The 115,343-nt window shown below is 49.1% G+C and carries 108 protein-coding genes, 5 tRNA genes and 1 pseudogene (1 of these 114 running past the window's edge); 36 read left to right on the plus strand and 78 right to left on the minus strand.

Annotated features, from left to right (window positions below):
- From MWL85_RS01455 to MWL85_RS01480, 6 genes and pseudogenes are all read right to left on the minus strand, one after another.
- Window positions 1-4,257, minus strand: a pseudogene (locus tag MWL85_RS01455) (N-6 DNA methylase); the annotation flags it as partial.
- Window positions 4,247-4,699, minus strand: coding sequence for a DUF1896 domain-containing protein (locus MWL85_RS01460; protein WP_004371702.1), 453 nt, complete (start codon window positions 4,697-4,699; stop codon window positions 4,247-4,249). The pseudogene MWL85_RS01455 and the gene MWL85_RS01460, both read right to left, overlap by 11 nt.
- A gap of 164 nt (window positions 4,700-4,863) precedes the next feature.
- Window positions 4,864-6,954, minus strand: coding sequence for a type IA DNA topoisomerase (locus MWL85_RS01465; RefSeq protein ID WP_244401095.1), 2,091 nt, complete (start codon window positions 6,952-6,954; stop codon window positions 4,864-4,866).
- A 60-nt stretch (window positions 6,955-7,014) separates the two neighbouring features.
- A complete protein-coding gene (locus MWL85_RS01470) occupies window positions 7,015-8,574 on the minus strand; it encodes a DUF3945 domain-containing protein (protein WP_004371700.1) in 1,560 nt (519 codons plus the stop codon).
- A gap of 20 nt (window positions 8,575-8,594) precedes the next feature.
- Entirely contained in the window at window positions 8,595-8,945 is a 351-nt protein-coding gene (locus tag MWL85_RS01475) for a helix-turn-helix domain-containing protein (protein ID WP_004291454.1), read from the minus strand.
- A 3-nt stretch (window positions 8,946-8,948) separates the two neighbouring features.
- The gene (locus MWL85_RS01480) at window positions 8,949-9,305 is read right to left on the minus strand and encodes a helix-turn-helix domain-containing protein (protein ID WP_025072716.1); all 357 of its coding nucleotides are present in this window, start codon (window positions 9,303-9,305) and stop codon (window positions 8,949-8,951) included.
- A gap of 202 nt (window positions 9,306-9,507) precedes the next feature.
- On the opposite strand from MWL85_RS01480, the gene MWL85_RS01485 reads away from it, so the two are divergent.
- Window positions 9,508-9,807, plus strand: a complete 300-nt coding sequence (locus tag MWL85_RS01485) for a helix-turn-helix domain-containing protein (protein WP_004371698.1) — start codon at window positions 9,508-9,510, stop codon at window positions 9,805-9,807.
- Between the two features lie 31 nt (window positions 9,808-9,838).
- Complete coding sequence (locus MWL85_RS01490) at window positions 9,839-10,144, plus strand: helix-turn-helix domain-containing protein (protein ID WP_025072717.1); 306 nt, start codon at window positions 9,839-9,841, stop codon at window positions 10,142-10,144.
- A gap of 74 nt (window positions 10,145-10,218) precedes the next feature.
- Here the strand turns inward: MWL85_RS01490 and MWL85_RS01495 are convergent, their stop codons facing one another.
- The 3 genes from MWL85_RS01495 to MWL85_RS11605 all read right to left on the minus strand — a co-directional run bounded on the left by MWL85_RS01495 (window position 10,219) and on the right by MWL85_RS11605 (window position 12,379).
- Entirely contained in the window at window positions 10,219-10,581 is a 363-nt protein-coding gene (locus MWL85_RS01495) for a hypothetical protein (RefSeq protein ID WP_004371696.1), read from the minus strand.
- Window positions 10,582-10,593: 12 nt separating this feature from the next.
- The gene (locus MWL85_RS01500; protein WP_004371695.1) at window positions 10,594-11,829 is read right to left on the minus strand and encodes a site-specific integrase; all 1,236 of its coding nucleotides are present in this window, start codon (window positions 11,827-11,829) and stop codon (window positions 10,594-10,596) included.
- Window positions 11,830-12,118: 289 nt separating this feature from the next.
- Window positions 12,119-12,379, minus strand: a complete 261-nt coding sequence (locus tag MWL85_RS11605; RefSeq protein ID WP_394802107.1) for a transposase family protein — start codon at window positions 12,377-12,379, stop codon at window positions 12,119-12,121.
- A gap of 854 nt (window positions 12,380-13,233) precedes the next feature.
- On the opposite strand from MWL85_RS11605, the gene MWL85_RS01505 reads away from it, so the two are divergent.
- The 8 genes from MWL85_RS01505 to MWL85_RS01540 all read left to right on the plus strand — a co-directional run bounded on the left by MWL85_RS01505 (window position 13,234) and on the right by MWL85_RS01540 (window position 23,565).
- On the plus strand, window positions 13,234-13,491 hold the full coding sequence (locus MWL85_RS01505; protein ID WP_244401097.1) for a hypothetical protein: 258 nt from the start codon (window positions 13,234-13,236) through the stop codon (window positions 13,489-13,491).
- A gap of 438 nt (window positions 13,492-13,929) precedes the next feature.
- Window positions 13,930-15,129, plus strand: coding sequence for a glycine C-acetyltransferase (gene kbl / locus MWL85_RS01510; RefSeq protein ID WP_244401098.1), 1,200 nt, complete (start codon window positions 13,930-13,932; stop codon window positions 15,127-15,129).
- A 200-nt stretch (window positions 15,130-15,329) separates the two neighbouring features.
- Window positions 15,330-18,719 (plus strand): glycoside hydrolase family 2 TIM barrel-domain containing protein, encoded by a 3,390-nt coding sequence (locus MWL85_RS01515; protein ID WP_449581073.1) that lies wholly within the window; start codon window positions 15,330-15,332, stop codon window positions 18,717-18,719.
- A gap of 238 nt (window positions 18,720-18,957) precedes the next feature.
- The gene (thiD, locus tag MWL85_RS01520; RefSeq protein ID WP_288946230.1) at window positions 18,958-19,776 is read left to right on the plus strand and encodes a bifunctional hydroxymethylpyrimidine kinase/phosphomethylpyrimidine kinase; all 819 of its coding nucleotides are present in this window, start codon (window positions 18,958-18,960) and stop codon (window positions 19,774-19,776) included.
- On the plus strand, window positions 19,773-20,396 hold the full coding sequence (locus MWL85_RS01525) for a thiamine phosphate synthase (RefSeq protein ID WP_244401104.1): 624 nt from the start codon (window positions 19,773-19,775) through the stop codon (window positions 20,394-20,396). Before thiD ends, MWL85_RS01525 begins: the two co-directional genes overlap by 4 nt.
- Window positions 20,396-21,967, plus strand: a complete 1,572-nt coding sequence (gene thiC / locus MWL85_RS01530) for a phosphomethylpyrimidine synthase ThiC (RefSeq protein WP_244401106.1) — start codon at window positions 20,396-20,398, stop codon at window positions 21,965-21,967. The genes MWL85_RS01525 and thiC overlap by 1 nt, the downstream gene beginning before the upstream one ends.
- A gap of 9 nt (window positions 21,968-21,976) precedes the next feature.
- Window positions 21,977-22,744 carry a sulfide-dependent adenosine diphosphate thiazole synthase gene (locus MWL85_RS01535; RefSeq protein WP_018028297.1) on the plus strand — a complete coding sequence of 256 codons (768 nt, stop codon included), beginning with the start codon at window positions 21,977-21,979 and terminating at the stop codon, window positions 22,742-22,744.
- 239 nt (window positions 22,745-22,983) lie between these two features.
- Window positions 22,984-23,565, plus strand: a complete 582-nt coding sequence (locus MWL85_RS01540) for a thiamine phosphate synthase (RefSeq protein WP_244401108.1) — start codon at window positions 22,984-22,986, stop codon at window positions 23,563-23,565.
- A gap of 79 nt (window positions 23,566-23,644) precedes the next feature.
- Here MWL85_RS01540 and MWL85_RS01545 read toward each other — a convergent pair.
- From MWL85_RS01545 to MWL85_RS01565, 5 genes are all read right to left on the minus strand, one after another.
- Window positions 23,645-23,716 (minus strand) — tRNA-Glu (locus tag MWL85_RS01545).
- A 55-nt stretch (window positions 23,717-23,771) separates the two neighbouring features.
- A complete protein-coding gene (gene rpsT, locus MWL85_RS01550) occupies window positions 23,772-24,029 on the minus strand; it encodes a 30S ribosomal protein S20 (RefSeq protein WP_021903612.1) in 258 nt (85 codons plus the stop codon).
- Window positions 24,030-24,065: 36 nt separating this feature from the next.
- A tRNA-Glu gene (locus MWL85_RS01555) sits at window positions 24,066-24,137 on the minus strand.
- A 132-nt stretch (window positions 24,138-24,269) separates the two neighbouring features.
- Window positions 24,270-24,539: a 30S ribosomal protein S15 gene (gene rpsO, locus MWL85_RS01560; RefSeq protein ID WP_018028866.1), complete on the minus strand. Its 270-nt coding sequence runs from the start codon at window positions 24,537-24,539 to the stop codon at window positions 24,270-24,272.
- Between the two features lie 176 nt (window positions 24,540-24,715).
- The gene (locus tag MWL85_RS01565; protein WP_244401110.1) at window positions 24,716-25,177 is read right to left on the minus strand and encodes an MgtC/SapB family protein; all 462 of its coding nucleotides are present in this window, start codon (window positions 25,175-25,177) and stop codon (window positions 24,716-24,718) included.
- 2,357 nt (window positions 25,178-27,534) lie between these two features.
- Here MWL85_RS01565 and MWL85_RS01570 point away from each other — a divergent pair.
- Entirely contained in the window at window positions 27,535-28,113 is a 579-nt protein-coding gene (locus MWL85_RS01570) for a hypothetical protein (RefSeq protein WP_244401112.1), read from the plus strand.
- A gap of 53 nt (window positions 28,114-28,166) precedes the next feature.
- Here the strand turns inward: MWL85_RS01570 and MWL85_RS01575 are convergent, their stop codons facing one another.
- The 22 genes from MWL85_RS01575 to MWL85_RS01680 all read right to left on the minus strand — a co-directional run bounded on the left by MWL85_RS01575 (window position 28,167) and on the right by MWL85_RS01680 (window position 50,643).
- Window positions 28,167-33,671 carry a hypothetical protein gene (locus MWL85_RS01575; protein WP_244401114.1) on the minus strand — a complete coding sequence of 1,835 codons (5,505 nt, stop codon included), beginning with the start codon at window positions 33,669-33,671 and terminating at the stop codon, window positions 28,167-28,169.
- On the minus strand, window positions 33,668-34,384 hold the full coding sequence (locus MWL85_RS01580) for a hypothetical protein (RefSeq protein ID WP_244401116.1): 717 nt from the start codon (window positions 34,382-34,384) through the stop codon (window positions 33,668-33,670). Before MWL85_RS01580 ends, MWL85_RS01575 begins: the two co-directional genes overlap by 4 nt.
- A 7-nt stretch (window positions 34,385-34,391) precedes the next feature.
- Window positions 34,392-38,525 carry a tape measure protein gene (locus tag MWL85_RS01585; protein ID WP_244401118.1) on the minus strand — a complete coding sequence of 1,378 codons (4,134 nt, stop codon included), beginning with the start codon at window positions 38,523-38,525 and terminating at the stop codon, window positions 34,392-34,394.
- 13 nt (window positions 38,526-38,538) lie between these two features.
- Window positions 38,539-38,733, minus strand: coding sequence for a hypothetical protein (locus tag MWL85_RS01590; protein ID WP_244401120.1), 195 nt, complete (start codon window positions 38,731-38,733; stop codon window positions 38,539-38,541).
- On the minus strand, window positions 38,730-39,176 hold the full coding sequence (locus tag MWL85_RS01595) for a hypothetical protein (RefSeq protein WP_244401122.1): 447 nt from the start codon (window positions 39,174-39,176) through the stop codon (window positions 38,730-38,732). Before MWL85_RS01595 ends, MWL85_RS01590 begins: the two co-directional genes overlap by 4 nt.
- The gene (locus tag MWL85_RS01600; protein WP_244401124.1) at window positions 39,173-39,637 is read right to left on the minus strand and encodes a hypothetical protein; all 465 of its coding nucleotides are present in this window, start codon (window positions 39,635-39,637) and stop codon (window positions 39,173-39,175) included. Before MWL85_RS01600 ends, MWL85_RS01595 begins: the two co-directional genes overlap by 4 nt.
- The gene (locus MWL85_RS01605) at window positions 39,634-40,047 is read right to left on the minus strand and encodes a structural protein P5 (protein WP_244401126.1); all 414 of its coding nucleotides are present in this window, start codon (window positions 40,045-40,047) and stop codon (window positions 39,634-39,636) included. Before MWL85_RS01605 ends, MWL85_RS01600 begins: the two co-directional genes overlap by 4 nt.
- Window positions 40,013-40,510, minus strand: a complete 498-nt coding sequence (locus tag MWL85_RS01610; protein ID WP_244401128.1) for a hypothetical protein — start codon at window positions 40,508-40,510, stop codon at window positions 40,013-40,015. Before MWL85_RS01610 ends, MWL85_RS01605 begins: the two co-directional genes overlap by 35 nt.
- Window positions 40,511-40,614: 104 nt before the next feature.
- Complete coding sequence (locus MWL85_RS01615; protein ID WP_244401130.1) at window positions 40,615-41,142, minus strand: HU family DNA-binding protein; 528 nt, start codon at window positions 41,140-41,142, stop codon at window positions 40,615-40,617.
- A gap of 437 nt (window positions 41,143-41,579) precedes the next feature.
- Window positions 41,580-42,704 carry a VRR-NUC domain-containing protein gene (locus MWL85_RS01620; protein ID WP_244401132.1) on the minus strand — a complete coding sequence of 375 codons (1,125 nt, stop codon included), beginning with the start codon at window positions 42,702-42,704 and terminating at the stop codon, window positions 41,580-41,582.
- A gap of 31 nt (window positions 42,705-42,735) precedes the next feature.
- A complete protein-coding gene (locus MWL85_RS01625; protein WP_244401134.1) occupies window positions 42,736-43,800 on the minus strand; it encodes a DNA cytosine methyltransferase in 1,065 nt (354 codons plus the stop codon).
- A 165-nt stretch (window positions 43,801-43,965) separates the two neighbouring features.
- Complete coding sequence (locus MWL85_RS01630) at window positions 43,966-44,565, minus strand: hypothetical protein (RefSeq protein ID WP_244401136.1); 600 nt, start codon at window positions 44,563-44,565, stop codon at window positions 43,966-43,968.
- 226 nt (window positions 44,566-44,791) lie between these two features.
- Window positions 44,792-45,976, minus strand: a complete 1,185-nt coding sequence (locus MWL85_RS01635) for a phage portal protein (RefSeq protein WP_244401138.1) — start codon at window positions 45,974-45,976, stop codon at window positions 44,792-44,794.
- A 20-nt stretch (window positions 45,977-45,996) separates the two neighbouring features.
- On the minus strand, window positions 45,997-47,310 hold the full coding sequence (locus MWL85_RS01640) for a PBSX family phage terminase large subunit (RefSeq protein WP_244401140.1): 1,314 nt from the start codon (window positions 47,308-47,310) through the stop codon (window positions 45,997-45,999).
- Complete coding sequence (locus tag MWL85_RS01645) at window positions 47,288-47,818, minus strand: hypothetical protein (RefSeq protein WP_244401142.1); 531 nt, start codon at window positions 47,816-47,818, stop codon at window positions 47,288-47,290. The genes MWL85_RS01640 and MWL85_RS01645 overlap by 23 nt, the downstream gene beginning before the upstream one ends.
- Before the next feature lie 4 nt (window positions 47,819-47,822).
- Window positions 47,823-48,221, minus strand: coding sequence for a hypothetical protein (locus MWL85_RS01650; RefSeq protein ID WP_244401143.1), 399 nt, complete (start codon window positions 48,219-48,221; stop codon window positions 47,823-47,825).
- A gap of 75 nt (window positions 48,222-48,296) precedes the next feature.
- Complete coding sequence (locus tag MWL85_RS01655) at window positions 48,297-48,548, minus strand: ParB N-terminal domain-containing protein (RefSeq protein WP_244401145.1); 252 nt, start codon at window positions 48,546-48,548, stop codon at window positions 48,297-48,299.
- Window positions 48,508-49,206 carry a phosphoadenosine phosphosulfate reductase domain-containing protein gene (locus MWL85_RS01660; protein ID WP_244401147.1) on the minus strand — a complete coding sequence of 233 codons (699 nt, stop codon included), beginning with the start codon at window positions 49,204-49,206 and terminating at the stop codon, window positions 48,508-48,510. Before MWL85_RS01660 ends, MWL85_RS01655 begins: the two co-directional genes overlap by 41 nt.
- Window positions 49,203-49,355 carry a hypothetical protein gene (locus MWL85_RS01665; RefSeq protein ID WP_244401149.1) on the minus strand — a complete coding sequence of 51 codons (153 nt, stop codon included), beginning with the start codon at window positions 49,353-49,355 and terminating at the stop codon, window positions 49,203-49,205. The genes MWL85_RS01660 and MWL85_RS01665 overlap by 4 nt, the downstream gene beginning before the upstream one ends.
- Before the next feature lie 82 nt (window positions 49,356-49,437).
- Window positions 49,438-49,881 carry a hypothetical protein gene (locus tag MWL85_RS01670; RefSeq protein ID WP_244401151.1) on the minus strand — a complete coding sequence of 148 codons (444 nt, stop codon included), beginning with the start codon at window positions 49,879-49,881 and terminating at the stop codon, window positions 49,438-49,440.
- A 148-nt stretch (window positions 49,882-50,029) separates the two neighbouring features.
- The gene (locus MWL85_RS01675) at window positions 50,030-50,353 is read right to left on the minus strand and encodes an SH3 beta-barrel fold-containing protein (protein ID WP_244401153.1); all 324 of its coding nucleotides are present in this window, start codon (window positions 50,351-50,353) and stop codon (window positions 50,030-50,032) included.
- A 38-nt stretch (window positions 50,354-50,391) separates the two neighbouring features.
- On the minus strand, window positions 50,392-50,643 hold the full coding sequence (locus MWL85_RS01680) for a glycosyltransferase family protein (protein WP_244401155.1): 252 nt from the start codon (window positions 50,641-50,643) through the stop codon (window positions 50,392-50,394).
- Between the two features lie 208 nt (window positions 50,644-50,851).
- Here MWL85_RS01680 and MWL85_RS01685 point away from each other — a divergent pair, with 208 nt between their 5' ends.
- The gene (locus MWL85_RS01685) at window positions 50,852-51,166 is read left to right on the plus strand and encodes a helix-turn-helix domain-containing protein (protein ID WP_244401157.1); all 315 of its coding nucleotides are present in this window, start codon (window positions 50,852-50,854) and stop codon (window positions 51,164-51,166) included.
- A 173-nt stretch (window positions 51,167-51,339) separates the two neighbouring features.
- On the opposite strand, the gene MWL85_RS01690 is transcribed toward MWL85_RS01685, so the two are convergent.
- Both MWL85_RS01690 and MWL85_RS01695 read right to left on the minus strand, forming a co-directional pair.
- A complete protein-coding gene (locus MWL85_RS01690) occupies window positions 51,340-51,738 on the minus strand; it encodes a type II toxin-antitoxin system HicB family antitoxin (protein WP_244401159.1) in 399 nt (132 codons plus the stop codon).
- Between the two features lie 73 nt (window positions 51,739-51,811).
- Window positions 51,812-52,000 carry a type II toxin-antitoxin system HicA family toxin gene (locus MWL85_RS01695; RefSeq protein ID WP_244401161.1) on the minus strand — a complete coding sequence of 63 codons (189 nt, stop codon included), beginning with the start codon at window positions 51,998-52,000 and terminating at the stop codon, window positions 51,812-51,814.
- A gap of 97 nt (window positions 52,001-52,097) precedes the next feature.
- On the opposite strand from MWL85_RS01695, the gene MWL85_RS01700 reads away from it, so the two are divergent.
- A complete protein-coding gene (locus MWL85_RS01700; protein ID WP_244401163.1) occupies window positions 52,098-52,292 on the plus strand; it encodes a hypothetical protein in 195 nt (64 codons plus the stop codon).
- Between the two features lie 17 nt (window positions 52,293-52,309).
- On the opposite strand, the gene MWL85_RS01705 is transcribed toward MWL85_RS01700, so the two are convergent.
- The 18 genes from MWL85_RS01705 to bet form a co-directional block, all read right to left on the minus strand.
- A complete protein-coding gene (locus tag MWL85_RS01705; protein ID WP_244401165.1) occupies window positions 52,310-52,702 on the minus strand; it encodes a hypothetical protein in 393 nt (130 codons plus the stop codon).
- A complete protein-coding gene (locus MWL85_RS01710; protein ID WP_244401167.1) occupies window positions 52,695-54,095 on the minus strand; it encodes a DEAD/DEAH box helicase in 1,401 nt (466 codons plus the stop codon). Before MWL85_RS01710 ends, MWL85_RS01705 begins: the two co-directional genes overlap by 8 nt.
- Complete coding sequence (locus MWL85_RS01715) at window positions 54,076-54,699, minus strand: DUF4406 domain-containing protein (protein ID WP_244401169.1); 624 nt, start codon at window positions 54,697-54,699, stop codon at window positions 54,076-54,078. Before MWL85_RS01715 ends, MWL85_RS01710 begins: the two co-directional genes overlap by 20 nt.
- Window positions 54,700-55,027: 328 nt before the next feature.
- Entirely contained in the window at window positions 55,028-57,502 is a 2,475-nt protein-coding gene (locus tag MWL85_RS01720) for a virulence-associated E family protein (RefSeq protein ID WP_244401170.1), read from the minus strand.
- Window positions 57,503-57,550: 48 nt separating this feature from the next.
- Window positions 57,551-57,946 (minus strand): hypothetical protein, encoded by a 396-nt coding sequence (locus tag MWL85_RS01725; RefSeq protein WP_244401172.1) that lies wholly within the window; start codon window positions 57,944-57,946, stop codon window positions 57,551-57,553.
- 4 nt (window positions 57,947-57,950) lie between these two features.
- Window positions 57,951-58,139, minus strand: a complete 189-nt coding sequence (locus MWL85_RS01730) for a hypothetical protein (protein WP_244401174.1) — start codon at window positions 58,137-58,139, stop codon at window positions 57,951-57,953.
- A gap of 177 nt (window positions 58,140-58,316) precedes the next feature.
- Window positions 58,317-58,589: a hypothetical protein gene (locus MWL85_RS01735; protein ID WP_244401176.1), complete on the minus strand. Its 273-nt coding sequence runs from the start codon at window positions 58,587-58,589 to the stop codon at window positions 58,317-58,319.
- A 40-nt stretch (window positions 58,590-58,629) separates the two neighbouring features.
- Window positions 58,630-58,905: a hypothetical protein gene (locus MWL85_RS01740; protein ID WP_244401178.1), complete on the minus strand. Its 276-nt coding sequence runs from the start codon at window positions 58,903-58,905 to the stop codon at window positions 58,630-58,632.
- Window positions 58,902-59,513, minus strand: coding sequence for a hypothetical protein (locus MWL85_RS01745; RefSeq protein WP_244401180.1), 612 nt, complete (start codon window positions 59,511-59,513; stop codon window positions 58,902-58,904). The genes MWL85_RS01740 and MWL85_RS01745 overlap by 4 nt, the downstream gene beginning before the upstream one ends.
- 8 nt (window positions 59,514-59,521) lie before the next feature.
- Window positions 59,522-59,728, minus strand: coding sequence for a hypothetical protein (locus MWL85_RS01750; RefSeq protein WP_244401182.1), 207 nt, complete (start codon window positions 59,726-59,728; stop codon window positions 59,522-59,524).
- Window positions 59,715-60,221, minus strand: coding sequence for a hypothetical protein (locus tag MWL85_RS01755; protein ID WP_244401184.1), 507 nt, complete (start codon window positions 60,219-60,221; stop codon window positions 59,715-59,717). Before MWL85_RS01755 ends, MWL85_RS01750 begins: the two co-directional genes overlap by 14 nt.
- Complete coding sequence (locus MWL85_RS01760) at window positions 60,208-60,510, minus strand: hypothetical protein (RefSeq protein WP_244401186.1); 303 nt, start codon at window positions 60,508-60,510, stop codon at window positions 60,208-60,210. Before MWL85_RS01760 ends, MWL85_RS01755 begins: the two co-directional genes overlap by 14 nt.
- On the minus strand, window positions 60,497-60,883 hold the full coding sequence (locus MWL85_RS01765) for a hypothetical protein (RefSeq protein WP_244401188.1): 387 nt from the start codon (window positions 60,881-60,883) through the stop codon (window positions 60,497-60,499). The genes MWL85_RS01760 and MWL85_RS01765 overlap by 14 nt, the downstream gene beginning before the upstream one ends.
- Window positions 60,884-61,000: 117 nt before the next feature.
- Complete coding sequence (locus MWL85_RS01770; RefSeq protein ID WP_244401190.1) at window positions 61,001-61,219, minus strand: hypothetical protein; 219 nt, start codon at window positions 61,217-61,219, stop codon at window positions 61,001-61,003.
- A 1-nt stretch (window position 61,220) separates the two neighbouring features.
- Window positions 61,221-61,667: a DUF3127 domain-containing protein gene (locus MWL85_RS01775; protein ID WP_244401192.1), complete on the minus strand. Its 447-nt coding sequence runs from the start codon at window positions 61,665-61,667 to the stop codon at window positions 61,221-61,223.
- A 14-nt stretch (window positions 61,668-61,681) separates the two neighbouring features.
- The gene (locus tag MWL85_RS01780; RefSeq protein ID WP_244401193.1) at window positions 61,682-62,080 is read right to left on the minus strand and encodes an ssDNA-binding protein; all 399 of its coding nucleotides are present in this window, start codon (window positions 62,078-62,080) and stop codon (window positions 61,682-61,684) included.
- Window positions 62,077-63,000: a YqaJ viral recombinase family nuclease gene (locus MWL85_RS01785; RefSeq protein WP_244401194.1), complete on the minus strand. Its 924-nt coding sequence runs from the start codon at window positions 62,998-63,000 to the stop codon at window positions 62,077-62,079. Before MWL85_RS01785 ends, MWL85_RS01780 begins: the two co-directional genes overlap by 4 nt.
- Window positions 63,001-63,136: 136 nt before the next feature.
- Window positions 63,137-63,904 (minus strand): phage recombination protein Bet, encoded by a 768-nt coding sequence (gene bet, locus MWL85_RS01790; RefSeq protein WP_244401195.1) that lies wholly within the window; start codon window positions 63,902-63,904, stop codon window positions 63,137-63,139.
- A gap of 177 nt (window positions 63,905-64,081) precedes the next feature.
- On the opposite strand from bet, the gene MWL85_RS01795 reads away from it, so the two are divergent.
- Window positions 64,082-64,438 (plus strand): hypothetical protein, encoded by a 357-nt coding sequence (locus MWL85_RS01795; RefSeq protein ID WP_244401196.1) that lies wholly within the window; start codon window positions 64,082-64,084, stop codon window positions 64,436-64,438.
- A gap of 116 nt (window positions 64,439-64,554) precedes the next feature.
- On the opposite strand, the gene MWL85_RS01800 is transcribed toward MWL85_RS01795, so the two are convergent.
- The 3 genes from MWL85_RS01800 to MWL85_RS01810 are packed head-to-tail and all read right to left on the minus strand — an operon-like array spanning window position 64,555 to window position 65,409.
- A complete protein-coding gene (locus tag MWL85_RS01800) occupies window positions 64,555-64,833 on the minus strand; it encodes a DUF3853 family protein (RefSeq protein WP_070707820.1) in 279 nt (92 codons plus the stop codon).
- Complete coding sequence (locus tag MWL85_RS01805; RefSeq protein ID WP_244401197.1) at window positions 64,811-64,999, minus strand: hypothetical protein; 189 nt, start codon at window positions 64,997-64,999, stop codon at window positions 64,811-64,813. Before MWL85_RS01805 ends, MWL85_RS01800 begins: the two co-directional genes overlap by 23 nt.
- Window positions 64,987-65,409, minus strand: coding sequence for a hypothetical protein (locus MWL85_RS01810; protein WP_244401198.1), 423 nt, complete (start codon window positions 65,407-65,409; stop codon window positions 64,987-64,989). Before MWL85_RS01810 ends, MWL85_RS01805 begins: the two co-directional genes overlap by 13 nt.
- A gap of 371 nt (window positions 65,410-65,780) precedes the next feature.
- Here MWL85_RS01810 and MWL85_RS01815 point away from each other — a divergent pair, with 371 nt between their 5' ends.
- The 5 genes from MWL85_RS01815 (at window position 65,781) to MWL85_RS01835 (ending at window position 70,186) form a co-directional block, all read left to right on the plus strand.
- A complete protein-coding gene (locus MWL85_RS01815) occupies window positions 65,781-66,737 on the plus strand; it encodes a S24 family peptidase (RefSeq protein ID WP_244401199.1) in 957 nt (318 codons plus the stop codon).
- Between the two features lie 20 nt (window positions 66,738-66,757).
- Complete coding sequence (locus MWL85_RS01820; RefSeq protein WP_244401200.1) at window positions 66,758-67,351, plus strand: hypothetical protein; 594 nt, start codon at window positions 66,758-66,760, stop codon at window positions 67,349-67,351.
- A gap of 98 nt (window positions 67,352-67,449) precedes the next feature.
- Complete coding sequence (locus MWL85_RS01825; RefSeq protein WP_244401201.1) at window positions 67,450-67,821, plus strand: hypothetical protein; 372 nt, start codon at window positions 67,450-67,452, stop codon at window positions 67,819-67,821.
- A complete protein-coding gene (locus MWL85_RS01830; RefSeq protein WP_244401202.1) occupies window positions 67,818-68,903 on the plus strand; it encodes a DUF6575 domain-containing protein in 1,086 nt (361 codons plus the stop codon). The genes MWL85_RS01825 and MWL85_RS01830 overlap by 4 nt, the downstream gene beginning before the upstream one ends.
- Window positions 68,904-68,941: 38 nt before the next feature.
- Window positions 68,942-70,186 carry a site-specific integrase gene (locus tag MWL85_RS01835; protein ID WP_244401203.1) on the plus strand — a complete coding sequence of 415 codons (1,245 nt, stop codon included), beginning with the start codon at window positions 68,942-68,944 and terminating at the stop codon, window positions 70,184-70,186.
- Between the two features lie 154 nt (window positions 70,187-70,340).
- On the opposite strand, the gene MWL85_RS01840 is transcribed toward MWL85_RS01835, so the two are convergent.
- Window positions 70,341-70,412 (minus strand) — tRNA-Arg (locus MWL85_RS01840).
- Window positions 70,413-70,461: 49 nt separating this feature from the next.
- On the opposite strand from MWL85_RS01840, the gene MWL85_RS01845 reads away from it, so the two are divergent.
- The 5 genes from MWL85_RS01845 to MWL85_RS01865 all read left to right on the plus strand — a co-directional run bounded on the left by MWL85_RS01845 (window position 70,462) and on the right by MWL85_RS01865 (window position 76,486).
- A complete protein-coding gene (locus tag MWL85_RS01845) occupies window positions 70,462-71,196 on the plus strand; it encodes a glycosyltransferase family 2 protein (RefSeq protein ID WP_244401204.1) in 735 nt (244 codons plus the stop codon).
- Between the two features lie 159 nt (window positions 71,197-71,355).
- A complete protein-coding gene (locus MWL85_RS01850) occupies window positions 71,356-71,766 on the plus strand; it encodes a DUF4332 domain-containing protein (RefSeq protein WP_244401205.1) in 411 nt (136 codons plus the stop codon).
- 248 nt (window positions 71,767-72,014) lie between these two features.
- A complete protein-coding gene (locus tag MWL85_RS01855) occupies window positions 72,015-74,255 on the plus strand; it encodes a RelA/SpoT family protein (RefSeq protein ID WP_070707046.1) in 2,241 nt (746 codons plus the stop codon).
- A gap of 3 nt (window positions 74,256-74,258) precedes the next feature.
- Window positions 74,259-74,909, plus strand: coding sequence for a ribulose-phosphate 3-epimerase (rpe, locus tag MWL85_RS01860; protein ID WP_244401206.1), 651 nt, complete (start codon window positions 74,259-74,261; stop codon window positions 74,907-74,909).
- A 35-nt stretch (window positions 74,910-74,944) separates the two neighbouring features.
- Window positions 74,945-76,486, plus strand: a complete 1,542-nt coding sequence (locus MWL85_RS01865; RefSeq protein ID WP_244401207.1) for a ComEC/Rec2 family competence protein — start codon at window positions 74,945-74,947, stop codon at window positions 76,484-76,486.
- Between the two features lie 84 nt (window positions 76,487-76,570).
- Here the strand turns inward: MWL85_RS01865 and gltX are convergent, their stop codons facing one another.
- Window positions 76,571-78,082 (minus strand): glutamate--tRNA ligase, encoded by a 1,512-nt coding sequence (gene gltX / locus MWL85_RS01870; RefSeq protein ID WP_018028875.1) that lies wholly within the window; start codon window positions 78,080-78,082, stop codon window positions 76,571-76,573.
- 543 nt (window positions 78,083-78,625) lie between these two features.
- Here gltX and MWL85_RS01875 point away from each other — a divergent pair.
- The 4 genes from MWL85_RS01875 (at window position 78,626) to MWL85_RS01890 (ending at window position 82,826) form a co-directional block, all read left to right on the plus strand.
- Window positions 78,626-79,840: an ISL3 family transposase gene (locus MWL85_RS01875; protein ID WP_244400646.1), complete on the plus strand. Its 1,215-nt coding sequence runs from the start codon at window positions 78,626-78,628 to the stop codon at window positions 79,838-79,840.
- 155 nt (window positions 79,841-79,995) lie between these two features.
- Entirely contained in the window at window positions 79,996-81,279 is a 1,284-nt protein-coding gene (locus MWL85_RS01880) for an adenylosuccinate synthase (protein ID WP_244401208.1), read from the plus strand.
- 21 nt (window positions 81,280-81,300) lie between these two features.
- Complete coding sequence (locus MWL85_RS01885; protein ID WP_244401209.1) at window positions 81,301-81,978, plus strand: zinc metallopeptidase; 678 nt, start codon at window positions 81,301-81,303, stop codon at window positions 81,976-81,978.
- A gap of 152 nt (window positions 81,979-82,130) precedes the next feature.
- Window positions 82,131-82,826, plus strand: coding sequence for an energy transducer TonB (locus tag MWL85_RS01890; protein WP_244401210.1), 696 nt, complete (start codon window positions 82,131-82,133; stop codon window positions 82,824-82,826).
- A gap of 365 nt (window positions 82,827-83,191) precedes the next feature.
- Here the strand turns inward: MWL85_RS01890 and MWL85_RS01895 are convergent, their stop codons facing one another.
- The 6 genes from MWL85_RS01895 to MWL85_RS01920 form a co-directional block, all read right to left on the minus strand.
- Entirely contained in the window at window positions 83,192-84,904 is a 1,713-nt protein-coding gene (locus MWL85_RS01895; protein WP_244401211.1) for an OstA-like protein, read from the minus strand.
- On the minus strand, window positions 84,889-86,283 hold the full coding sequence (locus tag MWL85_RS01900; protein ID WP_018028880.1) for a peptidylprolyl isomerase: 1,395 nt from the start codon (window positions 86,281-86,283) through the stop codon (window positions 84,889-84,891). Before MWL85_RS01900 ends, MWL85_RS01895 begins: the two co-directional genes overlap by 16 nt.
- Window positions 86,284-86,289: 6 nt before the next feature.
- Window positions 86,290-88,005: a glutamine--tRNA ligase/YqeY domain fusion protein gene (locus MWL85_RS01905; RefSeq protein ID WP_244401212.1), complete on the minus strand. Its 1,716-nt coding sequence runs from the start codon at window positions 88,003-88,005 to the stop codon at window positions 86,290-86,292.
- Between the two features lie 12 nt (window positions 88,006-88,017).
- Entirely contained in the window at window positions 88,018-88,746 is a 729-nt protein-coding gene (locus tag MWL85_RS01910) for an ABC transporter ATP-binding protein (protein WP_244401213.1), read from the minus strand.
- Between the two features lie 6 nt (window positions 88,747-88,752).
- Window positions 88,753-89,496 (minus strand): MlaE family ABC transporter permease, encoded by a 744-nt coding sequence (locus tag MWL85_RS01915; RefSeq protein ID WP_244401214.1) that lies wholly within the window; start codon window positions 89,494-89,496, stop codon window positions 88,753-88,755.
- Between the two features lie 221 nt (window positions 89,497-89,717).
- Window positions 89,718-90,143, minus strand: a complete 426-nt coding sequence (locus tag MWL85_RS01920) for a hypothetical protein (protein ID WP_018028884.1) — start codon at window positions 90,141-90,143, stop codon at window positions 89,718-89,720.
- Window positions 90,144-90,865: 722 nt separating this feature from the next.
- Here MWL85_RS01920 and MWL85_RS01925 point away from each other — a divergent pair.
- Window positions 90,866-92,872 carry an Ig-like domain-containing protein gene (locus MWL85_RS01925; RefSeq protein ID WP_244401215.1) on the plus strand — a complete coding sequence of 669 codons (2,007 nt, stop codon included), beginning with the start codon at window positions 90,866-90,868 and terminating at the stop codon, window positions 92,870-92,872.
- A 128-nt stretch (window positions 92,873-93,000) separates the two neighbouring features.
- Here the strand turns inward: MWL85_RS01925 and MWL85_RS01930 are convergent, their stop codons facing one another.
- Window positions 93,001-95,202, minus strand: a complete 2,202-nt coding sequence (locus tag MWL85_RS01930) for a RelA/SpoT family protein (protein WP_244401216.1) — start codon at window positions 95,200-95,202, stop codon at window positions 93,001-93,003.
- Window positions 95,203-95,519: 317 nt separating this feature from the next.
- Between MWL85_RS01930 and MWL85_RS01935 the strand changes: the two genes are divergently transcribed.
- The 5 genes from MWL85_RS01935 (at window position 95,520) to MWL85_RS01955 (ending at window position 100,136) form a co-directional block, all read left to right on the plus strand.
- On the plus strand, window positions 95,520-96,707 hold the full coding sequence (locus MWL85_RS01935) for a hypothetical protein (RefSeq protein ID WP_244401217.1): 1,188 nt from the start codon (window positions 95,520-95,522) through the stop codon (window positions 96,705-96,707).
- A gap of 36 nt (window positions 96,708-96,743) precedes the next feature.
- Window positions 96,744-98,408, plus strand: a complete 1,665-nt coding sequence (locus MWL85_RS01940; RefSeq protein WP_244401218.1) for a hypothetical protein — start codon at window positions 96,744-96,746, stop codon at window positions 98,406-98,408.
- Between the two features lie 152 nt (window positions 98,409-98,560).
- Window positions 98,561-99,193, plus strand: a complete 633-nt coding sequence (gene pyrE / locus MWL85_RS01945; RefSeq protein WP_317221527.1) for an orotate phosphoribosyltransferase — start codon at window positions 98,561-98,563, stop codon at window positions 99,191-99,193.
- Between the two features lie 20 nt (window positions 99,194-99,213).
- Complete coding sequence (locus MWL85_RS01950; protein ID WP_018029239.1) at window positions 99,214-99,642, plus strand: hypothetical protein; 429 nt, start codon at window positions 99,214-99,216, stop codon at window positions 99,640-99,642.
- 29 nt (window positions 99,643-99,671) lie between these two features.
- Window positions 99,672-100,136, plus strand: a complete 465-nt coding sequence (locus MWL85_RS01955) for a hypothetical protein (protein WP_244401219.1) — start codon at window positions 99,672-99,674, stop codon at window positions 100,134-100,136.
- Window positions 100,137-100,348: 212 nt separating this feature from the next.
- Here the strand turns inward: MWL85_RS01955 and groL are convergent, their stop codons facing one another.
- From groL to MWL85_RS01980, 5 genes are all read right to left on the minus strand, one after another.
- Entirely contained in the window at window positions 100,349-101,974 is a 1,626-nt protein-coding gene (gene groL / locus MWL85_RS01960; RefSeq protein WP_018029241.1) for a chaperonin GroEL, read from the minus strand.
- A gap of 34 nt (window positions 101,975-102,008) precedes the next feature.
- Window positions 102,009-102,284 carry a co-chaperone GroES gene (locus MWL85_RS01965; RefSeq protein WP_018029242.1) on the minus strand — a complete coding sequence of 92 codons (276 nt, stop codon included), beginning with the start codon at window positions 102,282-102,284 and terminating at the stop codon, window positions 102,009-102,011.
- A 187-nt stretch (window positions 102,285-102,471) separates the two neighbouring features.
- Window positions 102,472-102,545 (minus strand) — tRNA-Asn (locus MWL85_RS01970).
- A gap of 45 nt (window positions 102,546-102,590) precedes the next feature.
- A tRNA-Asn gene (locus MWL85_RS01975) sits at window positions 102,591-102,664 on the minus strand.
- 151 nt (window positions 102,665-102,815) lie between these two features.
- The gene (locus MWL85_RS01980; RefSeq protein WP_244401220.1) at window positions 102,816-105,416 is read right to left on the minus strand and encodes a TonB-dependent receptor; all 2,601 of its coding nucleotides are present in this window, start codon (window positions 105,414-105,416) and stop codon (window positions 102,816-102,818) included.
- An 801-nt stretch (window positions 105,417-106,217) separates the two neighbouring features.
- Between MWL85_RS01980 and MWL85_RS01985 the strand changes: the two genes are divergently transcribed.
- Window positions 106,218-107,033: a hypothetical protein gene (locus MWL85_RS01985; RefSeq protein WP_021903242.1), complete on the plus strand. Its 816-nt coding sequence runs from the start codon at window positions 106,218-106,220 to the stop codon at window positions 107,031-107,033.
- Complete coding sequence (locus MWL85_RS01990) at window positions 107,030-108,388, plus strand: mechanosensitive ion channel family protein (protein ID WP_018028610.1); 1,359 nt, start codon at window positions 107,030-107,032, stop codon at window positions 108,386-108,388. Before MWL85_RS01985 ends, MWL85_RS01990 begins: the two co-directional genes overlap by 4 nt.
- 130 nt (window positions 108,389-108,518) lie before the next feature.
- Here MWL85_RS01990 and MWL85_RS01995 read toward each other — a convergent pair whose 3' ends face one another.
- The 5 genes from MWL85_RS01995 to dnaB all read right to left on the minus strand — a co-directional run.
- Window positions 108,519-110,384, minus strand: coding sequence for an ABC-F family ATP-binding cassette domain-containing protein (locus MWL85_RS01995; RefSeq protein ID WP_244401221.1), 1,866 nt, complete (start codon window positions 110,382-110,384; stop codon window positions 108,519-108,521).
- Window positions 110,384-111,622, minus strand: coding sequence for a porin (locus MWL85_RS02000; protein ID WP_244401222.1), 1,239 nt, complete (start codon window positions 111,620-111,622; stop codon window positions 110,384-110,386). Before MWL85_RS02000 ends, MWL85_RS01995 begins: the two co-directional genes overlap by 1 nt.
- Before the next feature lie 16 nt (window positions 111,623-111,638).
- Window positions 111,639-112,775, minus strand: a complete 1,137-nt coding sequence (locus MWL85_RS02005) for a DNA polymerase III subunit (RefSeq protein WP_244401223.1) — start codon at window positions 112,773-112,775, stop codon at window positions 111,639-111,641.
- A 15-nt stretch (window positions 112,776-112,790) separates the two neighbouring features.
- The gene (locus tag MWL85_RS02010; RefSeq protein WP_070706588.1) at window positions 112,791-113,837 is read right to left on the minus strand and encodes a dihydroorotate dehydrogenase-like protein; all 1,047 of its coding nucleotides are present in this window, start codon (window positions 113,835-113,837) and stop codon (window positions 112,791-112,793) included.
- Window positions 113,838-113,913: 76 nt separating this feature from the next.
- Window positions 113,914-115,343: the 3' portion of a replicative DNA helicase gene (dnaB, locus tag MWL85_RS02015; protein WP_018028605.1), read on the minus strand. Its footprint extends 121 nt past the window's final position; the window shows 1,430 of its 1,551 coding nt (coding positions 122-1,551); its start codon lies off the right edge, out of view; the stop codon is at window positions 113,914-113,916.

Below are 115,343 nucleotides of genomic sequence, written 5' to 3' on the forward strand. Positions count from 1 at the left end.
TTTGCGGGCATAGTCCGTGGCGATAAGCATCTTCGCCTTTTCTTCCGTTTCCGAAAGCGGCAGCCTGCCCAACAGGGTGGCATCGCCCGTCTTGGCGAACTGCATCAGCTTCTGAATGAAGTCCTCCTGCTCCGGCGTGGGCGGTATGTGGTGCAGTATCTCGTTCTTGGCGGGGCGGTCAACGCCCACATCCTCCGCCGTTCGGTAGTCCGTAATCTCATTATAGAAGGCGGCAAGCTCCGGCACTTTGATGAAGTATCGGAAACGCTCCTTCTGCACCACGTTGTTCGTCACGTTGAACTCAAAATCCGTCGTCTTCTTGGCGAATATCGCCGCCCAAGCGTCGAAACACCGGATATCCTGCCGTTCCAGCTCCTTCGGGCGCAGGTACTTGAACAGCAGATACAATTCAGTCAGCGAGTTGCTGATGGTCGTGCCGGAGAGGAACGTAGCTCCCAAATCTTTGCCCGTGCGCTCCTGTATGGTGCGTATGGCAAAGAGCATGTTCAACGCCTTCTGGCTTCCCTCGCTGTTTCCCAGCCCCGCCACACGGTCGTGTCGTGTATTGAAAGTCAGATTTTTGAACTGGTGGCTCTCATCTATGAAGATGTGGTCGATGCCCATCTGCTTGAAATCCACCACGTCGTCCGTGCGTGACTTTATGGCGTGTTCCACCTTCTCCAGCTTCGCTTCAAGGTTGTGCTTGCGCTTCTCCAATCCTTTCAGCATCGCCCGCGACACGTTCTTTCCCTGCTGGCGCAGCACTTCGAGGTTTTCCTCCACCGTGTCAAGCTCCGCTTGCAGGATGCGCTGCTGCAACTCCGGCGACTGCGGTATCTTGCCGAACTGGTCGTGCGACATGATGACACAATCGTAGTCGTTGTTCTTGATATTGTTGAAGAAACGCACGCGGTTGGCGGTCGAAAAGTCCTTTTCCGAAGCGTACAGAATACGTGCGTTGGGATATGCCGCCTGATAGGTGGCGGCAATCTCCGCGACATTGGCTTTCAGCCCGATAATCATCGGCTTGTGCGCCAGATTCAGACGCTTCATTTCATGTGCGGCGATACACATAATCAGCGTCTTGCCGGTTCCCACCTCATGGTCACAAATTCCGCCGCCGTTCTGTTTCAGCATCCAGACACAATCCATCTGCGAGGGATAGACGCTCCTGATGCCCCGGCTTGCCAAGCCTTTCAGATTGAGGTCGGGGAAAGTCTGGTGCGAGCCGTCATACTTCGGGCGCACGAAACAGTTGAACTTGCGGTTATACATCGTCGTCAGCCGCTCCTTGAACTGTGGCGACTGCTCTTCGAGCCATTCGGAGAATCCGTTTCGTATCTCGTCAATCTTGGCGTTGGCGAGCTGTATTCCCTCGCTGTCGCGCACCTTGATGTCGTTGCCATGCTCGTCCTTGCCGATGGACTTCATCATGTCGGGGCAGGTGTTGTGCAGGGCGTGTTTCAGAAGGTGCATACCGTCATAGTTCCGGTAATACCCCTTCACCAGAAACTCGTCCGTGATTTTCATGGTGCGGTAGCCGCACGCCACCGAAAACTCGTCCATGCTGGCGGAGTAGGCGATTTTCACCTCTGTGTCAAACAGCCGGCTCATGTAGGCGGCATAGACACCCGTCGGAATCCAGCGTTCCCCGAAATTGAAGTCCAGATCCTCGAAGGCGATGCGCGGCGGTTCGGCTTCTTTCAGAGCCTCCAACGCCTGCTTCACCTCCGGCATACGTTCACTTTCGGGGTTTTCGCCCATCCAAGCCTCTATGCGTTCCGCCTTCTCTATCACGTTTCCGGCAATAAAGCGGTCCTTAATCTCGTAACCGGTTACGAGCGGATTGTAATAGATACGTTCTTGCAGGGCTGTGAGCAACTCCTCCGCCGTGCTGTCGGTTATCTCCCGCATATAGTCGAGATTGACCGTGCCATATTTGTTGAGCGACGCGGACAAGGCTTCTTCGGGAGAGCCTACGTTGGCATGGCTCTCCACGGAGAAGGAAACAGGACGATCGAAGATGTCCGCCTTGACAAACTTCCCGTTCTCCGCCCGTTCCAGCGAAAGGATGTCACGCCCTCCCGCGTCCATCATCACCAGCTTCACGTTCTGCTTGGCGTTGAGGTTGCCGTAACGCATGACGAACTCATCGTAACAGGTGTTCAGATGCTCACGCCACTGGACATTTGCTTCGTGTAGGTTCGATTCATAGCGGTACAGCCGCTCGTAGGCGTCACGGAGTAAAACATACTGTAACGCCTTCTCCTTCTGGTAGCCTTTCAGGTCGAGCGGCTGGAATGTGGCCCCGTAAGGCGTGATGTCCTTCAGATAGCCGATGTTGCGGCGCGCCCTGTCAGCCACCAGCGAGCCTTCGCGCAGGTGCATCTCCGGCGTGCGGTGGTAGGCACGCGGAGAAAGGTCCACGACTTCCTCCTTCGGCTTTTCCGCTTCGATGTCGGGGAAAAGTGAAGTCGCCACCGCTTCCACTTGAGCATCGGTAGCAGCAGGCGTGGCGGCAACTTTCGGCTGTGTTTCCTCCTGTCGTGGTTGCTCTCGGGAAGTTTCCGGCACAGCTTTCACTTCCGTCTTTTCCGCCGCCACTTGTTTCTCGTTATGCTGTCTTGCCAGCTCCCGAAGTTCCTTCCTGCGTTCCGGCGTCAAACCCATCATCATTTCATAGAAGCCGTTGATGGGAGGATTGGTATCCCAGTCCAACGTGGCATAGATGTCGTCAGGGTCGGCAGGCTTGGCGGCATTGTCCGTTTTCGCCTCCTTGTTTTCCGTAACATTCTGTGTGGTCTGCGGCTTGGACGGAATGCGCCTTGTCGGGCTTTCCTTTTTCGCCGCCTTTTTCTTTTTGGCGGTTTTCGGTTGTTGACTGACTTCTTCCGTCATCCCCCAGAGGTCGAGCAAGGATAGCTGCACACCGTCAGAATATTTCGGACGTGGCTCTATCTCCGGTTTTTCCTCAACGGGTTGCGGTTTTTCTGTCGGAGTTTCCACCGTCTGCGCCGAAGATACCGTTTCCAATTTTATAGCAGGACGCTCTACCTCCTTTTGAACGGTAACTTTTTCTTCCGTTCCCGACTGCCGGATTGTTCCCGAATACAGACGCATGGCGAGCCTGTAATGGAAATCCTCGTCAAGCATACGGCGCAAGTCCCCGGATATGCCTGCGGTCTTGCCCTCGTGCAGATAGACCATAGCGGGTTTCCCGTAGGGGTCGGTGTCAAGTTTCGCCGTCGTATGCACGATGCGTTCCGGGTGGTGGATGAAATAGGCGTTGTCCGTCAGGTCGGTTTTCGTATCCGTCTGTATCACGGTCATCAGCCGTTCGTCCTGCGACATTTCCTTCTTGTTCAGGTGCTTTTGCAGGACAATCAGGTCGCTGCCCACCTCCGTGCCCGCGTTGTCCGTGAACAGGTTGTTGGGCAGGCGTACCGCGGATACCAGATTAGCCTGCCGGAAAAGTTCGTTACGCACGGAGGTCTTGGTGCTGTTCAATACCCCCTGCGAGGTGATAAACGCCACGATACCGCCGTCACGCACGGTATCAAGCCCTTTGAGGAAAAAATAGTTGTGTATGGCGTTCTGGGCGGAGCGTCTGCCGAAGGAATCGCTACGCTGAAACTCCGCGTCGAACACGGCGATGTCACCGAACGGGATGTTAGATACCGCCAAGTCGAAATAATTGTTGAAAGGCTTTTCAATTTTCTCAAAACCGCAGGTGCGCATTTTATGGTCTGGATATAGATGCCGCAGGATTGTCCCCGTGAGCAGATCCTTCTCGAAAGCCATCACATCCGCATCGGGGCTGTGCCGCAGCACGGAATCCACGAACACGCCTACACCTGCCGACGGTTCGAGCATACGGGCGGGGCGGACGCTGTAATCCGCCAGCATGTCCGCGAGGGTGTCAGTTATCTCTTTTGGGGTGTAGAAAGCGGTCAGCACGGATGCTTTCAGCGAATCCACAAACCGCTTGTATTCCGTTTCGTCCTTGCTGTTCTCACGGATGAGCCTGTGCAACTCCACCGTCGGGGCGAACAGTTCGAGGTCGGATTTCGCCCACCGGACGGCATCCGTCAGTTCCTTGGCAGGGTTCAGGATACATTTCAGACCGCCGAAACCGCAGTACCTTTGAAGTATGGCACGCTCTTCGGTTGTCGCCGCTCTCTGTTCCCTGTCAAGGATGAATGCCGTCCGTATCGCCTCGATGTTGTCCCGTAGTTTCTGTTTGCGGTTAAACGCCATATTCCCCGATGTAAAGGACGGTTGCCCCCGTCAGCTCCGTATAGAGCAGGTCGTAATCGGAAGACAGGGCGAAGTTGTCGTCCGAAAGGTCATAGACGGAGAACACGTTGCCGACAAGCGGCAGGAGTTTATGGATAAAGGCTTCTTGTTTCTCTTCCGGCACTTCGTTGGCAAACTCGTTCTCCACGACTTCGTGGAGCATGGCGTACCGGGAATAGTGCAACCCGCGCAGCAGTGTTTCCATCGCCAGTTCCTGCGCACCGTCGGTGGGATAGCCTTCAATCCGCGCCTTTTCATACGTTTCGGCGGCACGATCGGCGCGTTCCCGTATGAAAGCGGTGTCGGTAGCCTGTTCAAACTTGTTCGTGCGGAGGTAGTCCATCAGGTACAGACCGTAATAGGAAAAGTCGGACTGCCCTTCGTTGTTCTTCTTGTTGTTCATTACTTTGGAGTTTAGTGGATTGATATTTAACGGGATAATCGGTTGGAAAAAAGGAAGAAAAAGGCACTCGGTATCCCTCCGAGTGCCGCCACTAAATCCAAAGTATGAGTGTAATCCGGTATCGAAGAACAATTCATTACTCTGAACAAGTGGCAAAGTTAATACTATTTCTTCCGTCCTGAAAATTTCTTGCCCTTTTTAGCCTCCGGGAACACGAACGTCGTGTTATATTCCCCGTCAAAGGCGACGACGGCATCGAAGCTCTTGCCCTGTTTGCTCTTGAAGCCTTTGAGCAGCTGGGGATGCCCTTCGGTGAGCAGGTCTTTGATTTCATCGTCGGACAGGGTGCGTCCCGCTTTCAGCCGGAACACGGGAAGCCCGCACTCCGTGTTGTCGCAGCGTACCACCTTGCCGTAGAACCGCATCCTGCCCGTGCCGCACTTGGGACACGCGCAACCGGAATCGCGGCTGCCGAAGAGTTTGTCGCATGAGAGCAGTTCGGAGGTAATCTCCCGCGTGTACGCCTCTATCTTTTTGCGGAAGGTATCGGCGGACAGCTCCCCACGCTCGATGCGTGCCAGTTCCTTCTCCCATTCGCCTGTCATGGCGACATCGGCGATGCGCATCGTCTTCACCACGGAATTGAGTGCAAGCCCCTTTTCGGTGGGGACAAGCAATTTCTTGCAGCGTTCCATGTAACCGCGCTTGAAGAGCGTTTCGATGATGGAGGCGCGTGTGGCGGGAGTACCGATGCCGCAGTCCTTCATCGCCTGCCGCAGTGCGTCATCCTCGATTTCCTTGCCCGCCGTTTCCATTGCGGACAGCAGGGTGGCTTCGGTATGTAGCGGCTTGGGCTTGGTCTTCCCTTCTGTGATGGAAGAGGCTTTCAGTGTCAGCGTGTCGCCTTCCTGCCAGCCGGGAATGGTGGTTTCCTCCTTGTTTTCCTCGCCATAGACAGCACGCCATCCGGCTTGCCTGATGACGCTGCCTTTCACGGTAAACTCCACTCCGGCACATTCCGCCATGACAGCGGTCACGTCCTTGACGCATTTTTCAGAGAATGCCTCGACCATGCGCCCGGCAATCATCTGATAGATGGTATTGTCCTCTTTGGAGAGGAAGAGCGGTTTCTCACCCGTGACGAGTAGGGCATGGTGGTCTGTCACCTTGCCGCCGTCTACGCTGCGGCGTGTCGGGATGGCTTTTGCCCGCACCTTGTCTTTCCATTCGTGCTGTGTGCCGATGAAAGCGAGCAGTTTGGGAATTTCGGCAAACACGTCTTCGGGGATGTAGCGGCTACCCGTTCTCGGATAGGTTATCAGCTTCTTCTCGTAGAGCTTCTGCGCGATTTCAAGCGTCTGCTCCGCCGTGAAGCCGTGCTTGGCGTTGGCTTCTTTCTGAAGCGTGGTCAGGTCGTACAGCAACGGGGTATCCTCCGTTTTCTCCTTGCGCTCGGCTTTCGTTACCGTTGCGAAGCCTGCCGCCTTTACCTTATTATATAGCTCCGTTGCCGGTTCTTTCGACTTCCATTTTTCAGAGGATGAGAATTTCACGACCTTGCCGTCGCAACCGTCCGTTGCGATATGGAGTTGCCAGAAGGCTTCGGGCGTGAAGCGGCGGTTCTCCCAGTAGCGTTCACATACCATAGCCAACGTTGGTGTCTGCACCCGCCCCACGGAGTATGTGCCGTGTCCGGCGGCGATGGAGAGAGCCTGCGTGCCGTTGATGCCCACGAGCCAGTCGGATTCGCTTCGCGCTTTGGCGGCGAGGTATAGGTTGTCATACTTGCCGCCGTCTTCGAGGTTGCGCAATCCCTCGCGGATAGCCTTGTCGGTGAGCGAGCTTATCCACAGGCGCACGAAAGGAGTGGTACTGCCCGTGTAGTGGTAGAGGTAGCGGAAGATAAGTTCACCCTCGCGTCCGGCATCGGTTGCCACGATGATTTGGTCGCTGGTGCCGAACAGCCTTTTGATTGTTTTTATCTGCGACACCACGCCGCTATCGGGCTTGTAGCCTTTCTCCGTCCTGACCTGACGGGGGACGAGCGTGAAGGTGTCGGGGATAATCGGGAGGTTGTCACGGACGAAACCGCGCACGCCGTAGCCATCGGGCATGGCGAGCTGGACAAGGTGTCCGAATGCCCATGTCACGGCATAGCCGCCTCCCTCGAAATATCCTTCCTCTCTCTTTGTCGCGCCCACGATGCGGGCGATTTCACGTGCCACGGAGGGCTTTTCTGCAATGATTGTCTTCATGTCTTCTTCTTTTTTGTTGATACTTTGGATTTTATTTTGGATTCAGTGGCGGACATCGGTCTATACTTTCATGCCCTTGCCCGTTTTCTTCTGCGGCTTGTCCTGCTGCTGTTGCTGGCGGGCGTCCTTCGGAGTGGTCTGACCTTTCTGCAAAGGCTCTTTCAGGTTCTTTGTCGCCTCGTTGGTCTTGCCCTCGTTGTTCACCGCCACCTGCGTGCGGCTCTCGTTGGACGGGGCGACCTGCTGCCCGATGTCGGGATTTGTTTCGTAGCGGTACGGGCGACCCTTCTCCGGGTTGAACTTGATATACATCGTGGCATGGAAGCCCTGCTTGTCGGTCACGTTCTCCAGTTTCACGGCTTTGCCCGCCACATAGTCGGCTTTCTGCTGTTCGGTGAAGTTCACGTCGCTCCATTTGCTGATGGGGCGGATGCTGCCGTCCTCGTTCGTCCACGTGTTGCGGCGTTGCTCCTTCTTGGTCTGTGTGGCATTTTCCCCGCCTTGCGCCTGACTTTTCGACGTGTCGCCTTTGGTTTCCTGCGTCTGTACGGTACGGGGCGACCTTCCGGTTCCCGGCACGAACTCCACGCCGCGCTGCTCCACGTTCACTTGCAGAGTGGTGACGAACTTCCTGCCGTCGTTGCGCTCGATGAGCTTGTCGCGCACGGGCAGTCCGGCGCGGAGCATATCCTGCTCCTGCTTGGTGATTTCCGTCTTGCCGATGCGCTCCGGGATGCGTACCTTGCTCGCCGGAATGTCCGTGATCTCATTCGTCTTGCGGTCGATGCTGATGTAGGAGGGGATAATCTCGCCCGTTTCCTTCTCCACGATGTCCACGACCCTGCCGAGGTTGCCCGTCTCGCGCAGGTTCTTCCGGTCGTCGTCGGAGAATTTGTGTTCCTTGTATTCATCCAGTTTCTGCTCCTTGCGGATGAAGTGCGGCACGAGGCTGATGTTTCCCTCGCCGTCCTTCTTGAAGGAAAGGCGGGCGTCCAGCTCGAATGCTTCGCCGCCGAAGGTGGGCTTGACCTTCACCAAGTCGGACTTGCCGTAGTGGAGCATCTTCGTAAGGTCGCCGGACTTTTCAAGGTCGTCACGCTTCACGCCCCATCTGTCCTCCAGCTCCTGCCAGTTGATTTTGCTCTCGTCGATGGGCTGGTAGCCCCGTTTGCCCTGCGTCTGTTCGGGATCTTCCTGTTGTTCTTTTTGTTGCTCCATGTTTTCCTGTTTTTGAGGTTCTTGTTTTTCGGTTGCCAGTTCTTCCTGCACCTTTTTCTCGTAGTCGGAGGTGTCCACCTTGTGAGGGGCAAGCAGCTCCTTGTTCGCTTCGGGGTCTTTCAGCAGTTGCTTCATCACCTCCAAGAGATTTTCGGCTTGGTCTGCCGCGATGCGGTAAAAACCGAAGCGGCTGGGTTCCTTGCACTGCCGGAAGAAGTTCTTGAAGAAGTTGTCCAGCACGTCGCCGTGTCGGTCGAATTGCAGGAAACTCTGCGCGTTTTCCGCTTTCGCGGGGGTGCGCTTGGGTGTGCCGTCCGCGTTCAGCCCGGCAACCACGCTGATCTCGCCCGTCTTCTCGTCACGGACCACCAGCACGTCCTTTTCGTCTTTTTTCTTTGCCATCTGAAAAATGTTTTAATGGGTTATTTATGAAAGAAATTATGGATACGAGCCTTGTAGAAGGCTATATCTTCCTTTTTGAAGTCCTTGATATGGTTGGAAAGGAATGTCAGCACGTCCTCCTCGCTGTAATAGGTTTTCTTGCCCAGTGTCTTGTAGGGCAATGCGCCGACACTGCGGTAGCGTTGCAGGGTGCGCTTGCTTATCTGAAGCAGCATGCACAAGTCCTGATTGTCGAAAAGGCGGATGCTTTCCGTGATAGTAGGCTGTTTCCCCTCAGCCTTCATCGCCAGCAGCAGTTCGTCCTGACGGTCGAGCCGTTCCATCAACTTCTGCATCCAGCCTTCGAAGTTGTTTCGTGTGAGCAGTTCCATGACCTATGTCCTCCTTCCTTTGGGGTTGCCGCCCGTGCGCAACGTGTGGTTGCGTTTCAGTTCCTGCGGTGTCGCCGCGTCCTCGTTGACGGTACTCTCATCAAGCAGGCGGTCGATTTCCGACTGCCGGTAGCGGCATTTGCCGCGAAGCACGACATAGCCGATGCGTTGCTCGCTGCGCATACGCTGGAGGGTGCGGGTACTCACGTTAAGCAGGTGCGCCGCCTCGCGTGTGGTGAGCAACCTGTCGGGCGATGCCGCTCTCTTGTCACCGGAGACGGCACGGACGTGTGCCGCAATCTCCGCTATCTGTTCCGTCAATGACCGGAAGACGGAACTTTCCATTGTTATCACTTTCATATTCAGTCCTTTCTTTTTGTATCTGCGGCAAAATTCGGCAATAAACAAAAGGGGCTTTAACAACTCACTACGTGACTCACGTAAGATTTTTACGGAAGATGGCTCCGTAACCCGGTCAAACGGCGCAACAGGCAGCCTTTCAGTGGAAAACGGCACGTGTCCGGGAGTGTATCGTTACCTTTGCGGGCAAACCGATAATTGCATGAATATGGAAATAGTATCAATTGAGAAAAAGACTTTCGAGATGATGGTGGCGACATTCGGCGCACTCTCGGAGAAGGTCGCCGCACTGAGGCGCAAAAGCGACACGGGGCGCATGGAAAGATGGCTCACGGGCGAGGAGGTCTGCGGGCAGTTGAGAATAAGCCCGCGTACGTTGCAGACGCTGCGTGACAGGCGGCTTATCGGCTACTCGCAGATAAACCGCAGGTTTTATTACAAGCCGGAGGAGGTAAAGCGGTTGATACCGCTTATCGGTACACTCTATCCGCACGGCAGATGATTTGATTTATTTACCCACTGAATCCGAAGTTATGATAAACGAGAACAACGATGTTTTTACGATGGAAGACGAGCCGATAGCCTCTGTGATGCAGGATATGCGCAAAGGCTCAAAATGGCTGTCCGCATTTCTGGAGAATTACCGTCCTCCGCTGGACGGGGAGCGTTACCTGACGGACGGCGAGGTGGCGGAACTGCTCCGTGTAAGCCGACGCACCTTGCAGGAATACCGCAACAACCGCGTGTTGCCCTTCATACTTTTGGGAGGGAAGGTGCTTTACCCGGAAACGGGGTTGCGCGAGGTACTGGAAGCGAACTACCGCAAGCCGCTGGAGTGACGCTGGCATGAAAAAGGAAACGGGCGACACCTTTTGTGGTGCTGCCCGTTTCTTGTCTTATGGGGTATGCGCAATCAGCAATACCCAGTTTTTCCGTTCTGTATGAACATCACGTATGCCTGCCGTTTCTCTTGTGAGAGTGCCTTTCCCACCAGCCATGTGCGAAACAGGTGGGTGTTGTAGGTGTTCAGCCGGAAGGCGACGGGTATGATGATTTCAAGCGCGTACACGTCCGCGTACAGCCCGTTTTCAAGTTGCATGTAACGGCATACCTTGTAGTCGTTCAGCACGTCCGACTTGCGGACAGCTTTGATGGCGGCGTTCACTGCCGGGACGGTCGTATGGAACAGTCCGGCGATTTCGGTGGCGGCCATCCATACGTCGTTACCGGTTACGCTGACCGCCTTGTTATCTATGATGATTATGTCACGTTTCATGGCTCCTCTTTTTTAGATGGTGCAACCTGCAAATTCCTCAATGCCGCTCAATCTTGCCACAAGGTTCTCCATGTCCTGATTGAGTTTCTCTTTCGTTATCTTAGCGTAAATCTGCGTCGTCTTTATGCTCTTGTGTCCGAGCATGGAACTGACGGTTTCGATGGGTACGCCGTTGGAGAGGAATACCGTCGTGGCTGCCGTGTGGCGGCTCTGATGCCACGTGATATGCTTGGTGATGCCGCAACGCTTGGCGACGGCACGGATACCGGCAAGGCACGTGTTATAATGCGGTACGGGGAATATCCTGCCGTCCTCGCACAGCCCCCGGTATTTGCCGATTATGCGGTTGGCGATGTCGAGCAGGCGGATGTTGGACACCACGCCCGTTTTCTGGCGGTTGATGTTTATCCACTCGTGTTCGTCGAAGTAGGTGCGGATATTCTCTTCTGTGAGGCTGCGCATATCCGAAAACGATAACCCGGTGAAGGCGCAGAACAGGTAGAGGTCACGGTACAGTTCTTGTTTGGCGTTTTTCAGTTTCCCGTCCATCAGCAGGCGTATTTCCTCTTTGGTCAGGAAACTGCGTGTCGTTTCCTCCTTCTTGATTTCATACTCGCGGAACGGGTCGCGTGTCAGCCACTCGTTGTTGATGGCGATGAAAACCATCGTCCGTAGCGGGCAGACATACAGCCACACGGTATTGGTGCAGCAGTGCTTGTCCGTGCGCAGGAACATCTCGAAATCGGAGATGAAAGCCGGGGTAAGCTCTTTCAGGGCGATGTCCTTCACATGGTAGCGGATGTCGAGGAACTCTTGCAGGTGCTTGTAAACGGTGCGGTACTTCAACAGCGTGCCTTTGGCTTTCATGCCTGCCTCCACCTGTTTCTCGTAGTCCTCGTTGTGCTGGCGGAACACCTGCATAAGTGTATGATGGCGGTGTTCCAGTCCAAGAAATGCATTCTTGACTTTCTCCGCTGTGACGAAATTATCACGCTCCATGATTTCCTGATAGTGCCTGTTGATGCGTACCCGCATCTTGTCAAGCATACGGTTCGTTTCGAGTGCCGCCGTGCTTCTGCCCGTGACACGTCCACCTTTGGTGTCCCACAATTTCGGATCGACAGTCAGCTTGCAGCTGAACTGCGTTTGGCTGCCGTCAACTGTGATGCGTCCCATGACGGGAACTGTCCCGTCCTTTTTCACTACCTGACGCTTGAGGTAGTAGATTACTGAAAATGTACTCTTCATTGTCCTTAATTTTTTGGTTTCAAAATTAGTTGGTGAAGAGTCCGGTGTCGGTACGCAAAACGGAGAGGAACGGCGCAATCTTTTTCCGTAACCGGATTTTTCGCGTGAGTTGTCGGTAACTCACTATTCCTTAGTGTCTTGTTTCGCCCTCCGTGCCCGTTTGTCGCATTTTCGGGCATGGTTACGAACAAGTAACGTTGCGGCGTCAGGATTTGGCTTCGGCAGGGATTGTAATGGCTTCACGAATTATCGCCACTTCAACTAAAACCCTTGTAACTCAATTCTATCACTATATCTTTCCGCATTTCACTTTTTTGTAGTAACTTTGTACTTTCATGTGCAATATGGTTTTGGTAGAACCAATTGGTAGCGCATGGATATTACGATACCGGTAGCCATTCTTCACGAGAGTGTATTCCCCGCAGCACGGGCACCTCTTTTTTGTTTTAGAATACTCTATATCTAAAACTATTTTGTTAGTTTTGTAGTGTGTAGCAGTACATTTGACTCCAACAAGACCATATACATGTCGTAGAAAACTGGTATCCATTGTGTAATTAAGCGTTTAGTGGATGATTCGCTCAATTATAATGGATTTCCAGTTTTCTTTCAAATTATCAAAGAGAAAAAAGACTCCGTCGCCCATATCTTGCGGATTTCATCCCGCAAGATGATTGGTGTATACAGGCTGACGCAGTAGTCTCAAGGTGACACAGTCACCCCATCACGCAGAATATCGGATGAGGCAGAGAGGAGTACCTTGAAAATCAAAAAATAGGATAGGTGCCCAAGTTTTGGTACCTTTAGTCCTGTGAGGGGTTTCCTTCCGGGCTACGCCCTCCAGTCAACCCCTCACAGGACTAAAGGCTAGAAAGTCAACATAAAGCAGGATTAATAACAACGTAACATTAACCGAGTCAACCTTTTTCAGGAAACCACATTTGATGCCCTAGACCTTATTGTCCGACCCACAAGGGGTCGAATATATACGTGAATTATTGCTTCCCCTGGTCGTTCGGGCTACGCCCTCCGACACAGGGGCTACAACAAATCGGACCTCTCCGAGGTCCTTACCCGTCTGTCCTGTACAAGCTAATCATATTAATACTATAACTTAAGTAGATACCTCTAATGCGTAACCCCTGCGTTTTTATTGCAGGGGTTACGCATTAGAAAAGCCTGTGTGGCATTCATTGGCGTAAGGATCTCTGCCGAGGTCCTTACTCATAGATACCTCGCTAAAAACCATACGGCGTAAACTTCCTAATGCGTAACCCCTGAGTACAAGACCCCAATGGCTGTCTGGTTGAAAAATAATAAGTAAATTGCACTAGTAATTTGAATCTACGGGACTTTGTTTAAGCCAAAAGAAGGTGCTAAGTATTGGAAAAATCAATAGCGATTATGGAAAAAGAATATTGTAGAATCTGTGGGTATAGATTGGAGTTTGAACCATGGGGAGATGACGAAAAAACTCCAACCTATGAAATATGTCCTTGTTGTGGTGTTGAGTTTGGTAATGAAGATTGCACTATGAAATCAATTAAGGAGTACAGAAAGAGTTGGATAAAGTCTGGTTGCAAATGGTTTGACCCGAGCAAACGTGCCACAACGTGGTCATGGGAGAATCAGCAAAGACATATCCCCAGAGAGTTTAGATAATTATTTTCGGTAGTGCTCCAAATCGGGCGTTGTCAAAATAAAAAGAACAACAAACGTGGCACACAAACGCCAAGCCATAGTAGCGATAAATAGCAGAATGTATAATATTAAAACAACAAGAGAGTGCTAAACCATATATAGATTGTTTGAACTTTCCCATACAAGAGCGCGCTCCAACACCCATACAAAGGTAACAGGCAATACCCCTATATGGGTATTAAAAGCCGTATGCAATAAACAGAAAAAACATCAGTACAAGACCTCAATGGCTGTCTGGTTGGAAAATTATAAGTAAATTGCACTAGTAATTTGATTCTACGATCACAAAAATATGAGTGGTTGCTGAGGTGAATTGTAGAATAATAGGTATCTTTGAGGGAACGAAAAATAATAGGTATTCATTACCACACATCTAACTATAAAAATAGTATTAATATTATGTACGGATCTATCAAAGCACACCTTCAGAAAGAGCTAAAGGAGACAAGAGAAGCTGGTCTCTACAAGGAGGAGCGCATCATTACAAGTGAGCAGTTTGCAGAAATTACTGTGGATCAAAATGGGGAGCACAAGAAGGTGCTCAACTTTTGTGCCAATAACTACCTAGGGCTCTCCAACAACAAGCGACTTCTTAAGGCCGCTAAGGAGGCAATGGACAGACGTGGTTTTGGACTATCATCAGTTCGCTTTATCTGCGGTACTATGGATATTCACAAAGAGCTTGAGGCTGCGATCAGTCGCTACTTCCACACTGAGGATACCATCCTTTATGCTGCTTGCTTTGATGCCAATGGTGGTGTATTTGAGCCACTTCTTACGGATGAGGATGCCATAATTAGTGATAGTCTTAATCACGCCTCTATTATTGATGGTGTAAGGCTATGTAAAGCAAAGCGCTACCGCTATGCCAATGGCGATATGAAGGAGCTAGAGGAGCGTCTGAAAGAGGCTCAAGCACAGCGTTTCCGTATCATCGTGACTGATGGTGTCTTCTCCATGGACGGTAATGTGGCTCCTATGGATAAGATCTGTGCTTTGGCTGAGAAGTACGATGCCCTTGTGATGGTCGACGAGTGCCACTCCGCTGGTGTGGTTGGTAAGACCGGTAGAGGTGTTTCGGAGAAGTTTGACCTTTACGGCCACATTGATATCATCACTGGTACCCTTGGTAAGGCGTTTGGTGGTGCGGTAGGTGGTTTCACCACTGGTCGTAAGGAGATTATTGAGCTCCTTCGCCAGAGAAGCCGTCCATATCTATTTAGTAACTCTCTACCTCCTGCAGTGGTGGGTGCTGGTATCGAGCTCTTCAAGATGCTAGAGGAGAGTGATGACCTCCACACTAAGCTGATGAGTAATGTAGAGCACTTCCGCACCAAGATGCTAGAGCTGGGCTTTGATATCAAGCCTACTCAGAGTGCTATCTGTGCTGTGATGCTTTACGATGCCCCACTGAGCCAGAAGTTTGCAGCACGTATGCTAGAGGAGGGTATCTATGTGACTGGTTTCTACTATCCAGTGGTACCAAAGGGCGAGGCACGTATCCGTGTACAGCTCTCTGCTGCCCACGAGCCTGAGCATATCGATAGAGCGGTGGCTGCCTTTGAGAAGGTGGGTCGCGAACTTGGCGTTATTAAGTAAGCAGAATTTGAAAGGATAGACCATAATATTGGCCTATAATGTGATCATTAGGAGAAGTGGTGGGTGTGCAGTGGATGCATGCCTGCCACTTCTTTTTATATATGAAACGGAACTATTTGATACGTGAAACGAAACTGTTTGATACGTGAAACGGAACGGTTGGGTATAAGGATTAAAAAGGAATGATGCGGACTATTCGAATGACTAGGCTTGCCCTACTACTCCTTGCTCTTTCTATGTGTGGAGGAGAAGTGGGTGCCCAGCAGCTCCACAAGATTGCGGGCTTTGAATATGGGAATATGAAAAGCCCTACAGGGCGTGAGTGGGAGTCGCCTACTCAGCTGAGCTATAATAAGGAGCAGCCGAGGGCTTACTTTTTTAACTTTAAGAGCCACGAGGGGGCTCGTGCCTACCTCCCTTCAGAGGAGAGTGCCTACTACAAGAGCCTTGATGGGATCTGGAAGTTTCACTGGGTGGGCAACCCTTCGGAGCGGCCCATGGAGTTTTACAAAACGACCTTTGATACTTCTACATGGGATGATATCAAGGTGCCGAGTGCGTGGAATGTGGAGGGGATCCAAAAGGATGGCTCCCTGAAGTATGGTACACCGATCTATGTCAATCAGCCTTTTATCTTTCATCATACCGTAAAGGTAGGCGATTGGAAGGGTGGGGTGATGCGGGAGCCGGACCCTACTTGGACCACCTATAAGCATCGTAACGAGGTGGGCTCGTACGTGAGGAGCTTCACGCTACCCGAAGATTGGCAGGGGGAGCGGGTGATGCTCAATTTCGATGGGGTAGATAGCTTCTTTTACCTTTGGATTAATGGGCAGTATGTAGGCTTTAGCAAAAACTCACGCAATCGTGCTGCCTTTGATATTACTCCCTATCTAGTGAAGGGGGAGAATAAGGTGGCGGTGGAGGTATATCGTAGCAGTGATGGATCGTTTCTTGAGGCACAAGATATGTTCCGCCTTCCTGGCATTTTCCGTTCGGTTTACCTCACAGCTCAGCCCGAGGCACATATTAGGGATTTGATTGCCATCCCCTCATTAAGCCATGATTATAAGGAGGGGGCGTTGCAATTGACGGCGGAGCTTCGCAATCAGAGCAAGAGGAGCTTGAAGGGGTATCAACTCCGCTACACACTCTATCGGAATGATCTTTATTCGCAGAGCAATCACCCCACTGGTGCCTCAATAGCTATTGATGTGCCAAATGTAAAGGCCAATGAATACAAGATGGTGACGGGGAAGTTGGAGCTCAAGGAGCCAGCCCTTTGGAGTGCCGAGGAGCCTCATCTCTATACGCTTATTGTGGAGCTTTTGGATCGCCGTGGAAAGGTGACGCAGACCGCCTCTATCGTCACTGGATTTAGAGAGGTGGTGATCAAGGAGACGCCTGCCGAGGAGGATGAATTTGGTCTTGCCGGAAGGTATTTTTATGTGAATGGTAAGACGGTGAAGCTGAAGGGGGTGAACCGACATGAGACGGATCCCGAGACGGGTCAGACGATTTCTAAGGAGCGGATGCTACAGGAGATCGCTTTGATGCAGAGGGGCAATATCAATCATGTGCGGCTTTCGCACTATCCCAATACGCCTATTTGGTATTACCTCTGCGATCTCTATGGGCTTTACCTAGAGAATGAAGCCAATGTGGAGAGCCATGGCTACTACTATGGCGATGCGTCGCTCTCGCATGTGCCTGAATTTAGAGATGCGCATGTGGCGAGGGTGATGGAGATGGCGGCTGCGACGGTCAATTCGCCTTCAATTGTTATTTGGTCACTGGGTAATGAGGGTGGTCCTGGCGATAACTTCAAGGCGGCTTACGAGGCTCTACACCAATTTGATCCTAGCCGACCTGTTCAGTACGAGCGGAATAATAACATCGTGGATATGGGCTCTAATCAATACCCCTCTATCGCATGGACGAGGGAGGCGGTAAAAGGTACCTACGATATCAAATACCCTTTCCATATCAGTGAGTATGCCCACAGTATGGGTAATGCTGGGGGTAACTTGGCCGACTATTGGGAGGCGATGGAGAGTACCAACTTCTTCTGCGGAGCAGCCATTTGGGATTGGGTAGATCAATCTATCTACACCTACGATACCACTACTGGTGAGCGGTATATGGCGTATGGTGGGGACTTCGGAGACACGCCAAATGATGGTATGTTTTGTATGAATGGGGTGATGCTCCCCGACCTTACCCCGAAGCCGGAGTATCAGGAGGTGAAGAAGGTGTACCAGAATGTGGCTATCGAGGAGGTGGACTTGGGGAAGGGGCTGATCTCTATCTTTAATAAGCGGTACTTCACGACGCTAGATGATTTGGAGCTGGTGGTGAAGTTGATGCGTGAGGGTGAGGCTGTAGCCGAAAAGGTGGTGCCGATGCCTACCATCCAGCCACGGAGCAAGGCAACTATCGAACTACCTTTTAATCGTCCACAAGTGATGGAGCAGCCGGAGGAGTTCTTCCTTAATTTCGAGCTTCGTCTGAAGCAGGATCGTCCGTGGGCAAAAGCGGGTTTTGTGCAGATGGAGGAGCAACTCCTTCTGAAGGAGCGAGACCACTATCTACAGCTATCAGACCTATCTGCTGGGGCATCGCCTCTACAGCTCAAGGGAAGTACCCTCAAGGGGGATAAGTTTGAGCTCTCTTTTGATGACGCTACGGGGTCGATAGAGCAATACACTTATGATGGTGTGGCACTGATTACTGCTGGCAATGGACCTCGCCTTTCGGCCTTTAGAGCACCGGTGGATAATGATAACTGGGCTAGGGATGGCTGGATTGAAAATGGTCTGCACAACTTATCGCATAAGGCGATGAGTAAGGAGGTTCATCGCAATCAGAATGGCTCTATCTCTATCCTCTATGTGGTGGAGAGTCAGGCACCGAATCGTTATCAGCTGAAGGGCGGATATACTGGACGTTTTGAGGTGGAGACCCTTGAGGGAGAGCAGGACTTTAAGTTTGTCACCACTCAGGTATGGACGGTCTATCCCGATGGTTCTATAGCTCTTACGGCCAATATCACTTCTAATAAGAAGGGGGTGAATCTGGCTCGATTGGGCTATGAATTGGCAATGGCACCACAGTTTGACCAGCTCACTTATTATGGTCGTGGTCCGCTTAATAATTATAACGACCGAGATACAGGTGCTCACGTAGGGCTATACAAGAGCAGTGTAGCGGAGCAGTTTGTTCACTTCTCTAAGCCTCAGAGTATGGGCAATCGTGAGGGGGTAAGATGGACGGAGGTGACCGATGCCAATGGCCATGGCCTTGCCTTTATCGCTGAGGGGACGATGTCTGCAAGTGTGCTCCCTTGGACAGCGCTCGAGCTGATGTTGGCACCACACCCTCATCAACTTCCTAAGAGCTCTGGCACTCATATCCATTTGGATCTGGGGGTTACAGGACTAGGCGGTAATTCTTGTGGACAAGGGGCACCATTGCCCGAGGATAGGATACTAGGCGACGGTAGTCGCTTCTCTCTGCTAATCCGTCCAGCCGGCACTGAGAAGCGCGTATCAATGCCAGTGATTCATCCTTTTGGGGATGATATTTGGTAGTTACAAATAAATAGACTAGGTTTGTAAGTGGAAATAGTGAATTAGCTGGAGAGAGGACCAGCGAAGGGGTGCCACAACTGCTTTGTGAGCTGAGATTATACCCGTAGAACCTGATGTAGGTAATGCTACCGTAGGGAGTAAGAGAGTCTGTAGGGGCTCTTGTAGTTAACGAGTAACAGCCATAGAGTTGTGTACCTCATTTCGAGGAGACAACTCTATGGCTGTTACTTTATTTTGTATGATGAATGTGAAGTATATACCAACGCTTACGATTGCTGGCTCCGATAGCTCTGGAGGGGCAGGCATTCAGGCTGACCTTAAGACGATGTCGGCACTCGGGTGCTATGCTATGTCGGTAATTACCGCGGTGACTGCCCAGAATACTCAAGGGGTATTGGGGGTACAACCGATATCGGCAGAGATGGTGGCTCTGCAGCTTCAAGCAGTTTTGGAGGATATTCCACCGCTTGCCATTAAGACGGGGATGCTATTTGATACCACTATTATTGAGGCTGTTGCTACTGCCCTCAAGCAAGTAGATATCCCGCTAGTGGTGGATCCTGTAATGGTTGCTACAAGTGGTGATCGTCTCCTAAGTAAGGAGGCGGAGGAGGTGCTAAAGCAAAGGTTGCTCCCTTTGTCAACGCTCATTACTCCCAATCTGATGGAGGCGGAGGTGCTGTCTGGAGTGAAGATAGATTCTCAATCGGCTCTTTATGAGATGGGTCAATATCTCTTGGCACTGGGCACTAAAGCCGTCTTAATCAAGGGGGGACATACGGCCGATACCGAAGCTACGGACTACCTATTTACCGATAAGGGCGTGACCACCTTTAGTAAGTCGAGAGTGGACACGATGAATACGCATGGTACTGGTTGCACACTTTCTGCCGCTATTACTGCCTATATTGCTCGTGGGCTTTCGTTAGAAAAGGCCATTGAGCAGGGCAAGGAGTATCTCTCCAAGGCACTTAATTCTGGTAGGATGGTTGCTGTTGGCAAAGGCCATGGCCCAGTGGATCACTTTTTCCAACCTCAAAGTAGTATCAAGAGATGAAAGGTTTGCAATTTATTACGGCTGAAACGGAGCACTACTCTTATGTGGAGGGAGCGTATCTGGCACTCCAAGGAGGGTGTCGCTGGATTCAGTTGCGAATGAAGGAGGCTAGCCGTGAGGAGCTACTTTCCGTAGGAAGGGTGGTAAGAGGTCTATGTACTAGGTATTCTGCTACTTTTATTATCGATGACCATGTAGACCTGGTGAAGGAGTTAGGGGCAGATGGGGTGCACCTTGGCCTCAAAGATATGCCTATCGTAGAGGCACGTAGGATACTAGGTCCGAAGGCGATTATTGGGGGTACCGCTAATACTTTTGAGGACGTTTTACTCCATTATGAGAGTGGTGCTAATTATATCGGCTGTGGCCCTTATCGCTTTACCACAACGAAGAAGAAACTTGCTCCCACACTAGGGCTAGAGGGGTATCAAAAGCTTTTTGAACAGATGAGAGAGGCAGATATCCATCTACCCGTCGTCGCTATCGGTGGCATAGAGAAGGAGGATATCCCTGCCCTAATGCGGGCGGGTGCTTCTGGTATTGCCATCAGTGGCACCATATTAAAAGCCGATAACCCTGAAGAGATGACAGAGGAATTAATCAATATAATACAAGCTTAATGAAACAGAATCTAAAGATTACCTATCCCAACTCTAGTAAAATATATGTCCCTGGTGAGCTATTCCCAGAGATACAAGTGGGGATGAGAGAGGTAAAGCAGTTGCCCACAGTGGCGAAGGATGGTACGAAGCGTGAGAATCCAGCGGTGGTGCTCTATGATACCAGTGGGGCGTATAGTGATCCCGAAATAGCTATTGATCTAGAGAAGGGTCTGCCACGGCTTCGAGAGCAGTGGAGTATGAAGCGAGATAAGACGCAGCTCTATTATGCCAAGAATAATATCATCACTCCTGAGATGGAGTATGTGGCGATTCGGGAGAATATGAAGTGCCAAGAGGTGGGCGTTGAGAGCCATATCACGCCCGAATTTGTTCGCTCTGAGGTAGCAAGTGGACGGGCGGTGATCCCCGCTAATCACAAGCACCCCGAGGCGGAGCCAATGATTATTGGTACCAACTTTCTCGTTAAGATCAATGCCAATATCGGTAACTCTCCTATGGCTTCTGATATGGAGAAGGAGGTGGAGAAGGCAATATGGGCTTGTAAGTGGGGTGCCGATACCATTATGGACTTGTCTACCGGTAAGAATATCACAGAGACACGTGAATGGATCCTAAGGAATAGCCCAGTTCCCGTCGGCACGGTACCTATGTACCAAGCTTTTGAAAAGGTGAATGGAAAGGCGGAAGACCTCTCTTGGGAGGTGTTCAAGGAGACTTTGATAGAGCAGTGTGAGCAAGGAGTAGATTACTTCACCATTCACTGCGGTATCCGACTAAAGAATATCAATCTTGCGGATACTCGACTTACAGGCATCGTTAGTCGTGGAGGTAGTATCATCTCTAAGTGGTGCAAAGTGCATCAAGAGGAGAGTTTCCTTTACAGTCACTTTGATGATATCTGTGATATCTGTCGCCAGTACGATGTGGCACTTTCCCTCGGTGACGGGTTGCGACCTGGTTCTACCTACGATGCCAATGATGCAGCACAATTTGCAGAATTGGATACCATGGGCGAACTGGTAGAGAGAGCTTGGGCAAAGGATGTGCAGGTGTTTATCGAAGGTCCTGGTCACGTGCCTATGCACAAGATTGAGGAGAATATGACTCGGCAGATTGAAAAGTGCCATGGAGCACCATTCTATACACTCGGCCCATTAGTCACCGACATTGCACCTGCTTACGACCATATTACCAGTGCTATTGGAGCAGCGATGATAGGTTGGTATGGCACCGCTATGCTCTGCTACGTTACACCGATGGAGCACCTCGGTCTGCCCGATAAGGATGATGTTCGCACAGGTGTGGTCACCTATAAGATTGCTGCCCATGCGGCCGACCTAGCCAAGAGGCATCCTGCAGCTCCCATACGTGATAATGCACTGAGCCTTGCTCGCTATGAGTTTAGATGGAAGGATCAATTCAACCTTTCGCTAGACCCAGAGCGTGCCGAGGAGTATTATAGAAAGAGCAATCCTACGGACAAGAACTTCTGCACTATGTGCGGCCCAAATTTCTGTGCTATGAGGATCAGTCAAACACTTGATGAAGCGTGTAACCAAAATAAATAACAAACAAAAATGGAGAAACTAGTATCTCAAGGGATTATCACCCGTTATTTCGAGAAGTTAAATGATTGTTTGGACCTTGATGTTGCCATTGTTGGCGGAGGTCCATCTGGCATTGTCGCTGCTTACTATCTGGCAAAGGCCGGGCTTAAGGTAGCACAATTCGACCGCAAGCTCTCCCCCGGTGGTGGTATGTGGGGTGGGGCAATGATGTTCAATGAAATTGTGATCCAAGAGGAAGCCCTTGAGATCATTAAGGAGATGGGCATCAATTATGAGCCATACCAAGATAAACTCTATACCATGGACTCTGTAGAGAGCACTGCGGCACTTCTGTACAATGCAGTACATGCCGGTGCACGCATATTCAATTGCTACAGTGTGGAGGATGTGGTGTATAAGGAGAATAGGATCAGTGGCGTTGTGGTTAATTGGACCCCCGTACTTCGTGAAGGGATGCACGTAGACCCCCTCAATATTATGGCCAAGTATGTGATCGATGGCACTGGCCATGATAGCGAGATCTGTCGGGTAGTGGCTAAGAAGAATGGAGCTACTCTCAATACTAGCACTGGTGGTGTGGTAGGTGAGCAATCACTTGACGTGATAACTGGCGAGAAGATGGTAGTCGAAGGGACTAAAGAGATCTACCCAGGCCTCTATGTCTGCGGTATGGCCTCTTCTGCTGTTTATGGTACCCCACGTATGGGCCCTATCTTTGGAGGTATGCTGATGAGCGGTAAGAAAGTAGCCAATCTAATCATTGACCAATTGAAGTAATCACTCTTTTCTATGAGGTGTGCTACCCTTTATAAGAGACTGTTGCACGAAGGCGATCTGCTGCGTTGCTTTCGGAATTCGGCCTAGGTCACGTACGCGAGTACGCTCCCTTCGGCCTCATCCTCAGCGCCTTGCATTTCATCCTTCGTGCAAAGTCTCAACGCATTTGAGACAAATACGCGAGAATGGCACTTCGTGCAACATTCTCTATTAGGTGTGGCACACCTCTTTTAATTACTATGAAAGTGATCCTTATTACCCCAGAAGAGCCCTGTGAAAGCGAGGTGGAGCTCATCACGGAAGCCCTTGAAGTAGGGCTTTATCGTTGTCACCTCAGGAGACCCCATTGGTCGATAGAGGAGACCAAATCCTTTTTAGATAGCTTCTCTCCCGAAGCCTTAGCTAAAATAGTATTGCATGATCACCATCAGCTCGCTAAGGAATATCCAATTGGCGGGATACATTTCAACCGACGCCATCCATTCACTGAACGACCAATCGGGATTTCCGCCTCCATCTCTTGCCACTCACTAGAGGAGGTGGAGCGGTACCACGAGCAGATGGACTATCTCTTTCTAAGTCCTATATTCAATAGTATCTCCAAGCCCGATTATCCTGCCCAATTCTCGCTTGAGCAGTTACGCACATCCACCATAATTGATGATAAGGTGATAGCCCTTGGTGGTATCACACTAGAGAGGTTGACACTACTCCACGGCATCCCCTTCGGAGGTGTCGCCCTCCTTGGCGACTTCTGGAATTGTCTCCCATCTGCCAATCCCATTGACCACCTCAAAACTTATCTTTCCTTGGGGTATTAGTACAAAAAAATAGGACCTCGTTAGAGATCCTATTAAAAGCGTTCTTAGTCAATGGATGTATCCAATTGATGTATTCTTGTAGCCCATAGGGGAATCGAACCCCTCTTTCCAGAATGAAAATCTGATGTCCTAGCCGATAGACGAATGGGCCAAACCTAAAATATTTTGCTACTCATAGTTAGCCCTCAATCTTTACTCTACTGCGTTTAGACAGCTAGGGTATTAACATGCTGTGCAAGAGAGCTCTTGAGGTTTGCTGCTTTGTTCTTGTGAATTCTACCCTTTGATGCTAGACGATCAATAATCGAATTCAGCTCTGGCAACTTGCTCTGTGCCTCACTAGCATCGGTAAGTGCGCGGAAGTCACGAACAGCATTACGCATCGTCTTGCCGTAATAACGGTTTCTAACACGCCTAGTACTGCTTTGTCTTACTCTTTTAAGCGCAGACTTATGATTTGCCATATCTCTTAGTTACTTACTTCAAAATTATAAAACTTGTAGCCCATAGGAGAATCGAACTCCTCTTTCCAGAATGAGAATCTGGCGTCCTAGCCGATAGACGAATGGGCCAGCTAAAAGCAAAATCCGCTTTAGTCTCTACAAAGACACTTCGTTAACTTTGCGTTGGCAAAGGTACTAATAATTTCTCAATCCACAAAACTATGGGCGAAATTACTACCGAAATATCTTGCGTCGCTACTATTAACGGCGGATGCCTAGCTCCTTAATGATAGCACGATACCTCTCGATGTCCTTCTCCATTAGGTAGTCGAGCAAGCGACGACGCTTACCAACCAACATCTTGAGTGCACGGGAGGTGTTATGATCCTTTTTATTTGACTTCATGTGCTCAGTCAAATGCGAGATACGGTATGAGAACAATGCTATCTGGCTCTCAGCGGAACCAGTATCAGTGTTGGACTTCCCGTACTTCTCGAAGATCTCTTGCTTCTTTTCCGAATTCAAGTACATAACTCTACTCAATATATAATAGTTAAACACTTGCAACGCTCTAGCACTCGGCTAGGCCTTCGCTAAGGCAGTTGCGACTGCAAAGGTACCAAAAAATATAAATACTGGGAAATATTTCTCCTGTTTTGTCTGCAGCGTGGATTCTAGCCATGGTATGCACCTCTCCCAAAGCCGCATTATTCGTCTTCGTAGCTACTGTGTGATTTGGTTTCGTACTTCCGGCTCAGTGAATGGATGAAGTCATTCATAGGGACAAGGATGATATTGACTGCCAAGATGGCAAGGGTGCCTAATAGTGTTTCGTAAAAGAAGCCACCTGCAGCTAGCGCACCTATAGCGGAGCTACACCATACGGTAGCCGCCGTAGTGAGTCCACGCACACTCACCCCTTCCTTAAAAATGATACCACCACCAAGGAAGCCGATACCTGTGACTACTTGTCCGATAATTCGCGATACGTCGCCTCCTTTGGCATCTGTAATCATGATGGAGAGAAGCACATAGAGAGATGCACCGATGGTTACCAAGGTGATGGTTCGTAATCCCGCTGACTTGCTCCTCCATTCACGTTCAAAGCCGATGATAAAGCCCGCACTAATGGCAGCTAATAGGCGCAATGCGAAGTCAAGTGTACTCATATATTGATTTGATTATAGTTTTCTAGTTGTTGGATTTCACATTTCTGTAAATGTAACCATTTATTGCCACATTCCGTAATAACTACGATTGAGCTTAGTGTTTTACACTTCTGAGATGCCTACAGGGGTTACGCATTAGAAAAGCCTGTGTGGCATTCATTGGAGTATTATTGGGGAAAGGACCTCGGTAGAGGTCCGTGTTAAATAGGCACAGGTCGGAGGGGCGTAGCCCCGAACGACCTGTGTGTAAGAGCATATTCCCTACCTCAATGACCCCGGCTGAGGGGTCAGACCTAGATAAGGTTGTCCGACCCCTCAGCCGGGGTCGTAGGGATGTTTTGCACATCGTTATACACAGGTCTACGGCACTGCGTGCCTTGACCTGTGCCTATTTAACACGGACCCCTCAGCCGGGGTCCTTCCCTATAGACATACCTATGAATGCCCTACGGCAAGACCTTCCTAATGCGTAACCCCTGGAGGCGCCTATCGTAGGTCTCTTCTTTTCGAGGATTATCCAGTATCGAATCCTTTTTAACCACCCAAGGAACACTCCCGTTTTAGGGTTTCCAGCTGCGAAAATAAGGTGGGAAAATAGGCTAAAATAGGGTTAAAGAGACCTGTTTTATAACTAATTGAAATTCAGTGTCATATAAAATCATTTGCCGAGATGCAACTAAGCATTTGCTTTGTTGCATCTCGGCAATTGCTTAGTTGCAACTAACCGATTGCTTAGTTGCATCTCAACTTTTGCCCTACTAACATAGAGGTTTTTTTTGAGCAAGAGATAGCTTTTTCTTGTCCTTGATAATCTGCCGTAACCGCAAGAGGCAAATCGTGATTATAAGGGTACATGGAGCTTCTAGTTGTTCTGGACTAACGTCGCTCTGATTGATTGTCTCAAATTTTTTAATCTTACAGAAAATATAGCCACCCTAAGTAAGCCAGTAATCATTTGATTATGGTACCTTTGCATTGGTCAAAATAAAAAGCTCCACTTGGTAGCTTAGCGATACCAAGTGGAGCAAAGAAAGTAGCCTCGACGGGAATTGTACTATCTGCTCCTAGTGCTATAAGTCGTAATATGGTGGGACAATAGTGGGACAATAACCGAATTTGCAAGTGGTTTTAGTCGGTGTGATTTGACACTTAATATTGTTCCTCTTATTTGCCAATGCCGTGAAATCTACCTACCTTTGCATTGCGAAACGTTGGAGGAGGTTTTCCCCTTTCACTGCTACGTCGCTATCCTGCTTGCAACACCAAATGCGTTTATTACGCACATATAGCGACACACACTGCCCTGCCCTAGCATCACAGCTAGGGTGGGGCTTTTTCATCTTAATTTTGTACCTTTGCATTGCGAAACATTGGAGTTTTGGGACGCCCAAAAGGTCCCGCAAGCCCTGCCTAAATAGGTGGGGCTTCCTTCTTTTATCTCTCCCCTTAATTTAGTAGAAATACCTTGCAGACAATCAAAAAAAACGACCATAAATCATCGAAATTGTTATTAAACAATTAAAATTCTAATCAATAGAATCCCTAGCCCGCATAAAAATAGAGCAGTCTCCAATCCCACAAAAGGCGAGGAGGTGGCTCCTACACCACCTCCTCTGGAGAGAAAATCACTCATCTACATAGAAGCAAAAGCACTTACTGTTCTTAGGATAAATCCTACGTCCGTTGCGTACAATATACTTACAGAAGACAAGCTTCTTTCCGCTCACTGGTTGCAAATCAGATTTCTGCATAAAAAAAACACCTCCTTTCTCCTACGAGATCCTACCAAAGAGGCATAACCTCTGGCTCTAACTTTCTTACAGAGTTTCTGCAAGAAAAACCCCCACCTGTAGGAGGGCGGGGGTATTCTTCTGCACCTTGGTTATTTTCGAGCCAGAGGGATGCATAATCTGATTTGCATTGCAAAGGTACGGACATTTATCCGAATAAAAAACAAAAAGTACACACTCTCCCAATCACTTTTTCGCCCAATTTTCGCTTATTTCCCTTCTCTCATCTTCCTAATCGCCTGATAACCAATGTTCATCACTAATATGTTCCACGACTTCAAAACCTCCATTTTAACCATTAAAGGGGGTGCTTCGACCTCTTTTTAACTCATTTTAGTGCGGTTTTCTGCATTATAGGGTATGTTTCACGGCTGTTTTGACCCTACTTTGACCCTAACTCTCGTACTTTTCGAGTTGTAACGACATCTCCATTCCCATCCCTTGACACCTCCTCCTTTGCTAAAAGGTACCATATCGGAGGTGCCAGACCCTTGGACTTTTTTTATCTCTCCCCTTAATTTAGTACCTTTGTGACGAACGGATATTAACACTTTAGAGAATACGACAATGAAAACGATTATCAAGATTTTAGCGGTATTGGCTGTGGTAATGGCTGTTACCGCTTGCAATGGGAGTAAGCCCAAAGGACTGCTAAAGCAAGGGGCGATGGTTTATGTGAATGTAAGGCAAGAAGGACTTAAGGCAATGGATGGAGACGCAAACACAGGGGAGAAGCTATATACACCCGCTGAGATTGTAAAGGAGGCGATGAACTTCTGCCTTGACACTCCAGAGGGTGATATCAATGGTCTGCTGGGCATCAGCGAGAAGATGAAAGACTACGATAATAATCGCATCAAAATGTGGGGCGAGCAAATCATCAGCGAAGATGGTGAGCTTGTGGAGTACTTTATGAAGTGTAAGAACGTGAGGATTTGCAATGGCAAATATCCCGACAAAGACAATCATAGAAATATCATTGCCTATATCCCCAATAAGGTCATGCAGGAGGGCTGGGTAAAGATAAAGAAGGCCTACGATACAGGCAACTATGAGGAGGTATATAGACTATTCCAACAGGTCTACACTGCTATCCCAATCACTCCAAGTGAGTATCAGAAGCTCGTAGAGAAAGGAGAGAATTAATTGAACCATAATATCAAAAAGGGGTGTTGCTGAATTGGCAACACCCCTTTTTTCTACTCTGCTAAGAAGCAAGTATAGCTAAATCCATTCTGAGTATAATTGTCATTGTTAGTGATGATTGCCACCTCAAACGAGTAAGAGCTGATATTAAATACTCTTGGAGCTAGGCTCCAACTTCCATTATTTCCACTATACCCAGTTACCTGTATAGTTGGTATATAGTGGTCATGGGGTATTGAATGGTGTACTGTATAGCGTTTGGTGCTATATTCATAATCTACTTGTGGTTGGCCAGTTCCCCACTTGTTCTTATATCGTCCAAAAGATTTCACAATAGCCCCACTACTTCTCACCATTACACCGCAGAGAGGCACACCAGGAGTGTCGATATAGTCGACTTTGAGACCACCACCAATCGTGGCAAAGGTTGCTCCCTCAGGGTGGTCGTGATTGAAGTCTACAAAGGATTTGCCCCCACCATAGATACGCATACCACGGTCAGAGAAGGACGTCTGTCGGTAATTCGTTGTGTACTTTTGCTTCACCTTGATTTCCTTAGCACTACCGCTTCCAAAGTTGGTATAAAACGTAAGCGTGTGGATGCCTTTGTTCAGAATAACCGTTTTGTGAACGCTTGTAGTAGACATTGGGATTGTGCTTTCGCATACCCATCCGCTAATGTGATGGGATGAGCCGTGTTCTCCGCCATCTATAATTGGTCGGCACTCCTTGTTCCTCCAAGCCTCGTAAGCGTATGCAAAAAGGTTTCTATCATCATCCATACTGACAAGCACCTGCTTTCCGTAGCTATCATTGTCCACGTTGTGTGGCTTGCTGTCGCTATCTATGTATACCGTTTTCGATTCACCATTTATCACCAAGGCCATATCGATGGTCACCGAGGTGTTGTCATTCAGTACCTCAAAGGTGCGTGAAATTCTTTGCCCCTCTGTTATCCTCACCTCTTGCAACTCGTGAGAGGAATCAATCGCATTAGCCCGCAATACCTCTTGAATCGTCTGCGTCATCACATTTCGGCCAAACTCCATAAATGCCTTGCTAATATCTTCTATCGGAGCCACGACAATACGGTCGCTATCAAAGTGCAACTGACCGATATGCCCAGTACCATCGTTGCGAAGTACCGTCAGTTCTCCTGTTGAAGCAGTAGAGCGTACAATCCAATTGCGAATGTTAGGGAGCTTATAGATAACCGTGTAGCCTTGCTTTAGCAATGATTGCTCCCTTTGTTCGTCCGTAGTGACATCAGAGCCAAAGCTCACCTTTCCGCTATCCAGAAGCGTAGCAAGGGCGACACTATCGGGGTATTGAATTCCCAGCCTTAGAGCATTTGCCCCAGTGTTGGCCGTTCCGCTTATCGTCGCCGTTACCTGCCCTGTTGTTGGCTCTGAAAGGATAATATCATTTGTCAGCACCAACCCACCCGCGACCTGCGTCTTACCGTTCTTCAAGCTGTCAAGGAGGTACTGAATATCCTTTGTGTCAGTCTTGTCGATTAACCCCTGCTCCAATTGTGCTTGGGCTTTGTTTAGGGTGGCTATGAGCGTATTGGCGTTGGAAAGTCCAGCGTTAATCTCTTGCACTGCTGTGGCTCTGGCTTGGGCTTCCTTGTCAATATCTGCTTGGATGTCTTCAGGTGCTGGCGTCCAGTCTGTAGCAATAGAGCCCTTCTCTAGCTTAATTCTTGTGATTGAGGTTTTGCTTCCCTTTTTGTAGTTTGGATGATTTGTTCCTCGGAATATAACTAAAGAGCTATTTGACTTGTTTGGGTCATTTCTCCACTTAAAGGTTTGCTTCCACACACCTTTAACCCTATTCTGAATGTTTGACACCTCTGTATTTCCACCAGAATTGTACACCCAAAGAGCCTCTGAAAAATCTGCTCCCTCTGCTTCCCCCCAAATCTGTATGGTATATGCTTCACCTGCAATCATCATAGATGGGTCAGCGATATAATAGCGTCCAACGGAATAGTCACTGTTAGATATGCCTTCATTGCTTTTGAGTAATAGGTTGCGACCACCCACCTGCAATTGCCCGTCCAGCTCCTCCGCTCTCTTTACTGCGTCATCGTACGCCTTTTGAGCTTCAGCAATCGCTTTTCTCTCCGCTTCTGTAAGCACCCCATCAGAATACGCTTTAGCATTCGTTTCAGCGAGCTTTGCTTTCTTTTCCGCTACGTCAACCGCCCTCCTCTCCGCTTCCGTTAGAACTCCATCAGCGTACGCCTTTTGTCTCTCCTCTAATAGTTTGTCTTGAGCTTCGGCATACGCTTTAGCTGTTTCCAACGCCTTGTTCGTTGCTTCTATGCGAGCCTGCTCCTCGACTGTCACGATGCCGTCTGCGTGTGCTTCCGCCTTAACTCGTTCGGCTTCGGCTTGTGCATTAGCGTATGCTTCCCACGCCCTCTTGCTGGCCTCTTCACTCTCCTTAAGCTGTGTTGCACCGATGTACCGCACTTTGTCCACCCAGTGGCTTTCCACAAATGCACTGCTTCCCTGCTTGGCGAATAGCATTGTCCCCGCCTCGTACGAAATGCCATTGAGCACCTGCGATGACTCCATTACCCACGTGTCACCCTCCTCATACTTCGTCGGCTTCACAAGAAATGTGGTACTCTTTCCGTCTGCCGTCGTTTGGGCTTTAGAGGCTTGGGCAAGGGCTTGCGATACAAGGGTATCGTGTATCTCCTGCCACTTAAATTCAGTGGTGTACCGCCACGATTTGCCCATAAACTGCCCACTCTCATCAGTACTAGTATAAGTATCACCGATGTGACGAGCCTTAAGACCATTGGTCGTCCACTCGTTTTCAGGAGCTTTGTCGGGTGCTGGTGCACCAGGGTAAAACCAATTAGATACCTCTCCATCGGCTTGCTCTTGCAAATTGTCTAGCCGTTGGTTCGCTTTGTTTATAAGGTCAGTGAGCGTTGCATTGTCATTCGCTCCACTCTCACGGAGTGCATCTAGTGCCTGCTGTAGTGTCTGTGTGCTATCAGCTTGAGCTTTATCGCCTTCCTCTCGTGCCTTAGCTTCATTTTCAATGCTTGCCTGGACATCTTCAGGAGCAGGAGACCAGTCTGTAGCAATAGAGCCCTTCTCTAGCTTAATTCTTGTGATTGAGGTTTTGCTTCCCTTTTTGTAGTTTGGATGATTTGTTCCTCGGAATATAACTAAAGAGCTATTTGACTTGTTTGGGTCATTTCTCCACTTAAAGGTTTGCTTCCACACACCTTTAACCCTATTCTGAATGTTTGACACCTCTGTATTTCCACCAGAATTGTACACCCAAAGAGCCTCTGAAAAATCTGCTCCCTCTGCTTCCCCCCAAATCTGTATGGTATATGCTTCACCTGCAATCATCATAGATGGGTCAGCGATATAATAGCGTCCAACGGAATAGTCACTGTTAGATATGCCTTCATTGCTTTTGAGTAATAGGTTGCGACCACCCACCTGCACCCCCTCCGAAATCACTTGGTCAATATCCTTTGTACTTCCGTCGGGTCGCTTAAACTCAATCTTGTCGCTGTAGATATTGCCTGTCTCTAGGTCAATGAGCATATTACCGCTCCGTGAGCGTATATAGCGAGTGGCGATATGCGAGGGGCTTATCTCCGTAAACCCATAAAGTGGCGTAAAGTCTCGGCTCCCCTCCGTGCCATTCAGTAAACCCACAAGCAAGCGGTCGGGGGTTATCTGTAGTGGCTTTGTGCTAACGACATACCTCGGGGTTGGCTTTAACTCCACGTAAATGTGTGCCTGCTGTTCGTCTGGCTTCAAAGTGTAAGTGAGTGCGGGTATCGTGGTCTCCACGGTCTTTGGCTCTGGCTCTAAAGTCGTGCCTGCCACCCTCTGACGTATCGTTTGCCGTGGTATCGTAATGGCTCCGCCCTTGCCCTCGGTCCAGCTAAAGCCACCTCCCACAAACTCAAACTGCAATGCAGACGAGCCAATCACTGCATACATCGTCTGCAGTGTCTCGGGCTTAAGTGCCTTGCTAAACCCATCTATCTTTAGCTTCTCCACCATCTCCCGTACCGCCTCGGTGTCTTTGTATGTGCGGTCTTGGAGCTTCACCAGCCCTGCCCGAAGCTCCTCACGCTGTCGTACCTCTGCATTCTCGAGGGTGGCGATTTGAGTCGCCAGCGAGCCAACCATATAGGGAGCGTTTGAAAAGGTGATGCGAGGGGTGTAGGGGCTGTTCAGTGACGTCCGCACCGAGCTAATCCGCACCTCACTAGAGGCGCCCTCCAGTCTCACAATCGTGCCGACCACCAGCTTATGAGCCACAGTAGCCCAATTCTTCTTCGCCCAAAGCCCATCCAGCTCCGCACGATACTGTAGGCGTGGCTCCAGTCGCTCCGCCATATACTCCGCCCCTCTCAGTAGCATCTCACCCTCGGCACTTGTGATGTACTCATCAGGGAGCGAGCAGCCAAAGATAGCATACTTATCCCCAACAGCAGGGTAGAAAGTGGTAGGCTCAGGCATCAACACCCCGTCAATCTCCTTCCGCACCAGCTTAAACCGCTTCTCGCTGTGTACATACCCAACTAGCTTGTCATCCTTCGTGGCGAGGTCAAAGGTACGCCCCGCAAGGCGACCGCTTTGGAACTCCAGTCGCATCGTATCCCCTCCCACACGGTGCTGACCATAGTCAATCGTATTGGCGTCGTCCAGCACGTCCCACTCATCGCCCACTTGCTCCACCTTGCTCACCGTGCCGACCCGCTTAGGGTAGATGGAAGAGGCATCAAAGGCACGCTCCGAGGTATTGAGCCGTGTATCCCCCTCAAGCGAGATGTACCGCCCTTCAGCGTCCGCAACAAAGGAGTGACCACCCACCGACACCTTGCCACCCTTAGAGAGGTGCAGTTGGTGACTGCCATACTTCGCAGGGTCTATGTTGCGGTCACCGCCCACCACATAGAGCCGACCGATTGCCGTCTCCTTGGGGTCTGGCTCCACCGTGATGTCCTTCTTCAGCCCATTGCGATAAGCTAGCAAGAGCGGATCCGACTTGTACCGCTCCACCCTGCCGAATGAGATAGCCCCGTCCGTCAACTGCACCTCCGTTTCAAACTTAGAAGCCACCATACGGCACGCCTCCAGGAGCGAGGTGTTATTGAATGCAATCACCCGAGTGGTGTCGCCAGTAGCGCAGGCACCCACCTTCCAACTAGGGAGGCAGTCCGATATAAGCTCTGCATACTGATCCGTCCGACCGGTAAAGACGAACTTCGTCCGCCCCAGCTTATCCTTCACCAGCACCCGATCAAGCTCCAAGTGACGCCCCTCAAGGTTGAGTGTATAGCGGTACTCCCGTGTGCTTACCTTCACCGCCTTAGGGGTAGAGAAAAGCGAATACCGCTCCCCTCTCCACGTCACGTAGCAGAGCTCAGGTACCAGTACCTCCTCCGCCAATACAAAGTCAAGAGAGATGCGGTTGAACCGCTCCAACGTCTCCTCACAAAAAGAGCTATCCAGGGCGACCACCTCTCGCCACAGCTTGCCATCAGGTCTATATATCTTCATAACGTCAAAAAGTTTAAGTCCACCTCCCAATAAAACGTATCACCATACAACTCAAGGGCAGAGGTACCGCCCGATTGATACTCCATCTCCACACCGTCCACCAGCGTCTTAGGGGCAAAAAGCACCGATACCAGTCGATCGTACGCTCCCCATAGCTCCGCCCCTTTTGCCTTGATTAAAAGCTTCAGAGAGCGAGAGCTTCGCCCCTGCACCACCGTGCCGTTCGTCACATAGAGACCACCCACCATACCCGTTACTTGTTCCGAGGCTCCTGGCTTAATTACCACCGTGCTACCTGCGAGCTGCGACCCCTCAAGGAGGGCTTCCGAAAGCGTCGTTGGCGTCTTAGATAGCACCACCTTAGGGGTGTCCAGCACGCCCGAGAGGCGCACCTCCGTAAGAGCTTCGCTGAACTCCTCCCGAGTGGCGTTGGTGACGCGAAGGGGGACCACCCTGCCGAGGAACTGCACCTCTGCCACCTCTTTACTGAGTAGCGAAGTCCACAGCCCTGTCACCTGCGTAGGGTCTAGCCCAATGATCACCTCCACCTCCTTACTACTGGGATAGAGTGGCTCAGTGGTATCCACCTCTGTAGGGGCGTCACCCCATTCATTCACGAGCCGTTTCTTAGGCTTCGGAGGGGTGAAGAGCGAGGCGAGCGACCCCTGCTTCACCTCCACTTCCACTCCGTTAACTGTCATCTTGATTGCCATACCTCCCTTACTTCATCGTTAACCCGTTCGTCACCACGTCCTTGATATTGGTGTCAATGCTTCGCGTGTGGCTCTCCACCTGCTCAGTGAGTGAGCGGATCGCCCGCACCTCTTGCCACCCTTTCGTCTGCAGACTTAGGAGCGTGGCGGAGTAGGCGTCAAAGTTTTTGGAGAGCTTATCCACCATCTGCACCTGCAGATTGAGGAGGGCGTTATTCTCATCTACACTCTCTTGCGACGCTTGGGCAATGCCCTTAGCCTCTGCGTGGCGGCTATCCTCAGTGGAGAGAGCGTCACTGCCAATTGCCTTAGCCATCGCCTCGTACTTCTTCCGTACCGCATCCGTGGTGCTGTAGTAGCTTTGGCGAAGGGCTTCTATCTCCGCCTCCGTGTAGGTGCCGTCCTCGCCTGCCTTGGCGAAGTCATCATACCACTTCTGCATCTCCTTCACGAGATACTTATTCTTGATGATCCGCTTAATCGCATTCTGCATCGTCTTTTCAAACGTCTCCGCAGGCGACTTCATCGCATCATCTAGGTTGCTGATCCACTCGAGTGCATCACTCGTTACTGCATCTAGCGAGGTGCCAGTAATGGCGTCCTTTCGCTCCTTCTCCGCCTCTGCTATCTGCTTCTGCATCTCTAGGATATTAGAGTAGTAGTCCTGCATCTCCTTACCGATGGCTCCCCATAGCTTGGGCGACTGCTTGAGCTTCTCTATCTCCTCAATAGATAGCTTCTTGAGGTTCTCAAAGGCGTTGAAACTTCCACTGAAGAAGAAGCCTTTATGCTCTCCTTGGAATATATCCCGGCCGAGCGTCTTCTTCAGCAACTCCGCCTCTTCTTTCAGTCTAGCCACCACATCAAAGCCGTGCGAAGACTTGGCACCGATGCCGAGGAAGCCGTCCTTTGCACCACTTGACATCCACTTACTCATCATCTCGTAGGTCTCCTTCTGCCCCTGCTTTAGGAGAGCGAGTGTCTTTTTGTACGCCTCACCCACCTTGTCGGGGGAGAGGGATCGCATTAGCTCCATATTCGCCCGAGCTAGTTCGCGGGTGGAGTTGATGAGCGACTGGTATGCCCGCTTCTGCTCCTCACTTAGCTCCGTATTCTTTGAAAACCACTTCGCCACCCTCTGCATAATAGAGATAGCAGAGCTAATGATAGAGAGGATAACTGTGCCCGCCTCCAGTGTTTTGAGTGCCTTCTGCGTCCCCGTGGTTGCCGTCTTCACTCCCTTCACAGAGGTATTGGCAAAGGTCATGATGCCGTCAATCATACCGATTACAGAGGTGGAGAGCCCGCCTGCCTCTTGTATGATGCTCCCGAGCGTGCCACCAACCGACTGCCCGAGCTTGTCAAATCCCGCAGTCAAGTCGGTAAGGGTCTTATGGAGGTCTTGCCAATCCTTAAAGCTACGACTGGTGTCACCCTTGCTTGCCTCCCTCTTCGCTTTCTTAACCGCCTCTGTCAGCTTCGCCACTTCTGCACGCTTCACGGCCAACTCCTCAGGGCTAATATCCGTGCCTGCCTCTAGTGTCTCAAGGGCGGCCTGAGCCTCTGCGAGCTTCTGAATAAGGGCGTCCAGCGACATATCTGCCACCTTATCTAGCCACTCTTGGAACTCATCGCTACGCATTGCAAACTGAAGGTCGATCGCCTCTAGGGCGGTCTTCTCCTTCTCCTCCACCTCCTTAATATTCCCCTCATCGCCACGCTCACGAAGTACCGCAATCTCTTTTTCTGCTTCCTCCATTACCGCCCGTCGCTGTTGCTCATAGGTGGCGTACTTCTCCAATAGGCTGTTGTAGTACTTCTCCTTATCCTGCGTCCGCTTCTCCTCTGCCTGCACCTCTAGGTCGTAAAATAGGGCGTTCGCCTGCTCTTGCGTCGCTTTGTGCTTCGTGATGTACTCCTGCTTGCTCTTATTGATGTTGTCGAGTGCTATTTGGTACTGAGCCTCTATCAGCTCAATACCCGATAGGCCCGAGATAGCCGACTGCCGAAGACTGTCCGCACCGCTCTCTACTTGCTTGTGTACACTCTCCTCAAAAGACTTGCGTAGGCGTGCAGCCTCCTCCGTTAGCTTCTTCGCCTTGGAGTCGCCAGTAGTGGAGGTGCCGAGGAGTCCATTCAGTGCCGACTTAGCGGAGTTGAGTTCCTTTGTTTTCTCCTCGATGAGTGACGCAAAGGTCTGCCCCTCCTCTAGTTTCCAATCGCCCCTGCGGAGCTTGCGGAGGTCTTCCTCTAGCCCCTTTACTCTAGCTCTAGCACTATCCACCTCGCCACTGAAGGTAGCTTTCTTCACCTCTTTATCAAAGCCGGCCAACGTCTCCTTGGCTGTCTTGATACTGCGGTCTAGCTTCTGCATCTTATCCACGTCCATGAAGTCAGTGTAGCCCTTGAGGTTTGTTTCTGCTACCAGCTTCTCCCGCTCCTGGAGTAGTCTGTTCACCTCCTTCTCTTGCAGTGCTCGCTTATCGGCGGTGGTCATTCGGGCGGTGGCTAGCTTCCGCTCCTCCTTGGCAATATCCGCTTCGGCTACCTTGATATCTGCTTCTAGCTTGCTCAGTCGCATTGCACTACCTTGGTCAACCACCACGATATTTTTCTTCTGCTCCCTCAGTTCATCTAGGTGAGCCTTCTTCTTGGAGAGCAGTAGGTCTTCATTGGCCTTCGTGAGCTCCTTGGTGAGCTGAGTAGCGGTCATCAGCTTAATCTCCTCATCGCTCATATTCTTGAATATCTCGGGGAAGAGGTCGTTGAGCTGAGTGCGTGCGTCGTAAAGCTCCATAAGGGTGGAAGACTCGCTCTTCATCGTCTGCACCGCTGCCATCGCCTTCTCCTTAGCCTCTTCGGCGTCGGCCTTTGCCTGTGCGTTAGCTTCATTCAGACGCCCCTGAGCTTTCTCCACCTCTGTGGTGCGGTCCCGAAGGATGGCGTATGCAGCGACTAGACCAATCACCGCTCCAACGAGTGCCACAATCGGATTACTCTTAACGGTAGCGTTGAAGATAGCCTGCACCTTGGTGGCTATCTTGGTGCTAGCAATATAGGAGACGAGCCCCTTTTGGTGAATGCCCATAGCAATAGAGCACGCCACGATGGCCGCCCTTGCACTGCCGTAGGTGATGATAAGGGTACCGAGCGCCTTGCCAACCTCTTTGTAGTGCTCCACAAGGAAGGAGACGCCCTCTAGTCCCTTATTGAGCATACCCTCACTGGAGCGCCCAATCTCATTGTACATTATCTGAATGGCGTCCTCGATATTGGAAATCTGACCCGTGAGCGACTTACTTTGCTCCTCCATAAGGTTATTGAAGCGGTTGGTACGCATACTCTGCATCGCCTGCTCAAACTCCTTGGCACCCACCTTGCCAGCAGAGACCAACTCGGAGACCTTGTCCTTGGTGACGCCAAACTGCTTCGCTAGCTCTTCCGCCAAAGGAATACCACGCCCCATAAACTGGATCATATCACGGGTGTAGACACGCCCCTGCGTCATCGTGGTACCGTAGAGATAGACGAGGTCACCAAGCGGGAGGGAGAGCCCCGAGGCGATATCCCCCAGCATCAGGAGCTTATCATTGATATCCTCCGCTGCCACCCCGTAGGCGAGGAGTTGCTTCGCCCCTTGGAGGTCAAAAGGGGTCTTCGCAGCGGTGTCGGCCAGTTGTGTGATGAGTCCCTGAGCCTTGTCGGCGCTCTTTAGCATCGTACCAAAGGCGATCTCCAGCTGTTGAAACTCACCACGCACGCTCACTAGCTTACTCACAAACCCAGCGACCGCGCCAGCGGTGAGGAACTTCGCCAAGACTCCAGAGAGTTGATCAAAGCTCACGGAGATAGTATCATTTGCTCTTGCACCTTCCTTTACGCCCTCTGTCAGCTCCTCCATCTTCCTCTTCAGTTCATCTACCGCTTCACTGCTCTTCTGGGTGTTAATCTCTGGGAGCTTAAAAGCGGTTGGCGGGAATTGGAAGCCCCCAAAGGGGTTACGTGGGAGCTCAATATCCGCCTTTATCTTCAGATGCTGCTGTATCATCTGCTCGGTGCGGGCCGTCATCTCTGTGAGGTTTTGGAGCTTCCGCAGGAACTCCCTATCGTCTAGGTCAATACTGTATGATTTGTGTGCCATCTCTCTATCTCTACTATTGCTGTGCTTGTATCATTCGGGCAAAGTCGCCAATGCTCCTTGCCTCTCGGGCCTCAGTTGGTGCAGGGGTGTCGCTCTTACTCTCAAAGGAGGGGATCACGCGGGCGTACATCACGAGGTCCTCCATGGTCATCTCATCGAGGATATAATTCGGTGTGAGGTGGTAGTAGCTAGCGACACTCGCAATCACTCCCCAGAAGGAGTCTCCACTTCTCTCGTCGGGGCTAGCCGGCTTTGCCGGTGGCTTAGGAAAGTGGTAAAGACGAAAAAACCCTCTACCTCCCCCTCTGCCGTCAGCACCTCCAGCACAAAGTTGGCTATCTCCGTAGGGGTGCATTTTCTTGCGAGTACCTTCCGAAGCGAGGGGCTGCCCTCTCCGTCGGTGAGGAGGAGGACCGCAGCCTCTGTAAGGGCGTCGGCCTGCTGTAGGGCCTGTATCATCTCCATGATGCTTACGCTCTCCGATGTGTGGGGCGTTAGCTTCGTGAAGAGGGCTTCTACCTGTAGCGACGTGCGGACAGAGGGGCGAGGCACCTCCAGCTCCACCCCTCCGAGCTTTGCCTTGATAGGGGCTCGGGTGATACTCTCCACCACTCGTATAATCTCCGACTCTGCTCTCTTGAATAGCTTCATAATAATCTGCGTAGTTTAATCACTCCTATAATGAGTACCACTAGAGTAGCACCAATCACCACGCCCCAAAGGGTGGCATTAATACGACTTGGTAGGGTGGTGGCGGTGGGTGGCGGGGTGGTCACCTCTCTAATGGTGTCTCTTTGCACAATGTAAAGGGTATCTTGCAACCGCTCCACCACCTGCATTAGCTCCCCTTGCTCCTCTATCTCCTCACGCTCTAGGGCTCCAGTAGGTAGAAACCAGCGAGCGGTGTGGCGTTGGTAGGGTAAGCGAATGCTGTCTCGCTCCAATCTTACCCCCTGCTGTATGGTGGCGGTGTGGCTCTGCACCACCTCCTTACTGGGTCGGCACCCTGCACAAAGGAAAGCGAGTAGAAAGGCGGCGACGGCACAAACGGCCAAAGCCACAATGGCATACAGAGTGGCTATCTGGCCGTCGGTTGGCTTCCTCCTCTTCATAGCCCTGCGAGGTCCAGCCCCTTATTAATGGCGGTGGGGTCGCCAGGCACTCCGCACTCCACTTGCCACATCGCTTCAATGAGGCGGTAAACGAGGTCACGATTAGCGAGGTCCAGAGGTACATCTCTCTGTATCTTGGCTCTCGTGCTGACCCTCTCTATATACCGCTCGGTGTGGTTTTCGTTCGTCGGTGCGTACCGGTGCAAAATCTCCGTGAGGGTATGGAGGTGGTATCGCCGTTGGTAGTTCCTCAAAATCACAATGGCGGCACGCACACCCCATTCAGGGGCGATGAATTGGCAAAAGGTGGGGTCGCTCTGAGTGGGTGCCAGTCCTCTCCACTTGTCGCTTGTGCGACGGATATTGAGGGGGTTGTTATTCCTCAGTCCCCTTGGTAGGCTCTTCTTCATCTCTTATCTGCTTAATCTCGTTATCATCGACCTCTATCCCTAGCTCGCGAAGGAGCTTGCCGATAAACTTCACCGCTAGCACGTAGTAGAGGAGCTTCAGTCCCCGTGTGTTGGGGGCAATCTGCAGACAGTTCTGCAGTATCTTCACGGTGTAGCCCCAAACCGCTATCCACGAAACCACCTTGATGGCGAAGAGCGACTTATCAACATCTCCAAAGAGGTAAAAGGCGAGGTGCAGTAGCACCACCAGCCCCATATACATCATTAGTTGAATACCTGCCCTCCAAAACTTGGTGAGGCTAAACCGCTCCCGCTTGGTGATATAATTGCTTTGGTAGCCAACAAATGCATTCACCACAGCAAAGAGTACCAACAGCATAAGGGCATTGGCCGTCGGAGCAAGAGCCGCCATAATCACCGCCCAAATGGCAACGATGCCAGCTTTAATACTATCTATCATCATTATTACTTATCATTAAATGTTGGAAAATAAGTTGCCCCGCCACCCGCAGAGAGCGAGCAAGCGGGGCAACGACCTTAAAAACGACTTGAGTCAGTAGCTAGTGCTTAATAGCCAGGGTCTCCCTCAGTGTTGGGGGCGCTGGGCTGAGAAGGGTCTTTCTCCTTAGGCTGGCTAGGGGTACTCTGACCCGACTCGGCTGGCTTAGCTGCCTTGCCTCTCATAGCAAGAGGTCCCACTAGCTCACCACGCACGAAGCCCGCCTCACTGATAGCTGCCTTGAACTCCACACCAGGATTGAAACGCACACGCGCCCCCTTAATCAAGTCGGGAGTAAAGGTCTTGGCAGATGGGGTGGCTTGGCTACGACACGTTGCACTCATTGAGCCTAGGCTACCGAGATCCACACCAAAGCCATTGGTGAGGTAGTGAGCCAACGACTTAGGCAGTACCTCGAGGCACGCCATCACGTCGGCACGGTGAAGAGTGGTACGGTCGGCGATATCCTCAGCCAGCTCACGCATAGTCACCTGACGGATCATCTTTAGCTGAGCCGTGGCATACTTCTCGCCATACTTCTCCTTGACACTTGGAATACGACTATCCCGCTCATAAACATTGTAAATAAATGCCATAATCAATCAATTCTTAAAAGTTATACATACATTATCACGTGTCCTCCGGAAAGACACCACAAAGATAGACCATGGCAAAGGGCAGATACAAGCAAAACCGCCCCCACAATCCAAACTAAGTCCATTAGTTTAGATTGCAGGGGCTATTCGCTCTCTTTTCTTGACTAAGTGGGATTAATTCCTTACCTTTGCTACTGCACTTGCGAAAGTGCGGATTGTAAAGTTAAGATTCAGACACCCCCTCGTGAAGTAATTCACGAGGGGGTGTCAATGTTAATATATATAGGTACCTTTGTAGCACCACTTGGGAAAGTGGCATGTTTTTTATTTGTTAAATTATTTTAGACACCCCCTCGCGAAGCAATTCACGAGGGGGTGTTACTTATATATATGTGCCGGCTTACTCCTCTCCCTCCAGCGAGACGAAGTCCAAAAGATTAGTGATTAGAATTAAATACTAGGTTATTCCACATCTCGCGATGCTCAAACTTAATATCCTGGTCCACCTCCAAGAGGGCTACATACTTCTCAATAAATAGCTCTGGCTTCTCGAGTAAACGCAAGTAATACTTAAGAGATTCGTATATACCATTGACGATAAGTTGGCATCCATTGAGGTCTTTAACCTCATTCACTATTTTCTTGATTTCCTCCCGCTCCTCATCCTTTATCGTGGTATTGGTAGAGAGTACGTAGTATCTATCTAGCGTATGGGTGAGTATTTTATTGCGAATAGTGGTGAGTAGTGTTGCTGTGATAGGGATTTCAAACTTCACCTCTACCCCCTCAAAGGGCTTCTCATCTGCACTATTCACCACATCAATATCTCCCACACGTCCACTCTGCATGTCGCTAGAGGTGTGGCGCTCAATAGGCAGAAGTTGTTTGCCATTGAACCGTGCTACCTGCTCAGTGAGTAGCTCATAAACGGCATAGATAGCAAGTACTGGGAGCCTAGCTGCTCCGCTTGTAGGATAGTGCTGAGTAAAGTGCGAATGGAGCAAGTCTATAATTTGCTCAATGCTGAGGTTAGTAGGCTTGGCAAGTGTAAGTACCTTGCTCCGTCTTTGTACGATGAGGGCAGCAAGGGTGTTGATAAGTAGACTTTTTACTTGCTCAGTGGGTGCTTTCTGTATAAAGTCTATTCCCTCCAAGAAGCTCACCTTAAGTTTCTCTGGCTTGATCGCCCCAGGGTAATCCTTGTCGTAGGGCATTTTTTGCTCCAGAGATCGTGTGAGCCATCCACTCTCAGCCATACTCGGAAAGTCTTGTTGCTTTAGGAATGGTGTGATATACTTATTGTCAAAAGTCCTACCAGAGTAGCCACCCTCAATGCTACTTTGATGCCTGCGGATATCCTGCTCGGGATATAGGCATTTGTATACTATGCTGGTGAGGAAAACGGTGTAGACCCCCTTGCTCTTTTCGCTGGCATTTATGATGGGTTCGAGAAAGCTATAAGGGGCTGTAAAGTGGGTTAGATCCGAAATATTTGAAGTAAGTGCTTCCGCTTCTTTGTGGCACTCTTCTATAAACTTATCGGGCGAAATGGTATTGCTCATAATGGTATGTATATGCTGTGGGTTTGAGATCTTATAATAAGCCTTGGGATTTCATCTCGTGGATGATACTCTGCACCATAGGCACGCAGACGGAGTTTCCTATCTGTCGGTACTGCTCAGAGAGGGGGACAATGCGTTTGAAGTCGTCGGGGAAGCCCATTATCCTATAGCATTCACTAATGGTTAGCTTGCGAACTGCTCCCTCATTGTGGATCCAAAACCGCCCTGATGACTCTTGCGAGGGTAGTGTGGGGTGTACGCCCTTTACATCGTAAATCCTATTGGGTTGCTTGTGTACGCGTGAGAGGTGCATAGTACCCTCCCGAACGCCATTAGTCCGTATCTTCTTATTGAGGTAACCTGCAAAGATCAGTCCCGATACTTGCGACTTAGGGTCGTCTATAAGGGTGTAGCCCTCGTTAAGGTACTCAAAGTCGCCCTCTTTATCGAGGAAATCTATAAGGCTCGGGAGGTCGCTTTTCTTTTGCGTTAGCCTTGCAAATGAAAAGGGCTTGAACTCGGTACGTGTACCAACGATAATAATACGCTCTCTATTTTGTGGCACCCCAAAGTTGGTGGCATTGAGTACTGCCCAAGTAACATTGTACCCTAGGTCACTTAGGCTATCAATGATGACGCTAAAGGTGTTGCCCTTGTCGTGATGCAGGAGGTACTTTACATTCTCTAGCATTACCACTTTAGGGTGGTGCCGGCTGATAATCTCAAAGACTTCATAGATGAGAGTTCCTCTCGTATCTTCAAAGCCTTTTTTCTTTCCGGATATGCTAAAAGGCTGGCAGGGAAAGCCCGCTGTAAGGAGGTCGAAATGCTGTGGAATATGCTGTTTGGTGGCCTCAAGAGTTATATCACCGTAGGGGACTTCACCGTAATTGGCGAAGTATGTTTTTTGGGCATACTCATCCCATTCACTAGAAAATAGGCAGGCTCCTCCCTCTCTTTCTGCCCCCATTCTAAAACCCCCAATGCCAGCAAATAGGTCTATCATCGTGAAGCTATGCTCCGTCTCGTTGGTAGCCTTTTTGTGGAATAAGTCTATTGGCTTGTAATATCTACTTGTTGCTACTTCCATTGTCATAGTTTTTTACCTTAGGTTACAAACCTACCAAATTGTATTGAAAAGAGAGGGTAATAAGGGGCTAAAAAATTTGGTACGCAAAACATTTTTGTTTTACGTACCAAATAGAAATGTTTTAGGTAAGAAACGAAATCGTTTTATACACCGAATATTTTGGCTCCCTATTTAGCCCGATTTGCTACACCATTTTGATGCTTTGCACAGTGTTTTTGCTCGTTTCTCCTTTTCCATAGCTTGCCACCCTGCTTGAACCTCTGTAGCGTAGGTAGCTACGTCGAAGTCCTCTGGGAAGGTGCGTCCGCTGATGATTGGTTTGTAATAAGCTTCGGGAACCTTAATTTCTTTGAGGGCGGTGGTTAATTGCTCCAGCTTGGACTTCTGCGTATTGGCTTCGGTTAGCTCTGTGACCTGCTTGGTGAGTGCGGCAATGAGTGTCCGCATCTCGCTTAGCTCGCTAGGGGGCTCAGTGGCTCCCGTGGTGCTGGTCTCTTTTGGCTTCTGCTCTTGCTCCTTTGGCGGTTGCTTTGCTTCGTCGGCGAGTGCCTTTGCTCGTTTCTCTGCCTCGGAGCGTGCGTTCCGCTCTTTATCGAGCGACCCTTGCACCGTCCGTAGGAGTCCTTCGCAGCCTGCCACAGCTGTATCAATCTCTGCCTCCTCCTTGACGTTGTGGGAGAGGATCTCTGCCACCCCGTCCATTACGTCATCGCCTAACCCAGTATCGGTGTACTTCTGTTTTAGTGCGACCTTGATCTTTTCTTTTAGCATTTCCTTTGTCGTGCTTTTGTGATAATTGATTTACCTAACACAAAAGAAACGGACAATGCGGTAGCAATGGGAGCAGGTTGGGCTTTGCAACCTAAACTAAACCCCTTACTTTTGATTGGAGTGGCACGGCACACGAAAAAGCACCGCGAAATCGCTTCGCAGTGCTTCATGAACAACTTATTACCTAAACTATGAAAGAAAGTGTATTAAAGACGTGTATGTATCTTTACTCTATGCTGTAGGGAACTAACTGTGGGGATATGTGCATTCCCTCGGCTTCCTTTACCTCGGGGTGGAGGGTGGCTAGTGCGTGGAGGAGGAAGTTGATGCGTCGCTGTAGGTACTCGCCTACCTGCTCCTCGTGGCTCTCTACGGCTAGGCGTATGCCGGCAAAGACGTACTTGAAGGCTTCGCCACTGGTGGCACCGGTGCTGGACATCTCCTTGGGAGAGAGGCGTGGGGTATTCATAATCTGGTAGGCGGTCTCCTCGAGCTTCTCTACCTCGGTGGTGACCATCTCGGAGCTTTGGTTCCAGGTGAGCATCTTGATATCGCCTCCGTTCTGTAGCTTGATGGTCTTATTTCGTCCGGTGGGGTTGGAGTTGACGACCTCTATATCGCCTGAGATGATTTGCTTGGGTGCGTAGTGGTAGTCGTTGCAGTCGGCGGAGTTGCTCCATACCTTCTCGATGCGGTCGCGTATGGTGCTAATCTTGTGGCAGAGTGGCTCGGGGCGGTCCATGTAGATGATGGGGAGCTTGTGGAAGCCGTGGGGGAAGCTCTTATCCGCCACTGGCACCCACTCGCCACGCTCTAGGCGGAAGCCCTGCACGTCGGTGGGGGTGATGTAGCTAGCCCACTCGACCTCTCTACCCTGAGGGTCGCGGGTGGAGTAGAAGCGGTAGAAACCGATGAGTTTGCCGGTGCCGTCTTTCTCTGGTACGAGCTTATCGCCTCTGAAGGGGCTCCAAAGTTCTACCCTTAGCTCCTTGGTGACTGGATCCACCCACCAGTACTCGGCTACCATGCACTCGGAGAGCCAGGAGGTGACTACTCGGCGGTTGTGGTACTTTAGCTTGGTATCGTGGCCTACCTCTGTGAGGAGCTGTAGCATCTGTCTTTCTGCAGGTGTGGTGGGGGTGCAGTCGAGGAGTGGCTCACGGCCGACGGTGAAGGTGGTATGCTTTTGTACGATGTCTTGTTCCATGGGGTAGGCGATGCGATTAACCTCCATATCCTTGAGAATGGCGGGTATGAGCTTGCCATCCTCCCAACGCTCGTCTCGTACCATTACCTTGTCGCGTGGGCGGATGCTCTCATCAAAGATGTCGTGCTTCTGCCACTCCCACTGACGGCGGTACGCTTCGTATTTCCTAGCGTTGTAACTGCTGTATGCTTTCTTGATGTCCATTGGTCTCTAATTTTATGTGATTATATGCCGGTCCAGCACTGTCGCTCTACCTTCCTCTGCCCGAAGAGCTGCCCCCAGACGTAGTAGCGGGTAGCGTCGATGGCGTGGTCATCCTTTCCGACTGGCTTATTGGTTGGCTCGCCAAGGGGGTCTAGCTCCCAGCTGTAGTTCTCTAACTCGTAGCGGAGGTTCTTACTGGAGCGGGTAACTTTGATATTGAGGTCTTGCATCTTCTGTAGCCCTGCGAGGATACTGCCGGCTCCTTTCTTCACTGGGAAGATGTTGATGCCTTTGCCTTGTGCTCGGCTCCCCTTGTAAATCTCTGCTATCTCTCGGGGCTCTGCACTATCGGCGAAGACGAAGAGATCGTCGTACTCTGTGACCTTCTGGAGTGCGTCGATGAGGTCTTGGTACCCCATGGCTCGCTTGTAGAATAGCTCGTGGAGGTAGAGGTCGTCGCCGTGCACGCCACAGAGGACGGCGGCGGAGGGGTCGTTGGTGTACCCAAAATCTAGCCCAATGGCTCGCTGGCTGAGGAAGTGTGGTAGCTCGTCGATAACCTCGTAGTGTGGGAAGATGAGGCCTTTCTTTTGGTTGCTCCACTGCCCTGCTACGACGTGTGCGAACTTCTCGGGGTTGGTTTCGCGGAGCTCTTCGACGGTGGAGATGAACTCGGGTGCGAGGTTGCGGAGGTTGTCTTGGTAGGTGGTGTGTATGTGCAGCACCTGGGGGTGGGTGCTTATCTGCACGGGCACGCCTAGGTAGTCTACGATGCGGTGGGTATCCTTGAGGTACTTTTGGTAGATGAAGTGAGAGGTGTCGGAGGGGTTCATCACGATGATGACGGTATTCTTAACGCCTTTCTGACGGAGGGAGAGGACGAGCTTTTCGTACTCGTCGGGGCTGACCCACTCCTCTGCCTCGTCGACGACGAAGGTGGAGAGCCCTTGGATACTCTTGAGCTTGGCCGTCTGATTACCGCTGGAGGCTTTGATACCCATGAAGATGATTTCGGACTGGGTACGGAGGTTTTGTATGCGGTCCTGCTTGATATTGAAGTACTCGGCGGTGCCGTCGCCTTGGATCTTCTCCAGCACCTCGGGAATAATGGACTTATCGGCACTGGTCATGGTGTAGCGACTGAAAAGGATCTTCTGCCCTTGCTCGAAGGTGAGTCGCTCGATGTAGCGGGAGACCTCGTACGATTTCCCACTGCCACGGCCTCCCGTGATAAGCACGATGAACTTATCATCATTGAGGTAGAGGGGCTCGTATACGCTGTGTATGGGTGTGGGCATAGAGCGGGAGGGGCTAGGCGTCGGTATCGCCTTCATCTCCCGTTTGCTGTGGTGCCTCGGTATTGAGGGATAGCCACTTTTGGATAGGGATGCTGCCCTCCTTGAGGTTGATGTTGACCTCTTGAGGGTTGTCGCCGAACCCCCGGTGCATGCCGTAAACCTTCATGAGGCGGAACAAGGCTTGCTCGCTGGGTTGCACTATCCATCCTCTAAACTGCTTGGTCTCTGGGTCGATATCGGGGATACCTAGTGCGAGGAGCTCCGTGGTGGTCTCTAGCTTGTCCATCATGATTTCGCGGGGTGTGTTGAGAGCCTCGCGGAACCCTTTCTCTTCGTTGCGCCACTTGTAGATGGTGTCGGGAGAGACGCTGAAGACTTCGGCAATCTTGCCGATGCGTCCTTTGGTGTCGCGTGCTACTTTTTCGAAATCCTCTAGCGTAGGGGGTATGATCCGGGCTCTGGAGTGGCGTCCCTTTTGCTTGCTCTCCTCGGATATCCTCTCTAGCTTCTCTTGGTCTATGGTGGCTCTCCTCTTCTCTTGCATGGCACTACTGTATCATCTTCATTACCTCTTCCCCCTTGGCGTACCTGTCCATGTCTGACACGCCTATGAGTGAGCAAAATAGAGCTTTATTCTGATAGCTACTGAAGGAGAGTGTGAGGTACGCCTCGTCGGCCATCTGCCTTTCAATGGCATTGGTTTTGTTCTGCTCCTTCACTCTCTTCATGTGCTCCGTTCGCTCTTCGTGTGTTTTCTGTGGCTCTTGCTGAATTGGATCGCTAGGGAGTATCACCCCCACGTCTAATGTGTTGGTGATGGTGTCTATGTCTGGCTGTGCCAGGGCTAGAACGTCCGAAAGCTCCCTATCGGTAAGGCCTATACTTGTGTAGTCAATGTCTTTGATGTAGTCAGCTATTAGGTCAAGGTCGGGCTTTGTGTTTCCCACCGCCATGTAGGACAGTTGCTCCTTTTCCGTCTTTTCGTCTAGCTCGGTGACCTCTACCTTAACATCGTAGTCGGTCTACTTGGTCCCGTCGTAGCCGTAGTAATCGTCCATTGCGTACACTCTTCTGTGTCCGTCTATAATGTTCCCACTTAGAGAGTTGATCACGATGCCACCAAGGAAGCCAACCTTCTGAAGGTTGCGACACTGGAGCTTGACCGCCTCGTTCGTGTGACGCTTCGGGTTGATGGGGTTGATAGTGAGGGAGGACCTTTTGACCATCTTTGTCTCACTCTGCTTTAGCTCTTTCTTCTTTCTCTTCGTAGTCATGTTCAAAAAGTATTCTTTCTACCTTAGGAAAGCATTGTAGCACTCTCTTTAGGTCTTCAGGGTAGTTATTCCTTAGGAAAAGGAGGTAGTCGATATCTGTAATATTGGTTCCTGCCGACTGCCCTTTGCCGTATGACTCTGGCCTTACTAGCTCTTGGCGATCGATATACTCTAGCACCTCCCTATTGAGGTATCCAGAGAGCGGGTAACACTTTCGCTGAGCATCGTTAATAGCTTCCTCCCTATACCCCATAAGCATCAGCCTTCGGTTCATGCTGTCGGATTTTTTGAAGCCGTAAAAGGCCCAGTCTACTCCCGTCTGCGAACGCACTGACTCTGTGAGATCGGCAAAGGAGATGAGCTTCTGACCTTCAACAACTTGGCAACCCATGTAGCCATTCCTATAGTAGCTTGATAGGGCGAAATGTGGCACTTGGAAGAATTTGATATTCGGGTATCTGTTCGTGGCGTAGCTGATGTACCTATTGATGTGCGATAGGCCTGGCACGATGAACATATACACGCAGATGATTTCCTTGAAGTGCGGAGCCATAAGCTCCAACAGAGCAATACTGTCCTTGCCCGTTGCGGAGTGGAACAGTATAGCCCTGTTGGTTTGATTTGCTACTTGTGAAATGATCGCCTTGGCGTGCGTCATACTACTCTACCTCCAAGCTTTTTGTTTATTCGCTCTCTACGCTTTCGACCTGCGTCGCTGGATTTGTACCTGCCTGCGATATAGTCGGCCTTGGTCTTGTAGTAAACCTTTTTTCCACCCGTCATTCTGACTGCATACGGTTCTGGCATAATACTAACATTTATGGTGTGTTGGCAGCTCGCTCTATAAAAATAGATGGGCGGGCTACCAACACACCACCCACCTACTATATCAGTCTACTAGCCCGCTATGGTTTAGTATCTTTTCAATACCGATATAAAAGAACATTGGCACCTCATCTTCTGGCATATCCTTGCACTCTTCTAGCTTTTCGTCTAGGTCGTGAAAATCATACTCGTCTTGAAGCCATGCAATATCCTCTGGTATTAGCGAGGCAATTCCGATATCGTCGATTGATACGTCTAGTGTCCAATCTGCACCCGTGCTGTAGAAGTGTACTGCGGGCGTTGACTTAATAGGGTTTTGCCAATCTTCGTCGCGGGTGATTTCTTGATTAGCGTCGGCAATCTTCTTATCAATAAAAATAGACTCATAGTGTGGGGAGTACTCTCGAATCTCTACCCGTTTCGTGCCGTTTAGGATCTCGAGTGCATTCTCTTTCGTCATTACTAATGCATACGCATCATAATCGTTGCCGTTGTACTTGATTTTCATACTTATTGCTTTATTGGATTATATCTACCCCGCTGTCGCACTACAAATGTAGGTAACAAATAGCGACGCGGGATAGCTCTTTTTGGTTTTGAATATAAACTATGTTACTTAGTTTGGATTTGTACTATCAAATGTAGTCTTTTAATCTCTAAATAGCAAGGTTTATCAGCTTGAAACTTCTGAACGCTTGCTTTTCTGTGTCCCAGTAGGTCTGTAGGTGCTCATAGTGCTTACGCTCGCCGCCCTTTACCTCGCTGATGAGGTCACTTCTGAGGGTGCCAAAGGCCTGCCTCTGCGTGCCGTCGGACTTGGTGAACCAAAACTCTACCACCCCCGATAGCATCTGTGCTCTTAGCTTGAACCACGCCCACGCCCTTTTAAGTGCGTCGCTGAAGGTTGTACCGTATGTTCTGAAAAGGTACCACGCCTTGCTCATTACCTCGCTCAGGCGAATTCTGTTTGTCTTGCTCATAGTCTTTTAATCTCGTTTGTGTGATTAGTAAATACTCTCTATCTATTCTCTAGTCTTTTGATCTGTCGTCTTAGTAGCTGTATTTGGCCTGTTAGTGAAGCAACCTTTTCTTCATCTTTTATGCTCTTATAAAACTGAAGAGACTCGATAGCTTCATTTAGACTGCTCTTTTTTCTTGCTATCAATGATTTGATGTTGTTTTCGTCGTGCCTCTCTATAGCCTCTGTAATGTGGTCGCCCTTTCTTACAAAGTAGCCGTAGCTCTCTATCCTGTTGCTCATCACTTTCATCTCGTTCGTTGCTCGTGTTTAAGTGTTAGCCCTTCACTGTAATGTTATCGCCTTGTCTTATCTTTGTATGACAAAGGTACATATAATATTGTACCTATACAATGTAAAAGTACATTATTAGCAAACTTTAACACACCTTAAGTACTCAATGTTTTGTACCTTTATATATATGTGGTACTTTTGCAGTAGACAAAGACATTAAGGAACTATGAGGATAAAAGAAGTACTCAAGGAAAAGGGTTTTACCTACAAGATGCTGGCTGATGAGATGGACGTAACTGAGCAGGCTATAAAGAATATGCTCAATTCTCCATCTATCACGACAAACACAGTTGAGAGGATCGCCAGAGCAGTTAATGTGAACGAATGGGAACTATTCGCCACTCGTGATGAGGTGATAGGCGAGGAGCTGACGGCACTCATCTACCATAAGGGAGCACACTACAGAGCCACCACGCTGAAGGAGCTTCGAGGTATTGTGGAAGAGCTGGAGCGGGCAACGGCTGAGGAGACAGGAGCGTAGCCCCTTTGGAGACTTGGTATAAACAAATGCGGAGGCCCGATGTCCCTTAGTTGGGATATAGGGTCTCCGTCTTGACTATAAAACAAAATGATTTTTCGGAGGGTGCCGTGTCAATAAAATTGCAAGCAACACCTATTGGCACCCTCCTTGAGTAACCCGATAGGGGTAAGAACTTATACGGTCAGTGGAGTAGATAGGAGCTCGTTGGCAAACTTGTTCACTGCTTGCTGTAGCTTATCTACTTGTGCTTTGCTTGGCTTTTTCTGCTCGCTCTTGTATGCGGAGAGTAGGCTTGGGTTGATGCCCGAGAGAGTGGCAAGACCGGATTGGGAGACAATCCCCTCGAACTTGCTTAGAAAAGCAGGCACGGAGAATGCCCAATCCACTTCATATCCTTGCTTTAGTATCAGCGGAGCCTCGTCCATTGCTTTGACCTCTTCAATCACTTCCAGCATCTCCTTCTTAAGCTCATCTATCGTTTCTCCCTGAGCCGTTAAGAGGATATCAGGAACATCATTAGAATAGGCACTGTAGCCACTCTCCTCAAAGTTAATGGTAACTCTAATCTTCATCACTATTCACAAACCAATTGATATAAACTCTAATCTTTAGTAGGCAAGGGGACGCAACCCCTTACCCCTAAAGTTACTCTTCGATTCCAGCTTGCTTTAGAATCTCTTTTAGTAGAAAAGGCTTTACTTCGCTTGATAGGTTGTGTCCAGGTACAATGACCATTTTTCCACCTTTCTTTAGCTTCGTATGACTGCCCTTTCCGCCTCTGACTATTTGCCAGCCATTGCTTTCAAGTAACTTCAGCACGTCTCTTTTTCTCATAGGAAACGGACTAAAGATTATTTGCCTCACTATTGAGACACCACAAAGGTATATAAAATATATCTATTAAGCAAATAAATATACACCTTTTTGTACTATGTCGGTTACTCTGAGGCTACTTCGGTTGAAACTTCGGGCAGGAGTGACGGCAGGTAAGTATGTAGTGGGAGGCGTTGTCAATGTGCGGGCAGAGGCACATGGTCATTTCGCCTGTAGCTTGGGAGGGTCGGCGGTGTCCATAGGAGTGCCGGCACTCACCGCATCGGTGGATAGGCTGCTTCTGACTTCCTAGGGTGCTTCTTCGTCTGTTCATCTCGCTTTGTCTTTTAATATCTCTAGGGCTGTTTCATCTACTTTCTCTCGGAAGGGGTGGATCAGCTGATACCGCACGCGCACTTCTCCTGTGAGGTTGCTGGTGTAGCTGTAGTTGATCCGGAGCGCCTGGGAGAGTTCTCGGGTGATGCCTCGCTTCACTCTCTTAGTGGCTAGGAGGCTCTCGGGGCTGTAGAGGCGAAGGACTACGGCGATGCAGACCTCTTTCTCCTCAAATGGCTGGTGCCCTGTGAGTCGCACTTGGTGGCAAATAGATTTGATTTGTCGGAGGTCGGTGAGCGGTGGGGCTAGGAGCCGTCCTAGCTCTCTATTAAGCTCGCTCTCTAGCCTCTTCAGCTCTTTGTACTTAATGATTAGTTTTTCACACATTAGGGGTCTTGGCTTTTGCTCCCGTTTGTATCTCTGCTTTTATGGCCTCCATAAGGGCGTTCTGCCCTTGCTCTTTGCTCTGGAGTGCTTTAACTACTCGCTCGTCTAGTGTGCCGGTGGCGACCATGTGGTAGATAGTCACCCGCTCCCGCTGCCCTTGGCGGGCAAGGCGTGCGTTCATCTGCTGGTAGAGCTCCAAGCTCCAAGTAAGGGTGTACCAAATGATGATGTGCCCTCCGCTCTGTAGGTTGAGGCCGTGCCCCATGCTAGCGGGGTGGCCGAGGAGGATGGGCACTTCGCCTCTATTCCATGCGTCGAATACGCCCGGCTCATCTATGGTGCGTGCCTTGGGAAAGGTTGTACGCAGTCGCTCTAGCTCGTGGCGGAACTCATAGACGATGATAACGGGGGTGTGTATCTCCTCCATCATCTCTTTGAGCCTCTCTAGTTTGGCGGCGTTGGTCTCTCGGTAGCTCTGTCCGTCTTCTGTGTAGAGGGCTCCGCCGGTCCACTGTCGGAGTTTGCCACTGAGAACGGCTGCGTTGCTGGCGGTGATGAGCTCCTGCCCTTCGTCTGTCTCTAGCTCTAGCACCTGCTCTCGCTGGAACTGCCGGTAGGCGGTGAGCTCGCTAGGGTCTAGGGCTACCTGAATATCGGTATACCGCACAGGTGGAAGGGTGAGGTAGTCTTCGCTTTTCATACTGACGCAGATGTCTCCAATGGCGGTGTAAATGGCTTGCTCTGCACCTGGTTGGAGCCCCCACTTGTAGACGATGTGGCCGTTGCTCCAAAGGGGATAGAAGTATTTCTGCCGGAAGTGGGTGATGTAACGGCCGAGTCGTGCTCCGCTATCGAGGAGGTAGATTTGGCTCCAAAGGTCTTCTAGGGAGTTGGGGGCGGGGGTGCCTGTGAGCCCGACTACTCTGATGTGTGGGTAGGTGCCGAGGTAGACTTTGAGGGCTTTGAACCGCTTGGTGCTGTGGCTCTTGAAGGCGGAGTATTCGTCGATGACTATCATGTCGAAGAATGGTGTCCGCCCGAGGATCTCTAGTAGCCAAGGGAGGTTGTCGACGTTGATGATGTAGATGTCGGCGGGGGTGAGGAGGGCGGTCTCTCTCTGCTTCTTACTGCCTAGCACCTTACTGAAGCGGAGGGTGCGGAGGTGGTCCCACTTCTCTGCCTCGCTGTCCCAAGTGTGGAGGGCGACTCGCTTGGGGGCGACGATGATGGTACGGCGGAGGGTGCCTCTGTACATCAGTGTGGCGATGGCGGTGAGGGTGCTGACGGTCTTACCGAGTCCCATCTCTAGGAACACGCCACAACGTGGGGTGCTGAGTATATGTTGTACTGCTTTCTTTTGGTAGCTGTGGAGGTTACTTTCGGTTAGTCTCATGGGCGTGAGCGTGGAGCTCGTCTAATCCCATGAGTATGCGGAGCCCGAGACGCTCTGCAAAAATCTTTTCTATCTGGCACCCGGGAGAGTGCTCCCACCCTGGTAGCATCAACACGGCATCGCAGGTGCTGAGTATCTCTAGGTCGCGGAGCATGTGCACCGCCCAGGGGGTATTGATGGGGAGGTCGTTGTCGAGGGGGGATACGGGGAGGAAACAGGAAAGCGCTCTCACCTGCGTCTCTGCGGTGCGGAACTGTGAGAATACCTCTCGGTAGTCCCGACCACTAATAGGGGCGGAGATGTAAATTTTGAGCTGTTTTCGGGGCTGTCTTGCAAAGTTAAGCACCTCCTCCAGGCTCTCTTCGCTATCCACCACAAAGACGGGGGAGCCGATGGCTTTTAATTCTGCCTTCCGGATCTCTTGAAGTTTGCGGAGCTTCTCCCCGGGTGTCTTAACTTCCACCCAAAAGACGTTGCCTCCCTTTGTGATGCAAAGGCGGTCGGGGTATCCCGCCTTGAAGGGGTTGGTATATTTCTCACACCACACGCCAAGTGAGTGGAGACCTTCGGTCAATTTCTTTTCTAAATACTTTTCGTTTATCATATCTTGCTTATAAATTTAACATTTCGTTCGCTACTTTGGGGGTAGATGAGTTCAGTGAGTGCAGAGAATTGCCAACTCCTACAGAAACCCTATTCTACATACCCATTTACTATATTTTCTATGTAAAACACCCTTTTTATGTTTTTCTACTATTCTCTGAACTCACTGAACTCAATTAGTAGAGTTAGTAGTTATATAGAGGGGAGTAGAGTGAGTGCAGAGGGAAAATTCTCTGAACTCATCTGAACTCACTGAACTCAAAAGTGAGTGCAGAAAAACCCAAGTGAGTGCAGAGTGAGTGCAGAGAAATAGGGGTCTGAACTCACTTTTATCTCCTTCTTGTGAATACTTTTTGCTGTCCATATCCTCCGCTTAATCTTTTTCTATCTCCTGTCGCCTCCCAGCCATCTAGCTTCTTGAGGAGGTCATTAGCGATACGGCTTTGTCGGTTGCCCTTGCCGTTATCCATCCCGAAGAACTCATTCACCACCTCCACGGCCGAGACCTCATTGCGCTTCTCCGTGCCGATGCTCTTAAAACCAAGGGAGGGGTCACGTATGTAGGCCACGCCACGCTTCTGAGCTTCAAAGTAGGCTCGCCGCTCCTCCATTTCAAAGGTGTGCCAGTCAATAGGGAGAAGAAGATCAAGGAACGCCTCAAGGGCGCCGATTTGGTCATTATCAGAGTCGAACTCCTTCTGTAGCTCCACGAGCTCACGGCTCTCATTACGGTCGAGGTATAGGGGCGTCTTTCCCTCCTTGTAGAGATGATACGCCTCCGCCCATACTTGTGCTACATCTTCGTCCGTGAGGTCGAACACACTCTTTTCAGGCGTGCCACACTTCAGTATCCAGAAACGGCGGTTACCCGAGCTATCACGGAGGAACTCATCATCATTCGTAGTGGCGAAGAAGACGCACGTCCGCTTCACCGCCACCTTCTCACGGGCGTAGGCAGGTCGGAACTCGTCACTCTGCTTAGAGACGAAGCTCTTGATCGTGTTCATATCCGCCTTATAGAAGCCCTCTAGCTCAGGTATCTCCACAATCCAAGACCCCACAACCGCCTCTTGCATCTTATTACTCTTCGTATCCAGCGTAAAGGAGTCCATAAAGTACTTACCACCACCTGCGAGCCGCCTAAGGATAGAGCTTTTGCCAATCCCTTGGTCACCTACGATGACTATAATCTGATCGAACTTAACCCCAGGGTCAAACGCACGAGCCACGCACGCCACTAACGAGCGGCGGGATATCTTACGATTTAGTGGAGTATCTGACACCCCTAGGTACTTCATAAAAAGCGTATCCACACGGGGTACCCCATCCCACTTCTCACGGAGGATAAACTTACGTACTCCATTCTCACGGAACGCATCCTCCCTCACTACAGCGTCCAGCATCATCTGCAGGTCGTTTTTATTTTTGATCTTATACACCTTCTCAATATATAGAGCCACCTGAGCCGTATCGGCATCCGTCCAGAGGTCGCCCTCCTCCCGCTCCCACTCCAGCGGTCGCACGATCACCTTATCCCGCTTAAACTCATCATAGACTACCCGCCCTTTGATAAGGTTAGGGTCATTTCGGAGGATAGTATAGAAGTTGTGCAGGCTCTGCACCGTTGCCCCCTTCTCCGTTACCTCCAACTCATCTAGCCAGCTATCATCAACCGCTTCCGCTTCCACCTCCACGGTCTCCACCTCATCAGAGACCGCCTCCAGAGGCTCCCCCTCTCGAGCTGCTGCCAACTGGTACTTCAGATAGTCACGGCTCACCTCAGGGATACCGAGGGCATACTTCTGCATCGCTTGGTACGACGGCCTGCGGTCGATGCGTGTTGTCGGAGCCACGTCCTTATCTAGGTGCCCAAAGAGAGCGAGGCGGGTCAAGTCCCAAGAGTTAAGGAGCCGACCCCCGAGCGGATCCGTAGCGTGGTAAGAGTAGAAGAAATCCCCATCATCATAGACCGCCACCCCTCCAAACGAAGAGCCACTAGCATACGTAAAGCGATTGAGCCCCGCAGGGACGTATAGTCCCGATAACACCTCATTCAGCACGTGGTAGACATCAAACGTGCGACACCAAGAGCCGATGATATTCTTCTTCTCCCTAGGGCACTCCTGGCGAGCACCTGCCACCGCTTTTCGTTGCTTCGCACCACTCACGGCACCCACGCCCGGCTTATCCCGAGTAGGCCATTCCGATAGGTCCGTCCAGTCCTTATACTGCTTTAGCATAAAGTCCACGTCCAGCGGCTCCCCGTCCTGAGCGTGGTAGAGAATAGGGGCATCCTTAGGGGCCGACGCCCAGTACATCAATCGCACCGGCTCGCAAGAGGTCATATCCACCTCATCTAGTCCGATACCCTCCGCCATCTTATGAGCCACCGCAGAGTACTCCAGTGGTTCGCACGACCTAGAGAGAGGGACAATCACACGGTAGCGAGGCTTCTCCGTTGTATGCGAGTGTGTAGAGTGTACGATCATCGCCAGCCGAGGGTTCGGCTTCTCAGGGAGGGCAGTCGCCTCATCCACATCTATTGTCAAGAGTGTGCGGCACTCCAGATTATCATTCTTCCGATTACCGTCCGCCTTCAGCACACCCCCGACGAAGCCCCCGACATCCTTCACATTGCCACGCTCCTCACGTGTCATCGCCTGATACTCCTCCAGCGTCTCCTTAGTTCGTACCGGCTTACACTTTTCCTTTAGATTCCCCCACGAGATAACCGTATTATGCCAGTTCGTATCCCTTCGGGAACTTGCCACGGCTATCCTTATCTTCGCTTCATCATTAATCACTTCGTTTCATAGTCTAATCACATTAGCACCCCTCCACCACGTAGTAGGTTATTTATTATTCAGAGCATACAGCTCATTCGCGCACTCCTCCACCGCCTTACATTCCTCATCAGACAAAAAGAAGCTATTCCACTCCACAGCCCTCCAAGATCCTGACAAACTCGTAAGGTCAAAGGCTACCACCTCCCCAGCGTTGGAGGCACCTATTTCAATGTAGTCGATTTCGAAACCGCCCCCTTTGGAGAACGAGGCACATACCTCCCAAGCGAGATTGTCGTAGATGTGGAACCGCATCGCACTCCCGTCCTTAAAACGCCAAGACACCTTCACGAGCTCCCCTGCAATCTCCTCTATTAGCCTATCCGTCTGCTTGCCTCCAAACACCTCCTCGAGGGTTGCCACCCCCGAGGCGATAGCGTCGTAGTTAATCTTGTACCGTTTCATCTCATCACGCTCTCACCACTTTTGTTATTTTGTAGCTCCCCACCACCTCTGGGTCTGACATCTCCAAACGCTCCTTAACTGTTCGCCTAGCTTCGTTCGGTCCAGGTGCTTCAATCCTGTAGGAGCGTATCATTTTCCTACCCCTCACCGTGGCCATTACCTCCACGTTATACCATCTCCGCATTATTGCCATATCTTATCTATCTAAAAAGGTCGCCACCGCTGTCGCGTAAGTGAAACTGTGAGAAAAAAGTTTGATTATTATTTTGTTCTTACTTTTTGCGACACTTCCCACCGCTGTGGCAAAGTTGCGGTGGCGACCTCTGTGTTTGTTAATACCCTGCCAAATAGCCCTCCATATCTTTTTACTTTACTTCTCTTTTTCTTCTATATACTCCCTGATCCCTTTCTCCATCTCCATTAGATCGCCGTAATACTTCACCACCTGTTCGTGGAGGGCATCACCCTTGTGATAACGGTAGATCACCCTTGGTAGTTTTGGTCCACCACTTAGGGAAATCGTTATGAATAGCTCCTCCTTCCCGTTTGCTGACAACCTCTCGCCAAATATTGAAGTGCCAACCTCGTCAGCCTCCACCCATATAGCGTTCCGCCAGTTCGTAAATCTGAATTTCTCTTCCATTGTCTTATACCTTTATTTTTATGATTATCTAAATCATCTTTTAGAACTCCTCCCGCCGCTCATCTACATACTTCTCGCAGTCTGCATCGGAGAGATAATCAAGGGCTTCATTCAAACTCTCAAAGACCCTTGGCTCTTTTACATAGAAGTCCTCCAAATCGGTCACCATTGCACGGAATCGGTTTTTCCATTCAAATCTTATGTACAGATAAAACATTAACCGCATTCCATAGTCATTAGCCCAATCTCTTTTTGCTTCATACTCAGCAGTTACTTCACCGAGTGCAGCTTTCCAATTCTCCCACTTAGTTTTCATTCTTTACCTCCTTTCTCCACCAACTCAAACTCGTACACAAAGACGTATGGGTTTCTTTCCCAAGTACCTTTCCCGCTCGCTTTTTCAATCATCGCTTTAAATGCAGTTATTGGTGTGCGATAGAAGTTCCCATCGAATAGTGGAAGTCGGTAGTATAGGTTGTGTGTTTTCTCGACGCCCTCCTTGAAGCAATCATCAATGCTTATGTTTTGTAACCTATCAACCTCCACCCTTGTAATCTTAATTTTGTGTGGCATCAAGTCGGCACGAACGAACATTTTGTTGTCAAGCCCAGCTCCATAGCCGTTCAGCTCTAGGTGATTAAAGACCTTTTCGGCCAACTCCTGATCTTCTCCTTTAATGACGGTTGCATAGCTTTGTGCTATTGCAACGACCTCTCCCACCTTGTAAAGTGAGTTATGCCGAAAAATCCGATAAGCATCTCTAGGGTTATCTATCCCAAGACCGCTATAGGCACCTTTCCACAATAGTCCCTTATCTTCATCATAGACAGGTTGTGGATTGACTATTCTTCTCGTCATCGTCTTTTTGCCCTTTAAGACCGCTTCCGTCAAGCCCATCTTATCACTAAACATTATTTTCTTCATACACGTAGTCACTTCTCTTCTACCAATTCCACCTCGTCCAACTCCTTATACACGAACTCGCCTCCATTTTCGTCTAGGTACAGTTCTGCTTTCGTTGGCTCATCTAACAAATTCCAAATAATACCCGTCACGATAAATTCAAAGCCGGTCTTCTTCTCCCGCTCCTTGTCGCCTATCCGTAGGTCGGTCACCTTTAGTTGCTTACTCTCTTTCACGACTCTCTTGTTTTTTTAGGTATCTATTTACTTGATATTCATAAACGGCCAGTTTTTCCCCCTCTAGGTCGTAGAAAAGGTTCTGTATGTGGTGCAGGCTTTTTACCACAGTGAGTAAGCTACCTGTTCCAGCACTTAACCACCACTTGCCTCGCTCCTCGTCATCTTCAACCAAACTCCAATTCGCAGTACCAAAAACACCTGGTAATACCTCACGTGGTATCTCATACTCTGTCGGCTTATAGTCGCACTCTGCTTTTTGAAAAACATCGGAAAGGGCATCTTCTAGCAGTCCTTCTGTAAGTGGTATTGGTCGTATATCTTCATCTTTAACAAACGATGTATAACCAGTTATAATGTCACCGATTTCAATAACGACACCATTTTCTCCTAGACCTCCGCACGTAGACACAACCTTGCCCAAACTGCCTGATTTTGCGCTTACCACATAGTTACCCACACGAAACTCTTCTACCCTGTTACTCTTTTTCATCTTCACCTCCTTTCTCCAAAATTCCAATTCGGTCCGGGGTTGTGTAGAATAGAGTAAAAACACCATTCACACCGACTGCAATCTTAAAAAGTCCGTCATCGTAAAGCTCAATGCTTTTCACCACTCCCTCTCTAGTGTCTAGCCCAAACATCACGATGCGGTCTCCAACTTCCACCTCCTCCGGCTTCTTGTCTACCCTCTTCTCGTATGTTGACTTCGTTGTGTAAATGCCTCCAAAGCCGTTCGTCACCATCCGCTCTATGTACCAATCCGATTTATTCCTTTCCATTTTTCATCTCCTTTCTAGTCACTGCTAATAGTGTCATACACACAATGTTCATCGCAAAGCTTGCCGCCACGAGGTAATCTCCGCACCCTGCGCTAAAGCCCATCATCACTAGACAAATCACAAGCCCCACACAAAGCGCCCAGTCTAAGAAAGCGTCTGGCCTATTTCTATTCATCTCCATTTCATCAGTCAAAAAATCTTTTACTATCTCAATAAGTTCACAATTCAGAGCTCTAGGAGACTTTCCGTCCCAGAACGAAACCGAGCGCCAACCAAAGTCAACGCCATCAACCTCAAATACCATTTGCGATTCCAGCTCTCTAACCTTAATGCCCTTATACCACTTAGTGGTGTCAAATTCTTCTCTAGTCATATTCACTATGAAAAAGTGGGGTGGTGTCCCGCTGGCACTGCATTCGTTGCCTGCTTAAAACCGACGCACCAGCACTCCTCACCGCTGTGAGCGAGCTAGACACCACCCCAGGGTTAACTACTTCATCTTTTCCTTCATCTCCGCCAGCTTGCTCTTACCACGCTTATTCAGCCTACCGAGCAACTGAAGGGCGTTGAGGAGCTGAAACTCCGTGACCCCAGCTTCCTCCCAAAGCTTATCCAGTAGCTCAGAGTAGGGCATCTTGAAGCGGTGCTCCTCATAGACCTCTAGGCCGACGCACATATTCTGAATGACCTTACGCTTCTTCATTGCCATACTAGAAGGGCAGATCCTCGCCCCGCTTATTAAATGGAGCTTGTGGCGTCTGCGTTTGAGGCGTGGACTGCACCCCCTGCGGTGGCATCTGATACCCCTGCATTGGAGGTTGCTGGTAGCCTTGCATAGGCTGTGCGAAGCCACCCTGAGGAGGCATCTGCATACCCATACCTGCTTGCACGGGAGCCACTGCGATCGCATTCACATTGCTGTACCACTTCCCTTGATACTCACGGCTCTCCACAGAGATTTGCACCTGCACCGACTGCCCCACTTGGAGAGGTACGATACGGTTGTTAAACATATCAAAGGCGACATACTTAGGATACTGCTCTTGTGTCTGTAGAACCGCCGTCTGCTTCTTCCACTCCTTACCACTCGCCTTGCCTACGCCATTCTCTTCTGGGAGAACGTGGGTGATAACACCTTGTACAATCAAATTACTCATCTTAAAAACATTTATTAATTACTGAAACTTATACTCTCTAGTCTAAAGGTGACACTCGGAGCACCGCCCACATAAGCCCGAAGTGGCAGAAGCTTCATAGAAGCCACCGTGCCATTACGTGGAATACCCTCTATCTTCATCGGGTCGAGGTCGCTCGCTCTCTTAGCTGTAAAGTAGTAGCAACCCTTGTATAGGGTGTGCCCCTTCTCATCGCCGTCCTTCAGCAGGTCAGTATCGCCAAGCTTCGCCCCCATTGCCCAAACCGCATTAACTATCTGCTCCAATGTGCTGCAGTCGTCCTTTGGTACCAACACATCCAGCCGATAGTAGCTTTTTCGCTCTGTAGACCTCCGAACTGGCCTTAGAATGTGCAGGTAGTTGACCACTGCCCGTATCTCTATACTCTTCTTCACTTTAGTAGGAACCTCCTCGTTCCAGGCTTTTCAATGATATACCGCTTCGCTATCTCAGGGTGGTCCCTTTCAAACGCCTTGCGATCGAACGAACTGACACCATTGGAGCCCCGCCAAGTGGCTAGTAGCTCACCGTGAAACGTTAGCTCAGTAGCGTCACTCAGTGCCAGCTTAATCTCTTCCTCTAGCCTAGTCTTGCCCGCCTCAAGCTCTGCGATTTGGTCTTTCAGCATCTTGAGCCGTTGGCACGCCTGGTACGTACTCGTATTCGCCTCCACCTCCTTGCCCTTAGTACCGATGCCGTACTTCGCTAGGATATCATCACTATTAATGGGCTTAGGCTCTTGACGACCTTGAATATTTTCACGCCAAAAGCGTTCCGCAGACTCACGAAGGAAGTCGTAGAACTCAGGCACCAACTTGATGTGCTGATACCCAAACGTCCGTCCAGAGGAGAGCCACGCCAACGTACCCTCGTGAATGCCCGTCACACCCATATTCATTTGCAATTGGCAGAACCACCACTCTGGGAGGTTATCAGGGTCTACCGTCATCTGAGTAGTCTTAATCTCCACCACCTCAAGAGTGCCGTCCACTCTAGTAGCGTAACGGTCGGGAGACACCCTCAGGTGCGGTACCTCATCATCGTATACAATGAAGTCACCCACACTATCGGGGTCGATCATCGCCCCCGTTTCATCTGCATAAAGGGTGGCTACCGTATCCTCCATAAGGTGCCCCAACTTCATCGGCAGGGTCTCTTCTTTTGCGGGGTCCAGCCCCAGCTTTCTCCGCCAAAGTGAGTAGGGGGTTTCATAAGGGTTAAGCCCCACAATCGTAGCGATGTCACTCGCCCCAATCCCCTCTGTTCTGCTCTCAAGCCAATCCTCTCTATTATTGAATTTCTTAGTAACAATCATCTCTAAACTGCTCTATATTGGGAGCCAAAATAATCGGTATATAAAACGTTTCTGTTTGGTACCTAAAACATTTCCGTTTGATACGAGAAATAGAAATGTTTCATACACCGATTGTTTCAGCCCGTTATTGACTCACTTATTTTCTCTCTTTACTCTCTACTTTCACCGCCTCAGGCTCTGCCGTCGCTGTTGCCTCTTGGGGCACCTCTTCAGTACTCTCGGACTTCTCAGCGACACTCTTCGCCATTGCCTGCTTTGCCTTTTCCATTGCCGAAGTTGCCTGCGTTTGGCTGGTCGCCTCTACCTGAGTGGTTGGCACCTCGCTGTACTCTGCCACCTCTTCGGCCGTGTACATCGCCCCTAACTGAGTGGGGAACGCCTCACGAAGCGCTTGCACCTTGGCAATCTTGGCTATCATCGTGGACTTCTTTTCATTCCACACGCTTTGCTGTTTGTCGTACTCGTTGAGGTTGACCTTAGCCACTACAGGGTAATCTCTATCCGAGCGGTAGACCATCGCCCACCCACCTAGTAGCACATCGCCAGGAGCTTGAAAGCACCCCTCCACCTCTAGCACCTGCCAGGGCTGATCCTTTTGCCCCTGCCTACCGATGATAATACCCGAGCGTATGCCCTTGAAATTCTGATTTTCCTCTGCCCTCTTGAAATACGCCTCTTTAGAGGTTATCATCTGAGCGGGTTGCGTGCCATACTTCACGAGGTACGCCTCGTTTAGGAACGGATTTAGTTTGTTAAACTTGCATAGGCTAATAAATAGCATCACATCTTGCTCCGTCACCTTGCCATTACCTCGAGTGAGATATGTCGCCACCGTTGCGGGCGTTAGGGTGATTTCATTCCCACCTACTGAGTAGGTCGCTTTAATCTCTTTCGTCTGTACCATAATACTACTGTCTAATAAAAAGGAGTCCCGCCCGTTGGTGAGCTGTTGCATTGTTCAACTTGTATGCTTTTGTCACTAGCTTACCCACCCACACCTAGGGCGGTACTCTCATTGGTTATTTATATATTTGCATTGTCACTACTTACTTACTATCTGTTGCCCACTCTTATGGAAAGAATGAGATTAACACGCATTGAGCGTCTTGTACTTAGGGAGCTAAAGGACGGCGTCCCATTTGCCGACGTTTACAAACTTGCCTACCGTGCCACACGCTTGCGACGCTATGAGCCTGTGCATTATGCCTTCAGGCACCTCGCTGATCTTGATTTTATAGATGCTGCCTTTGCCACTGGCGGTAGACCGATCGACGCTCGCATTACCGACGCTGGGATAGCCTACCAAGAGGAGTATCCGCAAATGGAAAACCTAACGGACCCGCTCAGGAGCGAACGCTTCAACCGTAACATTGCCCTCGCCTCTCTCATCGTGAGTATCTTTGCTCTCGCTGTGAGTGCCATTTGTGGAGTTCTCTAGCTCGCTCCGCTTCGCCTCTTTCGCCTTATAGTCTTGTAGAAATTTATCGCTAGCTATTAGGATTTCGCCCATCAGGCGGCTCATCTCTCGCATATCGTCAATCAGTGCCATAGTATTTAGTTATTCCATTCATCGTTAAAGGCTTCAAACGCCTTATTAATATCGCAAATCATCGTGCGGCCATTCTTCTTTACCGCCCCACGGAGGTAGCCGTCGGCTACCATTTGGTCTAGCTTGTCAGTACCGATGCCTAGTGCCTCGGCAATCTTCTTCCGCCCGCTCACTATCTGCGAGCCACTGCCCCGAGTCGTCGCCCTGAGGGCTTTCGCCACTTCGCTAGCTACAATCGCCCTCAGGTCGTTCTCTCGCAAATCAATTAGCCTCTCGTTGTCCATATCGCTTATCAATTTTAATAGCTAGCAAAAACGCCACAAACGCCACCGCCTTAGTCGCCACCGCAATACCTGCATAGAGTACCAAACTCATATCTGCATCATCGCTTGGCATTGCTATAACCGCTACCACCCCCACACACACTAGTAGAATTTTTAACGCTTGCATAGCTTTATATCATCTTCTGAAATGTTAAAAACATCGCAAAGGTCAATCTCATATTCGTCGCTAATCGTGCTATAAAGCGTTAGGCGACTAATGGAGAGAGAGCTGTATATAGGAGTAACTTCGCAGTCGCTAGGTGTGTAATAATCGCCATAGCTGTAGACCGCCTCGTAGCTAATTGAGGCATCAAAGTCAATCCAAAAGTTACTACCCATTTCACAGTAGCTCAGAGACCCATTGCCGTCCCGCCCTATCTGCTCGCAGTTGTCAGCAACCGTACGAATGAATTCTGCCACCTCTTTAATCACTCGCTCTCTAGTAGTGGAGCACTTGATAGCCATTTCCAAAAAGTATCTTTTGAAATCTATCACGCTATCGCGGTCATACCAATTTAAGTCCAGTGCCGTTGTCATAGTCTTTCTCGTTTGTTCGTTTCGTCTACTTATCTCTAATTATATATATGAGTGCTTCGCCACTCACTGTTAAGTACTTTCTCTCTTGGTACTTTAGTCGAACCTTTACAAGGTTTGCGTTTACTGTCTCACGTCTCTCGATAGGGTACTGTATCTTCTGACCCACTCGCATTTTCTCGAAGGGTGTCACCCCTATTGTCTCTCTACTCACTTGCTTTCATTTCTATTCTCGTTTATTATGTTTACATTTGTAGTCATCTAGTTGGTACGATTGTGAGGCGTACCCCCTTAACTGCTACAAAGGTAAGAATATCTTACATACTAACAAAGAAAACCTTAGTATTTAACTATCATTAAATGTATTTAACAAGATGAACGCGATTGACATATTAGATAGGCTCCTTGATTATACGGGAGAGAACCGCTCTTCACTAGCGCGGAGGATAGGTGTAATTCCACAAAGGTTTCACGATATTGCAAATGGCAAGACAAAGGCATTCTCCTATGAGATTGCCGACAAGATTACCACCGCATTTCCTGAAGTTGATAAGAATTTCTTGCTCACTGGAGAGGGAAGTATGCTAGCAGGTGGAAGCAAGGTAGAAGTGAACGAGAAGAAGCTAAGAGCGTCGCAAGTAATCAACTACTTGATATATAAAGGCATAGCAAAGACGCAAAAGGAAATAGGAGATATGCTAGGATATGGAGAAAGCTACTTTTCCCAAATCATATCAGGTGCAAAACCACTGTCCGATGGGGTCTTGGTTAAACTTCTTACACTGGACAAAGGTAAAGAAATTAACCTAGGCTGGCTACTCACAGGTGAAGGGACTATGCTAGCAGGAGAAAGCAAGGTGGAAGCAAACGCGAGGAAGTTGGACCCAGAAGCACTCAACTGGATTACCGTGCCGGTAATACCTTATAGGGCTATGGCAGGCTCCACCGGTTGGTATGAAGACGTTTTCGCAGACGACTGGGGAGAGAAGCGAACAGTGATAGCACCGCTTGGAGCTAAAGCAAGCGACCACGCCATCTTCACCGTCACAGGAGACTCTATGGAGCCAACGCTGATAGAAGGAGATGAGATACTCGCAAAGCACGTCCCCTTTGACTGCTATAAGGAGAACCGACTAAGGATCTATAATTACAGCATCTGGATTATAGCTACCAAAAGCGAAGGAATACTCATTAAGAACATCACAGAGCACGACGTGGAGAACCATACCATCACCTGTCATTCTTTTAATGATAAGTACTCCGACTTTGTCCTTGACCTCTCCGAGGTAAAGGATATCTACCATATCGTCTCCCTCACCCGTAACTATTAACCAGTAAAAAAAATAAAGCTATGAATAGACTAGTACTTTCCCTGCTGGCTGTGCTTCTTCTTTTTTCGTGCACGCCAAAAGATACACACACAGAGTTCCTAGGGATCTCCCTCGGAGAGCCTGCAAAAGTGTTTATTGATAAGCTTGAGCAGAAGGACTTCACGCATTTAGATACAGATAGGGGAAGGCCATTCACACACCATATGCTAGTAGGCACATTCTCTGGGGTGGCGGGCTGTCTTGTTGACGTCATGGAGAACGATTATGGGAATATCGAGACGGTTGATGTTACATTCCCCTCCTCTCTCTCTTTTGAAGACGCAAAGGGTTTATACCAAGATATCAAAGAGAGCTTAGTAGAGAAGTATGGCAAAAGCAAAACCACTTCAAAGGAGCGTATCGACCCAGACTATGGTAGTTCAGAAACAGGAATAGAAACAGCTTTTCGATATGAAGATGCAGAGTACAGAACAACCGTAAGTCTGAAAAATGGAGGGTATATCTACCTGAGTATTGAATACTACGATTTCATGGGAGGCTTCTGTGTGGCGATATCATATACGGATAGCTTGTCAAACTATACATCAAAAGAAAAGATGAGCAACGATTTGTAATGACCTCGTAGATGCTTTCACCTTTACAATTGCTATCAAACCAACAGCATAAAACCAGATTTTAACACGATAATCAAATATAATTAGATATCTTTGCGATGAATTGGAGTGAGGAACTACCTGACAATTGTCCGCCATCAAATGCAGAGGCTCCTGACAATAACAAGGTCTACTATAGAATGGCAAGGAGCAACCCTCTCAGTGAAAGTGATTTTTACTCTCAGGCTAAAGTAGGGACAAGGCGTGCAATCCGAGGTGGTGATGACCCCTGTGTAATGAGAGGAGTCTCAATCTTTGACGATGTAGAGACTTTAGCAAATGCGCTTAGGCTCCCGAGGACAGGGAAGTACATTGTTGAATTTACACTTAACACGGAGGACGGCGTTGTCTTAGAGGGGAGAAATCACCATTGGACGTGGTGGAAGACTGACAAATTCTCAATATCAAGATGTACAATAGTAGAGCTATGACACCAATTACGATAGATACAGTTCTTGACTATTATGATGGAGTGCAGCTTTTTATCGGATCAGACCGATTTGGAGCCAGCTATATCTGCGTACTCGTCTTTGATGCTGAACTTGGATACGAAAGGTATCTGGGCGTGAGAGTAAGCAAGGAGAGGATAAACGAGCTAAGGCACAACACAAAGTCGCTACGATTTGCATTCACACACCCAGAGGACGGAGACTATTACTTTCTTGATTGTGAGGACGGCAATACGATACTTGCGGAGAGAGCACGCCCTGGTTTTATGCCATCCGATGAGATGCTACCTGCGGAGGCATATAGGTGTTATTTCCCAAGTAATGATGACTTAATTGTCTCCGAACAAAAACGTATAAAAGCTCCAGTCTTTACGATAGGTGTAGATGACGTTGTTGGCACGCATAGAGCACCGACGGATGTCGCCAGCATATTACTTGGCGCATCTGAAGCTCTTTTCAACGCAGTGACGAGGAATACTCAAAACAAACTGTATCTAATAGGAGCGTCTGCAGCCTCTTTGAATTTGCATATCTCTGTCGGGAAAGATATTGATATGTTTGGGCAGGTACCAGCAGAGACTGAAGTGGCTTTGCGAAGAATGAAAGAGTTATTGGAGAATAACGTACCAATGGATGAAATGCTCACAAATGAATATAATGCTGTAAAAAAGATTTACTCTGCACTTTGTGAGGAAGGACTGGCACTGAAATACAACTTCAAGATTAGCGAAGATGACAATAGAGACAACTCTGTATATATCCCTGCTGAAAAGATAAGAGAGTACTACAACGAGCTTGAGGAGACAGAGGAGGTAATAAATGTGGAGCTCGTGGAGCTGAGAGGCTCATTTGTGTCCTGCAATATAAAGACAGGGCGCTGGGAGATTGCACTTGATGACGGGAAGAGTGTAAAAGGATGTCAGAAGGACAATAAATCTATACTTGAGGGCGTTGTTATTAGCGACATAACGTATGACTTGGACTGCAAGAAGGAGACAAGGAGAACAAAGCTAGGAAGTGATGATATAGACTACTACATTGAGAATTTCAAAGCACTCCAGTGATAAATAAGGTCGCATTAATTGTATAGACATTGTCAGCTATGAAGTGGACCTGCTCAGTCAATCCCGATAAGCTCCCCGACGACACCGGCAGGTTGCGCTTCCGTGTCTCCTTCGGCCGAAGCAGGGTGGCATTCAACATAGGCATCCGAGTGGAGCTAGCGAAGTGGAACAGCGAAGCACAGAGGAGCAAGCCTAACGTTACCCACGGACGCAAGAAAGTACCTGCCAACTACATCAATAGGGAGATACAAAACTACATCGATACCGCCGAGCGGTTATTCCTGCAGCATGACACCGACAGAGAGACGCCCACCGCCGACAGCTTCAAAAAGGACTTTAACTCCGCCCTGCAACGCACCCCAGAGAGCAGTAGTACCCTCGCCTCCACCCTAGAGCGTTTTATTCGCCACCAAAGCACCCTGCAGCAGTGGGGAGATGCTACCATAAAGCGATTTGAAGCGGTCCAGAATAAGCTCACACTCTACGGAGCAAAGGATACAGAGCTATCCGAGGTTACCACCGCTTGGTTGGAGAGCTTCGTAGAGTGGCTCACCTACAGCCAAAAACTATCCAACTCCACCGTCAGAGACTACCTAAAGCGTATCAATTGGTTCCTTAACTGGGCAAGGGTACAAGGTGAGCGAGTGCCAAACGATTACCAAACCTTTGCTCCACGCCTCCGCATCATCAAGCCACCCGTGATTGCACTCACCTGGCAGGAGCTGATGACAATGTACCACGCAGAGATGCCAGCGGAGTATCTCGATAGAGTGCGAGACCTCTTTTGCCTATCCTCCTTCACCTCCCTAAGGTACTCCGACCTGCAAAACCTCAAGCCAGAGGATATCAAGGAGGACTACATCGACATCGTTACGAAAAAGACCTCCGAGCCCCTACGTATCGAGCTCAACACTTACAGCAGGGCGATAATAGAGAAATACGATAAGCACCTCCCACGGCTGAGCAATCAGAAATATAATAAGTACATCAAAGAGGTGGGACAGCTCTGCGGGATAGATGAACCGATAAAAAAGGTGGACTACATCGCAGGCAAGAGAGTGGAGACCACGCAACCAAAGTGGCGACTCCTCTCCACCCACGCGGCTAGGCGTACTTTCATCAGTAATGCCATAGAGAGGGGCGTACCCGTCCCAGTGGTGATGAAATGGAGTGGGCACGAGGACTACAAAGCAATGGAGCCATACATAACCATAACCGATAAGACGAAGCGAGAGATGATGGATATGTTCACCTCCCGCCACGAAAACGATAGCGAAATATGAAAAGTGGGACAGATTTCAAAAGTGGGACAAAAGGTGGGACGAATTACCCCATATCTAAACCCATTTACCCGACTTTGATACAGACAAAAACAAGCAAAAACCGCTCTAAGTGGTTCATATCCAACTTAAAGCGGTTTTATACGATTTATAAAAGTAGCCCCGACGGGAATCGAACCCATATCTAAAGTTTAGGAAACTTTTGTTCTATCCGTTGAACTACGAGGCCATTTACGCACGAAGATGCACGGTGCAAAATTACCATTATTATTCTTGATATGCAAGAAAAGATATCTATAAGTGTGATAACCGTCTGCTATAATGCGGCAGGAGAGATAGGGCATACACTCCAATCGGTAGCAAGCCAGACCTATCCTCATATACAATATATAGTGGTGGATGGAGCCTCTACTGATGGTACCGTGGCGCTGATTGAGCAGTACCAAGGTGATATTGACCTCTTTATAAGTGAGCCAGATAGGGGGATCTACGATGCTATGAATAAGGGGATTCAAGCAGCTACAGGCGATTATCTCTGTTTTATGAATGCTGGTGATACCTTTCATTCTCCAACTACCCTCTCAGAGGTCTTTGCTCAGATCAAAAGCCCTTTGCCTGATGTGATCTATGGAGAAACAAATATCGTCGATGAAAATAGGCAGTTCCTCAGAACTCGCCGCCTGAGTACCCCAGAGCAGCTTACCTATCGCAGTTTCTTAAAGGGAATGGTGGTGTGCCATCAATCCTTCTATCCACGTAGAGCCTTAGTGCCTAGATTCAATCTTGATTATCGCTTTTCTAGCGACTTTGATTGGTGCCTAAATATCTTGTCAAAAGCTCAGCACACCTATAATAGTAGAATGATTCTGACTGATTACCTTTCGGAAGGAGCTACTACTCGAAATCACCGCGCCTCTCTCAGGGAGCGGTTCGAGATAATGGGTCGCCACTATGGGTGGGTAAAGACGCTTTTTGCCCATCTCTTCTTTGCATTTCGGTGGTTAGTGAAATAGCATCATGCGGTGGCTCCACATGTATTTTGCACCATCTCATTAATTGGCGGTGCAAAAAGAGTGGGGTAATAGGCCGCTTAAGTCAAATATATTCTATACATTTGTGGAAAAGAGATAGTTACAAATAATTCAATAACAAAAAACGAAAGTATTATTACTATGGCAAATTACAAGATTGAAACGATAGAGGGCATTGGCTCAGCTTTTGGTCAGAAGCTTAGAGAGGCAGGTATCAAAACGACTGACGAGTTGCTGAAAGCAACCAAAACCAAGAAGCAGAGAAAAGAATTGGCAAGTGCAACTGGTATTAATGAGGATAAGATACTTACATGGGCCAATCATGTGGATCTCTTCCGTATCCAGGGCGTTGGTGCTCAGTATGCGGAGCTACTAGAGGCTACTGGCGTTGATACAGTTAAGGAGCTAGCCAATAGAAATGCCGAGAACCTTGTACAGAAGATGGAGGAGGTCAATAACTCTAAAAAGCTGGTGCGTCGTATTCCACCTCTTAAGTCGGTTCAAAAGTGGATCGAAACAGCTAAGACTCTTCCAAGAGGTTTAGAGTATTGATTTAGCAACGTTGCTCATACGTCTTCTAGGCGAGGCAGCCGAGCCAAGCGCCTGTCGAAGATGAGCAATTAGATTTAGCTACCCCATTGGTCGCACAGTGGTTATTGTGCGACCAGTGGGGTAGCTCTATATTTTGCGGATGATCTTATGGCCTCTTTGTCTAGGGCGAATTGGCCATGGCTATATTATCTCATTAAAATTGTGTACTTTTGTTAAGGTATGGAATACAAGACCTATATTAGATAAGTATGCAGTCAGAGCAGGATTATGGAGTAGTGGTGCAATCAGCTTTTGATCAATTGCTGGCTGATTACCTCAATTCAAACCATCGGAAGCGCACCGATGTTATTTGCAAGGCCTTTAATCTGGCACGTGCAGCACACGAGGGGGCAAAGCGCAAGAGTGGAGAGCCCTATATCCTACACCCTATCGCTGTAGCAAGCATTTGCTGCAACGAGATAGGGCTGGGCTCCACGAGCATCGCTTCGGCTCTTTTACACGATGTGGTAGAGGATACCGAATATACGGTGCAGGATATCCGAGATATGTTTGGCCCTACCATTGCTCGTATTGTGGATGGGCTCACCAAGCTCTCGGGTGAGATTTTGGCAGAGATGATGATGGGTAAGGAGAATGCTTCTGCCCAGCTCGAAAATATCCGCCACCTCCTTCTGACGGCCAATAATGATATGCGGATTGTTATTATCAAGATAGCTGACCGTCTGCATAACATGCGTACGCTAGGAAGTATGCCATTGGCAAAGCAAGCAAAGATTGCGTCCGAGACGCGCCTATTCTATGCTCCACTCGCTGAGCGCCTAGGTATGTACGATATTATGAGTGAGCTCAATGACCTCTCACTTAAGTACGACCATCCACAGCAATACATCGAGATACAGGAGGAGATAGAGCGTAGCGGTGCCAAGCGCTCCAAGCTCTTTCAGCTATTCTATGCCGAAGTGCGTGAAGACCTCGAAGCTACTGGGTTAGTTTACGAAATTCAGCATCGGATGAAGAGCATCTATTCCATCTGGAAAAAGATGACTACTAAGCAATTATCTTTTGATGAGATTTATGACCTATTTGCTATCAGAATTGTTTTCGAGCCGACTCGTAATGATACCGAATACGATGATTGCTTTAGGATCTATCGAGCCATAAGCCGGCACTTTAGGATTAAGGACGACCGCACTCGCGATTGGCTCACGAAGCCTAAGGGAAATGGCTATCAAGCCCTTCACATCACTGTTATGGGCCCCCTCGGAGAGTGGGTAGAAGTGCAGATCCGCTCCAAGCGAATGCATGAAATGGCTGAGCGAGGGCTTGCAGCACATTGGAGATACAAGCAGCACCCTGGGGAGATCGACGAAATAGAGCAAAATATTCTCAATAACGTTAGGGTACTCCTCAGCAATCCTGGACCTAGTGCATCGGACGACTACGAGACAATGATGTACAAGTTTACCACCGAGGAGATGCTGATATTCACCAAGATGGGAGACCAATTGAGAGTACCTCAAGGGTACACTGTGCTCGACTTCGCTTATGAGCTAGGTAGAGAGTATGGCGATCATTGCCTTGGTGCCAAGGTCAATCATGTGATGGTTAATATCGACTATCCCCTTCATAGTGGAGACCAGATAGAGGTGCTCACTGCCTCGAAGGTACAGCCGAGAGAGGAGTGGCTGGAGTATGTTACTAGTCCACAAGCCAAGCGATATATTCGTAATTACCTGAGTAATGTTCGTACCAAGCAGATCCAAAGAGGTCGAAACCTTCTCGAAGCCCATCTCCACAGAGAGGGGTATGCGTTGGGAGATTTGGTCCCTAATTTTGGGCATGTGCTGAGCTACCCTACACCCGAGCATCTATTTCTCGCAGTGCAGTCGGGCGAGGTCTCGCTAGACGATGACTTGACCAAGCAATTAATAGAGGAGCGGCACAAGGGAAATCGTATGAGCGAAGACCGTCAGTTGTGGCTTGATTCGGATGAGACCCAGGTGCCTAGCGTCGCTCCAGAGGATCGCAAAAAGCTCTATACCCTAGAGGCGAGAGATGGGCGTAGAAATTATATCCGTTCTCTCTGCTGCAAACCAATCTGTGGGGAGGAAGTAGATGGGATACTGAATCAGAAAGACCAAGTAGAAGTACATAAAAAGAGCTGCTCAATTGCTATGCAACTCAAAGCTACCTATGGCGACCGAATCGTGGCGGTGGAGTGGGGGCCTCATATCCACTCCAACTTTGGAGTTACTCTGGAGGTGGAGGGAGTTAATCAAGATGGCTTTGTCCATAATGTCCTCGGCACCATTAGAGATTTGAGAGTTCCCTTGATAGAGATTCATTTCTCTAGCTCCATTGATCGGGCTATCGGTACTTTACGCATACGTATTCCTAATATTACAGAGCTGAATTATCTCATTCGTCGATTAAAAGATGAGAATGATATCCTTCACATACAAATACTGACCAATAAACCAATACTTTAAGACATGGCAAGAATCATTGCACCCTCCGTGCTATCGGCGGACTTTCTAAACCTCGGACGTGATATAGAGATGCTCAATCAGAGCAAAGCAGAGTGGATACACTTGGATATTATGGATGGACTATTTGTGCCCAATATCTCCTTTGGGCTACCTGTAGTCCAAGCTATCCGCAAAGCTACGACTAAGACCCTTGACGTCCATTTAATGATAGAGCAACCAGAACGTTATATCACCGCTTTTGCGGATGCTGGAGCGGATTTCCTCACGCTGCACTACGAGGCGTCGCGCCACTTGCATAGAGCGATGCAACAGATACGTGATGCTGGCATGAAGGCTGGCGTGGTCCTGAACCCCCACACCCCTGTAGAGCTACTCCAAGACCTACTCCCTTATCTCGATCTAGTACTCTTGATGTCGGTTAACCCTGGCTTTGGAGGGCAGAAATTTATCCCTCAAATACTTGATAAGACGGTAAGGCTTAAAAAAATGATTGAGAAGCGGGGACTAGAGGTGCTGATTGAGGTAGATGGTGGAGTGAATGCTGAGACAGCAGCGCAGCTCTTTGATGCCGGAGCAGATGCCTTGGTGGCGGGAAGCTACGTATTTGGCTCCGAGGATCCTCAGAAAACTATCGAAAGACTTTTAGAGGTATAGAGGAGAGGCGTGCCACACCACAGAGCTACCTCTCCATGTCATCACTGCTAGTCCCTAGGATTGAGTATACCCATCGTCCAGCTTTCAGATTGGTGATAGGGGTCTTATTGGGTGCTTTGATTGCCCAGTCGGACTACCTCTTTGCGATAAGCATCACCCTGGTTGTTGTGATCGGGGTGTTGCTTTTCTATCCTTTCAAAAAGATCAAGGCTGATCTGCTGATTTGGACCCTACTCATCGCCATCGCCTTCGGTCTGTATACCCATCTTAGGGGTGCTAGATATGAGCAAATTCTTCAGCCTTGCAGCGTAAGTCATGCTAGAGTAAAACTTCTTTATCCCCTCATCGCTAGTGCCGAGAGTGAAATTCGGTATCGAGCAAAGGTAGAGCTACCCAATGGTCAATGGATCAATGTGCTGCTTAAAGTGCCTGATTCGAGCACCATCAATGAGGCGAATAGCTACGGAGCCGAAGGGGTGGCAGCACTTGATCTCTCACCACTCAGCGCACTCAAGAATAAAGGCTATCGAAAGTATCTCATTAGTGAGGGGATTCATGCTACGGCCACCATTCAGAGCATTGAGACACTAGCTCCGATGATCACTAGACCTCTGACGAGTATCCTTCAGCACTGGCGCTATCTCCTTCGGCATCAATTTGAGACACTCGCCTCTGACTACATACCGTGGGAGGGTAGGGGACTTATCTATGCCATCTCTCTTGGTGACCGCTCACTGCTCCCCTCTAGTCTGAAACGGCAATTTACCGATTCGGGCGTGGCTCACTTATTGGCACTTAGTGGTTATCACCTAGGTGTGGTGGCGTGGATAGCTAGCCTACTTATTGGATGGGCACTTTGGCAATATGAGTGGCGGTACCTCCGTTACCTCCTCCTTTTTATAGTGCTTCTCGCTTACACTCTATTCTCTGGAGCCTCCACGGCTACCGTCAGAGCCTTCCTATTGAGCGCCCTTCTTATTGGTGGAAAAGTGCTTACCAGACCCACTGACCCCATTCAGCTCCTCTCACTAGTCTTCTTGGTATTTATAGTGATCAATCCTTTTGCTTACTATAGTATCGGATTACTCTTAAGTCTTTCCGCCGTTTGGGGCATCTATAGTTTTTTCCCCCTCTTCAAAAGGTTGCTTAACCCTACCAATAGACTTCTCCAGTGGCTTAGAGACCTCATCTGCCTTGCTGTGGCGGCACAGATTGGAGTACTTCCACTCCTATTTTATAACTTTGGAGCCGCTCCACTTGTATTTATTTGGAGTAATATCCCCCTCGTATTTATCAGCAGCTTACTGATCCCCTTGGCACTAGTTGCCTTCTTGCTTACTGCTATTTTTGACTGGGTGCCTAGTTTCCTATTAGAGATGCTCCGGCTCATGACTGGGTGGATGCACTCTGTTACCTCACTCTTTAGTCACGACCCAATGACCCTTACCCTACAGCTTGATAGCATTGCCCTCGCCCTCTATTACCTCATCGCTTACCTTGCATACCGCCTTTTGCATAGTTACACCTGCCGTGTGGAGACTGCAAGAATGATTCACCCATCTCACGAGGAGTTTTAATCCAAGTCGTTACGGTTGTTAAAAGAGAACGCCCTATGTCGGTAAAGACATAGGGCGTTCTCTTTTCAGTGATCTCAGCTAATATTATTCATTAACGCTCAACGCATACTCTATGCGTCGAATCGATTCTTCAATGCCTAGAATATGGATGATTTCATGGATCTTAGCGCCACGGCCTTCACCTACCAGAGCCATACGGATCCCATTCATCACCCGGCCCATAGGTAGCTCATCTCCCTTTATTTTGTCGTAAAGTGCCTGCTCAATAGTCTCCTGAGATGCCCCCTTATCTAGCCCCTTGAGTAGATCAATGATCATCCGCAGGTATTCAGGTGTCTCCGCCTTCCAATGCTTCTTCATTCCCTTCTCTTCAAAAGTGGTAGGCGCCACAAATAGATACTTCACCTCCCGTACAAAGTCGGGGAGCAATTGCACCTTTTCCTGTGCCGTCGCAATCGCCTCCTTGAGCTTCTCATCGCTAGCTTCGATGCCCTCTGCTTCGAGCATTGGACGCACAATGGGGAGTAATTGGTCTAGCGACATCATCTGGATATAGTGGTGGTTGAACCACTTAGCCTTCTCAAAGTCAAAGCGGGCACCGCTCTTGCTACACCTCTCTAGAGAAAAGGCATCTTTCAGCTGCTCCATAGAGAAAATCTCTTGCTCTGTGCCAGGGTTCCAGCCAAGGAGAGCCAGGAAGTTGATCACAGCTTCGGGAAGATACCCTTGTTCGCGATATCCTGTGGAAATAGTGCCATCCTTTGGGTCGACGAACTCAAGTGGAAATACAGGAAAGCCGAGTTTGTCGCCATCGCGTTTGCTGAGCTTACCATTACCCGTAGGTTTGAGGATTAAGGAGAGGTGTGCAAACCTAGGCATACTCTCCTGCCATCCAAACGCCTCATAAAGTAGTACGTGGAGTGGGGCACTAGGCAACCACTCCTCACCCCTGATCACCTCAGTAATCTTCATCAAGTGGTCATCTACAATATTGGCAAGGTGGTAGGTGGGTAAGCTATCACTACTCTTGTAGAGTACCTTATCATCAAGGATGGATGAATTGATCACTACTTTGCCACGGATCAGGTCATTGACCTCTACATCTCTATTGGGTTCTACTAAAAAGCGCACTACATATTCGGCACCACTATTGATGAGCTGGTCGACCTCCTCTTTGGGGAGCGAAAGGCTATTTCGCATCTGCTCACGTGTGGTGGCGTCGTAGCTGAAATTGGGGTACTCCTTTCGTGCAGCCTCCAGCTCTTCTACAGTATCAAAAGCATAATAAGCCTTGCCAGCATCCAGCAACTGCTGCACATACTTTTGGTAGATTTCCTTTCGCTCACTTTGGCGGTAAGGGCCGTAGGGCTGATGGTCGGTACCAATGCCCTCATCAATCTCAATGCCAAGCCACTGCAAGGCCTCAATGATATACTCTTCCGCTCCTGGTACAAAGCGTTTGCTATCTGTATCCTCAATGCGAAGCACCATCGTGCCACCGTGGTGGCGAGCATAGAGATAATTAAAAAGTGCTGTACGCACACCGCCAATATGAAGTGCACCTGTAGGACTTGGTGCAAACCTTACTCTCACCATATTATATATGTGTATCAAATCTGTTATTTACAACAAAGGTACAAAATCACTGCCACATTCAAAAACGCCACCCCCTCCCATGAGAGATTGTGCGGTATAAGAGCCAGACATAAAATCCACCTAAAATAGGGCTACATAGCTATCTTGTAATTGATTGGAAAACAGTGTTATACAAAAGCGTTTGTCGAGATGCAACTAAGCAATTGCCGAGATGCAACTCGCCGATCGCTTAGTTGCATCTCAACTTTTGCCCTCTTAGCCCATGGGTTTATTGAGGTCGAAAATTGTTGTACGAAGGTGAGCCAAACTGTCTAGGTTTGCGAAAGGAGGCCATGGTATCAAAAATGCCTCATCCGATATTCTGCGTGATGGGGTGACTGTATCACCTTGAGACTACTGCGTCAGCCTGTATACACCAATCATCTTGCGGGATGAAATCCGCAAGATATGGGCGACGGAGTCTTTTTTCTCTTTGATAATTTGAAAGAAAACTGGAAATCCATTATAATTGAGCGAATCATCCACTAAACGCTTAATTACACAATGGATACCAGTTTTCTACGACATGTATATGGTCTTGTTGGAGTCAAATGTACTGCTACACACTACAAAACTAACAAAATAGTTTTAGATATAGAGTATTCTAAAACAAAAAAGAGGTGCCCGTGCTGCGGGGAATACACTCTCGTGAAGAATGGCTACCGGTATCGTAATATCCATGCGCTACCAATTGGTTCTACCAAAACCATATTGCACATGAAAGTACAAAGATACAAATGCAAAGAATGCGGAAACGATGATTACGAGAGGGTCAGCTTTGTTAAAGGCAATAGGTCGTACTCTAATCGCTTTGCCAAGTACGTGGTTGATTTGCTAAGGGCAATGACTATTCAGGAGGTTTCAAAAAGGCTAGGTGTTAGTTGGGATGTAGTAAAGGATATTCACACAACCTATCTTAAGAGACACTACAGCAAGCCCTCCTTACAAGGGGTGCAGTGCATAGGTATTGATGAGTTCGCTGTCCGAAAAGGACATGTTTATAAGACAATCGTAGTGGACCTAATCTCAGGAAGAATCCTTCATGTTGGCGATGGAAAGGGGGCGGATGCTCTTACAACGTTTTGGAAAAGGGTAAGGAAGAAGAACGTTCAGATAAAGTATGTGGCGACAGATATGTCATCAGCCTTCTCTAAATCAGTACGTGAGAATACCCCTGATGCCATACACGTATTTGACCACTTTCATGTCATCAAGCTAATGAATGATACCCTTGATAAAGTGCGAAGAGAGTTAGTGGCAAAAGAGGTGGACGAGGGAAAGAAAAAACTAATCAAAGGAACAAGATACCTCCTACTTGCCAACGGGGAAAAGATGATTGATGAGAAAGGGAGAACGAAGCTCCAGAAAGCACTCGCAATGAACGAACCCCTCTCTCAAGCCTATTACCTCAAGGAGGACCTGAGAGAAATATATAATCAACGAACCATTAATGAAGCAGAGGAAAGATTAAACAGCTGGGTCTCAATGGCATTAGATACAGATTCAAAACCTCTAATCTCATTAGCAAATACAATCAATACAGCTAAAAAGGAAATACTCGCATGGTATTATGGACGGCTATCAACGGCCAAAGTGGAGGGTATAAACAATAAAATTAAAGTGATGAAGAGAAATGCTTACGGATATAGAGATGATGACTATTTCAAACTTAGACTTTTTGCACTACATGACTGCCGTATCACACGAAATGTCGGATGAACCTCAAAAATGTCGCTGTGAGTATTTGAACTCAGTTACGAACGGGACTACGCATTCGTTACTCTCAAATTGCTCAGATTTTGGCTATTCTTATGAATTATGTGTACATTTGTAAGGTAATAAGCGGAGGGTTTGTTTTTACAAGATATAAATTTATGAGTAAGGTAGATGTACTACTTGGTCTCCAATGGGGAGACGAAGGAAAAGGGAAGGTGGTAGATGTGCTCACACCACGGTATGACATGGTGGCTCGTTTCCAAGGAGGGCCAAATGCAGGACACACTCTAGAATTTGACCATAAGAAGTTCGTGCTTAGATCTATCCCCTCTGGAGTTTTTCAGGGCGGTAAAACCAACTTAATAGGTAATGGAGTAGTGCTAGACCCTGTGCTATTCAGAGATGAAGCACAGTCGCTAGAGGAGAGTGGTGTGGATCTCAAGCATCGCCTTTTGATCTCCAAGAAGGCACACTTGATACTCCCTACCCACCGACTGCTTGATGCCGCCAATGAATTGGCAAAAGGCGATAAGAAGGTTGGCACCACTGGCAAAGGAATTGGCCCAACCTATACCGACAAGGTGAGCCGTAACGGCCTAAGAGTGGGTGATATCCTAAGTCCCGACTTCCCTGCAAAGTTTGAGACAATCAAGAAGCGTCACTTTGCTCAGTTGAAAGGCCTCAATTACTCCATTGAGACACAAGCACCTGATTATGCCGAGAAAGAGCAGGAGTGGCTAGAGTCCTTGGAGTATCTCAAGGAGTATCAATTGGTTAATGGCGAGGCGAAGGTGAATGATGCACTTTCTCACGATAAGCTTGTATTAGCAGAGGGAGCGCAAGGCTCACTACTGGATATTGACTACGGCTCTTACCCCTTTGTTACCTCTTCCAATACCGTTGCTGCTGGTGCTTGCATCGGCCTAGGTGTATCCCCTAGAAACATCGGACGTGTTTTTGGTATCTTCAAAGCCTACTGCACGAGAGTGGGTGCCGGTCCTTTCCCTACCGAGCTCTTTGATGCCACGGGCGACAAGATTTGCGAGGTAGGTCGGGAGTTTGGCTCTGTTACAGGTCGTAAGCGTCGCTGTGGTTGGGTAGACCTTGTGGCACTTAAGTATACCACTATGCTCAATGGCGTTACCGACCTTATCATGATGAAGAGCGACGTGCTTGATGGATTTGAAGAGATCAAGGTGTGCGTTGCGTATGAAGTAGATGGCAAGGAGACCACTGAGATGCCTTTTGAACTGTCGGATGAGGTGAAGCCTGTCTACAAGGGCTTTAAGGGGTGGCAACAAGATATGACCTCCTGCACTAGTGAGGCAGAGTTTAGCACTGAATTCAGAGAGTACCTCAAGTTTATTGAAGAGTACCTAGGGATACCTATTTATATAGTATCGGTAGGGCCAGATAGGGCTCAAACCATTATTCGTAAATAATGATATAGCAGATTACAGAGTATGCCTACAGCTTATATATTGATGTTTGGGGTGATGATTCTGGGCATGTTGGTCCAGTGGAACCTCCAAAGTGTATTCAAAAAGTATTCTCAGGTGCGTCTAGATAGCGGCCTCACAGGCCGAGAGGTGGCGGAGAGAATGCTTATGGAGAATGGCCTGACGGACGTCCGCGTGTTATCAACTCGTGGAAAGCTTACAGACCATTACAACCCCTTGGATAAGACCATCAACCTAAGCGAGTCAGTATACAATAGCAATAGTGTGATGGCAGCAGCGGTGGCGGCTCATGAGACAGGGCATGCCCTCCAGCATGCAATGGGATATGCACCACTGAAGATGCGCTCGGCCTTAGTGCCTGTGGTGCAATTTTCATCTAGCATTGTCAATATTGTACTGATTGCTGGCATCCTTTTGCTAAATGTGTTTCCCAAGCTTCTGCTCGCTGGGATTATTCTATTTGGTGTCACTACGCTATTTAGTATCATTACCCTTCCAGTGGAGGTAGATGCCAGTAGAAGGGCTTTGGTATGGCTAGAGCGAAGCCGTGTAACCAGCTACGAGCAACAGCCAAAAGCTAGTAAAGCACTCCGAGCAGCTGCCTACACCTACTTTGCTGCTGCTATTGGCTCCATAGCTACTTTGCTCTACTACTTGACTATTTATAGCCGTCGTAGATAAAAATTATCCTCAATTTACTTGTGGGTATCAATAAAATGTGTACATTTGTAGAGAGGAATGTGAAAAAGCTCTATAACACGTGTTGCGAGCTTCTAAATTATCCTCTGGTGGCTTTGAATAATTGATTACAATATACTAAGACCGAATAACTTATGAGACAAAAAAAGACGGACAGAGCAAATCTGGAAAATGGCAAGGGGCTATACTTCCTGATGGGTTTGGTCGTTGCCTTGGCTGCAGTCTTCGTTGCTTTCGAATGGGGCAATAAAGATGTAGTGGTGGCTGAGGATGATAGAAACTTCGTCATTGAGGAAGTGGAGGATATCCAAATCACTCCACAAGAGGAAGAACCACTTCCTCCAGAGCCTGAGGTGGAAACTCCTGTAGTCGTTGAGAATCTACAGATCGTGGAGGACGACGTAAAGGTGGCCGATGTGACCATCGCCTCTGTGGATGATGCTGCAAACAAGCTACAACAAACCTTTACTCCTCCAGCACCTACACAAAGGGCGAGAGAAGAGGTGGCTGAGGATCATATCTTTGAGTACCTTGAGGAGATGCCTGAGTTCCCAGGTGGTCAAGCTGCGATGATGAAGTGGCTATCAAAGAACATCAACTATCCACCAATCGCAGCAGAGAATAATATCCAAGGTCGTGTGATGGTCTCTTTCGTGGTAGAGCCTAATGGATCTATCTCCAACGTTAAGATCATGAGAGGTGTAGACCCTAACCTTGATAAGGAGGCAATGCGTGTGGTAGGCAAGATGCCTAAGTGGAAGCCAGGTATGCAAACCGGTAAGCCAGTGCGTGCACGTTTTACACTGCCAGTACAGTTTAGGCTACAGTAATAATAACAACGACTAAGTCGTAAGTAATACGTGGGTCGTGTGAGGCATTGTCTCGCACGACCCACGCTTTATATAGAGATCGTCTTCCCAAGGCAATCTGCTATGATGCTTTTGAGAGCAGCCTTGCGAGTGCTCCCTTGGGGGTGCCTTATCGGACAGGTCGGACGAGTCGGACGAGTCGGACGAGTCGAACAAGACAATCGGATCTCAGTAGAGCACCTTCACATTTACTCAAACCTAGGCTGAGGTTTTCGTCTGACTTGTCCGACTTGTCTGACCTGTCTGACTTGTCCGATAAGGCACCCAAGAGAAAAGGACCTCCGAAGGGAGATCCTTTTACGTTGTGGTATTTAAGGTGAAGGGGCTTACTCTGTTGGTTCCTCTTTTGATTCCTCTTTAGGGGCCTCTTCTTGGGTGATTTCGGTTGACTCCGAGGCTGCTAGAGCCTCCTTCTCTTGATTCGGAGGGGTCTCGGCTTCCTCTTTTTTATCTTTAGCTACACCTTCTGGTTTTGGGGTTTCTCTAAAGATGTCTAGGAAGCTGGTGGGGCGCCCTTCGGGGAACCAGACGAAGTCGGGATAGTAGAGCTGACTTTCGTCGATCAGCAGTACTGGACTTACGGTGCCAACTTGCCGTCCCATCAGCTTCACCTTGCTTAGCTCCTTCTCCTCAAACTGCATAAGTATCTCACTGCACTGTGCCTTGACATGCTCTGTAGCGATGCTATCGGGATTAAGACTATAGTATATCACCTCGGCATTGCCACGGGTCCAGACCGAGTCCATCTGCTGGTCGGAAAAGTAAGCCAGTACCTCTCTACCCCGCATCTGATTGAAGTGCTTCTCCTCATCCACCTTACTAGAAAGGTAGGCATTTTCCCTAATGTGAGCATAATCTAGTTCCCCATTATGGATAAATAGCGACACCGTATCTCCCGTCACTTGTGACTCTCCACTCCAGATAAATGGCTTCCCGTAGCTCACCATTACCGAGTCGCGTGTGTTGTAGATAATAGAATCGGCTACCGCCTGTGCATTGGAGCGGTAGAGGCGGGCATTGCCTATCCCCTTAAAAAGGTTACTCACCGAGTCGGCCTTGATCATCTCCATCAGTTTGGCATGCATATAGAGGGTATCTTCACTGGAGTACTCCACGATATAGGCACTATCTTGTGCAAAACCATAGCCAATGTCTTCATGATAGACTGCGAAATTGCCAAATAGAGCCACCTGCTGGGCAGTATCTTTCATCTGGATATGGCGGTACATCTCTGCTCGCATTGCTGCACGGTCGTAAAATAGCGAGTCACCCGTCATCCATCGAGTTCCAGAGACCATTACTGGCCGATTCATCAGATAGGCGAGGTCATTTTCAGTATCATAAGTTCCCCTAGAGGTATAGATGATTCCACTATCCCCCACGATACGAGAGGGGCTCACAATATCTGCGAGTTTGGTCTCTGTATCATAATTCAATTGATCGGTATAGAGCTTAAAATTGGGGTTGTCCAACACCACATCTTCTTCAAACACCACCTTTTTACTCTTGGTATCGTAGGTGCCGTAGGTAGAGCTAAGCACATTAAGTGTATCCGCAACCGATCCGGTATCAAAGTAGTAGCCAAGACCGGTCTTGCGATCGTAGTCAAGGCTATCGGTATAGAGGTGGTTATCTCCATGATTCATCACCACCGACTCTCGCAGGCGTGCTAGGAGGTTCATCCCATTGTAATCGATATAATTACAAGTGATCTCGAGTGAATCGCCTTGCTCAATACGCACTGATCCGAAGCCTTCAAATCTATTCTGCTCCTGATAGAGCTTGGCGCTATCGCAGTACATGGTAGCATCCTTGTGGCGAAGTACCACATTACCCACCAGCAGCTGGGCGAAAGTATCTACATCACGATCGTATTTCCAGAGGTCGACATTCTCAATAAAAATACGCTCTTTGCCGGCAGTTGGGTTACTTATCGTGTCGCGATACAAAGAAGTCACGGCAGTAGTAGCCCTCAATGATAGGCTACTACCCCGTGACGAAATGATAAAAAGTAGCAGGAGGGCTACTGCTCCAGCCACCCTGGATATTGAAACTCGCATTGGCGATACTCTGGACTAATTCGTACGTAGGTCTTCTTCTGCTTCTCCCTGATCCATTCATGGAGAGTCTCATCTTGCTTCTTTTGTAGCACAATGCCCTTTACCACCTGATAGTCATCAACCACATTGGCTCGGTGACCAGGGACACGCTTCTTGAGCTTCACAATCGCCACCACAGTATTATTGTTCTTGTCAAGCATTGTAAATGGAGCAGAAATCTCACCCTCCTGGAGCTTTGCCACCTGGGCAGAAACCTCCTGAGGTAGATCCTCCATCACAAAGCGAGAGGTGCCGTAGTACTGGCTTTGGTGATTGGCATTGACCATCTGACCATTGGAGAGACGGCTATCCTCGTCATACGAATAGTACTTGGCCGCTACCTCAATGGGCAAGCTATCTACACGGATTAGGTGGGCGATAGAATCCATGCGGTTGGTCGTTGCAGTTAGCTCGTCACCATCCACATGTGGGCGGAGCAAGATATGTCGCACATTGATTTGGTCGCCACGCTTCTCAATCAGCTGCATGATGTGGTAGCCACGAGCAGTCTTTACGATTCGAGATACCTTGTCATTATCGGGCAGACCAAAGGCAACGTTGGCAAACTCTGGCTCTAGCTCTGCTCTTCCTACGAAGCCCATCTCACCACCCTTGAGTGCGGTATTGCCATCCTCTGAGTAGATACGAGCGACGGTCTCAAAGCTCATCTCGCCCTTACTGATCTTATCGCTATACTCAATCAGCTTCTGCTTCACTCGGTCCACCTCACTCACCTGTACCTTTGGCTCCTGGGTCACAATCTGTACCTCTACCGTCAGAGGCATAAAGGGGAGGCTATCCCGATTGACTGTATCATAAAAGCGATTGACCTCCGATGGAGTGACTTGGATATCGCCCACCAGCTTCTGCTGCATCTGCATCATCACATACTCCTCGCTCACCACCTTGCGACGCTCGGCACGGATTTGGGCGAAGTTGCGACCAAAGTACTCCTCTACCTTTTCCCGGCTGCCCACCTCATTGACCACTGCATCAAGCCACTGATTAACTGCTGCTGTGACCATCTGCTCATTGGGGTAGACACTATCTATTTGAGCCTGATTAAGGAATAGCTTTTGTATCGCCATCTGCTCAGGAATAATACAGCGGGCATTGCCCTCCATACGTTGACCCGTAGATTCGTAGTAGAGACGCTGACGCTCAATATCGGAGAGAAGGATGGTCTCGTCGCCGATCACCCACGCCACTTCGTCTACTACATTGGCTCTACTTTGGGCATAGACCTTTGGTGCAAAAGCTCCCAAGAGTGAGAGAAAGGCAACCACAGAGATCACCGAGGTTATAACACTTTTATTCATAACTACTTATTTCTTACTTGCATTTTTCTTTGCCCACGCATCACGCAGACCAACTGTTTGATTGAATACCAACTTATCTGGTGTGCTATCCTTATCAACTGTAAAGTAGCCCTTGCGGACAAATTGGAAGTGTTGCTCAGGCTGCACATCACGAAGCCAATCCTCGGCATAAGCCACAGGGATAATCTGCTCGCTATCTGGATTGATCAGCTCGGCAAGGTCTTCAGCATCGGCCGATGCAGGGTCCTCCACCATAAAGAGGCGGTCGTACATTCTTAGCTCTACAGGAAGAGCGTGAGCGGTGCTTACCCAGTGGATGGTTCCCTTTACCTTACGATTGGCATTGGGCATTCCCGATTTGCTCTCAGGATCGTAGGTAGCATAAACCTCCACTACACGGCCTTCCTCATCCTTTTTGCAGCCAGTACACTCAATGATATAGGCACCTCTCAGTCGCACCTCCTGGCCAGGGGTGAGCCGGAAGTACTTCTTTGGAGCATCCTCCATAAAGTCCTCACGCTCGATCCATAGCTCACGGTCAAAGGTGATCTCGTGATACTCAGGTGTCTCTGCCTCAGGATTATTGAGCACTCTCATCTGCTCCTCCTTCCCCTCGGGATAGTTGGTAATCACCAGCTTGATAGGATCCATCACCACGGCAGCTCTATCGGCCACCTTATTTAGATCCTCACGCACGGCACTCTCCAGCATCGCCATATCGACGGTGCCATCGTACTTGGTGTATCCTATCATATCAATAAAGTTGCGGATGCTCCTAGGGGTATAGCCTCTCCGACGTAGCCCCACAAGGGTAGGCATACGTGGGTCGTCCCAACCGTGTACCAGACCTCTTGTCACTAGCTCCATCAACTTACGCTTACTCATCATCGTGTAGGTAAGATTGAGGCGATTAAACTCGTACTGATGTGGTCGGTACTCATCTGTCTTGAGTAGCTCCACTAGGTAATCGTAGAGAGGGCGGTGCACCACAAACTCGAGCGTACAGATAGAGTGCGTTACGCCCTCGAAGTAGTCGCTCTGCCCGTGGGCAAAGTCGTACATAGGATAGGCACTCCACTCCTTACCTGTGCGGTGGTGTGGGTGGTGAATCACACGGTAAATAACAGGGTCACGGAAGTGCATGTTAGGGTTGGCCATATCGATTTTGGCACGTAGTACCATCGCCCCCTCGGGGATCTCTCCGTGTCGCATCTTCTCAAATAGCTCCAAGCTCTCCTCTGCAGGTCGATCTCGATAGGGACTGTGGGTTCCTGGCTGGGTAGGGGTTCCCTTTTGGGCAGCTATCTGCTCGGAAGTCTGTTCATCCACATAGGCGTGCCCCTCCTTAATCAAACGGATAGCAAAGTCGTATAGGTCCTGGAAGTAGTCCGAAGCATAGTAGATATTGCCCCACTCAAATCCGAGCCAATGGATATCCTCTTTGATTGCCTCAATATACTCCGTCTCCTCCTTCACAGGATTGGTATCATCGAACCTCAGGTTACAAACACCATTGTACTTCTCCGCAATCCCAAAGTCAATGCATACCGCCTTGGCATGCCCTATATGGAGATAGCCATTGGGCTCTGGTGGAAACCTCGTCTGGATACGACCTCCATTGAGTCCATTCCGAATATCCTCCTCCACGATTTGCTCAATAAAGTTGAGTGACTTCTCAGTCGCACTCTTTTCTGCCCCAGTAGGCTTCACATCCTTATTCATAATCTATATTCTCTACAACTTACTGATGAAGACGAAGTTTTTGAGCACCTCGTCGTCTGATTTTTCAATGTCCTTTCCTTTCCCCTCCCACCATATATTTCCGTCATGCACAAATAGCACATGGTCTCCGATATTTGCCACCGAATTCATATCATGGGTATTGACAATGGTGGTCATCTGGCCCTCCAATGTTATCTCCCGCAACAATATGTCTATCATCTTGGAGGTTTCTGGGTCCAGACCACTCGTTGGCTCGTCACAAAATAGATAGCGTGGTCTTAGGGCGATGGCACGAGCGATCGCCACCCGCTTTTTCATCCCTCCACTGATCTCCCCTGGATACTTGTAGCGAGCATCATAGAGCTGCACACGCTCCAAGCACTCTTTAGCCCTTGCTCGCCTACTTGCTCCCTTTTCATCCGAAAACATATCTAGCGGATAGAGCACATTCTCCATCACATTCATGCTATCAAAGAGAGCAGAGTTTTGAAAGAGCATCCCCACCTTCTGACGCAATAGGCGCGTCTCCTCTGGAGATAGGGTCTGTAGCTCAATGTCGTCATAGAGCACCCGCCCCTTAGTCGGCTCCAGTAGTCCAATAATGCACTTCATCAATACCGTCTTGCCCACTCCCGACTTGCCAATGATCAAGGAGCACTCGCCAGGCTTGAAGGTAGCATTCACCCCCTTCAGCACCTCTTTTTGCCCAAAGCTCATATGTAAGTCACGCACCTCTATCATACCGCTCTACATCAGCATTAATTGGGTGAGGGCGAGGTCACAAATCAGTATTGCCACATTGCTCATCACCACAGCCTTGGTACTGGCACGTCCCACCTCCAACGCTCCTCCACGCACATTATACCCAAAGTAGGAAGCGATAGAGGCAATAAAGAAGACATAAAAGAGACTCTTCACCACCGAGTAAAAGATATTATAGGGCTTAAAGAAAAGCTGAAGCCCAGACTCAAACTGACTTATGGGGATATTGGACGAAAGCAGACATGCTAAGTAACCACCCCCTAAGCCGACAAGCATGCTGATCATAACCAGCACTGGCACAAAGAACATCATACCTACAATCTTGGGGAGAATCACATAGTTGGCCGAATTCACTCCCATGATATCCATCGCATCCAGCTGCTCGGTAATACGCATCGTGCCAATTTCGCTCGCAATGCTACTGCCACACTTGCCAGCTAAGATCATACACATAATGGTGCTCGAAAACTCCAAGAGTACAATCTCGCGAGTGGCATACCCGATTGTGAACTTTGGGATCAATGGGTGGCTCATATTGATCCCCAATTGCATCGTCAGTACAGCTCCTAGAAAGAAAGAGACCAATACCACAATCCAAATGGAGCCAACGCCCTGCACATACACTTCGCGAATCAGCTCGCGAAGAAACATACGATGGCGCTGGGGACGCTTAAAAACCTCCCTCAGTAATTGTACGTAACTACCTATGCGCTCAAGAGCAATACCCATCTGATATCAAGTCAATACCTATCACTAATCATCAAAAACTTAATACCCACAAAGATACCAATTTAGAGGCAACTGACAAGTACACCTGCGAATCAAAGCAGGGGTTACTTTGATTATATCGCTACTTTGAGAACTTGTATATCTGCTGCTACAGGCGAGAACGGCACTTTGTGCAACATTCCCTTCCATAATGTATATGGTTATGGTAATGAGGAGAGCCGCTATTCCGCCTTTTTCTTCTCCGCCTCTTTCAGTGCCTCTTTCTGCGCTTCCTCGTAGCGCCGACGCTCATTGATATGTATCTGCTCGTAGTCCTTGTCGGAGTCTACAACCACCAGCACGCCATTCTCAAGCACCAAGTGATAGACCATCGGGACAGGCTCACTCATCCATCCGTACGGCTGATAAGAACCTCGATAGACTAAAATCTCACGCACACCCTCGTCCAGTGCCTCCTTATTGACAAAGTCGGGCCCATACCGCATGACCTTCAGCACCTCTGACTTTGTCATTCCCAACTCTAGAGAAGTGACGCTCTTGTGGACTCTTTTCCCCTTATTGTAATACTCATCCAGAGAGCTACAGCCAGATACCGCCAGCCAAAGGAGGAGGAACAGGGGAATAATCTTGATAATACGACCAGTCATAAACAGACTCTATCAATAGGGATAGATACAACAAAGATACGAAAAAACCATACATTCCTATCCTAGAATCAGCTCTAACGTCAGGGTTACGCATTAGAATAGTCTTGTAAGTGGTATTTATCGGGGTATTTATGAATAAGGAGACTGTTACTCTGTGTTCATAATTAACATCCACGGATAAATCGATACCACAAATAAGGGGGCTAATGGTCTTCGTACAACTGCCTAAAAAAGCAACAGCTAAGTGATCAAAAGTTTAGTTGCAACTAAGCAATTGCTTTGTTGCAACTCAGCATTTGCTTAGTTGCAACTCGCCGATCGCTTAGTTGCAACTCAGTTTTCGATTTTATATGGTGTTGAATATCAGTTTGTTATAAATTGGCTTTTTGGGCCACTACTTTCCCCTATATTTTAGAGACTGTTGCACGAAGGCGATCTGCTGCGTTGCTTTCGGAATTCGGGCCTCGGTCACGTACATAAGTACGCTCCCTTCGTCCTCATCCTCAGCGCCTTGCATCTCATCCTTCGTGCAAAGTCTCAGCACATTTGAAGCAAATGTGCGAGAATGGCACTTTGTGCAACATTCTCAATAGGGTCATTAACTTCAAATGCGTAGCCCTGCGAATCAGGATTATGAGACAAAAAATAGCAATCTCTCCTTAATACCCCTCCCAATTGCTCGGAATTGACTAATTTTGTATCGTATTCTGTTTGATAATGATATGAATAAAGATAGTATTCGGACCGTCCAACTGGTCCTCACCCCGCTTCTACTCCTCATAGGGATGCTCTATGGGTGTGCCAATCGTGTGGCTCCCGATGGAGGCCCATACGATGTTACGCCGCCAAAACTAGTTGGCGCCAAGCCCGAGGATAAGGCGCTCAATGTGACTAAAAAGAAGGTGGTGCTTACCTTTGACGAGTACGTACAGATAAAAGATGTCTCTAGCAAGGTAATCATTTCCCCACCACAGCTCCAGCAACCAAAGATTATGGCGGTTGGAAAGCGGGTCACCGTTGCCTTGGAAGACGATTTAATACCCAATACCACCTACACCATTGACTTTACCGATGCCATTGTGGATAATAACGAAGGGAATCCTCTTGAAAACTTTTCTTACGCCTTTAGTACTGGCAATGAAATTGATACCATGGAGATCTCGGGTAAGGTACTCAATATCCGTAACCATGAGCCGATGCAAGGCCTATTGGTCGGAATACAGTCAGATAGTGCTGGTTGGAATGCCTTTACCGATACTACCCTTCTCCGCATGAGTCGCACGGGCGATAGAGCACAGTTTGTGATGCGAAATATCAAAGAGGGCAAGTATCGGGTCTACGCACTCAAGGAGAGCGACGGCAACTACCGACACGATATGCCTACGGAGGGGATTGCTTTCCTTGATAGCCTCATCACCACTACCAGTATGGCAAGCACACGGCAAGATACTCTTTGGGTGGATAGCCTCACGATTGATACCATTAAGACAGTACCCTACACCCGCTATCTGCCTGATGACTTGGTGCTCATGTACTACGAGCCACAGACACCACGGCGATATATCAGCAAGCGTGAGCGTCCCGATTCAATGCAGATAAAGCTCACTTTCAACCTGCTTCCAAAGGAGGGGATTGAGGTCAAGGCCTTGGAGCTAAAAGACTCCCTACTCAGGGAGGTAGAGGGCACTCCGCCTATTTACGATCTCAATCAGGAGAAGCACGAGGCCACTGCCTTCTTCACCGACCCACACTGGAAAGGAATTAATCAGTTTGTAGTTAGTTACCAATCGGTAGATAGTCTCAACTTGCCTACTCAGGTGAGCGATACCCTAAAACTGAATCTCCCTAAACCGCCAAAAAAAGAGACTAAAGAGGAAAAGGAGGAGACGAAAGAAAAGGACAAAAAGTCTAAGCTGACCATCAGGATAGAGCACAAGGGCGATGGAGGGGTCAACGACTCCATACTCTTCCACACCTCACTGCCTATTGATACTACTGCCTTTAAGGCCTTTGAGCTATTCAATGCCAATGACAGTATCCTTAAGCCTCTGCCTATAGACTCTATCTGGATGCTTCCCGATCGTGCTACTAGCGGTATGATTAAGGCTCGCTTGCAATACAATACCTCGTACGAGCTCTACGTGGATAGTGCTAAGTTTGTTGATGTCTATGGACATCACCTTGCCGAGACTGCCGTTGATGCTTTTAAGACACAGCCCAAGGAGGAGTTTGCACAGCTCACTATTGATATTTCGGGCGTTGAGGGTCCCTTTATTGGCGAACTACTAAGCACAGATGATAAGCCTATTCGCACCATTGTCACCGACCAGTCGAAGATACTATTTGCCGACCTAAAGCCGCAGAAGTATGCCTTCCGACTGATCATTGATAGCAATGGTAATGGACAGTGGGATCCAGGTAGCTACCGCGATAGCATTCAGCCTGAGCAGGTCTACTATATGCCTAAGATACTGGAGGTGATGAAGAATTGGAAGGTCACTGAAACCTTTACTCCACTCACTACACCTATAGACCAGCAAAAGCCAAAGGAGATGATCAAAAATAAACCGAAGGCAACGGAGCGGAAAGACCGCAACAAAGAGCGTGAAGAAGAGCTGAAAAAGCGGAGAAGTGGCGCAGGCGATCAAGGTGGCATGAACACCAGCATGGGTGGCATGGGCGGACTAGGTGGACTAGGTGGTATGATGCCAGCTGGTAGTCAGTACTAGCCACATGTCGTGCAACCTTTATAAAAGAGGCGGGAGTGCACCTAGGTGTTCTCCCGCCTCTTCACGTATGTGACCTAGCCTGAATCCCGAAAGCAACGTAGCAGATTGCCTTCGTGCAACAGTCTCAGTTATAGACGCTCCACGCTCTTGACCCCACTCACCTCTCGCACTGTTTTGAGGAGAGTATTCACCTGAGAAGGATTATGGAGGTGCAGATTAAGCAGAGCTTGAAAGAGTCCATCGGCCGACTTAATGCTGTAGTCTCGGAGAGTCACTCCCTCTACCGTTGCTACTTGATTGACCACCGAATGCACAATGCTCAGGTTGTCGTGCCCTACCACTCTCAGCACAATCTCCACTCCCTGTCTAGCATCTCCCTTCCATCGTGCCTTGAGGATTCGATATCCGAAACGATTAAACATATCTAGGGCATTGGGGCAGTCCATACGATGAATCTTTATTCCCGAGCGAGAGACAAAGGCAAAGATCCGGTCGCCATAAATCGGGTTACAGCACTTGGATAGCTGGTAATCGACGCCCGAGATGCCATTATCAATGGTCAGAATATTGTCATCCTCTTCCACTATCTTCTCAGCCTCTGTACGGGCAATGTATTTATCAGCTGATAAGGGACCCTCATCACTCCCTTGCGAAGGTGCCTCCTGAGCCTGCTTGTACTCATCAAGGAAAACATTGAGGTCTATCCTCCCTTCATTTACCTCGTGAAAGAATTCACTCGTCACCTTAAACCCCTTTTTCTTCAAAAGGCGGACGAATAGTGCCTCATCATACTCCAGCTTGCGATTGCGCATACGTCGATGCATCTCCTCTTTGGTGATCGCGATGGCTCGCTCCGACTCCACTCGTAGAGCTTGGCGGATCTTGGAGCGTGCTTTACTGGTCACCACAAATCGGAGCCAATCGGCACTCGGTGTTTGGTTGGAGGAGGTATTGACCGAGACGGTATCGCCATTATTGAGGGGTTGCCGAATACTTACATTCCGCCCATTGACCTGGGCAGAGACCGTCTTCGCCCCCAACCCGCTATGGATAGCATAGGCAAAGTCGAGCACGGTTGCCCCCTTAGGGAGCTTCACCAAGTCTCCCTTTGGGGTAAAGACATAGATCTCCTCATCGTAGAGGTTCATCCTAAAGTTTTGGATCAGCTCCTCGGGGCTTGCCGACTTATTTTCCATCGCTTGTCGCACACTGGTCATAAAGTCATCTAGCCCCGTTTCACTCTTCACCCCCTTGTACCGCCAGTGAGCTGCCAGCCCCTTCTCAGCGATTTCATCCATACGCTCGGTGCGGATCTGTACCTCTACCCACTTCTGCTCTGGACCCATCACGGTGATATGGAGGCTCTCATACCCATTGCTCTTGGGTATGGAGAGCCAATCCTTTAGTCGCTTAGGATTGGGCTGAAACATATCGGTGATAATAGAGTAAGCTTTCCAGCATTGGCTCCGCTCTTCCTCAAGAGGAGCGTCGAGTATCACCCGGATGGCAAAGAGGTCGTAGATCGCTTCAAACTCTATCTTTTGCTTCACCAGTTTATTGCGGATCGATGAGATGGACTTTGTTCGTCCCTTAATAGAAAACTTCAAGCCCACCGCCTTCAGAGCCTTCTCTACAGGCTCTATAAACTTAGCGATATAGGCATCACGCGACCGCTTGGTCTCTGCTAGTTTATCTTTGATAAAGTTGTAGGTGCTTCTATCGGTGTACTTCAAGCACATATCCTCCATCTCACTCTTGATACTGTAAAGCCCCAGTCGGTGAGCCAAAGGTGCGAATAAAAAGGAGACCTCAATGCTGAGGTCGGCTTGTCCTTCGGCATCAAGGTGCTTATCGGCGAGTCTCAATTGCACCAAACGGTCGGCAATAAGGATCAAAATGATCCTCACATCCTCGGCGAAAGAGAGGAGAAAGTGACTAAAGTTGTCACTCGTTATCACTGTGCTCTTGGAGTAAAGGTCACCCACCTTCTGCAGAAGCTCAACAAGGTGTAGCACATCCTCTCCAAAAAGTTCTCGCACTCGTGATTCTTTCACAGCACCTCTCTGCACTGGTAGCTGTAGAAGTAATGCAATGATGCTGGCACCACCAACACCAACCTCCTCGGCAAGTGCTATGGAGGTCAGTAGCTTTTGCGAGAGCAGTGGTAAGCCAAAGCGATCCATCTCCCCTCTTGTCTCCAGCTCGAACGATTGCAGGATAGGGACTAAATCCTGAAGCTCCTTATCCGAAAGGTCGTGAGGTAGCTCTGCTAGCCTCTCTAGTAGTAGGTCCAATGAGACCAACTTATCCAATTCCTTATACCTCTTCATCTCTCCTGAATTTACCAGCGTCACCAACTAATTGTATGCTAAGGTACAAATTATACTTCAATTTGCCACAATTAAAGGGGAGGGTGGAGCTACTCATTTCTATTTTCACTCATTAATGTATGAGAAAAGAAAAGGGGAACTCTACCTTTGGATTAAACCAACCACTATATATATGAGTCATAAGAACAGAAAAAGACCCTTAAGAATACATAAAAGCGGTCAAAGTGTTTATAGGATTACAAAATAATGGTATCTTGCGTGTAGCAATTGACATTAATAAGCAAGTTTAGAACAGATTTACAATAGGAGGAAATATTATGAAGAGGTTTGACTTATTAGCAAGAGGGCTCTTACTGCTCTTTATCGCTTCGCCTATGGTTTCGATTGGTGCCAGCGCACAAGACGATGCCTACCTTACCCCTTCGAGAGCTAGGGAGTTGCGGAAAAAGGAGGCAGCCGAAAAAGCAGCCCTTCAGAAGAGAATGGAGGAGAAACGTGCCGCCGAAATGGCTAGAAGAGAAAAGGCACGTGCCGAATATCAAGAAGATGTCAAGGATTGGTATAATCGGAGAGATATGAAGGTAACCATCGAGGAGATGGAGGAAAATCTAGACCAACTTGATGGCACTACCGACGCCCGAGCAAGAAAGGGCGGTAAGTACAGCAATCGGATACGCCGTTTCGACCGTCCGAATGAGGATAGGATAGTCCTCCAAAATGTACAGCAAGTCTATGTGCTAGATAGCTACGACTACTACGACCCTTGGACCAATAGCTACTACGGTAGAGATTGGAATAGTGGGGTCAATATCATCATCAACCAAGGGGCTCCATGGAGATCCACTTGGGATTACTACGGCTATGGACGCTGGGGTGCCCCTTACTACTATGGCTACTACAGTTGGTATGACCCATGGAGTAGCTATTGGTACGACCCTTGGTACTATGGAGGCTCTAGATACTACTGGGGCTACAGACGTCCTTGGGGTGGCTTCTACGCCGGCTGGGGTGGCTACTATGGCGACTACTACGGTGGTTACTATGGAGGCTATGCCAATAGCTATTGGAATGGCTACAGCGATGGCCGATACGATGGTCGTCGGGATAGATACTACAGCACTCCTCGCTCTAGCTATGGCAGAAGCACAGGTAGGTACTATGATAGAACCTCCCACAATGCTATCTACGGACGTGCCCTTGGCAACTCAAGCCGCACAGTAGAGGGCTCGGGCTACTACGACCGCAGTACCCGTAGCTTCAGCAATTACGAAAACGCTAACCGCAATAACAATAGATACAACAATCGAGGCTACAATAGCAACAACCGAACGAGTCGCTGGGATAGAAATGCAGCTAATCGCAATTCTAGCTACGATAGAAATAGCACCTACTCTGCACCTACCCGCAGCAGTGGCTCCTACAGCTCACCATCGAGAAGCACTAGTAGCAGCAGTAGCTCATCAAGCAGTGGTACCACTCGCACTACTACAGGGCGCCAGAGATAAGTATCAATAACCCTTTACTAATAGAAAGGTATACCAATGAAATATACATATAGATTCTACTTATTACTCCTAGCAACTACGCTAATAGGCACCTCCAATCTTTGGGGGCAAGCCTCATCAGATGCATATCGCAATGTCCAGAACGGAGTAACTGGGACCGCACGAACCAAAGCGATTGGTGGTGCAGCAGGTGCCATCGGAGCCGATGCTGGAGCAGTTTATACCAACCCTGCTGGCTTGGCCTTGCTATCTCGCTCCACATTTGGGATAGGTATGGACTTTGGAACAGACAATAGCTCGGTAACTACAGGTGATCAGACCATTGGTCGCACTCTAGGCCTCTCAGCACTGAATAACATCTCATACTTCAGCCGTGGGTATCATATTCCAACTAATGGCGATAACTACCTAAAGCTCAATTATGGTATATCCTATGGGCGGGAATACAATTATAAAAGGGACTATGAGATGAACTCCTTTGCCCCTAGGTTTAGCATTACAGATCTCATATCAGGTAAGGCTAACTATTTGGGCTTAGGGAAAGAAGCCTACATCAGGACAAAGACCTATGATCCATTTCAGTCCAATGTCAACCCTATGGTGGCACTTGCCTTAAATGGAGATATCATTGAGTTTGCCGAGGTGAAAGACAATGCAACGGGCAACATCATAAGCCAAGGATACAACACAAAGTTTAACGACAAAGAGACGCTCATCCCTTGGAAAATAAGAAGTAGCAATCTCAATGTCAGCGAGCGTGGGCATCGCAACTATACCGACTTCAACCTCGGTATGAATCTAAATGATAGATACTTCTTTGGGGCCGCATTGAGACTTGGAACTATGACCTACAGTCGTGCTTCAATGCTTCGCGAGGATTTTGATGATAGGAAAGACAATAATAATAGTTACTTGGAGTATGGCACTAGCCTTGATGTTACTGGTAGCTCTATAGCTCTCAACTTAGGTTTTTTGATGGCCATTGGCGACTATGGTCGTATAGGTATCTCCTACTTAACGCCTCAGTATGCTCAATATAAAGAGCTGTACTCAGGCACCGTAGCTAGCTGGCACAATGGCATTAAAAACCCTGATGACCGCTACTACACCTTCCCTACTGATGAGTATAGAAGTGACTATGCCATGATCACTCCAGGGAAGCTAACCATAAGTGCTATGGCGTTCCTCTCAAAGTATGGAATGGTCTCTTACGACTTCCAATACCGCAATCTTGGTCACTCCAAGATACTGCTTAGCGGTGCTGGAGTGAGTGGCGTTTCAGACTTCATCAAGGAGGATTATGGGGCAGAGCTAACCCATCGAGTTGGGCTAGAGGTAAGACCAATCAATTGGCTCTCTCTACGCACTGGCTACGCTTATACTGGCAATCCACTTAAGTCTGAGCCTCTTAAGAAGGAGGCTGAGGGTGGACTAGACTACGAGTATCCTGCTAGCGGTATGATTGCCGACTTTGTCCTGCCTCGTAACTACCAAGCCATCACTGGCGGTATAGGATTTAATATAGGAAGAAGTACTACACTCGACCTCGCCTATGTGCACGAGATTCGCAAGGAGAGAGCTTATCCCTTTACTGGTTGGACCGACCCTAAAGACCCTGAGAAATCCTTTATTGCAGTTAAGGGCGGTGACCTCAAAGAGACCAGAGGTAGCTTCGTTGCCAACCTCACGTTTAGATTCTAAGGCTACCAAAGCCTAAATAAAAAGGACCTCCCACCGAGGTCCTTTTTATTTGCCACAAAACTTCGTGCAACATTCTCTTGTGAGGTCTGTAGTTTGCTGGTTTTTGTGTACCTTTGGAGATGAGTGAATTAACTTTTTAGCACAATGATTTTATGAATGATATATCTAAGGTGACCGCTCGGCACCTCTTGAGATTGGAGGCGGTGAAGCTAAGTCCTAAAGCTCCATTTACGTGGGCATCGGGCTGGAAAAGTCCTATATATTGCGATAACCGTGTGACGCTCTCTGACCCTGAAGCACGCACCTACATCAAGAAGGCATTGTCGGAGACGATCCGCACCCATTTCCCTGAGGTGACAGCTATTAGCGGTGTGGCGACTGGTGCCATTGCTCAAGGGGCTTTGGTGGCCGATGTGATGGAATTGCCTTTTAGCTATATTCGCTCGAAGGCGAAGGACCATGGTATGGGCAATCAGATTGAGGGTCGTATTCTCCCTACTGATAAGGTGGTAGTGGTTGAGGACTTAGTGAGCACTGGTGGCAGTAGTCTTAAGGCAGTGGAGGCTCTCCGTGAGTTTGGCTGCGAAGTGCTGGGCATGGTGGCGATCTACACGCATGGTCTGCAGAAGGCCGAGGAGGCTTTTGAGGAGGCGGGTGTGACGCTACGGACCCTCAGTTGTTACGACGCAGTGATTGAGGAGGCAGTGGCGAGCCACTATATCTCTCACGATGATTTGGAGATGCTGCGGGAGTGGCGTAAGGACCCTGCCAATTGGGGTAAGTAATTAAGTAATAGTATTATAGTATGAATGTATATACCAGTAGACCGATTGAGATAAAAAAAGATATCCAGACCCTCTATGGTTTGGTCTCTAAGCCAACTAACCTACAGCCCATTATTGATAAGGCTGGGGACAAGGTGGCTGAGTATAAGATTGAGATCAGTGATGAGCAGATCACTTTCTTTGCCCCTGCACTGGGTCAGATAGGCCTTAAGAAGATAGAAGAGGTAGCACCCAATCTAGTGAAGTATGAATCCTTTAAGTCTCCAGTGCCACTTGCTCTACAGCTTAATCTCTCTGAAGAAGGTGCGGATAAGACCTTGGCACAGATACAAGTAGAAGTGTCGATCCCTCCATTCCTTGGTGGTATGGTGAAGGGTAAGATCACTAAGGGACTTGAAAAGGTGGCAGATCTCTTGGAGATGGTGGACTTCTCTAAGATTGGTCTTTAATCACTACTGAAGCAGTGGGGAGGTTGGTGGTGCGAAGATGGATGTCGCTCTTCGTATTGCTCTTTGCCCTTTTCTCGTGTGGGGAGCAGGGGATGGAGCTAGAGGCGGAGCATCCGCTTCGTCGTCTGCCTATTGCCCTGAGGGTGTCGCTTGACCATGAAGGGCGAGCCCTGCTAGAGCCTTATAGCTATATGCTCTATGAGCAACCTCTCTACCATGGAGAGCGACTAGGCTATATGGGAGTAGTGGTGGTGCATGGGGTGGGGGAGCAGTATGCTGCCTATGACCTTGCTTGCCCCTATTGCTGGCCAACGGAGGCGGCTGTGGTGCCATCGCTGAATAGTGCAAAGGGGGTGGTGATAGCGGAGTGTGCGGAGTGCCATACGGTCTATGACTTGGCATTGGGATTGGCACACCCTGTTGCTGGCCCTGGGAAATATCCGCTCTTGGAGTATCGTGTCTATCGCAGGGGTTCGCAACTGTGGATTGAATGATTGCTCGCCTGGTGCCTAATCGGACAAAAGCACCCTGTCGGATGCTTTCTTTGTGAGTGGGTGCCTAATCGGACGGGTCGGACAAGTCGGACAAGTCGGACAAGTCGGACAAGTCGGACGGGTCGGGCAGGGGAAGCGATGCTACTATAAAAAAAGAGAGCTAGGCAGACGATTGTCTGTCTAGCTCTCTTTGGTTGTATTAGGGTTTCAGCTTACATCATGCCGCCCATGTCGGGGGTTGGCATTGCTGGGGCGTTCTTCTCAGGGAGGTCGGTGATGACACACTCTGTAGTTAAGAACATACCAGCGATGCTAGCTGCATTCTCAAGGGCTACACGAGCCACCTTGGTTGGGTCGATGACACCAGTCTCGGTGAGGTGCTCGTACTTGTCGGTGCGAGCATTGTATCCAAAGTCGCCTTCGCCATCCTTGAGCTTCTGTACCACTACGGCGCCCTCCTTGCCAGCGTTGGCTAGGATCTGACGAAGTGGCTCCTCGATGGCACGACGAATGATATCGATACCGGTCTGCTCATCATCGGTCTCGCCTTTCAGCCCCTCAAGAGCCTTGGTAGCACGGATATAAGCAACGCCACCACCAGGTACGGTACCCTCTTCGATAGCTGCACGGGTAGCACTGAGAGCATCCTCTACGCGGTCCTTCTTCTCCTTCATCTCTACCTCGCTAGGTGCACCTACATAGAGGACAGCTACACCGCCGGCTAGCTTAGCCAGACGCTCCTGTAGCTTTTCCTTGTCGTAGTCGGAGGTAGAAGCCTCGATTTGGTTCTTGATCACCTGTACACGTGCCTCGATATTCTCCTTGGCACCACCGCCATTCACGATGGTAGTGTGATCCTTATCAATGGTTACCTTCTCAGCCGAACCAAGCATCTCCATGGTAGCAGCCTCTAGGCTGAGGCCAGTCTCCTCGGAGATAACGGTACCGCCAGTAAGGATAGCAATATCCTCGAGCATCGCTTTACGACGGTCGCCAAAGCCAGGAGCCTTGACAGCAGCTACCTTGAGTGAACCACGCAGGCGGTTAACTACTAGCGTAGCGAGTGCCTCGCTCTCGATATCCTCTGCGATGAGCAGTAGGCCACGACCAGTCTGCACTACCTCCTCTAGGATATGTAGAATCTCCTTGAGGGTGCTGATCTTCTTATCGTAAATAAGGATGTAGGGGTTCTCAAACTCCACGAGCATCTTCTCGGTATTGGTAGCGAAGTATGGTGAGATGTAGCCCTTATCGAACTGCATACCCTCCACTACCTCTACGGTAGTCTCCATACCCTTTGCCTCCTCTACGGTGATAACGCCCTCTTTCTTCACCTTTTCCATCGCCTCGGCAATCAGCTTACCGATGGTCTCATCGCCATTGGCAGAGATCTTAGCTACGTGCTCAATCTTAGCTAGGTCGTCACCTATCTCCTTGCTCTGCTCACGGAGTGAAGCGACTACGGTAGCTACCGCTTTGTCGATACCACGCTTTAGCTCCATTGGGCTAGCACCGGCAGCGAGGTTCTTGATCCCTACATTTACGATGCTCTGTGCCAAAACGGTGGCTGTGGTGGTACCATCACCGGCATCGTCATTGGTCTTGCTAGCCACTTCCTTTACCAGCTGGGCACCCATATTCTCAAATGGATCCTCAAGCTCTATCTCACGAGCTACAGAGACACCATCCTTGGTGATATGAGGGGCACCGAACTTCTTGTCGATGATCACGTTACGACCCTTTGGGCCAAGGGTTACTTTTACTGCATTTGCTAGCTGGTCAACACCGCTCTTGAGCAGGTCTCTAGCTTCGGTCTCAAACTTTATTTGCTTAGCCATATATCTTTCTGTTGTTTTTATAGATTCATTGAAATTACTTCTCTATCACTGCAAGTACGTCGCTCTGGCGCATCATGATGTACTTAGTACCCTCTAGCTCTAGCTCAGTGCCGGCATACTTACCGTAGAGTACACGGTCGCCCTCCTTGAGGAGCATCTTCTCATCCTTCGTCCCCTCGCCAGTTGCCTTTACGACACCCTGTAGAGGTTTCTCCTTCGCTGTATCGGGGATGATAATCCCACTTGCTGTCTTCTCTTCTGCCTCAGCAGGTACCACAAGTACCCTATCTGCCAATGGTTTGATAGTCATATCTACTACTTAAGTTTATAAGTTATACATTCAATTGTCTTCATTCAGTATTAGGTATTATGAAATAAGCGTGCCAATGTCATTCTGCTGCCACTGGGTGACAAATTCGGTAGTGGTCTGTCAGTAGTTGGCTTGGGGTAAAAAGAAAGAGGTGACAAAGTGTCGCTACACTTCGTCACCTCTCTTGCTCTTCCACTTGGACTTGAACCAAGGACCCTCTGATTAACAGTCAGATGCTCTAACCAACTGAGCTATGGAAGAATCAAAAAACGCTCTTTCTCACCCCTTTCTTCCTAATAAAAGATGCTCTTCCACTTGGACTTGAACCAAGGACCCTCTGATTAACAGTCAGATGCTCTAACCAACTGAGCTATGGAAGAATTTCACGCCCGAACTACCCTTTGTTAGTTTCGTGTGGCAAAGATACCACAAAATTTGAAACCTACAAACCCTTTGCTTGAAAAAATCTGTGGAGAGAGATTAATTCGGCAGATAAGGGGTTAGGGTAGTGCTGGTGGCGTTACTCCTTTTTTAGATCTCTATCTTGAGGCCTGTGTAGATGGACCGTGGAAGGGTAGGACCATATATATAGGCACTATCGCGATTGCCTCCTAGGTCGAAGTCGTTTTGGAAGGCATTCAGAATGTTGTTCATCCCTACATAGACCTCAATGCAAGAGGTGTTGAAGATAGGGAAGTCGTAGCTGATCTTTGTGCCAAGGTCGAAGAAGCGTGGGGTATGCTCTAGGCGATCCCAGCGTGGTGCCTGCTCTAGCTTTGAGGTGTCGGGACGCTTGCCAGTGGCTACTAGCTCGCGGTCGATAATAGCTGCTTTTTGTCCTACCGTGACAACGTGCGGAGTGTACATCTGCCCAGTATAATTGAGGGTGCAGGAGATATTTAGTTTGGAGATGGGGCTGTAGGTAGCAGTGAAGTAGCCGTAGATATTGGGCGTGCGTAGCATCTCCTTGCTATTGAGTCCTATCTCGTCTCCATTCGGATTGAATCCAGCAAGGGCACTTGGTCCATGATCCTCTAAAGTGTTGATCTCTTTGGCAGTCTCCGCTGTCTCACCGAGTAGGGCGGTGCGGATGCCCCATTCCTGAGCTTCGTCCCACTGGCTCTTTGCTAGTGTGATGCCAGCTTGTAGGCTGAGCTTTTTCCACTTGATTTTTCCCTCAAGGTTGGTGCCGTATACCTGGGCATCCGAACCATTGATGCGCTCGTACATCTTGAACCCATCTTTGGATTGGTCCGATCGCTCTTCAGTGGTAAAAGCACCTACCAGACGGGTGTAGAAACCCTCTACGAGTAGGTTGGCTTGGGCTGACCCTAGGCTAAAATAGGTGTCGGCACTTAGGCTAAGACTATGGCTGTACTCTGGGTTGAGGTCGGGGTTATTAAATACCCTTTGCGACTCTCCACCCACGATGCTTACATGCAGATCTTCATCGAAGAGCTGAGGGGCACGGAATCCTTGGGCGTAGCTCAGTCGAAGATTGACTTGATCGGAAGGATTGTAGCGAAGGGTGGCACGTGGGCTGAGGATCGGCTTGATCGCTCCCTTGCTATTGCGTACGGCAGAGTGCTCATCTAGTCTGGCACCTAGCAGCACGCTCCACGCCTCATTGCCCCACTCCAGCTGTGCTATTTGGCTCCAGTTGTGGATCTTTTGCTCTACAGTTGGGTAGAGAGAGGCATTGCCTGTGTTATCAAGCTCCCAGGAGCGAATCGGCATCGTATCCTTGAGGTGGTCATAGGCGTATTCTGCACCGAGTAGGATTTTAGCGGGGGCGATGGGGAAGTGGTCCCAATCGTAATTGTATTGTAGCCCGGCTAAATAGGTGTCTCCATGGGTGTTCCCGAAGTTGACGCCAAATTCTTCTTTGGGAATGAAGCCAAGCTTCCCTACATTCTCTTCACCGATACCACCGTAGTAGCTCTGGCGTCTTACGACCTGACCCGACACGAATAGCTGAAGGTGGTGACGGAGGTCAAACGATTGATGACTGTACTTGAGCTGTCCGCTGTAGATGGTATGATCGGTCTGCTCTGTTACTGCAGCAGCGTGAACGGGGAGGTCCATTCGGTCGCCACCCCTACGGTATTCCTGTAGCGCATGGATCTCGGCACTCATCTTATCAAACTCTGAGAACCGAATATGTCCGACGGTGCCGAGGGAGCGTGAGCGAAGTTTGCCTAACTCACTAAAGCCATCTCCATCTTTATCCCACGGCTTGCGGTCTCTAGCTTGTCCGAAGACCACTGCACCGATACGTCCGTCGGCACCTACAATAGAGGCGTTGAAGCCTAGAGTGTGGTCGGGATCTTTCATCCCTGTGAGGGTGAGATTATTGAAGAAGCTATAGCTATTGGCTACAGGTGCCTGAGTGATGATATTGATCACTCCTGCGATGGCGCTCGAGCCGTATAGTGCAGAGCCACCACCTCTAACTACCTCTACGCGCTCTATCATATTCATTGGTAATTGCTCCAGTCCGTAGACTCCAGCGAGTGCACTGAAGACTGGGCGGCTATCAATCAGTATCTGGGAGAAGCGTCCGTCAAGACCATTGATGCGCACTTGGCTGAAGCCACAATTCTGACAATTGTTCTCCACCCTAATGCCTGGTTGGAAGGTGAGTCCTTGTGATAGGCTCACCGCATTCGCCACTTTGAAGACTTTGTCATCAATCACGCTGACCAGTGTGGGGGCGTAGCGGCGAAGGGTCTGCTGACGATTGGAGGTGACGACTACCTCGTTGAGGTCAAAGACATCTTCCTCTAGCTCAAAGTTCACCTCGAGTGTCTTTCCGGGAGCTACCTTCACTGTCCGTTGCTCGCTCTTATACCCAACGCCTGATACCTCTATAGTGTAGGTGTTGGGCTTGAGGTTGCGAAGGAAGTAGTGCCCCGATGCATCGGTGGTGGCACCATAAGGGCTATGCTTTATTTTGATGATGATGCCGATGAGGTGCTCACGGCTCTTTTTATCGAGTACGTGGCCTATGATATTGGCATCGGTGGATTGCTGGTTGCTCTCTGGTTCAGCTGCAATGGCAGGGGATATTAGCAGTAGGGTGGCGATCATAGAGAGCCACCATACTGGACTAATAAGCTTTACTTTTCTCATCTGGTTTTAAGTATCATTAGTTATGGTGCATCGGCTAGCTAACTTCCGACGCACAAAAAAATTAATGCTACAAATCTACTAGATAACTCTAAGATTTGAGTCACTACTTTTAGGTATTTATCAGGGGTTACGCATTAGGAGTATATTCATAAGTTAATGACTCTATAAAATAGGAGAAAGTAATGGCTAAAAAGCCCATTTATAATAAGCTGATATTCAGAGTAATAAGAAAGCGAAAACTGAGTTGCAACTAAGCGATCGACGAGTTGCAACTAAGCAAATGCCGAGTTGCAACAAAGCAATTGCTTAGTTGCAACTAAACTTTTGACCACTTTGAGCCTGTTGCACGAATGATGATATTCAAACTATTAAGGATAATGGAGTAAGGACCTCGGAGAGTTCCGTGCTAAATAGGCACAGGTCAAGGCACGCAGTGCCGAAGACCTGTGTATAAAGAGGTACCACACACCCTTGCGACCCCGGCCGAGGGGTCGGACAACCCTATCTCTAGGTCTGACCCCTCAGCCGGGGTCAATCAGGTGGTGAATATGCTCTTGCACACAGGTCGTTCGGGGCTAACGCCCCTCCGACCTGTGCCTATTTAAGAGGGACCTCTACCGAGGTCCTTACTCCATTATCCTCTACAACTTGTAAATGATCATTCGTGCAACTGACGCTTCTAAGTCTCTTTCTAATACGTAACCCTGAGGTATTTATTGTTCTGTGAAAGGCAATTACTATTAATTTTGTATATTTGCTATACGTAATTGAGAATGACTTATATATAGGTAAATAATAATTATGGGCAAGATAAATGTAGCAAAACTACTAGGCGTAGGAGCGGGTGTCGCTCTAGGGACCTACTTGGCCCGACAGTATCTCCGTAAATACCAAGCTTTGAAGGGCAATTACTCCCCTCTTATTGATCAGGTACTAGTGATTACTGACGGGATGAAGTCGGAGCGGTGGCTCTTTGACTGGGATGATGAGGAACGATGCAAAATAGCTACTCAACAGTCACTAGATAAGTATGGAGCTATCTTTTCGGAGAATCACCTAACTTTTGAATTCTTGGAGGATTATGTGGAGGTCTGTCGCTATCTCAATGATAATGAGTATCCAGAGGAGATCGTCTCGATCTTCCTTAATAGCTATGATGTGGTAACCTCTATAGTACGACGCTCTAAGAATGGTAAGGAGGAGCGATGGGATGCTACTATCAATGGAGCTGAGCTGTCGCAGCTTACCTCGGGCGATGCTGCTACTAAGATGTATTGGAGTGAGGGCAACCTTGATGGGATCTCCTATGGTGGGGAAACACGTGAAAAGATGACCTATTATAGAGATAAGGAGAACTACCTATTCCCTGATATCAACCTCTTTGTGAAGGGGTTTGGTGAGGAGATGATGTGTAACTATGTAATGGGAACACGAAGCCGACACTTCCTCCGTACAATGTCGGTATCTGGGCCAAACTATCATAGACAGTCACATATCTCCTATCTGCTGGATAGCTTTGACCGGCCTATCCAAATGCTGATAGAGGATACTATTTTGAAAGATGATATTACTACCAATAGCAGTAGAGAATTTGAAATAAGATATAAGAAGTTATGACCGAAACAACTGAAACGATGCTGACGCACCCAGAAACAATTGATGAGGCGATAGTAGAGAAGCTGTACCCGATGAATGATGTGCGGGTGCTACTAGATAAGATTGTGAATGCCATTAATCCAGGGTTGGAGGATGGTACCTTTATGCACGACCTCCTAAGCCTAGGGATTGTCCTTGGTTTTGTAGTCCTGCTGTGGTTCTTACTACGTTTGCTATTTGTTCGCACCGTTCCCCGATTGATGGAGCGCGTTTCTTTCCTCAAAGGGGAGCGCACTATTAATACCAAAATTATTCAGAAGCTGATATCGATTGTCTCCATTTCTATCCTTTCTAGCTTGCTAGTAGTGGTGTGGCAGGAGCCTTCTGTATGGTACAATATTCTGAAGGCTCTCTGTAGTGTAGCAGTGACTTGGATGGTGGCTCAGCTGATAGCCCAGCTTTTGGACGCGGGTCGTCGCAGCATGATTCAGTCACCAAAGTATGGCAATAGTCCCTTTATTAACCTCTTTCAGGTCTTTAAGGGCATCGTCTACTTTATCGCTATATTGCTGATCATCTCAGTGCTCTTTAAGATTGATATGACGGCGATTGGTGCTGGTCTTACTGCTCTTTCTGCTGTACTGATGTTGGTCTTCAAGGATACCATCCTAGGCTTTGTGGCAAGTATTCAGCTCTCTAGCAATGATATGATTCGTGTGGGAGACTGGATCACGGTGCCTAAGTTTGGGGTAGATGGCGATGTGATAGACATTTCACTAGCTACGATCAAGGTGCGAAACTTTGATATGACGGTCTCCACCGTACCACCCTATAGTATGCTTACTGAGGCAGTACAAAATTGGCGACCTATGCAGGAGGCTGGCGGTAGGCGTGTGAAGCGCTCTATCTATGTAGATATGCAGAGCATCAAGTATGCGAGTGACCGACTTATAGAGAAGCTACGTACTTCACCACTGCTTAACGACTATATTGAAACGGCGTTGGCTGAGATTACAGCAGATAATAAAGCTAAGGGACTTGAAAACTCGTATGATCGTCGTTCGCTCACTAATGTGGGCCTTTACCGTAGATACATTGAGCTTTATCTGAAGAATCATGCTAATGTGCATAAGACATTTACCTGTATGGTGCGTCAGCAGCAACCTACGGCCCAAGGATTGCCTTTGGAGCTTTACTTCTTTACCAACACTACTGCGTGGGTAGAGTATGAGGGTATCCAAAGTGATATCTTTGACCACCTTCTAGCAGTGATAAATGTCTTTGAGCTCTCGGTATTCCAGGAGATCAATGGGCGCAATGTCTCTGCCTTGCTTGAAAATACTACGGGTACTCCTAAGGAGATGACTAAGGGGTAACTAATCACTCCCTTATATAATATGAGTGCAGTCCGCCTAGCAATTGCTGGCGGACTGCACTCATATTAACTTAACTATTGCGTTGCTGACCTGTTGATATGTGTATGGAGGGTGGGGAGAATGGCTATATTTACCCTTCGATCTCAGAGAGTTCAAGCCATCGCAGTTCGGCTGAGTCGAGGGTCTCTTTAGTGGTGCTGTATTGCTCGGCCAGCTCTACCAACTCTTGTGGAGTGGAGGTGCCGCTATTCATGGTGGTCTCAATCTCTTGGAGTTGCTTTTCGAGTAGCGGGAGTTGCTCCGTCAGCTGCTCTAACTCTCGTTGCTCCTTGTAGGAGAGCTTCGCCTTTTTCTCTCTCGGAGGTCGCTTAGTGGCCGGCTCTTTTTCTTGCTTTGTGGAGCTTTCTACCTTGGGGCTTTCCTTTTTCTGCAGGCGATAATCGGTGTAATTGCCAGGGAAGTCCCTAACCGTGCCATCCCCCTCTAGCACAAAGAGGTGCTCCGTGATACGATCCATAAAGTAGCGGTCGTGGGAGACTACAAGTAGGCAACCATCAAACTGAACTAGGTACTCTTCCAGCACTTGTAGAGTGGGGATATCAAGGTCGTTGGTTGGCTCATCGAGGACTAGAAAGTTGGGATGCTGCATCAGCACGGTGCAGAGTTGGAGTCTTCGCCGTTCGCCTCCACTAAGGAGCGAGACATAGTCTTGCTGTCGCTTTGGTGGAAATAAGAAGCGATTCAAGAGTTGCATAGCGGTATGTTCGGCTCCGCTTCTACCCACTACGTGCTCCGCAATATCAGTGACCACCTCTATCACCTTCTTGCCTTCGGGAAAGGTGGGAGGAATCTGAGAGAAATAGCCAAAGCGAACCGTCTCACCTACCTCTATGGTGCCCGATGTTGGCTCAATCTCTTGCATAATCAGTCGTATCAAGGTGGTCTTGCCTGCCCCATTTGGACCGATAACACCTACACGATCACGGCGGGCGAAGTTGTAGGAGAAGTCCTTGATAATAGGACGCTCACCATAGCTTTTGCTGATGTGCTCTGCCTCAAATATCTTCTTTCCGATATAGACCGATTGGCTATCGAGCTGAGGCCCTTGGTGGTGCTGAATATGGGTGAGTTGCCCTTTGAGTTCGTGGAAAGCATCTTTGCGATACTTTGCCTTTGTCCCTCGGGCTTGAGGCATTCGGCGCATCCACTCTAGCTCGGTACGGTAGCGATTGCGTAGAGTGGCTTGTTCGCTCTCCAGTTGCTCTAGTCGCTCTGCTCGCTTCTGTAGGTAGAGGGTGTAATTCCCTTCGTAGCTATAGATTTGCCCACCATCCATCTCTATGATGGTGTCGCATACCTGATCGAGGAAGTAGCGGTCGTGTGTCACCATCAAGAGTGCTGCATTGGAGGTGGCTAGGTACTGCTCCAGCCACTCCACGGTGCTAGGGTCGAGGTGGTTGGTTGGCTCATCAAGGATGAAAATATCGGGTTGCCTTAGGAGGACGGAGGCGAGGGCAATCCGCTTGCTTTCCCCTCCCGATAGCCCTTGGGTGCTACGGTGTGGACTGCCTAGATTGAGCTGGGAGAGGAGAGCCTGTAGCTCCTGCTCTATACTCCAGCCATCTAGCTGATCCATCCGTGCTATCGCCCGATTGATTTGGTCGGTATCACCGCCTTCGACCGCTGCCTCGTACTCCACGATCACCTCTCGTAGCTCTGGAGCAATGCCACTCAGGCTGGCGGTGAGGATATCGGGGTAGGTGGTGAAGTCGCTCCGCTGTGGTAGGTAGGCAATCTTGAGGTCTCTCTGGGTGATTACTTCGCCCGAGTCGGAAGGTTCTAGTCCTACCAATATGCGGAGAAGGGTAGTCTTACCCGCACCATTTGGTGCGATAAGACCCACCTTCTGTCCCTTTTCAATTGAGAAGTTGAGCCCTTCAAATAGCTTCAGTACGCCGAAGCTTTTGGAGAGATTGTCTACTTGTAGTATGGCCATTAGAATAGTATGGTCACGCGACCTTGGAACACCATAAAGTCTAGCCCCTTAAAGCTATTCGGGTCGCTAATGGTATAGTTGCTCTTAAAGTCCTTATGATGGTCAATATAATTGGCGAGTAGCGAAAAGCAGAGATGAGAGGTGGTCCAATAATTGGCAAAGGCACCGACACTGTAGCCTGCTAAAGCCTCAATCCCCTCATGATCATTGTAGTAAATACCCGAGCTGCGCACCCCTATCTCAAGTGCCTGCTTGCCATTGTATGGCGAACCAGAGAAGTCGGCCATAGAGGCATTGTATCTGCGAGGATTGCCGAGAACGGTATAGCTCGCACGTACGTTCCACCCTGCATATTGTGGCGTAGCGAGGTCGGAGCTTCTGAAGAAGTTGGTTCCGAGTCCTTCAGCGGTCAATAGGAAATTGCGGTTTTGATAAGCTAGCTCTAGCCCATAATTGAGTTGGCTAGTGGCATTGGAGTGGTAATACCTGATGAAGCGAGCAGTGGAGGCTAGCGTCTCAATGCCTATGGCACCCGACTGATTGAATTCACCATTCAGCATCCGCATCCAATAGATATTGGTGCCAAGTAGAAGCTTTTGATGGCGATTATTGAGTACATTGTAGGTAAAGCGCCCTGCCACACCTACTTCAGGTCGTTTGGGTAGAGAGCTACCAGCATACTCATTGAGGTTGATGGAGTAAGCTCCTATAGCGGAGTAGAGGCGACCTGTATTGTAAAATAGCCCCAAACCCAAGCGGCGAGCCGAAGCCATTGAGAGCCCCATTGGAGTAGCTACATTCATAGCGGTACCCGTTCCGTAGTTTTGGCTCATTGGCCCTGGCACCTTCATCTGCCCCATGCGCAACTTCAGGTTGTCATTGAAGCGATAGTCGAGGAGCATATTGAGGAGGTTGATCTTGTTTTGAGCATAATTGATATGAAACTCAAAGCCCCACCGCTTAGAGAAGTCTCCTGACAGGTTGGTTTGGAGGTTGGTAAAGGAAATATTTGGCCTTATCTCAAATGGTTGGTTGTCCAATGTTGCTTGGGAAGCATCAAATGTTGGTGCAAAGGCAACTCCATCCAGAGTGTAGGTGTTGGACACCTTGAGCTTAAATCCTTTAGTTCCTTTAATGGTGAGCCCTCGTCCGTGATAGGCTACCTTCGTCTTACTTTGAGCCGAAACCCCCATGCTGAAGGCAAGGAGAGCAATGATGAGTAGTGAAATTCTTTTCATAACGTTTTATAAATACTTATTTTTGATATATCCGGGTGAGCGTGAGGAGGAGGTCAAAGAGGACCATCGTCACGTTGCCATTTTGTAGAATCTCTAGCTTAGCGTCAGTCAGTTCGTCCATTACTCTGGTGTATTTCTCCAATGGTAGAGCCATCGAAACCACTTTTGCCTCATCCACTATTTTACTTGGAAGGAAGACCACATCGTCCGAGCCATATCGCAGTGCCAATAACTCTCGTAGCAACTTGGGCAGAGAATCAAGTAGTGCAATCACTTCAGGGCGATCCTTCTTGGCATACTCTTGGGCAGCTGCCAAAAGTGGTTTGGGGTGCCTTTGAAGTGGTAGTTGTAGAAACTGCAATGCCTCCAACTGACCTTTGAATAGCCCATTCCCCTCTTTTAGCTGTAAGGCTTTGTAGAGGTTGCCCTGTGCCAAATGAGCGAGCTCACTTGCTTCATCGTCAGTGGCGGACTCTTTCTGCACTAGGTATTCAATAAGCATAGAATCGGGTATCTTAGGTACCGCTACCTTCTGCAACCGGCTGATGATGGTCGGTAGAAGTCGGTGAGGACTATGCGAAACCATAATGAATACCACTCCCTTTGGCGGTTCTTCGAGGAGCTTCAGTAGCTTATTGGCCGTCTCGGTACGCATCGTCTCGGGTTGCCAAATAAGGATCACCTGATACTGACTCTTAAAAGAGCGGAGCGAGGTGTTGTGAATTAATCGCTCCGCCTCAGCCACCATTATCTGAGGCTGCTTATTGCCAGCATCTAGTTGCTCTCGCCATTCAAGCGTAGTGAACCTGCGGTACTTTCCGATCAACTCCCTAAATGGCTCCAGCATCATCTCCGAGGTAAACTCCTTCCCTTCCTGAGCCTTAATCACTGGGAAAACCAGTGTGATGTCAGGGTGCTGTAGCTCCGCCATCTGCCGGCAGGAGTGGCACTTGCCACAAGGTGCTCCCTCAGGAGTGAGCTCCTCGCATAGGATCTGCTGTGCCAATACCAAGGAGAGCGGAAAGGCCTCTCCTCCCTCTTCCCCCGTCAGAAGTATCGCATGTGGCAATTCACCAGCCTCTATTTGGCTAGCAAAGTGTGCTACTAGATGCTCCTGCCCGAGTAAGTCAGAGGGCTTTGGCACGATTGGCATAGGGAGTACTCTATCTTATAGTTGTGAGTAGTCTGGTCGCCCTAGGTCGGTTATTTGGGTAGGGTTGGCATCCTCGCTCGCGTAGTAGCGCATAAATTGGCTTCTCTGGTACATCGTAGCGTGGTCTACACGAGTGGCTGCTAGCTTACCCTTAAACTCATTGATATGGTGGTATTGCTTACGATCCATCCAGTCGGAAAGGAATTGATTTGCCTCACGGATCACCTCTGCTCCACCCTTATAAAGTGCCGAAGCAAATTGCACCCCGTCAGCTCCTGCAAGGAGTCCCTTCACAAGATCCTCGCCATTTCTTGCCCCATTGGAGAGAGCGATCGAAAGCTCAGGCACTGCCCCACGCACCAGTGCTGCATAGCGAAGCGTATCGGAATAGGAGCCCTCATGGCTCAGCACCGAACCCACCGTGATCTTCTCCTTCTCAATATCAATATCGGGCATGAAGGTGCGATTGAAGAGCACCACCCCATCAGCCCCTGCGAGCTTAAGGTCGCGACAAAGGCGAATGATATTCGTATAGTACTTACTTAGCTTGATGATGATAGGGGTATCCTCCATTTGCTTACGCAGAGAGCGTACCATTTGAATCAGGTCCTCCTCCGAAGCGCCCCAAGGCTGAGCCACCTTGCTCTCAATCCTCATCACATTGCACTCCAGAGCATTGGCACCAGCCTCAATCAGCTCCTGTGCATACTCCACCCAGCTATCCGACTTGTAGGCATTGACACTAGCAATTATCGGCGCTGTAATGCATCGTTTCGCCTCCTTAATAAGGTCGATATGCGTCTTCAGTGCGTGCCCCTTCACATAGTGCTGAAGGTAGTCCATTGCCGTAGAGTCGTGATAACCACCGACACTCTCATCGGTCATCTTAGTTATCTCCTGCTCTATCTGCTCCTCAAAGATTGACTTGAGCACAATGGCTCCTGCCCCTGCCTTCTCCAGCTGTTGTATCTGTCGGATATCCTTAGTAAGTCCCGAGCTAGCTACGATAAAAGGGCTCTTTAGCCTCAGTTTCTGTGCGTATAGTGTGGATAGATCTGCCATAATATTTATTAGTTTTGGTCTTTGGTTTTCTTTCTCTCACAAAGGTAACTATTTTTAGTGATATTCCCGAGAAAAACTAGATGGTGAAGCCTGTATTTGGAGCATCACTAGCTAGAGGGTCTTGTTCCTGGGTCATTGAAGTAGAGGGGTGGTTCATCTTGCTATCAAAAGTAGTGCCATTCTGTGCAAAGTGCATCCCTTGGCTACTTGCAAACTTGATGATAGTATCAATGAAGCGTAGCAATACGGTGTCTACGCGACCATTACGGTGCTTTGCGATGATAAACTCCGCCATCCCCTTCATGCTCCGTCCTTCCTCATCCTCCATAATGCCGTAGTACTCGGGGCGGTGAAGAAAGCAGACCATATCGGCATCCTGCTCTATCGCTCCCGACTCACGGAGGTCGGAGAGCTGAGGTCGCTTTCCCTCCTTAGGCCTATTCTCCACTCCACGATTAAGCTGCGAGAGGGCAATCACCGTGATATTGAGCTCCTTAGCTAATTGCTTCAGCGAGCGCGATACGGTACTCACCTCCTGCTCACGATTGGCATTGCTTTTGATGCCACTAGCCGTCATCAGCTGGAGGTAGTCAATAATCACCACCTTCACGCCATTCTGCCGAACCAATCTACGCGCTTTACTTCGGAGGTCAAATACCGATAGCCCCGCCGTATCATCAATATACAGAGGTGCCTGCTCGAGGGTACCGATTCTCTGCTCTAGAGTGGCCATTTGCTGAGGAGTAAGGTTGCCCCTCTTGATATCATCATTGGGAATCTCCGTATGATTCACCACCAGTCGGTTCGCCAACTGATCCTCGCTCATCTCTAGGCTAAATATTGCCACAGGAGTTTTGTGCTCCACCGCGATATTGCGTGCCATGGAGAGGACAAAAGCGGTCTTTCCCATAGCTGGTCGTGCCGCAATAATTACCAAGTCCGAAGGGTGCCAGCCAAAGGTAATCTCATCGATCTCTGGGAAGCCTGAGGGGACCCCGTGTGCATCGGCAGTTCCCGAGGCGAGGTCATTCATCTTTTGTATAATCTTTGGCACAATATCTCCGATAGGCACCACCTCATTGCTATCAGTCCCTTGGGTGATTTCAAAGAGCTGTTGCTCGGCATCTTGCATGGTGTCGGTGATTGGAATCGTCTCGTCAAAGGCATTGCCGATCACATCATTACCAAAGGAGATGAGGTCGCGCTGTATCTTTTTATCAAATAGCAGGCGAGCGTGAAACTCTAGGTGAGCCGTGCTATTCACTAGCGAAGCCAGCTCCGCTACATAGACCAAGCCATTCGTCACCGAAAGCTTATCCATCAGCTTCAGCTGCTCCACCACGGTCTGTGCATCGATCGGCTTCTCTTCTAGTGCTAGCTGACGTATTGCCTCAAACACATAGCGGTTCTTTGTGTCATAAAAGCAGTCGGGCGTCAAGATCTCCCCTACCAGAGGAAAGGCATCTCGCTCTAGGATAAGGGCACCCAGCACCAGCTGCTCCACCT

This window comes from Porphyromonas somerae, from assembly GCF_022845615.1.
Taxonomy (GTDB): domain Bacteria; phylum Bacteroidota; class Bacteroidia; order Bacteroidales; family Porphyromonadaceae; genus Porphyromonas_A; species Porphyromonas_A somerae.

Excerpts from the sequence above, each read along its gene's own strand:
- MWL85_RS01460 (WP_004371702.1), bottom strand. The coding sequence starts at position 4,699 with ATGAACAACAAGAAGAACAACGAAGGGCAGTCCGACTTTTCCTATTAC.
- MWL85_RS01465 (WP_244401095.1), bottom strand. The coding sequence starts at position 6,954 with ATGAAGACAATCATTGCAGAAAAGCCCTCCGTGGCACGTGAAATCGCC.
- MWL85_RS01470 (WP_004371700.1), bottom strand. The coding sequence starts at position 8,574 with ATGGCAAAGAAAAAAGACGAAAAGGACGTGCTGGTGGTCCGTGACGAG.
- MWL85_RS01475 (WP_004291454.1), bottom strand. The coding sequence starts at position 8,945 with ATGGAACTGCTCACACGAAACAACTTCGAAGGCTGGATGCAGAAGTTG.
- MWL85_RS01480 (WP_025072716.1), bottom strand. The coding sequence starts at position 9,305 with ATGAAAGTGATAACAATGGAAAGTTCCGTCTTCCGGTCATTGACGGAA.
- MWL85_RS01485 (WP_004371698.1), top strand. The coding sequence starts at position 9,508 with ATGAATATGGAAATAGTATCAATTGAGAAAAAGACTTTCGAGATGATG.
- MWL85_RS01490 (WP_025072717.1), top strand. The coding sequence starts at position 9,839 with ATGATAAACGAGAACAACGATGTTTTTACGATGGAAGACGAGCCGATA.
- MWL85_RS01495 (WP_004371696.1), bottom strand. The coding sequence starts at position 10,581 with ATGAAACGTGACATAATCATCATAGATAACAAGGCGGTCAGCGTAACC.
- MWL85_RS01500 (WP_004371695.1), bottom strand. The coding sequence starts at position 11,829 with ATGAAGAGTACATTTTCAGTAATCTACTACCTCAAGCGTCAGGTAGTG.
- MWL85_RS11605 (WP_394802107.1), bottom strand. The coding sequence starts at position 12,379 with ATGGATACCAGTTTTCTACGACATGTATATGGTCTTGTTGGAGTCAAA.
- MWL85_RS01505 (WP_244401097.1), top strand. The coding sequence starts at position 13,234 with ATGGAAAAAGAATATTGTAGAATCTGTGGGTATAGATTGGAGTTTGAA.
- kbl (WP_244401098.1), top strand. The coding sequence starts at position 13,930 with ATGTACGGATCTATCAAAGCACACCTTCAGAAAGAGCTAAAGGAGACA.
- MWL85_RS01515 (WP_449581073.1), top strand. The coding sequence starts at position 15,330 with ATGACTAGGCTTGCCCTACTACTCCTTGCTCTTTCTATGTGTGGAGGA.
- thiD (WP_288946230.1), top strand. The coding sequence starts at position 18,958 with ATGATGAATGTGAAGTATATACCAACGCTTACGATTGCTGGCTCCGAT.
- MWL85_RS01525 (WP_244401104.1), top strand. The coding sequence starts at position 19,773 with ATGAAAGGTTTGCAATTTATTACGGCTGAAACGGAGCACTACTCTTAT.
- thiC (WP_244401106.1), top strand. The coding sequence starts at position 20,396 with ATGAAACAGAATCTAAAGATTACCTATCCCAACTCTAGTAAAATATAT.
- MWL85_RS01535 (WP_018028297.1), top strand. The coding sequence starts at position 21,977 with ATGGAGAAACTAGTATCTCAAGGGATTATCACCCGTTATTTCGAGAAG.
- MWL85_RS01540 (WP_244401108.1), top strand. The coding sequence starts at position 22,984 with ATGAAAGTGATCCTTATTACCCCAGAAGAGCCCTGTGAAAGCGAGGTG.
- rpsT (WP_021903612.1), bottom strand. The coding sequence starts at position 24,029 with ATGGCAAATCATAAGTCTGCGCTTAAAAGAGTAAGACAAAGCAGTACT.
- rpsO (WP_018028866.1), bottom strand. The coding sequence starts at position 24,539 with ATGTACTTGAATTCGGAAAAGAAGCAAGAGATCTTCGAGAAGTACGGG.
- MWL85_RS01565 (WP_244401110.1), bottom strand. The coding sequence starts at position 25,177 with ATGAGTACACTTGACTTCGCATTGCGCCTATTAGCTGCCATTAGTGCG.
- MWL85_RS01570 (WP_244401112.1), top strand. The coding sequence starts at position 27,535 with ATGAAAACGATTATCAAGATTTTAGCGGTATTGGCTGTGGTAATGGCT.
- MWL85_RS01575 (WP_244401114.1), bottom strand. The coding sequence starts at position 33,671 with ATGAAGATATATAGACCTGATGGCAAGCTGTGGCGAGAGGTGGTCGCC.
- MWL85_RS01580 (WP_244401116.1), bottom strand. The coding sequence starts at position 34,384 with ATGGCAATCAAGATGACAGTTAACGGAGTGGAAGTGGAGGTGAAGCAG.
- MWL85_RS01585 (WP_244401118.1), bottom strand. The coding sequence starts at position 38,525 with ATGGCACACAAATCATACAGTATTGACCTAGACGATAGGGAGTTCCTG.
- MWL85_RS01595 (WP_244401122.1), bottom strand. The coding sequence starts at position 39,176 with ATGAAGCTATTCAAGAGAGCAGAGTCGGAGATTATACGAGTGGTGGAG.
- MWL85_RS01600 (WP_244401124.1), bottom strand. The coding sequence starts at position 39,637 with ATGAAGAGGAGGAAGCCAACCGACGGCCAGATAGCCACTCTGTATGCC.
- MWL85_RS01605 (WP_244401126.1), bottom strand. The coding sequence starts at position 40,047 with ATGAAGAAGAGCCTACCAAGGGGACTGAGGAATAACAACCCCCTCAAT.
- MWL85_RS01610 (WP_244401128.1), bottom strand. The coding sequence starts at position 40,510 with ATGATGATAGATAGTATTAAAGCTGGCATCGTTGCCATTTGGGCGGTG.
- MWL85_RS01615 (WP_244401130.1), bottom strand. The coding sequence starts at position 41,142 with ATGGCATTTATTTACAATGTTTATGAGCGGGATAGTCGTATTCCAAGT.
- MWL85_RS01620 (WP_244401132.1), bottom strand. The coding sequence starts at position 42,704 with ATGAGCAATACCATTTCGCCCGATAAGTTTATAGAAGAGTGCCACAAA.
- MWL85_RS01625 (WP_244401134.1), bottom strand. The coding sequence starts at position 43,800 with ATGACAATGGAAGTAGCAACAAGTAGATATTACAAGCCAATAGACTTA.
- MWL85_RS01630 (WP_244401136.1), bottom strand. The coding sequence starts at position 44,565 with ATGCTAAAAGAAAAGATCAAGGTCGCACTAAAACAGAAGTACACCGAT.
- MWL85_RS01635 (WP_244401138.1), bottom strand. The coding sequence starts at position 45,976 with ATGGACATCAAGAAAGCATACAGCAGTTACAACGCTAGGAAATACGAA.
- MWL85_RS01640 (WP_244401140.1), bottom strand. The coding sequence starts at position 47,310 with ATGAAGGCGATACCGACGCCTAGCCCCTCCCGCTCTATGCCCACACCC.
- MWL85_RS01645 (WP_244401142.1), bottom strand. The coding sequence starts at position 47,818 with ATGCAAGAGAAGAGGAGAGCCACCATAGACCAAGAGAAGCTAGAGAGG.
- MWL85_RS01655 (WP_244401145.1), bottom strand. The coding sequence starts at position 48,548 with ATGACTACGAAGAGAAAGAAGAAAGAGCTAAAGCAGAGTGAGACAAAG.
- MWL85_RS01660 (WP_244401147.1), bottom strand. The coding sequence starts at position 49,206 with ATGACGCACGCCAAGGCGATCATTTCACAAGTAGCAAATCAAACCAAC.
- MWL85_RS01665 (WP_244401149.1), bottom strand. The coding sequence starts at position 49,355 with ATGCCAGAACCGTATGCAGTCAGAATGACGGGTGGAAAAAAGGTTTAC.
- MWL85_RS01670 (WP_244401151.1), bottom strand. The coding sequence starts at position 49,881 with ATGAAAATCAAGTACAACGGCAACGATTATGATGCGTATGCATTAGTA.
- MWL85_RS01675 (WP_244401153.1), bottom strand. The coding sequence starts at position 50,353 with ATGAGCAAGACAAACAGAATTCGCCTGAGCGAGGTAATGAGCAAGGCG.
- MWL85_RS01680 (WP_244401155.1), bottom strand. The coding sequence starts at position 50,643 with ATGAAAGTGATGAGCAACAGGATAGAGAGCTACGGCTACTTTGTAAGA.
- MWL85_RS01685 (WP_244401157.1), top strand. The coding sequence starts at position 50,852 with ATGAGGATAAAAGAAGTACTCAAGGAAAAGGGTTTTACCTACAAGATG.
- MWL85_RS01690 (WP_244401159.1), bottom strand. The coding sequence starts at position 51,738 with ATGAAGATTAGAGTTACCATTAACTTTGAGGAGAGTGGCTACAGTGCC.
- MWL85_RS01695 (WP_244401161.1), bottom strand. The coding sequence starts at position 52,000 with ATGAGAAAAAGAGACGTGCTGAAGTTACTTGAAAGCAATGGCTGGCAA.
- MWL85_RS01700 (WP_244401163.1), top strand. The coding sequence starts at position 52,098 with ATGTCGGTTACTCTGAGGCTACTTCGGTTGAAACTTCGGGCAGGAGTG.
- MWL85_RS01705 (WP_244401165.1), bottom strand. The coding sequence starts at position 52,702 with ATGTGTGAAAAACTAATCATTAAGTACAAAGAGCTGAAGAGGCTAGAG.
- MWL85_RS01710 (WP_244401167.1), bottom strand. The coding sequence starts at position 54,095 with ATGAGACTAACCGAAAGTAACCTCCACAGCTACCAAAAGAAAGCAGTA.
- MWL85_RS01715 (WP_244401169.1), bottom strand. The coding sequence starts at position 54,699 with ATGATAAACGAAAAGTATTTAGAAAAGAAATTGACCGAAGGTCTCCAC.
- MWL85_RS01725 (WP_244401172.1), bottom strand. The coding sequence starts at position 57,946 with ATGAAACGGTACAAGATTAACTACGACGCTATCGCCTCGGGGGTGGCA.
- MWL85_RS01730 (WP_244401174.1), bottom strand. The coding sequence starts at position 58,139 with ATGGCAATAATGCGGAGATGGTATAACGTGGAGGTAATGGCCACGGTG.
- MWL85_RS01735 (WP_244401176.1), bottom strand. The coding sequence starts at position 58,589 with ATGGAAGAGAAATTCAGATTTACGAACTGGCGGAACGCTATATGGGTG.
- MWL85_RS01740 (WP_244401178.1), bottom strand. The coding sequence starts at position 58,905 with ATGAAAACTAAGTGGGAGAATTGGAAAGCTGCACTCGGTGAAGTAACT.
- MWL85_RS01745 (WP_244401180.1), bottom strand. The coding sequence starts at position 59,513 with ATGAAGAAAATAATGTTTAGTGATAAGATGGGCTTGACGGAAGCGGTC.
- MWL85_RS01755 (WP_244401184.1), bottom strand. The coding sequence starts at position 60,221 with ATGAAAAAGAGTAACAGGGTAGAAGAGTTTCGTGTGGGTAACTATGTG.
- MWL85_RS01760 (WP_244401186.1), bottom strand. The coding sequence starts at position 60,510 with ATGGAAAGGAATAAATCGGATTGGTACATAGAGCGGATGGTGACGAAC.
- MWL85_RS01765 (WP_244401188.1), bottom strand. The coding sequence starts at position 60,883 with ATGACTAGAGAAGAATTTGACACCACTAAGTGGTATAAGGGCATTAAG.
- MWL85_RS01770 (WP_244401190.1), bottom strand. The coding sequence starts at position 61,219 with ATGGCAATGAAGAAGCGTAAGGTCATTCAGAATATGTGCGTCGGCCTA.
- MWL85_RS01775 (WP_244401192.1), bottom strand. The coding sequence starts at position 61,667 with ATGAGTAATTTGATTGTACAAGGTGTTATCACCCACGTTCTCCCAGAA.
- MWL85_RS01785 (WP_244401194.1), bottom strand. The coding sequence starts at position 63,000 with ATGATTGTTACTAAGAAATTCAATAATAGAGAGGATTGGCTTGAGAGC.
- bet (WP_244401195.1), bottom strand. The coding sequence starts at position 63,904 with ATGGTACAGACGAAAGAGATTAAAGCGACCTACTCAGTAGGTGGGAAT.
- MWL85_RS01795 (WP_244401196.1), top strand. The coding sequence starts at position 64,082 with ATGAGATTAACACGCATTGAGCGTCTTGTACTTAGGGAGCTAAAGGAC.
- MWL85_RS01800 (WP_070707820.1), bottom strand. The coding sequence starts at position 64,833 with ATGGACAACGAGAGGCTAATTGATTTGCGAGAGAACGACCTGAGGGCG.
- MWL85_RS01805 (WP_244401197.1), bottom strand. The coding sequence starts at position 64,999 with ATGCAAGCGTTAAAAATTCTACTAGTGTGTGTGGGGGTGGTAGCGGTT.
- MWL85_RS01810 (WP_244401198.1), bottom strand. The coding sequence starts at position 65,409 with ATGACAACGGCACTGGACTTAAATTGGTATGACCGCGATAGCGTGATA.
- MWL85_RS01815 (WP_244401199.1), top strand. The coding sequence starts at position 65,781 with ATGAACGCGATTGACATATTAGATAGGCTCCTTGATTATACGGGAGAG.
- MWL85_RS01820 (WP_244401200.1), top strand. The coding sequence starts at position 66,758 with ATGAATAGACTAGTACTTTCCCTGCTGGCTGTGCTTCTTCTTTTTTCG.
- MWL85_RS01825 (WP_244401201.1), top strand. The coding sequence starts at position 67,450 with ATGAATTGGAGTGAGGAACTACCTGACAATTGTCCGCCATCAAATGCA.
- MWL85_RS01830 (WP_244401202.1), top strand. The coding sequence starts at position 67,818 with ATGACACCAATTACGATAGATACAGTTCTTGACTATTATGATGGAGTG.
- MWL85_RS01835 (WP_244401203.1), top strand. The coding sequence starts at position 68,942 with ATGAAGTGGACCTGCTCAGTCAATCCCGATAAGCTCCCCGACGACACC.
- MWL85_RS01845 (WP_244401204.1), top strand. The coding sequence starts at position 70,462 with ATGCAAGAAAAGATATCTATAAGTGTGATAACCGTCTGCTATAATGCG.
- MWL85_RS01850 (WP_244401205.1), top strand. The coding sequence starts at position 71,356 with ATGGCAAATTACAAGATTGAAACGATAGAGGGCATTGGCTCAGCTTTT.
- MWL85_RS01855 (WP_070707046.1), top strand. The coding sequence starts at position 72,015 with ATGCAGTCAGAGCAGGATTATGGAGTAGTGGTGCAATCAGCTTTTGAT.
- rpe (WP_244401206.1), top strand. The coding sequence starts at position 74,259 with ATGGCAAGAATCATTGCACCCTCCGTGCTATCGGCGGACTTTCTAAAC.
- MWL85_RS01865 (WP_244401207.1), top strand. The coding sequence starts at position 74,945 with ATGTCATCACTGCTAGTCCCTAGGATTGAGTATACCCATCGTCCAGCT.
- gltX (WP_018028875.1), bottom strand. The coding sequence starts at position 78,082 with ATGGTGAGAGTAAGGTTTGCACCAAGTCCTACAGGTGCACTTCATATT.
- MWL85_RS01875 (WP_244400646.1), top strand. The coding sequence starts at position 78,626 with ATGGATACCAGTTTTCTACGACATGTATATGGTCTTGTTGGAGTCAAA.
- MWL85_RS01880 (WP_244401208.1), top strand. The coding sequence starts at position 79,996 with ATGAGTAAGGTAGATGTACTACTTGGTCTCCAATGGGGAGACGAAGGA.
- MWL85_RS01885 (WP_244401209.1), top strand. The coding sequence starts at position 81,301 with ATGCCTACAGCTTATATATTGATGTTTGGGGTGATGATTCTGGGCATG.
- MWL85_RS01890 (WP_244401210.1), top strand. The coding sequence starts at position 82,131 with ATGAGACAAAAAAAGACGGACAGAGCAAATCTGGAAAATGGCAAGGGG.
- MWL85_RS01900 (WP_018028880.1), bottom strand. The coding sequence starts at position 86,283 with ATGAATAAAAGTGTTATAACCTCGGTGATCTCTGTGGTTGCCTTTCTC.
- MWL85_RS01905 (WP_244401212.1), bottom strand. The coding sequence starts at position 88,005 with ATGAATAAGGATGTGAAGCCTACTGGGGCAGAAAAGAGTGCGACTGAG.
- MWL85_RS01910 (WP_244401213.1), bottom strand. The coding sequence starts at position 88,746 with ATGATAGAGGTGCGTGACTTACATATGAGCTTTGGGCAAAAAGAGGTG.
- MWL85_RS01915 (WP_244401214.1), bottom strand. The coding sequence starts at position 89,496 with ATGGGTATTGCTCTTGAGCGCATAGGTAGTTACGTACAATTACTGAGG.
- MWL85_RS01920 (WP_018028884.1), bottom strand. The coding sequence starts at position 90,143 with ATGACTGGTCGTATTATCAAGATTATTCCCCTGTTCCTCCTCCTTTGG.
- MWL85_RS01925 (WP_244401215.1), top strand. The coding sequence starts at position 90,866 with ATGAATAAAGATAGTATTCGGACCGTCCAACTGGTCCTCACCCCGCTT.
- MWL85_RS01930 (WP_244401216.1), bottom strand. The coding sequence starts at position 95,202 with ATGAAGAGGTATAAGGAATTGGATAAGTTGGTCTCATTGGACCTACTA.
- MWL85_RS01935 (WP_244401217.1), top strand. The coding sequence starts at position 95,520 with ATGAAGAGGTTTGACTTATTAGCAAGAGGGCTCTTACTGCTCTTTATC.
- MWL85_RS01940 (WP_244401218.1), top strand. The coding sequence starts at position 96,744 with ATGAAATATACATATAGATTCTACTTATTACTCCTAGCAACTACGCTA.
- pyrE (WP_317221527.1), top strand. The coding sequence starts at position 98,561 with ATGAATGATATATCTAAGGTGACCGCTCGGCACCTCTTGAGATTGGAG.
- MWL85_RS01950 (WP_018029239.1), top strand. The coding sequence starts at position 99,214 with ATGAATGTATATACCAGTAGACCGATTGAGATAAAAAAAGATATCCAG.
- groL (WP_018029241.1), bottom strand. The coding sequence starts at position 101,974 with ATGGCTAAGCAAATAAAGTTTGAGACCGAAGCTAGAGACCTGCTCAAG.
- MWL85_RS01965 (WP_018029242.1), bottom strand. The coding sequence starts at position 102,284 with ATGACTATCAAACCATTGGCAGATAGGGTACTTGTGGTACCTGCTGAG.
- MWL85_RS01980 (WP_244401220.1), bottom strand. The coding sequence starts at position 105,416 with ATGAGAAAAGTAAAGCTTATTAGTCCAGTATGGTGGCTCTCTATGATC.
- MWL85_RS01985 (WP_021903242.1), top strand. The coding sequence starts at position 106,218 with ATGGGCAAGATAAATGTAGCAAAACTACTAGGCGTAGGAGCGGGTGTC.
- MWL85_RS01990 (WP_018028610.1), top strand. The coding sequence starts at position 107,030 with ATGACCGAAACAACTGAAACGATGCTGACGCACCCAGAAACAATTGAT.
- MWL85_RS01995 (WP_244401221.1), bottom strand. The coding sequence starts at position 110,384 with ATGGCCATACTACAAGTAGACAATCTCTCCAAAAGCTTCGGCGTACTG.
- MWL85_RS02000 (WP_244401222.1), bottom strand. The coding sequence starts at position 111,622 with ATGAAAAGAATTTCACTACTCATCATTGCTCTCCTTGCCTTCAGCATG.
- MWL85_RS02005 (WP_244401223.1), bottom strand. The coding sequence starts at position 112,775 with ATGCCAATCGTGCCAAAGCCCTCTGACTTACTCGGGCAGGAGCATCTA.
- MWL85_RS02010 (WP_070706588.1), bottom strand. The coding sequence starts at position 113,837 with ATGGCAGATCTATCCACACTATACGCACAGAAACTGAGGCTAAAGAGC.